The organism is Pseudomonas sp. C2B4, from assembly GCF_013359695.1.
Classification (GTDB): Bacteria; Pseudomonadota; Gammaproteobacteria; order Pseudomonadales; family Pseudomonadaceae; genus Aquipseudomonas.
Window position 1 is genome coordinate 111,649 of the sequence record NZ_JABFMU010000001.1, and the last position, 113,811, is coordinate 225,459.

General features: G+C 59.0%; 103 protein-coding genes (1 of these 103 only partly in view). 62 read left to right on the forward strand and 41 right to left on the reverse strand.

Annotated elements, in window-relative coordinates; all coding sequences use genetic code 11:
* Positions 1-264: 264 nt before the first annotated feature.
* From rpmH to HNQ83_RS00680, 26 genes are all read left to right on the forward strand, one after another.
* Positions 265-399: a 50S ribosomal protein L34 gene (rpmH, locus tag HNQ83_RS00555; RefSeq protein WP_003213577.1), complete on the forward strand. Its 135-nt coding sequence runs from the start codon at positions 265-267 to the stop codon at positions 397-399.
* A 16-nt stretch (positions 400-415) separates the two neighbouring features.
* Complete coding sequence (rnpA, locus tag HNQ83_RS00560) at positions 416-817, forward strand: ribonuclease P protein component (protein WP_197677877.1); 402 nt, start codon at positions 416-418, stop codon at positions 815-817.
* Entirely contained in the window at positions 810-1,055 is a 246-nt protein-coding gene (gene yidD / locus HNQ83_RS00565) for a membrane protein insertion efficiency factor YidD (protein ID WP_010207715.1), read from the forward strand. Before rnpA ends, yidD begins: the two co-directional genes overlap by 8 nt.
* Before the next feature lie 2 nt (positions 1,056-1,057).
* On the forward strand, positions 1,058-2,737 hold the full coding sequence (gene yidC, locus HNQ83_RS00570; protein WP_175387188.1) for a membrane protein insertase YidC: 1,680 nt from the start codon (positions 1,058-1,060) through the stop codon (positions 2,735-2,737).
* Between the two features lie 79 nt (positions 2,738-2,816).
* Complete coding sequence (mnmE, locus tag HNQ83_RS00575; RefSeq protein WP_175387189.1) at positions 2,817-4,187, forward strand: tRNA uridine-5-carboxymethylaminomethyl(34) synthesis GTPase MnmE; 1,371 nt, start codon at positions 2,817-2,819, stop codon at positions 4,185-4,187.
* A gap of 550 nt (positions 4,188-4,737) precedes the next feature.
* The gene (gene mnmG / locus HNQ83_RS00580; protein ID WP_175387190.1) at positions 4,738-6,630 is read left to right on the forward strand and encodes a tRNA uridine-5-carboxymethylaminomethyl(34) synthesis enzyme MnmG; all 1,893 of its coding nucleotides are present in this window, start codon (positions 4,738-4,740) and stop codon (positions 6,628-6,630) included.
* Complete coding sequence (gene rsmG, locus HNQ83_RS00585) at positions 6,627-7,271, forward strand: 16S rRNA (guanine(527)-N(7))-methyltransferase RsmG (RefSeq protein WP_175387191.1); 645 nt, start codon at positions 6,627-6,629, stop codon at positions 7,269-7,271. The genes mnmG and rsmG overlap by 4 nt, the downstream gene beginning before the upstream one ends.
* A gap of 18 nt (positions 7,272-7,289) precedes the next feature.
* Positions 7,290-8,087 (forward strand): ParA family protein, encoded by a 798-nt coding sequence (locus tag HNQ83_RS00590; RefSeq protein WP_175387192.1) that lies wholly within the window; start codon positions 7,290-7,292, stop codon positions 8,085-8,087.
* A 9-nt stretch (positions 8,088-8,096) separates the two neighbouring features.
* Positions 8,097-8,969 carry a ParB/RepB/Spo0J family partition protein gene (locus tag HNQ83_RS00595; protein WP_175387193.1) on the forward strand — a complete coding sequence of 291 codons (873 nt, stop codon included), beginning with the start codon at positions 8,097-8,099 and terminating at the stop codon, positions 8,967-8,969.
* Between the two features lie 148 nt (positions 8,970-9,117).
* Positions 9,118-9,525 carry a F0F1 ATP synthase subunit I gene (locus tag HNQ83_RS00600; protein WP_047535609.1) on the forward strand — a complete coding sequence of 136 codons (408 nt, stop codon included), beginning with the start codon at positions 9,118-9,120 and terminating at the stop codon, positions 9,523-9,525.
* A 16-nt stretch (positions 9,526-9,541) separates the two neighbouring features.
* Positions 9,542-10,411: a F0F1 ATP synthase subunit A gene (atpB, locus tag HNQ83_RS00605; RefSeq protein WP_007969902.1), complete on the forward strand. Its 870-nt coding sequence runs from the start codon at positions 9,542-9,544 to the stop codon at positions 10,409-10,411.
* Between the two features lie 134 nt (positions 10,412-10,545).
* Entirely contained in the window at positions 10,546-10,803 is a 258-nt protein-coding gene (gene atpE, locus HNQ83_RS00610; protein ID WP_003097235.1) for a F0F1 ATP synthase subunit C, read from the forward strand.
* A 58-nt stretch (positions 10,804-10,861) separates the two neighbouring features.
* Positions 10,862-11,332: a F0F1 ATP synthase subunit B gene (locus HNQ83_RS00615; protein WP_175387194.1), complete on the forward strand. Its 471-nt coding sequence runs from the start codon at positions 10,862-10,864 to the stop codon at positions 11,330-11,332.
* A 12-nt stretch (positions 11,333-11,344) separates the two neighbouring features.
* Positions 11,345-11,881, forward strand: a complete 537-nt coding sequence (locus HNQ83_RS00620; protein ID WP_175387195.1) for a F0F1 ATP synthase subunit delta — start codon at positions 11,345-11,347, stop codon at positions 11,879-11,881.
* 21 nt (positions 11,882-11,902) lie between these two features.
* A complete protein-coding gene (gene atpA / locus HNQ83_RS00625; RefSeq protein ID WP_175387196.1) occupies positions 11,903-13,447 on the forward strand; it encodes a F0F1 ATP synthase subunit alpha in 1,545 nt (514 codons plus the stop codon).
* Between the two features lie 50 nt (positions 13,448-13,497).
* On the forward strand, positions 13,498-14,358 hold the full coding sequence (gene atpG / locus HNQ83_RS00630; protein ID WP_175387197.1) for a F0F1 ATP synthase subunit gamma: 861 nt from the start codon (positions 13,498-13,500) through the stop codon (positions 14,356-14,358).
* A 27-nt stretch (positions 14,359-14,385) separates the two neighbouring features.
* Positions 14,386-15,762 (forward strand): F0F1 ATP synthase subunit beta, encoded by a 1,377-nt coding sequence (atpD, locus tag HNQ83_RS00635; RefSeq protein ID WP_175387198.1) that lies wholly within the window; start codon positions 14,386-14,388, stop codon positions 15,760-15,762.
* A gap of 45 nt (positions 15,763-15,807) precedes the next feature.
* Entirely contained in the window at positions 15,808-16,233 is a 426-nt protein-coding gene (locus HNQ83_RS00640) for a F0F1 ATP synthase subunit epsilon (RefSeq protein ID WP_175387199.1), read from the forward strand.
* A 113-nt stretch (positions 16,234-16,346) separates the two neighbouring features.
* On the forward strand, positions 16,347-17,714 hold the full coding sequence (gene glmU / locus HNQ83_RS00645) for a bifunctional UDP-N-acetylglucosamine diphosphorylase/glucosamine-1-phosphate N-acetyltransferase GlmU (protein ID WP_175387200.1): 1,368 nt from the start codon (positions 16,347-16,349) through the stop codon (positions 17,712-17,714).
* 217 nt (positions 17,715-17,931) lie between these two features.
* Complete coding sequence (locus HNQ83_RS00650) at positions 17,932-18,708, forward strand: DeoR/GlpR family DNA-binding transcription regulator (RefSeq protein WP_175387201.1); 777 nt, start codon at positions 17,932-17,934, stop codon at positions 18,706-18,708.
* A gap of 1 nt (position 18,709) precedes the next feature.
* A complete protein-coding gene (gene glmS / locus HNQ83_RS00655) occupies positions 18,710-20,542 on the forward strand; it encodes a glutamine--fructose-6-phosphate transaminase (isomerizing) (RefSeq protein WP_175387202.1) in 1,833 nt (610 codons plus the stop codon).
* Positions 20,543-20,618: 76 nt separating this feature from the next.
* Positions 20,619-21,521, forward strand: coding sequence for a LysR family transcriptional regulator (locus tag HNQ83_RS00660; RefSeq protein WP_175387203.1), 903 nt, complete (start codon positions 20,619-20,621; stop codon positions 21,519-21,521).
* A 125-nt stretch (positions 21,522-21,646) separates the two neighbouring features.
* Positions 21,647-22,273 carry a glutathione S-transferase family protein gene (locus HNQ83_RS00665; protein ID WP_175387204.1) on the forward strand — a complete coding sequence of 209 codons (627 nt, stop codon included), beginning with the start codon at positions 21,647-21,649 and terminating at the stop codon, positions 22,271-22,273.
* 63 nt (positions 22,274-22,336) lie between these two features.
* Positions 22,337-24,367, forward strand: a complete 2,031-nt coding sequence (locus tag HNQ83_RS00670; RefSeq protein ID WP_175387205.1) for a pyridoxamine 5'-phosphate oxidase family protein — start codon at positions 22,337-22,339, stop codon at positions 24,365-24,367.
* 112 nt (positions 24,368-24,479) lie between these two features.
* Positions 24,480-25,676: a DUF3142 domain-containing protein gene (locus HNQ83_RS00675; protein ID WP_175387206.1), complete on the forward strand. Its 1,197-nt coding sequence runs from the start codon at positions 24,480-24,482 to the stop codon at positions 25,674-25,676.
* Complete coding sequence (locus HNQ83_RS00680; RefSeq protein ID WP_175387207.1) at positions 25,663-27,777, forward strand: hypothetical protein; 2,115 nt, start codon at positions 25,663-25,665, stop codon at positions 27,775-27,777. Before HNQ83_RS00675 ends, HNQ83_RS00680 begins: the two co-directional genes overlap by 14 nt.
* A gap of 1 nt (position 27,778) precedes the next feature.
* On the opposite strand, the gene HNQ83_RS00685 is transcribed toward HNQ83_RS00680, so the two are convergent.
* Positions 27,779-28,408 (reverse strand): LysE family translocator, encoded by a 630-nt coding sequence (locus HNQ83_RS00685; RefSeq protein WP_175387208.1) that lies wholly within the window; start codon positions 28,406-28,408, stop codon positions 27,779-27,781.
* A 144-nt stretch (positions 28,409-28,552) separates the two neighbouring features.
* Between HNQ83_RS00685 and HNQ83_RS00690 the strand changes: the two genes are divergently transcribed.
* A complete protein-coding gene (locus HNQ83_RS00690; RefSeq protein WP_175387209.1) occupies positions 28,553-29,026 on the forward strand; it encodes an Lrp/AsnC family transcriptional regulator in 474 nt (157 codons plus the stop codon).
* Positions 29,027-29,149: 123 nt separating this feature from the next.
* Here the strand turns inward: HNQ83_RS00690 and lpdA are convergent, their stop codons facing one another.
* Positions 29,150-30,550: a dihydrolipoyl dehydrogenase gene (gene lpdA, locus HNQ83_RS00695; RefSeq protein WP_175387210.1), complete on the reverse strand. Its 1,401-nt coding sequence runs from the start codon at positions 30,548-30,550 to the stop codon at positions 29,150-29,152.
* A gap of 217 nt (positions 30,551-30,767) precedes the next feature.
* On the opposite strand from lpdA, the gene hflK (HNQ83_RS00700) reads away from it, so the two are divergent.
* The 5 genes from hflK (HNQ83_RS00700) (at position 30,768) to cfaB (ending at position 38,197) form a co-directional block, all read left to right on the forward strand.
* On the forward strand, positions 30,768-32,726 hold the full coding sequence (hflK, locus tag HNQ83_RS00700) for a protease modulator HflK (RefSeq protein WP_175387211.1): 1,959 nt from the start codon (positions 30,768-30,770) through the stop codon (positions 32,724-32,726).
* Positions 32,723-33,766: a protease modulator HflC gene (gene hflC / locus HNQ83_RS00705; protein WP_175387212.1), complete on the forward strand. Its 1,044-nt coding sequence runs from the start codon at positions 32,723-32,725 to the stop codon at positions 33,764-33,766. Before hflK (HNQ83_RS00700) ends, hflC begins: the two co-directional genes overlap by 4 nt.
* Complete coding sequence (gene hflK / locus HNQ83_RS00710) at positions 33,763-34,821, forward strand: protease modulator HflK (RefSeq protein ID WP_175387213.1); 1,059 nt, start codon at positions 33,763-33,765, stop codon at positions 34,819-34,821. The genes hflC and hflK (HNQ83_RS00710) overlap by 4 nt, the downstream gene beginning before the upstream one ends.
* Positions 34,818-36,716: a cation-translocating P-type ATPase gene (locus HNQ83_RS00715; protein WP_175387214.1), complete on the forward strand. Its 1,899-nt coding sequence runs from the start codon at positions 34,818-34,820 to the stop codon at positions 36,714-36,716. The genes hflK (HNQ83_RS00710) and HNQ83_RS00715 overlap by 4 nt, the downstream gene beginning before the upstream one ends.
* Positions 36,717-37,009: 293 nt before the next feature.
* The gene (cfaB, locus tag HNQ83_RS00720; protein ID WP_175387215.1) at positions 37,010-38,197 is read left to right on the forward strand and encodes a C17 cyclopropane fatty acid synthase CfaB; all 1,188 of its coding nucleotides are present in this window, start codon (positions 37,010-37,012) and stop codon (positions 38,195-38,197) included.
* Here the strand turns inward: cfaB and cls are convergent.
* The gene (gene cls / locus HNQ83_RS00725; RefSeq protein ID WP_175387216.1) at positions 38,194-39,633 is read right to left on the reverse strand and encodes a cardiolipin synthase; all 1,440 of its coding nucleotides are present in this window, start codon (positions 39,631-39,633) and stop codon (positions 38,194-38,196) included. The genes cfaB and cls overlap by 4 nt on opposite strands.
* Positions 39,634-39,766: 133 nt before the next feature.
* On the opposite strand from cls, the gene HNQ83_RS00730 reads away from it, so the two are divergent.
* Positions 39,767-40,288 (forward strand): DUF3617 domain-containing protein, encoded by a 522-nt coding sequence (locus HNQ83_RS00730; protein ID WP_175387368.1) that lies wholly within the window; start codon positions 39,767-39,769, stop codon positions 40,286-40,288.
* A 69-nt stretch (positions 40,289-40,357) separates the two neighbouring features.
* Here the strand turns inward: HNQ83_RS00730 and HNQ83_RS00735 are convergent, their stop codons facing one another.
* From HNQ83_RS00735 to HNQ83_RS00765, 7 genes are all read right to left on the reverse strand, one after another.
* A complete protein-coding gene (locus HNQ83_RS00735) occupies positions 40,358-41,254 on the reverse strand; it encodes a His/Gly/Thr/Pro-type tRNA ligase C-terminal domain-containing protein (RefSeq protein ID WP_175387217.1) in 897 nt (298 codons plus the stop codon).
* Between the two features lie 117 nt (positions 41,255-41,371).
* A complete protein-coding gene (locus HNQ83_RS00740) occupies positions 41,372-41,932 on the reverse strand; it encodes a DapH/DapD/GlmU-related protein (RefSeq protein ID WP_175387218.1) in 561 nt (186 codons plus the stop codon).
* Positions 41,929-42,804, reverse strand: coding sequence for a metal ABC transporter substrate-binding protein (locus HNQ83_RS00745; protein WP_175387219.1), 876 nt, complete (start codon positions 42,802-42,804; stop codon positions 41,929-41,931). The genes HNQ83_RS00740 and HNQ83_RS00745 overlap by 4 nt, the downstream gene beginning before the upstream one ends.
* Positions 42,805-42,815: 11 nt before the next feature.
* On the reverse strand, positions 42,816-43,682 hold the full coding sequence (locus HNQ83_RS00750; RefSeq protein WP_175387220.1) for a metal ABC transporter permease: 867 nt from the start codon (positions 43,680-43,682) through the stop codon (positions 42,816-42,818).
* Positions 43,682-44,350 (reverse strand): metal ABC transporter ATP-binding protein, encoded by a 669-nt coding sequence (locus tag HNQ83_RS00755; protein ID WP_175387221.1) that lies wholly within the window; start codon positions 44,348-44,350, stop codon positions 43,682-43,684. Before HNQ83_RS00755 ends, HNQ83_RS00750 begins: the two co-directional genes overlap by 1 nt.
* A complete protein-coding gene (gene folE2 / locus HNQ83_RS00760) occupies positions 44,347-45,243 on the reverse strand; it encodes a GTP cyclohydrolase FolE2 (protein WP_175387222.1) in 897 nt (298 codons plus the stop codon). Before folE2 ends, HNQ83_RS00755 begins: the two co-directional genes overlap by 4 nt.
* Before the next feature lie 129 nt (positions 45,244-45,372).
* Entirely contained in the window at positions 45,373-45,750 is a 378-nt protein-coding gene (locus HNQ83_RS00765; RefSeq protein WP_175387223.1) for a glutamine synthetase, read from the reverse strand.
* 140 nt (positions 45,751-45,890) lie between these two features.
* Between HNQ83_RS00765 and zigA the strand changes: the two genes are divergently transcribed.
* A complete protein-coding gene (zigA, locus tag HNQ83_RS00770; protein ID WP_175387224.1) occupies positions 45,891-47,096 on the forward strand; it encodes a zinc metallochaperone GTPase ZigA in 1,206 nt (401 codons plus the stop codon).
* 13 nt (positions 47,097-47,109) lie between these two features.
* Here zigA and HNQ83_RS00775 read toward each other — a convergent pair whose 3' ends face one another.
* Entirely contained in the window at positions 47,110-47,466 is a 357-nt protein-coding gene (locus HNQ83_RS00775; RefSeq protein ID WP_175387369.1) for an NADH:ubiquinone oxidoreductase, read from the reverse strand.
* A 25-nt stretch (positions 47,467-47,491) separates the two neighbouring features.
* Between HNQ83_RS00775 and HNQ83_RS00780 the strand changes: the two genes are divergently transcribed.
* Positions 47,492-48,460, forward strand: coding sequence for a GTP-binding protein (locus HNQ83_RS00780; RefSeq protein ID WP_175387225.1), 969 nt, complete (start codon positions 47,492-47,494; stop codon positions 48,458-48,460).
* Between the two features lie 119 nt (positions 48,461-48,579).
* Here the strand turns inward: HNQ83_RS00780 and HNQ83_RS00785 are convergent, their stop codons facing one another.
* Positions 48,580-48,993 carry a DUF3301 domain-containing protein gene (locus HNQ83_RS00785; RefSeq protein WP_175387226.1) on the reverse strand — a complete coding sequence of 138 codons (414 nt, stop codon included), beginning with the start codon at positions 48,991-48,993 and terminating at the stop codon, positions 48,580-48,582.
* 119 nt (positions 48,994-49,112) lie between these two features.
* Between HNQ83_RS00785 and pdxY the strand changes: the two genes are divergently transcribed.
* Positions 49,113-49,985: a pyridoxal kinase PdxY gene (gene pdxY / locus HNQ83_RS00790; RefSeq protein WP_175387227.1), complete on the forward strand. Its 873-nt coding sequence runs from the start codon at positions 49,113-49,115 to the stop codon at positions 49,983-49,985.
* A 135-nt stretch (positions 49,986-50,120) separates the two neighbouring features.
* Here the strand turns inward: pdxY and HNQ83_RS00795 are convergent, their stop codons facing one another.
* Entirely contained in the window at positions 50,121-50,603 is a 483-nt protein-coding gene (locus HNQ83_RS00795; protein ID WP_095194575.1) for an acyl-CoA thioesterase, read from the reverse strand.
* 286 nt (positions 50,604-50,889) lie between these two features.
* On the opposite strand from HNQ83_RS00795, the gene HNQ83_RS00800 reads away from it, so the two are divergent.
* Positions 50,890-52,653, forward strand: a complete 1,764-nt coding sequence (locus tag HNQ83_RS00800; RefSeq protein WP_175387228.1) for a cation:proton antiporter — start codon at positions 50,890-50,892, stop codon at positions 52,651-52,653.
* Between the two features lie 21 nt (positions 52,654-52,674).
* Here the strand turns inward: HNQ83_RS00800 and HNQ83_RS00805 are convergent, their stop codons facing one another.
* From HNQ83_RS00805 to uvrD, 4 genes are all read right to left on the reverse strand, one after another.
* Positions 52,675-53,082: an SMI1/KNR4 family protein gene (locus HNQ83_RS00805; protein ID WP_014720555.1), complete on the reverse strand. Its 408-nt coding sequence runs from the start codon at positions 53,080-53,082 to the stop codon at positions 52,675-52,677.
* A 136-nt stretch (positions 53,083-53,218) separates the two neighbouring features.
* The gene (locus tag HNQ83_RS00810; protein ID WP_175387229.1) at positions 53,219-54,097 is read right to left on the reverse strand and encodes a Tim44 domain-containing protein; all 879 of its coding nucleotides are present in this window, start codon (positions 54,095-54,097) and stop codon (positions 53,219-53,221) included.
* Positions 54,098-54,276: 179 nt separating this feature from the next.
* The gene (locus tag HNQ83_RS00815; RefSeq protein WP_175387230.1) at positions 54,277-54,717 is read right to left on the reverse strand and encodes an EamA family transporter; all 441 of its coding nucleotides are present in this window, start codon (positions 54,715-54,717) and stop codon (positions 54,277-54,279) included.
* Positions 54,718-54,850: 133 nt separating this feature from the next.
* On the reverse strand, positions 54,851-57,034 hold the full coding sequence (uvrD, locus tag HNQ83_RS00820) for a DNA helicase II (RefSeq protein ID WP_175387231.1): 2,184 nt from the start codon (positions 57,032-57,034) through the stop codon (positions 54,851-54,853).
* A gap of 258 nt (positions 57,035-57,292) precedes the next feature.
* Between uvrD and HNQ83_RS00825 the strand changes: the two genes are divergently transcribed.
* On the forward strand, positions 57,293-60,154 hold the full coding sequence (locus HNQ83_RS00825) for an EAL domain-containing protein (RefSeq protein ID WP_175387232.1): 2,862 nt from the start codon (positions 57,293-57,295) through the stop codon (positions 60,152-60,154).
* 63 nt (positions 60,155-60,217) lie between these two features.
* Here HNQ83_RS00825 and HNQ83_RS00830 read toward each other — a convergent pair whose 3' ends face one another.
* Positions 60,218-60,532 (reverse strand): hypothetical protein, encoded by a 315-nt coding sequence (locus HNQ83_RS00830; protein ID WP_175387233.1) that lies wholly within the window; start codon positions 60,530-60,532, stop codon positions 60,218-60,220.
* Positions 60,533-60,884: 352 nt separating this feature from the next.
* Between HNQ83_RS00830 and hexR the strand changes: the two genes are divergently transcribed.
* On the forward strand, positions 60,885-61,751 hold the full coding sequence (gene hexR / locus HNQ83_RS00835) for a transcriptional regulator HexR (RefSeq protein WP_028620399.1): 867 nt from the start codon (positions 60,885-60,887) through the stop codon (positions 61,749-61,751).
* A 229-nt stretch (positions 61,752-61,980) separates the two neighbouring features.
* On the forward strand, positions 61,981-62,193 hold the full coding sequence (locus HNQ83_RS00840; RefSeq protein WP_175387234.1) for a PA3496 family putative envelope integrity protein: 213 nt from the start codon (positions 61,981-61,983) through the stop codon (positions 62,191-62,193).
* On the opposite strand, the gene HNQ83_RS00845 is transcribed toward HNQ83_RS00840, so the two are convergent.
* The gene (locus tag HNQ83_RS00845) at positions 62,135-63,097 is read right to left on the reverse strand and encodes a LysR family transcriptional regulator (protein WP_175387235.1); all 963 of its coding nucleotides are present in this window, start codon (positions 63,095-63,097) and stop codon (positions 62,135-62,137) included. The genes HNQ83_RS00840 and HNQ83_RS00845 overlap by 59 nt on opposite strands.
* A gap of 191 nt (positions 63,098-63,288) precedes the next feature.
* On the opposite strand from HNQ83_RS00845, the gene HNQ83_RS00850 reads away from it, so the two are divergent.
* On the forward strand, positions 63,289-64,704 hold the full coding sequence (locus tag HNQ83_RS00850) for an acetyl-CoA carboxylase biotin carboxylase subunit (RefSeq protein WP_131108079.1): 1,416 nt from the start codon (positions 63,289-63,291) through the stop codon (positions 64,702-64,704).
* A gap of 11 nt (positions 64,705-64,715) precedes the next feature.
* On the forward strand, positions 64,716-66,524 hold the full coding sequence (gene oadA / locus HNQ83_RS00855; protein WP_175387236.1) for a sodium-extruding oxaloacetate decarboxylase subunit alpha: 1,809 nt from the start codon (positions 64,716-64,718) through the stop codon (positions 66,522-66,524).
* 262 nt (positions 66,525-66,786) lie between these two features.
* Here oadA and HNQ83_RS00860 read toward each other — a convergent pair whose 3' ends face one another.
* Genes HNQ83_RS00860 through HNQ83_RS00870 form a run of 3 tightly spaced genes read right to left on the reverse strand, consistent with a single transcriptional unit; the run spans position 66,787 to position 68,555 of the window.
* Positions 66,787-67,458, reverse strand: a complete 672-nt coding sequence (locus tag HNQ83_RS00860; protein ID WP_175387237.1) for a GNAT family N-acetyltransferase — start codon at positions 67,456-67,458, stop codon at positions 66,787-66,789.
* 17 nt (positions 67,459-67,475) lie between these two features.
* Positions 67,476-67,922: a GNAT family N-acetyltransferase gene (locus HNQ83_RS00865; RefSeq protein ID WP_175387238.1), complete on the reverse strand. Its 447-nt coding sequence runs from the start codon at positions 67,920-67,922 to the stop codon at positions 67,476-67,478.
* Between the two features lie 9 nt (positions 67,923-67,931).
* Entirely contained in the window at positions 67,932-68,555 is a 624-nt protein-coding gene (locus HNQ83_RS00870) for an FMN-binding negative transcriptional regulator (protein WP_175387239.1), read from the reverse strand.
* A 92-nt stretch (positions 68,556-68,647) separates the two neighbouring features.
* Here HNQ83_RS00870 and HNQ83_RS00875 point away from each other — a divergent pair, with 92 nt between their 5' ends.
* On the forward strand, positions 68,648-70,195 hold the full coding sequence (locus tag HNQ83_RS00875; RefSeq protein WP_175387240.1) for a PLP-dependent aminotransferase family protein: 1,548 nt from the start codon (positions 68,648-68,650) through the stop codon (positions 70,193-70,195).
* Positions 70,196-70,312: 117 nt separating this feature from the next.
* On the opposite strand, the gene HNQ83_RS00880 is transcribed toward HNQ83_RS00875, so the two are convergent.
* The 7 genes from HNQ83_RS00880 to aspA form a co-directional block, all read right to left on the reverse strand.
* Positions 70,313-71,413, reverse strand: coding sequence for a polyamine ABC transporter substrate-binding protein (locus HNQ83_RS00880; protein WP_175387241.1), 1,101 nt, complete (start codon positions 71,411-71,413; stop codon positions 70,313-70,315).
* 11 nt (positions 71,414-71,424) lie between these two features.
* Complete coding sequence (locus HNQ83_RS00885) at positions 71,425-72,456, reverse strand: histone deacetylase family protein (protein ID WP_175387242.1); 1,032 nt, start codon at positions 72,454-72,456, stop codon at positions 71,425-71,427.
* Positions 72,457-72,719: 263 nt separating this feature from the next.
* Positions 72,720-73,715 (reverse strand): AraC family transcriptional regulator, encoded by a 996-nt coding sequence (locus HNQ83_RS00890; RefSeq protein ID WP_175387243.1) that lies wholly within the window; start codon positions 73,713-73,715, stop codon positions 72,720-72,722.
* Positions 73,716-73,830: 115 nt separating this feature from the next.
* The gene (locus HNQ83_RS00895; protein WP_175387244.1) at positions 73,831-78,429 is read right to left on the reverse strand and encodes a dermonecrotic toxin domain-containing protein; all 4,599 of its coding nucleotides are present in this window, start codon (positions 78,427-78,429) and stop codon (positions 73,831-73,833) included.
* A 121-nt stretch (positions 78,430-78,550) separates the two neighbouring features.
* On the reverse strand, positions 78,551-79,555 hold the full coding sequence (locus HNQ83_RS00900; RefSeq protein WP_175387245.1) for an asparaginase: 1,005 nt from the start codon (positions 79,553-79,555) through the stop codon (positions 78,551-78,553).
* A gap of 165 nt (positions 79,556-79,720) precedes the next feature.
* Positions 79,721-81,172, reverse strand: coding sequence for a sodium:alanine symporter family protein (locus HNQ83_RS00905; protein WP_175387246.1), 1,452 nt, complete (start codon positions 81,170-81,172; stop codon positions 79,721-79,723).
* A gap of 498 nt (positions 81,173-81,670) precedes the next feature.
* Complete coding sequence (gene aspA / locus HNQ83_RS00910; protein ID WP_175387247.1) at positions 81,671-83,095, reverse strand: aspartate ammonia-lyase; 1,425 nt, start codon at positions 83,093-83,095, stop codon at positions 81,671-81,673.
* 180 nt (positions 83,096-83,275) lie between these two features.
* Between aspA and HNQ83_RS00915 the strand changes: the two genes are divergently transcribed.
* The 5 genes from HNQ83_RS00915 (at position 83,276) to HNQ83_RS00935 (ending at position 87,102) form a co-directional block, all read left to right on the forward strand.
* Positions 83,276-84,193 (forward strand): LysR substrate-binding domain-containing protein, encoded by a 918-nt coding sequence (locus tag HNQ83_RS00915; protein WP_150773041.1) that lies wholly within the window; start codon positions 83,276-83,278, stop codon positions 84,191-84,193.
* Between the two features lie 341 nt (positions 84,194-84,534).
* Complete coding sequence (purE, locus tag HNQ83_RS00920; RefSeq protein ID WP_095194600.1) at positions 84,535-85,026, forward strand: 5-(carboxyamino)imidazole ribonucleotide mutase; 492 nt, start codon at positions 84,535-84,537, stop codon at positions 85,024-85,026.
* Between the two features lie 11 nt (positions 85,027-85,037).
* Positions 85,038-86,120: a 5-(carboxyamino)imidazole ribonucleotide synthase gene (locus tag HNQ83_RS00925; protein ID WP_175387248.1), complete on the forward strand. Its 1,083-nt coding sequence runs from the start codon at positions 85,038-85,040 to the stop codon at positions 86,118-86,120.
* A gap of 112 nt (positions 86,121-86,232) precedes the next feature.
* On the forward strand, positions 86,233-86,478 hold the full coding sequence (locus tag HNQ83_RS00930; RefSeq protein WP_150812713.1) for a GlsB/YeaQ/YmgE family stress response membrane protein: 246 nt from the start codon (positions 86,233-86,235) through the stop codon (positions 86,476-86,478).
* Positions 86,479-86,565: 87 nt separating this feature from the next.
* Positions 86,566-87,102, forward strand: a complete 537-nt coding sequence (locus tag HNQ83_RS00935; RefSeq protein WP_175387249.1) for a DUF3299 domain-containing protein — start codon at positions 86,566-86,568, stop codon at positions 87,100-87,102.
* 117 nt (positions 87,103-87,219) lie between these two features.
* Here HNQ83_RS00935 and HNQ83_RS00940 read toward each other — a convergent pair whose 3' ends face one another.
* Together HNQ83_RS00940 and HNQ83_RS00945 are read right to left on the reverse strand one after the other, a co-directional pair.
* Positions 87,220-88,119, reverse strand: a complete 900-nt coding sequence (locus HNQ83_RS00940; protein WP_175387250.1) for a D-hexose-6-phosphate mutarotase — start codon at positions 88,117-88,119, stop codon at positions 87,220-87,222.
* Between the two features lie 69 nt (positions 88,120-88,188).
* Positions 88,189-88,593, reverse strand: a complete 405-nt coding sequence (locus HNQ83_RS00945) for an acyl-CoA thioesterase (RefSeq protein WP_007942704.1) — start codon at positions 88,591-88,593, stop codon at positions 88,189-88,191.
* Positions 88,594-88,957: 364 nt separating this feature from the next.
* On the opposite strand from HNQ83_RS00945, the gene HNQ83_RS00950 reads away from it, so the two are divergent.
* From HNQ83_RS00950 to HNQ83_RS00985, 8 genes are all read left to right on the forward strand, one after another.
* Entirely contained in the window at positions 88,958-90,256 is a 1,299-nt protein-coding gene (locus HNQ83_RS00950) for an MFS transporter (protein WP_175387251.1), read from the forward strand.
* Positions 90,257-90,497: 241 nt separating this feature from the next.
* Entirely contained in the window at positions 90,498-91,496 is a 999-nt protein-coding gene (locus HNQ83_RS00955) for a phosphate ABC transporter substrate-binding protein PstS family protein (protein WP_175387252.1), read from the forward strand.
* A 499-nt stretch (positions 91,497-91,995) separates the two neighbouring features.
* A complete protein-coding gene (locus tag HNQ83_RS00960) occupies positions 91,996-94,029 on the forward strand; it encodes an ABC transporter permease subunit (RefSeq protein ID WP_175387370.1) in 2,034 nt (677 codons plus the stop codon).
* A gap of 15 nt (positions 94,030-94,044) precedes the next feature.
* On the forward strand, positions 94,045-95,715 hold the full coding sequence (pstA, locus tag HNQ83_RS00965) for a phosphate ABC transporter permease PstA (protein ID WP_175387253.1): 1,671 nt from the start codon (positions 94,045-94,047) through the stop codon (positions 95,713-95,715).
* 184 nt (positions 95,716-95,899) lie between these two features.
* Complete coding sequence (gene pstB / locus HNQ83_RS00970; protein WP_175387254.1) at positions 95,900-96,733, forward strand: phosphate ABC transporter ATP-binding protein PstB; 834 nt, start codon at positions 95,900-95,902, stop codon at positions 96,731-96,733.
* Between the two features lie 71 nt (positions 96,734-96,804).
* Positions 96,805-97,566 carry a phosphate signaling complex protein PhoU gene (gene phoU, locus HNQ83_RS00975; protein ID WP_008073516.1) on the forward strand — a complete coding sequence of 254 codons (762 nt, stop codon included), beginning with the start codon at positions 96,805-96,807 and terminating at the stop codon, positions 97,564-97,566.
* Between the two features lie 167 nt (positions 97,567-97,733).
* Positions 97,734-98,663: a response regulator gene (locus tag HNQ83_RS00980; RefSeq protein ID WP_175387255.1), complete on the forward strand. Its 930-nt coding sequence runs from the start codon at positions 97,734-97,736 to the stop codon at positions 98,661-98,663.
* A 208-nt stretch (positions 98,664-98,871) separates the two neighbouring features.
* Complete coding sequence (locus tag HNQ83_RS00985) at positions 98,872-99,768, forward strand: peptidoglycan DD-metalloendopeptidase family protein (RefSeq protein ID WP_175387256.1); 897 nt, start codon at positions 98,872-98,874, stop codon at positions 99,766-99,768.
* 114 nt (positions 99,769-99,882) lie between these two features.
* On the opposite strand, the gene HNQ83_RS00990 is transcribed toward HNQ83_RS00985, so the two are convergent.
* The 3 genes from HNQ83_RS00990 to phoB form a co-directional block, all read right to left on the reverse strand.
* Positions 99,883-101,223, reverse strand: coding sequence for a hemolysin family protein (locus HNQ83_RS00990; protein ID WP_175387257.1), 1,341 nt, complete (start codon positions 101,221-101,223; stop codon positions 99,883-99,885).
* Positions 101,224-101,346: 123 nt separating this feature from the next.
* Complete coding sequence (phoR, locus tag HNQ83_RS00995) at positions 101,347-102,633, reverse strand: phosphate regulon sensor histidine kinase PhoR (protein WP_178131794.1); 1,287 nt, start codon at positions 102,631-102,633, stop codon at positions 101,347-101,349.
* Between the two features lie 81 nt (positions 102,634-102,714).
* Positions 102,715-103,404 (reverse strand): phosphate regulon transcriptional regulator PhoB, encoded by a 690-nt coding sequence (phoB, locus tag HNQ83_RS01000; RefSeq protein ID WP_175387259.1) that lies wholly within the window; start codon positions 103,402-103,404, stop codon positions 102,715-102,717.
* Between the two features lie 152 nt (positions 103,405-103,556).
* Here phoB and HNQ83_RS01005 point away from each other — a divergent pair, with 152 nt between their 5' ends.
* Positions 103,557-103,943 carry a hypothetical protein gene (locus HNQ83_RS01005; RefSeq protein WP_175387260.1) on the forward strand — a complete coding sequence of 129 codons (387 nt, stop codon included), beginning with the start codon at positions 103,557-103,559 and terminating at the stop codon, positions 103,941-103,943.
* A 97-nt stretch (positions 103,944-104,040) separates the two neighbouring features.
* Here the strand turns inward: HNQ83_RS01005 and ubiA are convergent, their stop codons facing one another.
* Both ubiA and HNQ83_RS01015 read right to left on the reverse strand, forming a co-directional pair.
* Positions 104,041-104,931: a 4-hydroxybenzoate octaprenyltransferase gene (gene ubiA / locus HNQ83_RS01010; RefSeq protein WP_175387261.1), complete on the reverse strand. Its 891-nt coding sequence runs from the start codon at positions 104,929-104,931 to the stop codon at positions 104,041-104,043.
* Entirely contained in the window at positions 104,931-105,494 is a 564-nt protein-coding gene (locus HNQ83_RS01015) for a chorismate lyase (RefSeq protein WP_175387262.1), read from the reverse strand. The genes ubiA and HNQ83_RS01015 overlap by 1 nt, the downstream gene beginning before the upstream one ends.
* A 199-nt stretch (positions 105,495-105,693) precedes the next feature.
* Between HNQ83_RS01015 and HNQ83_RS01020 the strand changes: the two genes are divergently transcribed.
* From HNQ83_RS01020 to HNQ83_RS01030, 3 genes are all read left to right on the forward strand, one after another.
* Positions 105,694-105,864, forward strand: coding sequence for a rubredoxin (locus tag HNQ83_RS01020; protein ID WP_128604589.1), 171 nt, complete (start codon positions 105,694-105,696; stop codon positions 105,862-105,864).
* Positions 105,865-105,881: 17 nt separating this feature from the next.
* The gene (locus tag HNQ83_RS01025) at positions 105,882-107,030 is read left to right on the forward strand and encodes an NAD(P)/FAD-dependent oxidoreductase (protein ID WP_175387263.1); all 1,149 of its coding nucleotides are present in this window, start codon (positions 105,882-105,884) and stop codon (positions 107,028-107,030) included.
* Positions 107,031-107,224: 194 nt separating this feature from the next.
* Positions 107,225-107,500, forward strand: coding sequence for an HU family DNA-binding protein (locus HNQ83_RS01030; RefSeq protein WP_003213368.1), 276 nt, complete (start codon positions 107,225-107,227; stop codon positions 107,498-107,500).
* A 91-nt stretch (positions 107,501-107,591) separates the two neighbouring features.
* On the opposite strand, the gene HNQ83_RS01035 is transcribed toward HNQ83_RS01030, so the two are convergent.
* Positions 107,592-107,972 (reverse strand): hypothetical protein, encoded by a 381-nt coding sequence (locus HNQ83_RS01035; protein WP_175387264.1) that lies wholly within the window; start codon positions 107,970-107,972, stop codon positions 107,592-107,594.
* Complete coding sequence (locus tag HNQ83_RS01040; RefSeq protein WP_175387265.1) at positions 107,969-109,381, reverse strand: PAAR domain-containing protein; 1,413 nt, start codon at positions 109,379-109,381, stop codon at positions 107,969-107,971. Before HNQ83_RS01040 ends, HNQ83_RS01035 begins: the two co-directional genes overlap by 4 nt.
* A gap of 376 nt (positions 109,382-109,757) precedes the next feature.
* Between HNQ83_RS01040 and HNQ83_RS01045 the strand changes: the two genes are divergently transcribed.
* Positions 109,758-110,141: a helicase gene (locus HNQ83_RS01045; protein WP_175387266.1), complete on the forward strand. Its 384-nt coding sequence runs from the start codon at positions 109,758-109,760 to the stop codon at positions 110,139-110,141.
* Positions 110,142-110,190: 49 nt separating this feature from the next.
* Here HNQ83_RS01045 and HNQ83_RS01050 read toward each other — a convergent pair whose 3' ends face one another.
* Together HNQ83_RS01050 and HNQ83_RS01055 are read right to left on the reverse strand one after the other, a co-directional pair.
* Positions 110,191-110,955, reverse strand: a complete 765-nt coding sequence (locus tag HNQ83_RS01050) for a Fic family protein (protein ID WP_175387267.1) — start codon at positions 110,953-110,955, stop codon at positions 110,191-110,193.
* Positions 110,952-111,209, reverse strand: a complete 258-nt coding sequence (locus tag HNQ83_RS01055) for a hypothetical protein (protein ID WP_175387268.1) — start codon at positions 111,207-111,209, stop codon at positions 110,952-110,954. Before HNQ83_RS01055 ends, HNQ83_RS01050 begins: the two co-directional genes overlap by 4 nt.
* A gap of 372 nt (positions 111,210-111,581) precedes the next feature.
* Here HNQ83_RS01055 and HNQ83_RS01060 point away from each other — a divergent pair, with 372 nt between their 5' ends.
* Complete coding sequence (locus HNQ83_RS01060) at positions 111,582-112,940, forward strand: hypothetical protein (RefSeq protein ID WP_175387269.1); 1,359 nt, start codon at positions 111,582-111,584, stop codon at positions 112,938-112,940.
* Between the two features lie 134 nt (positions 112,941-113,074).
* Here HNQ83_RS01060 and HNQ83_RS01065 read toward each other — a convergent pair whose 3' ends face one another.
* Positions 113,075-113,811: the 3' portion of an aminoacyl-tRNA deacylase and HDOD domain-containing protein gene (locus HNQ83_RS01065; protein WP_175387270.1), read on the reverse strand. The gene runs 664 nt beyond the window's last position; the window shows 737 of its 1,401 coding nt (coding positions 665-1,401); the start codon falls outside the window, past its right edge — the gene reads right to left on this strand; its stop codon occupies positions 113,075-113,077.

A 113,811-nucleotide genomic window follows, 5' to 3' on the forward strand; every position in this document is an offset into this window, starting at 1 on the left:
AACCCGTACAACAAGGCGTTAAGGCAGTTATCCACAGGCGATGGCCTCCCTAGCCTTTATAAGCTTTACAGAAAAGCTTTAAATACTTTCCTTCTTTATTTTTATTTCTACGGATTGATCTACACCCGGGCAAAACGTCTGGCGATCTATTTATAAGGAAACGTTGGTTGGAAATTGACCTAGAGGCTTGCTTTCTCTAGAATCCCCGGTCTCTTAAAACGGGGGCCATTCCGGCCCGTTGTGGACGAACCAGGTAACACGACAATGAAACGTACTTTCCAACCAAGCACTATCAAACGCGCTCGTACCCACGGTTTCCGTGCTCGCATGGCTACCAAGAACGGTCGTGCCGTCCTGTCGCGTCGTCGCGCCAAAGGTCGTGCGCGTCTGGCAGTTTGATAATCCGGCACTGGAGGTGAGTCAGGACTTCAGTCGGGAAAAGCGTCTGCTTACTCCCCGGCATTTCAAGGCAGTCTTTGACTCCCCTACCGGCAAGGTTCCGGGGAAAAATCTCCTGCTCCTTGCGCGCAACAACGATCTTGATCACCCCCGTCTCGGGCTGGTTATCGGGAAAAAGAGCGTAAAGCTCTCCGTCGAGCGCAATCGCCTCAAACGTCTGATGCGCGAATCGTTTCGCCTGAACCAGGATTTACTGGTCGGCTGGGACATTGTTATCGTCGCGCGCAAAGGTTTGGGTGACGTAGAAAACCCCGAATTGATTCAGCATTTCGGCAAACTCTGGAAGCGTCTGGCACGTAGCACGCCGGTACCAGCAGTCAAAACCGAAACTGTAGGGGTAGACAGTCCAGATGCGTAAACTGGCACTCGTTCCGATCCAGTTTTATCGCTATGCCATTAGTCCCCTGATGGCCAGTCACTGTCGCTTCTACCCCAGCTGTTCCTGCTACGCGTTGGAAGCCATCGAAAATCATGGCCTTCTGCGCGGTGGCTGGCTGACCTTTCGTCGTTTAGGTCGCTGTCATCCGTGGAATCCCGGTGGTTATGACCCGGTTCCACCTATCCCTACCTCCCGTTCTTCTTCGATGGCCGAGTAATCATGGATATCAAACGCACGATCCTGATCGTCGCCCTGGCAATCGTGTCCTACGTTATGGTTCTTAAATGGAACCAGGACTATGGCCAGGCTGCCTTGCCGACTCAGAATGTTGCTTCCAGTACGACCGCGCCGGGCCTCCCGGATACGGCAACTGGCAATAAAGCGTCCGTCAGTGACGACATTCCACACGCCGCAAACGATACCAGTGCACCTGCCGAAACTCCGGTAGCTGTCAGCACCGACCTCATCCAGATCAAAACGGATGTGCTCGACCTGGCCATCGATCCACAAGGTGGTGATGTTGCCCAGCTGAAACTGCCGCTGTATCCACGTCGCCAGGACCATCCGGAAATTCCATTCCAGTTGTTCGACAATGGCAACGAGCGCACTTATCTGGCTCAAAGTGGCCTGATCGGCAGCAACGGCCCGGACGCAAGTCCTGCCGGTCGTCCGGTTTACTCCTCGGAGAAGAAAGTTTATCAACTGGCTGACGGTCAGGACCAATTGGTCGTGGACCTGAAGTTCAGCAAGGACGGCGTCAACTACATCAAGCGTTTCACCTTGAAACGCGGTCTGTATGACGTAACCGTCTCCTACCTGATCGACAACCAGAGCGCCCAACCTTGGTCGGGTGCAATGTTCGCGCAATTGAAGCGTGATGCCAGTTCCGATCCGTCTTCGAGCACCGCCACCGGTACCGCGACTTACCTGGGCGCCGCCCTGTGGACAAGTTCCGAGCCGTACAAGAAAGTGTCCATGAAGGACATGGACAAGGCTGCGCTTAAAGAAACCGTCACCGGTGGTTGGGTTGCCTGGCTGCAACACTACTTCGTGACTGCGTGGATTCCGGCGAAGGGCGAAAACAACATCGTCCAGACCCGTAAAGACAGCAAAGGCAACTACATCATCGGTTACACCGGCCCGTCTCTGACTGTCGCGCCGGGTGCCAAGGCAGAAACCAGCGCTACTCTGTACGCCGGTCCGAAAAGCCAGGCTGTGCTGAAAGAGTTGTCCCCAGGTCTGGAACTGACGGTCGACTACGGCATTCTGTGGTTTATCGCTCAACCTATCTTCTGGTTGCTGCAACATATCCACGCCATTGTGGGTAACTGGGGCTGGTCGATCATCTTCCTGACCATGCTGATCAAGGGGATTTTCTTCCCGTTGTCGGCTGCCAGCTACAAATCCATGGCGCGCATGCGTGCGGTAGCCCCGAAACTGGCTGCGCTGAAAGAACAACATGGCGATGACCGGCAGAAAATGTCGCAGGCCATGATGGAGCTGTACAAGAAAGAGAAGATCAATCCGCTGGGTGGTTGCTTGCCAATCCTCGTGCAGATGCCGGTTTTCCTTTCGTTGTACTGGGTTCTGCTGGAAAGCGTCGAAATGCGCCAAGCGCCGTTCATGCTGTGGATTACTGACCTGTCGATCAAGGATCCGTTCTTCATTCTGCCGATCATCATGGGTGCAACCATGTTCATCCAGCAGCAGCTGAACCCGACTCCACCGGATCCGATGCAGGCCAAGGTAATGAAGTTGATGCCAATCATCTTCACCTTCTTCTTCCTGTGGTTCCCGGCAGGTCTGGTACTGTACTGGGTAGTGAACAACTGCCTGTCGATTGCGCAACAGTGGTACATCACTCGTAAGATCGAAGCCGCCGCTAAAGCGACTGCCTGATTTACACTGTGGATAACCACTCAAAACGCCCCCTAGTGGGGCGTTTTGCTATCTGTCACTTTTGTCTGGATACCGGTTTATGAGCGCTCCTCGTGAAACCATCGCCGCCGTCGCTACCGCCCAGGGCCGTGGCGGCGTGGGCATCGTTCGTGTTTCCGGGCCATTGGCCAACGTTGCAGCCAAGGCCTTCAGCGGTCGCGAACTCAAGCCGCGATTCGCCCACTACGGTCCGTTCCTCGGTGAAAAAGACGAAGTGCTTGATCAGGGCATTGCATTGTATTTTCCTGGACCGAACTCGTTCACCGGCGAAGACGTGCTGGAATTACAGGGGCATGGCGGCCCGATTGTTCTGGATATGCTGCTCAAGCGCTGCCTTGAACTGGGTTGCCGACTCGCCCGACCGGGCGAATTCAGCGAGCGTGCATTCCTCAACGACAAGCTCGACCTGGCCCAGGCCGAAGCAATCGCCGACTTGATCGAAGCCAGTTCTGCACAGGCAGCGCGCAACGCACTGCGTTCCCTGCAGGGCGCTTTTTCGTCACGTGTGCATAACCTCACCGAGCAACTTATTGGCTTGCGCATTTATGTCGAAGCGGCGATCGACTTCCCGGAGGAAGAAATCGACTTTCTTGCCGACGGCAACGTATTGAGCATGCTCGACAAAGTACGCGAGGAATTATCCACAGTCATGCGTGAGGCCGGTCAAGGAGCCTTGCTGCGCGATGGCATGACTGTGGTGATTGCGGGCCGGCCGAATGCCGGGAAATCCAGCTTGCTCAATGCACTGGCCGGTCGTGAAGCAGCCATTGTGACCGAGATTGCCGGCACTACCCGTGACGTACTGCGCGAACATATCCACATCGATGGCATGCCTTTGCACGTGGTCGATACCGCTGGCCTGCGCGATACCGATGATCATGTGGAAAAAATCGGCGTTGAGCGGGCATTGAAAGCCATTGGCGAAGCGGATCGCGTGCTGTTGGTCGTTGATGCCACGGCTCCTGAAGCACTTGATCCCTTTGCCCTCTGGCCGGAATTCCTTGAAACCCGTCCCGATCCGGCAAAAGTCACGCTGATCCGCAACAAGGCTGATTTGACGGGGGAAGCGTTTGCCCTGGATGTCAGCGACGATGGCCATGTCACCATTAGTCTGAGTGCCAAGTCCGCAGGTGCTGGCCTGGAATTGCTGCGCGAACACCTCAAGGCGTGCATGGGTTACGAACAGACGTCGGAAAGCAGCTTCAGCGCGCGTCGCCGGCATCTTGAGGCGTTGCGCCATGCCAGTGCGTCCCTGGAGCACGGCCGCTCTCAACTGACCCTGGCTGGCGCTGGCGAATTGCTGGCCGAGGACCTTCGACAGGCTCAGCAATCCCTGGGGGAAATAACCGGTGCCTTTAGCTCCGATGACCTGTTGGGACGAATTTTCTCCAGCTTCTGCATCGGTAAATAACCCCTTCGTTGTCCACAGACAGGCCATTCGTGCCTGTCTGTTCCTTCCTTTTCTGTAAAAACTTCCGATCCCGAACGGACTCCTTCCGCCTGGGCAGATTCGTCGTGCCCGAATTTCCTTCGTTGAGCGCTTTTTCTGTGGATTAAGCCCTGTGAATAACTGCCGCTGAGGGCAGTTGATAACAGGGCCCCAAAACTGAAGATATCTGCCTCTGTGGATAACCACCCCATTCATCCACAGGCTTAAACCGGTTATCCAAGGGCCTCCTTGCCACATGATCACAGGGTTTTGAATCTCTGTACACATTGTAAATAAAGGGCTACATCACTTTATCCACAGAAAGGTCGGTCAGTAGAAATAAACATAAAAACAAAGATTTAATAAATTTCTCTCTTTTTAATTTCTATAACCGTGACTTCTCCACAGCTGGTTAAATTTTGTGCAAAGGGTTCTTTAGGAAGGGCGAAGTCCCTATACTTGTCGACCAGGTCCAAAAACCTGAGCTCAAACTATTCCTGAATTACCTACTTAAGCAGGCACGAGGTGCGTGGTGGATTTCCCTTCCCGTTTTGAAGTGATCGTCATCGGCGGCGGTCATGCCGGTACCGAGGCAGCACTGGCCTCAGCACGTATGGGGGTGAAAACCCTGTTGCTGACGCATAACGTGGAAACTCTCGGTGCCATGAGTTGCAACCCCGCTATCGGGGGAATCGGCAAAAGCCATCTGGTCAAGGAAATCGACGCCCTGGGCGGCGCGATGGCCATTGCCACCGATAAAGGTGGTATTCAATTTCGCGTATTGAACAGCCGCAAAGGACCTGCCGTGCGCGCAACCCGTGCACAGGCTGATCGGGTTCTGTACAAGGCAGCTGTCCGCGAAATCCTGGAAAACCAGCCGAACCTGTGGATATTTCAACAGGCCGCGGATGATCTGATTGTCGAGCAGGACCAAGTGCGTGGTGTGGTGACCCAAATGGGCCTGCGTTTCCTGGCGGACTCGGTTGTTTTGACCACAGGCACGTTCCTCGGTGGACTTATCCACATCGGTATGCAGAATTTTTCCGGCGGCCGTGCCGGTGATCCGCCTTCGATTGCCCTCGCTCACCGTTTACGTGAGTTGCCTTTGCGTGTCGGACGCTTGAAAACCGGTACGCCACCGCGTATTGACGCCCGGTCTGTGGATTTCTCGGTGATGACCGAGCAAGCAGGTGATACGCCGATCCCGGTGATGTCGTTCATGGGTTCCAAGGAACAGCATCCACGGCAGATCAGTTGCTGGATTACCCACACAAACGCGCGTACTCACGAAATTATTGCTGCCAACCTTGATCGCTCGCCAATGTATTCCGGTGTGATCGAAGGCATCGGGCCACGTTACTGCCCGTCGATCGAAGACAAGATCCACCGTTTTGCCGACAAGGAAAGCCATCAGGTCTTCATCGAACCGGAGGGCTTGACGACAAACGAGCTGTATCCAAACGGGATATCCACATCCCTGCCGTTCGATGTGCAGTTGCAGATCGTGCAATCGATCCGTGGCATGGAAAACGCGCACATCGTGCGTCCGGGTTACGCCATCGAATATGACTATTTCGATCCGCGCGACTTGAAATACAGCCTGGAAACCAAAGTCATCGGCGGCCTGTTCTTTGCCGGACAGATCAACGGCACCACCGGTTATGAAGAGGCCGGCGCCCAAGGTTTGCTGGCCGGAACCAATGCCGCATTGCGTGCACAAGGCAAAGACGCCTGGTGTCCACGTCGCGATGAGGCCTACATCGGGGTGTTGGTTGACGACCTGATTACGCTCGGCACCCAAGAGCCGTATCGTATGTTCACTTCCCGCGCCGAATACCGCCTGATTTTGCGCGAAGACAACGCCGACCTGCGCTTGACCGAAAAAGGTCGCGAACTGGGTCTGGTGGATGACGTGCGCTGGGCCGCGTTCAGCAAAAAGCGCGAAGGCATCGCACTGGAAGAGCAGCGCCTGAAAAGTACCTGGGTTCGCCCGGGCACCGTGCAGGGCGATGCAATTGCCGAAAAATTCGGCACACCGCTGACCCACGAATACAACCTGCTCAACCTCTTGAGCCGTCCAGAAATCGACTACGCTGGCTTGATCGCGGTTACTGGCGAAGGCGCAGAAGATCCACAGGTCGCCGAACAGGTCGAAATCAAAACCAAATATGCCGGGTACATTGATCGTCAACAGGATGAAATCGCTCGTCTGCGCGCCAGCGAGGACACGAAACTGCCTGTGGATATCGATTACACGAACATTTCGGGCCTCTCGAAAGAAATCCAGAGCAAGCTCGGTGCGACCCGTCCGGAAACCCTGGGCCAGGCTTCAAGAATCCCGGGTGTTACGCCGGCAGCCATTTCGCTGTTGATGATTCATTTGAAAAAACGCGGCGCAGGCCGTCAGTTGGAGCAAAGCGCTTGAGTTCGTTGGTCACCTCGCAACATGCCGAAGAGTTATCCACAGGTGCTCGCCAGCTCGGTGTCGCTCTGACAGAAGCCCAGCACGCGCAACTGCTGGGTTACCTCGCCCTGTTGATCAAATGGAACAAGGCTTACAACCTGACCGCTGTACGTGATCCAGACGAAATGGTGTCGCGCCATCTGCTCGATAGCTTGAGTGTGATGTCGTTCATCGAGAACGGTCGCTGGCTCGACGTTGGCAGTGGCGGGGGCATGCCGGGTATTCCGCTGGCGATCCTGTTTCCGGACTCTCAAGTCACCTGCCTGGACAGTAACGGCAAGAAGACTCGCTTCCTGACTCAAGTCAAACTCGAACTCAAACTGGATAACCTTCAAGTTATCCACAGTCGCGTCGAGGCTTTCCAACCTGCCCAGCCGTTCAACGGGATCATTTCCCGTGCGTTCAGCAGCATGGAAAACTTCACGAACTGGACTCGCCACCTCGGTGACACCCATACACGCTGGCTGGCAATGAAGGGCGTTCATCCCGCCGATGAGCTGGTAGCATTGCCGACAGACTTCCACCTCGATAGCGAACACGCCCTGGCCGTACCTGGTTGCCAAGGCCAACGCCATCTGCTGATACTGCGCCGCACGGCATGATTGGGAACACAAGCAAGAATGGCTAAGGTATTCGCGATTGCGAACCAAAAGGGTGGTGTGGGCAAGACCACCACCTGCATCAACCTCGCAGCATCCCTCGTCGCGACCAAGCGCCGGGTGTTGTTGATCGATCTCGATCCACAGGGCAACGCCACCATGGGTAGCGGTGTGGATAAGCACAGCCTGGAAAACTCGGTTTATGACCTGTTGATTGGCGAATGCGATCTGGCCCAGGCCATGCATTTTTCCGAGCACGGTGGTTACCAGCTGCTGCCCGCTAACCGCGATCTGACCGCTGCCGAAGTGGTTTTGCTGGAAATGCAGATGAAGGAAAGCCGTCTGCGCAGCGCGTTGGCGCCGATCCGCGAAAACTACGATTACATTTTGATCGATTGCCCACCGTCACTGTCGATGCTGACACTGAACGCATTGGTTGCGGCCGACGGGGTCATTATCCCCATGCAGTGCGAGTACTTCGCACTCGAAGGTTTGAGCGACCTTGTGGATAACATCAAGCGCATCGCTGAATTGCTGAACCCGAACCTCAAGGTCGAAGGCCTGTTGCGTACGATGTACGATCCACGCCTCAGCCTGATGAACGATGTGTCGGCGCAGCTCAAGGAACACTTCGGTGATCAGCTGTACGACACCGTCATTCCGCGCAACATTCGACTGGCCGAAGCGCCAAGCTACGGCATGCCGGCGCTGGCGTATGACAAAGCCTCCCGTGGCGCCGTTGCTTATCTGGCCCTGGCGGGCGAAATGGTTCGTCGTCAGCGCAAAAACTCACGCATCGCCGCTGCTCAGGCAACTTAAGGAATCCCCATGGCCGTCAAGAAACGAGGTCTCGGACGTGGACTGGATGCACTGCTGAGTGGTCCGACTGTCAGCTCGCTGGAAGAACAAGCGGCGCAAGCCGATCAGCGTGAGCTGCAACACCTGCCACTGGACCTGCTCCAGCGCGGTAAATACCAGCCGCGTCGGGACATGGATCCCCAGGCGTTGGAAGAACTGGCGCAGTCGATCAAGGCCCAGGGCGTCATGCAGCCCATCGTGGTTCGCCCGATTGGCAGCGGCCGCTTTGAAATTATTGCTGGCGAACGCCGCTGGCGCGCCAGCCAGCAAGCCGGGCAGGAAACCATCCCTGCGATGGTTCGCGATGTACCCGATGAAACCGCGATCGCTATCGCCCTGATCGAGAACATCCAGCGCGAAGACCTGAACCCGATTGAAGAAGCGATGGCCTTGCAGCGTCTGCAGCAGGAGTTTCAGCTGACCCAGCAACAAGTGGCCGAGGCTGTGGGTAAGTCCCGCGTAACAGTGGCGAACCTGTTGCGCCTGATTTCGCTGCCCGAGGTCATCAAGACCATGCTGTCCCACGGCGATCTTGAAATGGGTCACGCCCGTGCGTTGCTCGGTTTGCCGGATAATCAACAGGTTGAAGGGGCGCGACATGTTGTCGCACGTGGGCTCACCGTGCGCCAGACTGAAGCACTGGTTCGCCAGTGGTTGAGTGGTAAACCGGAGCCTGTGGAACCGGCAAAACCGGACCCGGATATCGCCCGTCTCGAACAGCGCCTGGCCGAGCGCCTAGGCTCTGCGGTGCAGATTCGCCACGGTAAGAAGGGTAAAGGGCAGTTAGTGATTGGATATAACTCCCTGGATGAACTACAAGGTGTACTCGCACATATCCGCTGAAACATTTCCTCATGTAGCGCGCAGTCGGAAATCACTACCTGACAGTTGAATAGGGGCAGAACCGCCCCTATACTCTGCGCGCATTTTGTCGGCACAAATTATGCCAAGTTGTTGCATTTCGGCAGCCGACCATTGGAGAGCAATAGTGATGGAAACCCGCACGCCAAACCGCTTGCCGTTCCATCGACTGGCAGTTTTTCCGGTGTTGATGGCTCAGTTTGTCATTTTGCTCATTGCCGCTTTGGCGCTCTGGCAATGGTATGGAGTCGTTGCCGGGTACTCGGGACTTTGCGGAGGCCTGATAGCCTTGCTGCCCAATGTTTATTTCGCTCACAGGGCATTTCGGTTTTCCGGCGCCCGAGCAGCTCAAGCCATCGTCCGGTCTTTTTATGCCGGCGAGGCGGGCAAACTGATTTTGACGGCGGTGCTCTTTGCATTGACGTTTGCAGGTGTGAAGCCATTGGCGCCGCTGGCAGTATTCGGCGTCTTCGTGCTGACCCAACTGGTCAGCTGGTTCGCTCCCCTGCTGATGAGAACAAGACTTTCGAGACCTTAGGGCGTTTGAGGCAACCATGGCAGAAACAACCGCTTCGGGCTATATCCAGCACCACTTGCAGAACCTGACTTTCGGTCAGCACCCTACCGGCGGCTGGGGCTTTGCCCACACCGCAGCAGAAGCCAAGGAAATGGGCTTCTGGGCTTTCCACGTCGATACCCTCGGCTGGTCGGTCGCATTGGGTCTGATCTTCGTACTTCTTTTCCGCATGGCGGCAAAGAAAGCGACTTCCGGTCAGCCAGGTGCTTTGCAGAACTTCGTTGAAGTATTGGTCGAATTCGTCGATGGCAGCGTGAAAGACAGCTTCCATGGCCGTAGCCCGGTGATTGCACCGCTGGCACTGACCATCTTCGTCTGGGTGTTCCTGATGAACGCCGTCGACCTGGTACCGGTCGACTGGATTCCTCAGCTGGCCATCCTGATCTCCGGCGACCATCACATCCCGTTCCGCGCAGTGTCGACTACCGACCCGAACGCGACCCTGGGCATGGCGTTCTCGGTTTTCGCACTGATCATTTTCTATAGCATCAAGGTCAAGGGCCTCGGCGGCTTCATCGGCGAGCTGACCCTGCACCCGTTCGGCAGCAAGAACATCTTCGTTCAAGCCCTGCTGATCCCGGTGAACTTCCTGCTGGAATTCGTGACTCTGATCGCCAAGCCGATCTCTCTGGCTCTGCGTCTGTTCGGCAACATGTATGCCGGTGAGCTGGTGTTCATCCTGATCGCTGTGATGTTCGGCAGCGGCCTGCTCTGGCTTAGCGGCCTGGGCGTTGTTCTGCAGTGGGCGTGGGCTGTGTTCCACATCCTGATCATCACCCTGCAGGCGTTCATCTTCATGATGCTGACCATCGTCTACCTGTCGATGGCGCACGAAGAAAACCATTAAGGCCAGTCTCGACTAGTCTGATGTCCCTCCCGGTCAAACGGGAGGGGGCTCCTCACGGGGCACCATGAAACGATTTGTTTTACCGCTTTAATCTAAAAAACCTAAACCATACGACGTAAAAGTCGGGAGGAAAGATGGAAACTGTAGTTGGTCTAACCGCTATCGCTGTTGCACTGTTGATCGGCCTGGGCGCACTGGGTACCGCAATTGGTTTCGGCCTGCTGGGCGGCAAGTTCCTGGAAGGCGCAGCGCGTCAACCAGAAATGGTTCCAATGCTGCAAGTTAAAATGTTCATCGTTGCCGGTCTGCTCGACGCCGTAACCATGATCGGTGTTGGTATCGCTCTGTTCTTCACCTTTGCGAACCCGTTCGTTGGTCAGATCGCTGGCTAATTACTCGGATCTTCCGAGTAATTTGATGTGATGGACAACGTAACTGCGAGGTGTTGGCGTGAACATTAATGCGACCCTGATTGGCCAGTCCGTTGCGTTCCTCATTTTTGTACTGTTCTGCATGAAGTTCGTATGGCCTCCGGTCATCACGGCATTGCACGAACGTCAAAAGAAGATCGCGGATGGACTGGACGCTGCCAGCCGAGCAGCTCGCGACCTGGAGTTGGCCAAAGAGAAAGCTGGTCAACAACTGCGCGAAGCGAAAGCTCAGGCAGCTGAAATCATCGAGCAAGCCAAGAAGCGCGGTACTCAGATCGTCGACGAAGCCCGTGAACAGGCTCGCGTCGAAGCTGACCGTGTGAAGGCTCAGGCTCAGGCCGAGATCGAACAGGAACTGAACAGCGTCAAAGACGCGCTGCGCGCCCAAGTGGGTAGCCTGGCCGTTGACGGTGCTTCGAAGATCCTGGGCAAGTCAATCGATCAAAACGCGCACGCAGAGCTGGTTAACCAACTGGCTGCTGAAATCTAAGCGAGGGCGATCATGGCAGAACTGACCACGTTGGCCCGACCTTACGCTAAGGCGGCCTTCGAGCACGCTCAGGCCCACCAGCAACTGGCCAATTGGTCAGCCATGCTCGGCCTGGCTGCAGCGGTGTCGGAAGACGACACCATGCAGCGCGTGCTCAAGGCCCCGCGACTGACGAGCGCAGAAAAGGCCGCCACGTTCATTGACGTGTGCGGCGACAAGTTCGATGCCAAGGCACAGAATTTCATCCACGTCGTTGCCGAAAACGAGCGCCTCCTGCTTCTGCCGGAAATCGCCGCTCTGTTCGACCTGTACAAGGCCGAGCAAGAGAAATCGGTAGACGTAGAAGTGACCAGTGCTTTCGCATTGAACCAAGAACAGCAAGACAAACTCGCCAAGGTTCTCAGTGCACGACTCAACCGGGAAGTGCGCCTGCAAGTCGAGGAAGACAGTTCCCTTATCGGGGGCATTGTTATCCGCGCCGGCGACCTGGTTATCGATGGCTCGATTCGCGGCAAAATCGCGAAACTTGCCGAAGCATTGAAATCTTGAGTTTGAAGGGGCAGCAGAGCAATGCAGCAACTCAATCCTTCCGAAATAAGTGAAATTATCAAGGGCCGCATCGACAAGCTCGATGTGACCTCCCAAGCCCGTAACGAAGGCACTGTCGTCAGCGTATCTGACGGTATCGTGCGGATTCACGGTCTGGCCGACGTAATGTCCGGCGAGATGATCGAGTTTCCGGGCGGCGTCTACGGTATGGCCCTCAACCTGGAGCAAGACTCCGTAGGTGCCGTTATTTTGGGCGCATACCAGTCTCTGGCTGAAGGCATGAGCGCCAAGTGCACTGGCCGCATCCTGGAGGTTCCGGTTGGTAAGGAACTGCTGGGTCGCGTAGTCGACGCACTGGGTAACCCAGTTGACGGCAAAGGTCCGCTGAACAACACCGCGACCGACGCGGTCGAGAAAGTTGCTCCAGGCGTGATCTGGCGTAAGTCGGTAGACCAGCCTGTACAGACTGGCTACAAGGCTGTCGATGCCATGATTCCTGTCGGCCGTGGCCAGCGTGAGCTGATCATCGGTGACCGTCAGATCGGTAAAACCGCTCTGGCGATCGACGCGATCATCAACCAGAAAGACAGCGGCATTTTCTGCGTCTACGTAGCCATCGGTCAGAAGCAATCGACCATCGCCAACGTGGTTCGCAAGCTGGAAGAAAACGGCGCACTGAAAAACACGATCATCGTGGCTGCCAGTGCTTCGGAATCTCCTGCGCTGCAATACCTGGCACCGTACGCCGGTTGCACCATGGGTGAATTCTTCCGCGACCGCGGTGAAGACGCGCTGATCGTTTATGACGATCTGTCCAAGCAAGCAGTGGCTTACCGCCAGATTTCCCTGCTGCTGCGCCGTCCACCAGGCCGTGAAGCTTACCCAGGCGACGTGTTCTATCTCCACTCCCGTCTGCTGGAGCGCGCATCCCGCGTTTCGGAAGAGTACGTAGAGAAGTTCACCAACGGCGCAGTGACCGGCAAAACCGGCTCCCTGACCGCACTGCCGATCATCGAAACCCAGGCTGGCGACGTTTCCGCGTTCGTTCCGACCAACGTGATTTCCATCACCGACGGTCAGATCTTCCTGGAATCGGCCATGTTCAACTCGGGCATCCGTCCTGCAGTGAACGCCGGTGTTTCGGTATCCCGTGTGGGTGGTGCCGCTCAGACCAAGATCATCAAGAAGCTGTCCGGTGGTATCCGTACCGCTCTGGCTCAGTACCGTGAACTGGCGGCATTCGCCCAGTTCGCTTCTGACCTGGACGAAGCGACCCGTAAGCAACTTGAGCATGGTCAGCGCGTTACCGAGCTGATGAAGCAGAAGCAATACGCGCCAATGTCGATCGCCGACATGTCGCTGTCGCTGTATGCCGCTGAGCGTGGGTTCCTGACTGACGTAGAAATCACCAAAGTCGGCAGCTTCGAGCAAGCGCTGATTGCTTACTTCAACCGCGATCACGCCGATTTGATGGCGAAGATCAACGTGAAGGGTGACTTCAATGACGAAATCGATGGCGGCCTGAAAGCCGGTATCGAGAAGTTCAAGGCCACCCAAACCTGGTAAGCCGCAGCGGGAGTCGCAAGGCTCCCGCTTGCTAACCTGATAGGTGTTACATGGCAGGCGCAAAAGAGATTCGCAGTAAGATTGCGAGCATCAAAAGCACGCAAAAGATTACCAGCGCCATGGAAAAAGTGGCGGTCAGCAAAATGCGCAAGGCACAAATGCGCATGGCTGCTAGCCGTCCTTATGCGGAGCGCATCCGCCAGGTTATTGGCCATCTGGCCAACGCTAACCCGGAATATCGCCACCCGTTCATGATCGACCGTGAAGTAAAGCGCGTCGGTTATGTCGTAGTGAGCAGTGACCGTGGTCTGTGTGGTGGCTTGAACACCAACCTGTTCAAGGCTTTGGTCAAGGACATGGCGGTAAACCGCGAAAACGGCGTCGAGATCGATCTGTGTGTAGTTGGTAGCAAGGGTGCGGCTTTCTTCCGCAACTTCGGCGGTAACGTCGTTGCAGCTATCAGCCACCTGGGTGAAGAGCCGTCGATCAATGACCTGATCGGCAGCGTCAAGGTGATGCTGGATGCCTACCTGGACGGCCGTATTGACCGCCTGTCCGTGGTGTCCAACAAGTTCATCAACACCATGACACAACAGCCAACCGTGGAGCAGTTGATTCCACTGGTGGCAACCCCGGATCAGGATCTCAAGCACCACTGGGACTACCTCTATGAACCGGATGCCAAGGAGCTGCTCGACGGCTTGATGGTCCGTTACGTGGAGTCGCAGGTCTACCAGGCGGTGGTCGAGAACAACGCGGCTGAACAAGCTGCGCGGATGATCGCGATGAAGAACGCTACCGACAACGCCGGTGATTTGATCAGCGAATTGCAGCTGGTCTACAACAAGGCGCGTCAGGCTGCGATCACCCAAGAGATCTCGGAAATCGTCGGCGGCGCTGCCGCGGTTTAACGGTTCAAATTTTCAGAGGATCCAGCTATGAGTAGCGGACGTATCGTTCAAATCATCGGCGCCGTTATCGACGTGGAATTTCCACGCGACAGCGTACCGAGCATCTACAACGCGCTGAAAGTACAAGGCGCGGACACTACCCTGGAAGTTCAGCAGCAGCTGGGCGACGGCGTAGTTCGTACCATTGCGATGGGTTCCACCGAAGGCTTGAAGCGCGGTCTGGACGTTGTCGACACCAAGGCAGCCATCTCCGTACCGGTCGGTAAAGCGACCCTGGGCCGGATCATGGACGTACTGGGCAACCCGATTGACGAAGCTGGTCCAATCGCCACCGAAGAGCGCTGGGGTATTCACCGCGCTGCTCCATCCTTCGCAGAACAAGCAGGCGGCAACGACCTGCTGGAAACCGGCATCAAGGTTATCGACCTGGTTTGCCCGTTCGCCAAGGGCGGTAAAGTCGGTCTGTTCGGTGGTGCCGGTGTAGGCAAAACCGTAAACATGATGGAACTGATCCGTAACATCGCCATCGAGCACAGCGGTTATTCCGTGTTCGCCGGTGTGGGTGAGCGTACTCGTGAGGGTAACGACTTCTACCACGAGATGAAGGACTCCAACGTTCTGGACAAAGTGGCACTGGTTTACGGTCAGATGAACGAGCCGCCGGGAAACCGTCTGCGCGTAGCCCTGACTGGCCTGACCATGGCCGAGAAGTTCCGTGACGAAGGTAACGACGTTCTGCTGTTCGTCGACAACATCTATCGTTACACCCTGGCCGGTACCGAAGTATCCGCACTGCTGGGCCGTATGCCTTCCGCAGTAGGTTACCAGCCGACCCTGGCTGAAGAGATGGGCGTGCTGCAAGAGCGCATCACTTCGACCAAGCAAGGTTCGATTACTTCGATCCAGGCCGTATACGTACCAGCGGACGACTTGACTGACCCGTCGCCAGCGACCACCTTCGCCCACTTGGACGCCACCGTCGTTCTGTCCCGTGACATCGCTTCCCTGGGTATCTACCCAGCGGTTGACCCACTGGACTCGACTTCGCGTCAGCTGGATCCGAACGTGATCGGCAACGACCACTACGAAACCGCTCGCGGTGTTCAGTACGTGCTGCAGCGCTACAAAGAACTGAAGGACATCATTGCGATCCTGGGTATGGACGAGCTGTCGGAAGCCGACAAGCAGTTGGTAAACCGCGCTCGTAAGATCCAGCGTTTCTTGTCGCAGCCGTTCTTCGTGGCTGAAGTCTTCACCGGTGCCTCGGGTAAATACGTTTCCCTGAAAGACACCATTGCTGGCTTCAAAGGCATCCTCAACGGTGACTACGACCACCTGCCAGAACAAGCGTTCTACATGGTTGGCGGCATCGAAGAAGCGATCGAGAAAGCCAAGAAACTGTAATCCCGGCGCCCGGCAACGGGCGCTCATTTAGGGTGAGGCAATCAGATGGCTATGACAGTCCATTGCGATATCGTCAGCGCGGAAGGAGAAATCTTTTCCGGTCTGGTCGAGATGGTGATTGCGCACGGTGCACTGGGTGATCTTGGTATCGCTCTGGGTCACGCGCCGCTGATCACTAATCTGAAGCCAGGTCCGATCCGCCTGGTCAAGCAGGGCGGGGAAGAGGAGGTGTATTACATCTCCGGCGGTTTCCTCGAGGTTCAGCCGAACATGGTCAAGGTTCTTGCCGACACCGTGCAACGTGCTGCCGACCTGGACGAAGCCTCCGCTCAGGAAGCCGTCAAGGCTGCCGAGAAGGCTCTGCACGATAGAGGCGGGGAGTTCGATTACGGTTCTGCCGCCGCACGTCTGGCCGAAGCTGCAGCTCAGCTGCGCACCGTCCAGCAGATCCGCAAGAAGTTCGGCCACTAAGGCGCGCTTATTGTGCGATTGATTAAAAAGGGTAGCCTCGGCTACCCTTTTTTCTTTTCCGACGTTCCTCACTTTGGTCGCAGCCGCTGACCACCCAGGATTGGTAGCCAGTCATGTCTCTCGAAATCGTTATCCTCGCTGCTGGCCAAGGTACGCGCATGCGTTCGGCCTTGCCGAAAGTCTTGCATCCGATTGCCGGCAATTCGATGCTCGGCCATGTTATCCACAGCGCCCGACAACTTGATCCACAACGCATCCACGTGGTGATTGGCCATGGTGCCGATGCCGTGCGTGAACGTCTGGCCGCTGACGATCTGAACTTCGTCCTTCAGGACAAACAATTGGGCACCGGTCATGCCGTGGCCCAGGCCGTTCCTTTTATCAAATCCGATACCGTGCTGATTCTTTACGGTGACGTACCCTTGATAGAAGTGGAAACGCTGCAACGCCTGCTCAAAAAAGTGGCGCCGAAGCAATTGGGGCTGCTCACCGTCGAACTGGACGACCCGACCGGCTACGGCCGTATCGTTCGTGGCGCCGATGGCCAGGTCACCGCCATCGTTGAACAGAAAGACGCCAATGAAGCCGAGCGTGCGATCACCGAAGGCAACACTGGCATTCTGGCGTTGCCTTTCGAGAGCCTGGGCGGTTGGATGAGCAGGCTCTCCAACAACAATGCACAAGGCGAGTATTACCTGACCGACGTAATTGCCATGGCGGTCAGCGATGGTCTGGTGGTGGCCACCGAGCAACCGCACGATGCCATGGAAGTGCAGGGCGCCAATGATCGCAAGCAGCTTTCCGAACTGGAGCGTCACTATCAATTGCGCGCCGGTCGCCGCTTGATGGCCCAAGGCGTAACGCTGCGCGACCCGGCTCGTTTCGATGTTCGCGGTGAAATCACCGTTGGCCGTGACGTGCTGATCGATATCAACGTAATTCTTGAAGGCAAGGTTGTCATCGAAGACGACGTGGTGATCGGCCCGAACTGCGTGATCAAGGACAGCACCCTGCGCAAAGGCGTGGTGATCAAGGCGAACAGCCATATTGAAGGCGCGATTCTAGGTGAAGGCAGCGATGCAGGTCCGTTCGCGCGTCTGCGTCCAGGTACGGTACTGGATGCGAAGGCGCATGTGGGTAACTTCGTCGAGCTGAAAAACGCGCACCTGGGCGAAGGCGCCAAGGCCGGCCATTTGACCTATCTGGGCGATGCCGAAGTTGGCGCGCGCACCAACATCGGTGCTGGCACCATTACCTGCAACTACGATGGCGCCAACAAGTGGAAAACCGTGCTGGGTGAGGATGTCTTCATCGGTTCCAACAACTCGTTGGTGGCGCCTGTGGATATCCTCGACGGTGCGACTACCGCAGCTGGTTCGACCATTACCTCCACTGTGGATAAGTCCCAGTTGGCGGTGGGGCGTGCTCGTCAGAAGAACATCGATGGCTGGAAGCGGCCAGAGAAGGTCAAGAAAAGCTGAGTTATCCACATACCGATGATCAGCTGAAGTTACACACAGGTAGATCCATCGCATTCGCGGGCAAGTCCGCTCCCATAGGGTTATCAACATGCCCTGTGGGTGCGGCTTGCCCGCGATGCTTTTATCCACAGAGCTTTTTATCACCTCGCGCTTGACGAAGTTTCGCTGATGGGTTTTGATTGCTTCCGTTATCTTTCGAATCGAAACTTAATAGCCCATGTCGAAGCGCAACACTCCTCAACGTCGCCACAACATCCTGGCCTTGCTCAACGAGCAGGGCGAAGTCAGTGTGGATGAACTTGCCAAGCGCTTCGAAACTTCGGAAGTTACGATTCGCAAGGATCTGGCGGCACTTGAAAGCAATGGCCTGCTGCTGCGTCGATATGGCGGCGCAATCACCATGCCTCAGGAACTGGTGGCCGATCTTGGTCAGCCCGTCTCCAAGTACAAACAAGCCATCGCCCGCGCTGCGGTGACGCGGATTCGCGAACATGCACGGATCATCATCGACAGCGGCAGCACCACCGCAGCGATGATTCCTGAACTCGGCCAACAACCGGGGCTGGTGGTGATGACCAATTCCCTGCACGTCGCCAATGCCTTGAGCGAACTCGAACACGAGCCGGTGTTGCTGATGACCGGCGGAACCTGGGACCCGCACTCAGAGTCCTTTCAGGGGCAGGTTGCCGAGCAGGTACTACGCTCTTACGACTTTGATCAGTTGTTCATCGGTGCCGACGGTATCGATCTGATCCGCGGTACAACCACCTTCAACGAACTGCTGGGTTTGAGCCGGGTCATGGCCGAAGTTGCCCGTGAAGTGGTGGTGATGGTCGAGGCCGACAAGATCGGCCGCAAGATTCCCAATCTGGAACTGCCCTGGAGCAGTGTCCATACCCTTATTACCGATGATCGCCTGCCGCAAGCGGCACGGGATCAGATTCAGGCCCGCGGCATCACTTTGATTTGCGCGGCAGTCAGTCAGGAGAAATAGCATGTGTGGAATTGTTGGCGCAGTCGCAGAACGTAACATCACCGCCATCCTGGTCGAAGGCCTGAAGCGTCTGGAGTACCGTGGGTATGACAGCGCCGGTGTGGCGGTTTATACCAACGACGAAAAGCTCGAGCGCCTGCGCCGCCCGGGCAAGGTCAGCGAGTTGGAGCAGGCCCTGGCCGAAGAAGCGCTGGTGGGGCGTCTGGGCATTGCCCACACCCGTTGGGCCACTCACGGTGCACCGTGCGAGCGTAATGCTCACCCGCATTTCTCCGGTGACCTGGCGGTGGTGCACAACGGCATCATCGAAAACCACGAAGCGCTGCGCGAACAACTCAAAGCCTTGGGTTACGTCTTTACGTCGGACACCGACACTGAAGTCATTGCTCACTTGCTGAACCACAAGCTCAAGGATCTGCGTGACCTGTCCGTAGCCCTCAAGGCGACCGTTAAAGAATTGCACGGCGCTTACGGCCTAGCGGTCATCAGCGCCCAGCAACCAGACCGTCTGGTGGCGGCCCGTAGTGGTAGCCCGTTGGTGATTGGTCTGGGCCTGGGTGAAAACTTCCTGGCCTCCGACCAGTTGGCTCTGCGCCAGGTCACCGACCGTTTCATGTACCTGGAAGAAGGCGATATCGCCGAGATCCGTCGCGACAGCGTTCAGATCTGGGACGTGACCGGTCAGGCGGTAGAGCGTCAGGCAGTGCAATACAGCGACGGCGCCGAAGCCGCTGACAAAGGCGAGTTCCGCCATTACATGCTCAAGGAAATTCACGAGCAGCCATCCGTGGTGCAACGCACCCTGGAAGGTCGCCTGAGTCAGAACCAGGTGCTGGTGCAAGCCTTCGGTCCACAGGCTGCAGAACTGTTCGCCAAAGTGCGCAACGTGCAGATCGTTGCTTGCGGTACCAGCTACCACGCCGGCATGGTTGCGCGTTACTGGCTCGAAGAACTGGCCGGTATTCCTTGCCAGGTCGAAGTCGCCAGTGAGTTTCGCTACCGCAAGGTCGTGGTGCAGCCGGACACCCTGTTCGTCACCATCTCCCAGTCTGGCGAAACCGCCGACACCCTGGCTGCCCTGCGTAATGCTAAGGAATTGGGTTTCCTTGCCAGTCTGGCCATCTGCAACGTCGGTATCAGCTCTCTGGTGCGCGAATCCGATCTGACCCTGCTGACCCAGGCCGGTCGCGAAATCGGCGTGGCATCGACCAAGGCATTCACCACTCAGCTGGTGGGACTGCTGTTGCTGACCCTGTCCCTGGGTCAGGTCCGTGGCTCCCTGGCCAACGGCGTTGAGGCCTCGTTGGTCGAAGAACTGCGTCGCCTGCCGACCCGTCTGGGAGAGGCGCTGGCGATGGACAGCACTGTGGAAAAAATCGCCGAGCTGTTCGCCGAGAAGAACCACACCCTGTTCCTTGGCCGTGGCGCGCAATTCCCGGTGGCAATGGAAGGGGCGCTCAAACTCAAGGAAATCTCCTACATCCACGCCGAAGCCTACCCGGCCGGGGAGCTGAAACATGGCCCGCTGGCGCTTGTGGATAACGATATGCCGGTGGTGACTGTTGCGCCCAACAACGAACTGCTGGAGAAACTGAAGTCCAACCTTCAGGAAGTTCGCGCCCGGGGTGGCGAGCTGATCGTCTTCGCTGACGAAAAGGCCGGCATGACCAATGGTGAAGGCACGCACGTTGTGCAAATGCCGCACATCCACGACATCCTGTCGCCGATCCTCTACACCATCCCGCTGCAGTTGCTGTCGTACTACGTCGCCGTGCTGAAAGGCACCGACGTTGACCAGCCACGAAACCTGGCGAAATCGGTGACTGTGGAATAAGTTATCCACAGCTGATCGAACCCCTAGAAATCGCAGCCCAGGCTGCGATTTTTTATTTGAGTCGAGGACGTTGTCCATGGACCGTTTCCAGGAAATGCAGGTCTTCGCAGCCGTCGCCCAGGACCAGGGCTTTTCGGCGGCCGCGCGACGCTTGGGCATGTCCGCAGCCAGTGTCACCCGAGCGGTGGCGGCACTGGAGAAACGCATCGGTACGCACTTGCTGACACGCACCACGCGCAGCGTGCATTTGAGCGAGGCGGGTCAACGGTTCCTTGAAGACTGTCGGAGAATTCTCACTGAAGTGCAGGAAGCCGAAGACTCGGCGGCAGGCAGCCATGCTCAACCTCGTGGGCAACTGACGATCACGGCACCGGTGTTGTTTGGTGAATTGTTCGTCACCCCGCTGATGGTGGATTTCCTGACGCAATTCCCGGACGTCACGATCAATGCGCTGCTGGTGGATCGCGTGGTCAGTGTGGTCGAGGAGGGCGTCGATGTGGCTGTGCGCATCGGTGAGTTGCCCGATAGCAATCAACATGCGATCCGGGTGGGTGAAGTGCGGCGGGTGATTGTTGCGTCGCCGCAGTTTCTGACGCGGCAGGGTCGGCCAACACATCCCCAGGATCTGACGCAGGCGCCGATGATTGCGACGTCCGCGATTGGACAGTTAAGAAGCTGGCCATTCCTGGAGAGTGGCGAACCTCTGAGTATCCGGGCTGAACCGCGACTGGTGGTGACGGCGAATCAGGCGGCCATTACCGCAGCGGCCCTTGGTTTGGGCTTTACCCGGGTGCTGTCTTATCAGGTCGCAAGCAAAGTGGCAGCCGGGGAGTTGGAGATCATCCTGGCGGACTTCGAAATGCCGCCACTGCCTATCCATGTGGTCTATCAGGGCGGCCGCAAGGCCCCGGCTCGAGTTCGCAGTTTTGTCGACTTCACGGTGAAGGCGCTCAGGGAGCATCCGGCCTTGCAGGCTTAAAGCTTTATTTCACCGAGTGAAATAATGGATTGCGTTTTCTGGTTATTCTGTTGTTTTGGTGAGTGGTGGAAGATGGCCGCCATCGGTGCTGAACTGAACAGCGCCATTCACCCGCGGAGTCGACCATGCAAGCCATCAAACTCTACAACTTCCCACGTTCCGGCCACGCTCACCGTGTGGAACTGATGCTCTCGCTGCTGGAGCTGCCGACCGAGCTGATCCTGGTCGACCTGGCCAAGGGCGAGCATAAAAAACCGGAGTTCCTGGCACTCAATGCCTTTGGCCAGGTGCCGGTGCTGGATGATCAAGGCGTAGTGCTGGCCGACTCCAATGCGATCCTGGTTTACCTGGCGCAAAAATATGGCAACGGTCGCTGGTTGCCTGCGGACCCGGTCGGCGCTGCAAAAGTGCAACGCTGGTTGTCCGCCGCAGCAGGTCCCATCGCGTTTGGCCCGGCGCGGGCCAGGCTGATCACGGTGTTTGGTGCGCCGTACAACCCTGATGAAGTGATCCCATACGCCCACACCGTGCTCAAGGTGATCGATAAGGAACTGGCCAATACGCCTTACCTGGTAGGCAATGAGCCGACCATTGCAGACGTGGCGGCCTACAGTTACATCGCCCATGCGCCGGAAGGCAATGTGTCGCTGGACGACTACGCCAACATCCGTGCCTGGCTGGCCCGGGTCGAAGCCTTGCCCGGTTTTGTCGGCATGCCGCGCACCGTCGCGGGTCTGCAAAAAACTGCCTGATGCTTGTGGCCCGACTTTTTCGGGCCCTTCACGCTGCGCCATGGGTGCAGGGGAGAAGCCGTAATGGACCGTTCACCGTGGCATGCCGGCGAGAAACAATTGCAGGCACATGTAGGCGTTGTCGAGCGCATGGAGACACTGGGTCGTAGGGTGATTCGCAGCGAGATGCCGGATCAGCACCGTACCTTCTACCAGCAATTGCCGTTCATGCTGTACGGCGCTGTCGATGGGGACGGACTTCCGTGGGCCAGCGTGCTGGAAGGTGAACCGGGTTTTGCCCATTCACCCGAACCGGGTCTGTTGCAATTCAGCAGCCTGCCGGCTGCCGACGATCCGGCGCAATTAAGCGAGGGTGCGGCGATTGGTCTGCTGGGGATCGAATTGCACACCCGGCGGCGTAACCGCATCAACGGGCGTGTCGGTGGCGTTTCGTCCAGCGGCTTCGCGGTGGCGGTGCAACAGTCATTCGGCAATTGCCCGCAGTACATTCAACTGCGTCAGTTTCGTACGGTACCCCTGGCGGACCCGGCAACGCGTATTGCCCAGCACCTCAACGAGCTGGATGACGCAGCCAAAGCCGTGATCGCCGAGGCGGACACGTTCTTTGTCGCCAGTTATGTGGATGTCGATGGCGAACGTTCGGTGGATGTTTCGCACCGTGGTGGACAGGCCGGATTCGTCCAAGTGGAAGGCAATCGCCTGACCATTCCGGATTTCGCCGGTAACCTGTTTTTCAATACGCTGGGCAATCTGCTGGTCAATCCTCGAGCCGGTTTGTTGTTCATCGATTTTAATTCGGGTGATCTGCTGCAATTGAGCGGCCACGCCGACATCATTCTTGACGGGCCGGAGGTTGAGGCCTTTCAAGGTGCGGAACGCCTGTGGGTGTTCCACGTGGAACACGTCGTGCGTCGTCCGGCTGCACTTGCCTTGCGGTGGCGGTTCGATGGCGTATCACCCACCAGTTTGCTGACTGGCACTTGGGCTCAAGCCAAGGCCCGTCTGCAAGCAAAGGCCCTGGGTGATCAGTGGCGTCCGTTGCGGGTGGTGAGCATCGAAGCAGAAAGCCACAACATCCGTTCGATCTATCTGGAGCCTGCCGACGACGCCGGGCTGCCGTTGTTTCAGGCCGGGCAGCATTTACCCCTGCGTTTCAACATTGATGGTGAGGTGCACATCCGCACTTACAGTCTGTCGAGCGCACCGTCCGATGACTTTTTCCGCATCAGCGTGAAGCGCGACGGGCGAGTTTCCTCGCACCTGCATGAACAGATTCGCGTCGGTGACCTGTTGGAAGCGCGTGCGCCTCAAGGGCATTTCACTGTCGCGCCGCACGAGCGTCGACCCCTGGTGCTGCTGGCCGCTGGGGTCGGTATCACGCCGTTGCTGTCGATGCTGCGCGAGGTGGTTTATCAGGGATTGCGCACGCGCCGTATCCGGCCGACGTTGTTTGTGCAGAGTTCCCGTGCGTTGGCCGATCAGGTATTTGGTTCTGAATTGGATCGCTTGCTCGAAGAGGCCGGGGACGCAGTCAGGGTGGTGCGTCTACTCAGCCAACCGGAGCCTGAGGCACGGGAAGGCGAAGATTTCGATTTGACCGGGCGAATCGACGTTGCCGTACTCAAGGACCTGATTGAGGCCGAAGACTACGATCAAGTGGATTTTGTCCTCTGCGGTCCGGGCAGCTTTACCCAAGGGCTCTACGACGGTCTGCGAGAACTGGACATACGCGATGGGCGGATTCATGCCGAAACCTTCGGTCCCTCTACGCTGCGTAGGCGTCTGGATCCTGATGCGGTCATCATCGAACAACCGCCCGCCGCGACGACCTCGGTCCCGGTGGTGTTCCAGCGCTCGGCCAAGGAAGCGCGCTGGCAACCCGAGGGTGGCAGTTTGCTGGAGTTGGCGGAAAGCCGTGGCTTGCACCCGGAATTCAGTTGCCGTGGCGGCTCCTGCGGGACCTGCAAGACGCGCCTGATCAGCGGCCAGGTGAATTATCCACAGCCGCCAGCAGAGGTGCCGGATGAAGGACAGGTATTGATTTGCTGTGCGATTCCAGCACAGGGAGCGCAACCTTTGGTGCTGGATCTCTGACGAATGTACGGAAGTGAACATTGCTCGTCGGTCGATGGCTGAGTAGGGTAATGGGCAGAACGAAAAGGGGCCGTCAAAGGCCCCTTTGTGCATTTCAGGGACAGGCGTTTTGATGGTTTCTCTTACTCGCTGGATGATCGGTTTGGCGGCGCTGGTGCTACTCAATGGTTGTGAGCAACAGGATGCACCGCCGCTCGATCAGCAGCTCTATGTCTGGCAACGGCAATGGACTGAGGCCCATGTCACGGCCCTCAGCGACAGTCGCACAGACTTCTCGACCCTGCGTGTTCTCGCCTTGCAGGCATTCCCCCAGGCGGGCTGGAGTCGGGCACGGATTGATCCGATGCTGCTCAAGCGTGATGGCCGACCGCTGATTGCGGTGATTCGTCTCGATGGTCAGCTCAGTTCGCTGAATCAGGACGAGGCGACAACGCAGATTCAACAGGTGATCAGTGACTGGCAGGCACAGGGTTTGAGCCTCGCGGGCGTGGAAATCGATCATGATGCGGGTAACGCGCGGCTATCGGCCTATCGTGAATTCCTGGTGCACTTGCGCGCAATACTGCCGGCCTCGTTGCCGCTCAGCATCACCGCGTTGCCGGCCTGGCTCGACAGTCCCGAGCTGCCAGGGCTGTTGTCCACCGTCGACATCAGCGTGCTGCAAGTCCATGCGGTGAGCGATCCGCGTCGGGGTCTGTTTGATCCGGATCAGGCGCGGCATTGGGTGAAGGCCTGGAGCCGCATCACCAGCAAACCTTTCTATCTGGCGCTGCCGGCCTATGGCGTGGCGTTGCTGTCGAGTGCCAGCGGTGCGCCAATCGTGGAGAGCGAAGTCAGCATCGAACGAGTGGGCAAACGCCGGGAGTTAATGGCCGATCCTCAGCATCTGAGTCAGCTCGGTGCCCAATTGCGCGCTGATCCCCCTGCGCATCTGGCGGGCCTCATCTGGTTTCGCCTGCCGCTGGCCAATGATCGTCGAGCCTGGAGCCTGACCACCTTGCGGGCGGTGGCTCGCGGTGATGAGTTGCGCAGCCACTTGGCGTTCAAGGTCTCGGCAGATCAAGGCCTGTATGACATCGGCATTCACAATGAAGGTAATCTCGACAGCGCCTGGCCCGAACGCCTGACGTTGGCGGTGCGGGGCTGTGAGGGGGCCGATGCGCTGGCCGGGTATGCATTGCAACAAAGTCCCGATCTGCTTACCTTCACCCGCCTGCGCGAAGGCCGGATAGCGGCCGGCGGGCAGCGAGCCATCGGTTGGGCGCGCTGCGCAAACATTGATCAAGGAGCGTCGAATGTTCACCCGTAACTGGCCACGCCATCTGTTGTGCCTGAGTCTCAGCCTGCCACTGGGTTCGGCGTTGGCGTGTGGTCCGGACTTTCCCATGCGCCTGCTGGACAACCGTGACCAGTCGCTGGCGGAGCTGCCGGAGGGAAACTTTCGGTTTGAGATCAATCGGCTTGGCCATGCGATCGCGGGTCTGAAAAATGTCACTGCAATCGCCTATGGCATGGACGCCACGGACTACGCAGAACAGCGCACTCAGGCCGAGCAAGTCGGATTGACCACTGAGCAGCAAGCGCTGGTGAAACAGCTGCGCGAGCTGAGCGATGCTCGCCAGGTCGAAGCGCAAGGCGCAGATCTGCCCGCCGAACTCAGGCTGTATCTGGCCGGGGCGGTGGCTTTTGCTGCCGATGACCAGGGCTTGGCGGCAGAGTATTTTCAGAAAGTTCTCGCACTGCCGGCGGATCAGCGAGCGTTGCGCAGCACTTGGGCGGCCTATTCGTTGGGCCGGGCGTTGTTCGCCATGAGCGCGCAAGCGGGTGCGAGTCCTGATCTGCTGGCGCAGTCGAGAAAGGCATTCGAGCAAACCCGCCAGTTGAGCATCGATGGCTTCAGCGATCCGCTGGAACTGGGCGTCGCCAGCCTTGGCGAAGAGGCCCGTGTGGCGCGAATTGCGGGCGACTGGAACAGCGCCATCGAACTCTACGCCACGCAAAACCGACACGGTTCGACAGTGGGCTACACCTCGTTGAAGTTGCTGGTGGCTGATCTGGCGGCAACGCCTGAGGTCAAGCTGGCTGAACTGCTCAAGGGCAAACCGGTGCAGCAACTGGTGACCGCGTCGTTGATCAGTCGACTGGGCTGGTCATTCGGTGATCAACCGCCGACTGAACAAAAGTTGATCAAGCTCCTGCAAAGCAGTACCCGCGGCAGTCTCGACAATGCCGATCGCCTGGCCGCGATGAATTATCAACAGGGCGATTACGTCAGCGCCAAGGCCTTCCTCGAGCATGCTGACGATGGCGGTCTGGCCTGGTGGTTGCGGGCGAAGCTGGCGGTGCGCGATGGGGATAAAAATGCGGCGGCTGCGGCCTATGCGAAGGCGGCGCAGGCCTTCCCGCAAGACGAATCCTGGGGCGAGCGCCGGACGCCGGACTGGGCGTTCGAATCCTTGCAGCCCAAGTGTCGGGTCGAGGGTGAGAGCGCGATCCTGGCCCTGCAACGTGGGGATTACCTGCAAGCGTTCGATCAGCTCTACCGCAGCAAAGAGATCTACTGGTTCGATGCAGCGACCGTGGCCGAGCGGGTGTTGACCGTCGATGAACTCAAGCATTACGTCGACACCCAGGTACCGGCGCCACCACCGTTGACTCAACAAGAGCGCGATAATTATGTGCCGCTGTCCGTGGCGGCGAAGTTGCGCAACTTGCTTGGGCGGCGTTTGCTCCGGGAAGAACGTTACGACGAAGCACCGGCGTACTTTGACAATGTTGAGTTGCAACATAAGGCCAGGTGGTACGGGCAGCTGCGACGGGATGCTGAATCGAAATGGTGGCCGACCAAACGGGCCTTCGCCTATTTCCATGCCGGGCAGGTGGCCCGTTACGACGGAATGGAGCTATTGGGCTACGAGATGTCTCCAGATTATGCGACGTTCGGCGGCAATTACAGTCTTGAGACCCCTGAGCTCAACGTGGGGCCGCTGATTGCCGAAGGCGAGGTCCGGCGGCAGAAAGCGACAGTGGCACAGCCTGATGAGCGCTTCCATTACCGTTATATCGCCACAGCTTTGGCGAACAAGGCTGCGGATCATTTGCCCCACAGCAGTCAGGCATTTGCGTCTGTGCTGTGCAAGGCATCAATGTGGGGCACCACTCTGCAGGAGCAAAGCGCCTTCTATCGACGCTACGTCGAGAACGGCCCCTATGTGGTGTGGGCTGGGGATTTTGGCCATCAATGCCAGGATCCCGACTTCGAGAACGCCGACAAGCGCTATGTCACCCAGGTCACCGACGCGGCTCGCTCAGCGCTCAGGCCGTACAAGACATTCCTGCAAATAGGCTCCGTGCTGGCGGTAGTTGCAGCGGCGCTGTGGGTGATCGTTCGCCGCCGCAAGGCTCAATGAATCACGCCTGTTGCACAAAGGTCAGCCGCACCGCGAAACCGATCAGCAGGCTGCCAAACAGCCATTGTTGCAGGCGCTGGGCCGATGGACTGCGTTGCAGCCAACGGCCCAGCGCGGCGCCGGCCAAGGCGTAAGCACTGTCGAACAGCAAACCCACGGCCACCAGCACCACGCCCAAGGTGGCGAATTGCGCGAGCACCGGTCCTGCCTGGGGGTTAATGAACTGCGGCAACAGTACTGAGCAGAACAACAGGGCTTTGGGGTTCAGCAGATTGGTCAGCAAACCGCGCTGGATCGCTTCCCGATAACGAGGTGGTTCGCCGGTTGCATTCGAACCGTTCAGGTTTGGCAGCATCGTCGTACGCAGGCACTGAATGCCGATCCACAGCAGGTACGCGGCGCCGGCCAGTCGCACCACATCGAAGGTCCAGGGCGCAGCCTTGAACAGAGCCGCCAACCCCAGCGCCGCCAGTGCGACATGACAGCCCCGGGCGATGGCCAAACCCACGGCGGTGGCCAGCGCCGCCCCTTTGCCCTGACGGGCGCCGGTCTGCAGCAGCAGGATCATGTCCGGTCCCGGCAACAGATAAACCACCGCCAGTGCCATGAAAAACAGCCAGAGTCCTGCCATGTTGCACCCCATTCGTTGTCGATTCGGTACGTCCAGTCTAGGGCGAAGGGGTGGGGCAGGTGCTTGCGTAGTCAGCTTCTAAAAGGGTTCTGCTTGGCATAACCTGCTATTAAATGAACGTTTAACTCTCCGGATCTGCCAAACATGAAACTCGATGCCTACGACCGCAAGATTCTCGCCGCGCTGCAACGGGACGGACGCCTGAGCAATGTGCAATTGGCTGACGAGATCGGTCTGTCGGCGTCACCCTGCTTGCGTCGGGTACGGATGCTGGAAGAAGCCGGGGTGATTCGTGGTTATCAGGCCAATCTGGATCGCGATGAAGTCGGGCTTGGGCTGACCGTGTTCGTGGGCGTGAAAGTCGAGCGCCATAACGACGAACAGGCCGAAGCCTTTCGCCTGGCGGTGACGGCGTTGCCTGAGGTGGTTTCGGCGTTTCTGGTGTCTGGGGAATCAGATTTTCTGTTGCAGGTGGTGGTGCCGGACTTGCGCGCCTATGACCGGTTTCTTACTGGATGCCTGCTCAAATTGCCGGGGGTGAGCGATATCCGCAGCAACTTTGCGATTCACACGGTGAAGGCGCCGGGGGCGTTGCCGTTGGGGCATTTGCCTGGCTGAGACCGAGTTGGTCCCATTCGCGAGCAGGTCCGCTCCCACAGTTGATCTGTTGCGAACACAAATCCAATGTGGGAGCGAGCCTGCTCGCGAAAGCGGCAGTCCAGCCACCGCAAATCTCCAGGCTTACATCTGAGTCGCCATCCCCTCCACATTCATCGCCGCCTGGCGCAAAGCCTCGGAACGGGTCGGGTGTGGATGACAGGTCAGGGCAATGTCTTCGGCGGAGGCGCTGAATTCCATGGCCACGCAATACTCGCCAATCATCTCGCTGACGCTCGGCCCTACAAGGTGCACGCCGAGGATTTCGTCGGTGCGCTCATCGGCCAATACTTTGGCGAAACCTTCGGTTTCGTGATTGATCTTCGCCCGGCTGTTGGCGGTGAAGGGAAACTTGCCAACCTTGTAGGCGCGACCCTCGGCTTTCAGCTGTTCTTCGGTCTTGCCGACGCTGGCCAGCTCAGGCTTGGTGTAAATCACGTTGGGAATCAGCTCGTAGTTGACCTCACCGGCCTTGCCGACGATCTGTTCGACACAGGCCATGGCTTCATCCTCGGCCTTGTGTGCGAGCATCGGTCCGGACGTCACGTCGCCAATCACCCAGACCCCAGCGGCTTCGGTGCGGTGGCCCTTGTTGGCAAGCATGCCGCGTTTGTCCGTGGCGAGGCCGACGTTCTCCAGTCCCAGCCCCTGTGTATAAGGTCGGCGCCCGATGGCCACCAGCACGTAATCGGCTTCAAGCGTTTCGGCGGTGCCGCCAGCGGCAGGTTCAACGCTGAGCTGCACGCCCGTGGCGGTCGTTGTCGCGCGGGTCACTTTCGAACTGAGCTTGAAGCTGATGCCTTGCTTGCTCAATGAGCGCTGCAGGGTCTTGCCCGCTTCGCCGTCCACACCGGGACAGATCCGATCGAGGAATTCGACCACGGTCACCTGCGCGCCCAAACGCCGCCACACCGAGCCCAGCTCCAGGCCGATCACACCGGCGCCGATCACCACCAAGTGCTTCGGCACTTCAGCCAGAGACAGCGCGCCGGTGGAATCCAGGATGCGTTTGTTATCGATGTCCACGCCGGGCAGGGGAGTGGGCTCGGAACCGGTGGCGATGATGATGTCCTTGGCGCTCAGTTCGGTCTTGCCGCCGGCGCTATCGGTCACCGTGACTTTGCCTGGCCCATCGATATGGCCCCAGCCCTTGATCCAGTCGACCTTGTTCTTGCGAAAGAGAAACTCGATGCCCTTGGTCAGCCCGGTCACGCTTTCATCTTTCTGCTTCATCATCTGCGCGAGGTTGAGAGTGGGTTTGACCTCGATTCCCAGGTTGGCGAATTCCGTGCCCATGGCGGCGTCGTAAAGTTCGGAGGCATGCAGGAGTGCCTTGGAGGGCATGCAGCCGACGTTCAGGCACGTGCCGCCAAGGGTAGCTCGTCCTTCCACGCAAGCCGCTTTCAAACCCAGTTGGCCAGCGCGGATCGCTGCGTTGTAGCCGCCGGGGCCACCGCCGAGTATTACGACGTCATAGGTGCTCATGGATCTACTCCTGGATTGAAAGAGGATCGGGAGGGGTAAACGTAGCCTTGGAATAAAATTACGAGCGTAATATGTGCGTTATTGCGCATTTCGGTCAAGGCTTCAGGCAAGCGACAGGTTGAGCATCTTTAGATAGCGCAAATGAATACGAAAATTTCACCGTTTTCGTTATATCGTAACGAATTGCGATTTGAGCGAAGCTGAGCACTGGGGTGGTATGCAAGTCGATCTCGATGAAGAGGGGGCGCAGGTAGCCGGGTTACCGCGCTTTCAGCAGGCGGTTTTTCAGGGGCGGCGATTGCGTCAGTTCGCGATCGGCTTCGGCGTGCTGGTGGCAATGGGGCTGGTATCGGGATTCTTCGTCGGGCTGTTTGCGCCGCAATCCCTGTGGCCGTCGTTGTTGTTCAATTTAAGCGCTGCGTTGCTGGTATGGGTGGCGGGTCTGCAATCGGCCTGGTGGGTGACGCAATGGCGGGCGCGGGCAATGAATCCCGTGGTGCCAGTCGTCGTCGCTGAAGCAGTCGAATCCCCGGTGGGATGGTACGAGCGACTATTGGATCGGCTGGGCCAAAGCGGGATGCACCTGTTCCGGCAAATCGGTGCGCCGACCCTCTGGCTCGGCGGGTGGGCGTTGTTGGCGCTGCTCTGCATCGAACAGGCCTGGAACCTTGGCTTGCCGCCCGCTGCGCTGGGATTGTCCGCCACTGTCGGCGCCGCCCTGGCGCTGTTGCTGGCTTTCGGTTTGCTGGTGCTGGAGCGCCACCTGGCCCAGGAAAACCCGGCTCAGTGGCCCGAAGCCGGAGCGTTGTCGCAGCTGGCGCGAGTGGCGATCATCAGCCTGGTACTGGGTGCGTTGTGCCTGTTGTTCGGCAGTGAAACGTCGGTCTGGCCCGTGCGTTTGGCAGTGTTGATCGGGCTGCTGCCGGGGCTGGTCGCAATCGAGCTGTTGCTGCGTGCCGTGCTGTCATTGTTCAGTCCTCGCCGCGAACAACTTGAACCAGCCTTGTTGGCCCGCAGCTTTGTCGCTGACATGCTGCGTTGGCCTCCGCAGCCGCTGCTGGCGTTGCAGCACGAACTGCACAATCGCTTCGGCATCGACCTGCGCCAGATCTGGGCGTTCACCTACATGCGCCGGGCATTTTTGCCGGTGCTGGCCGTTGTTGGTCTCGTGGGTTGGTCACTGACTGGCATCCACGAAATACCGCTGCAGGGGCGAGGTATTTACGAGCGTTTCGGCAAACCGGTGGCGGTGTTTGGTCCCGGTTTGCATGCGGGTTTGCCCTGGCCGCTGGGTCGGGTGCTGAGTGTCGAAAACGGCGTGGTTCATGAGTTGGCCACCAGTGTCGGCGAAACGGCTGCACCGATGCAGGCCGACCCCGCTGAAGGCCCGGCGCCGATCACGGCCAACCGGTTGTGGGACGCGAGCCATGTGAATGACAAATCCCAGGTGATCGCCAGCAGTCGCGCCGACCAGCAGAGCTTTCAGATCGTCAACATGGACGTGCGTTTCGTCTATCGCATCGGCCTGAGCGATCAGGCGGCATTGGCGGCGACTTACAACAGCGCCGATGTGCCCACCCTGATCCGTAGCACCGCCAGCAGGATTCTGGTTCATGATTTCGCCTCGCGGACGCTCGACGGATTGCTCGGTGAAGACCGGGTAGGGCTGGCCGAAGAAATCGGCCGCGCGGTACAGGCAGACCTGGAGAAACTTGGCAGTGGCGTGGAAATTCTCGCCACGGTGGTCGAAGCGATTCATCCGCCGGCCGGCGCTGCCAATGCCTATCACGGCGTGCAAGCGGCGCAGATTGGTGCGCAGGCCTTGATTGCCCGTGAGCGCGGTGCGGCGGCCGAAGCCACTAATCAGGCGCAGTTGCAGGCCAGCATCGCCCGCGATCAAGCGACGGCCAGCGCTCGTGAAATCCACGCGGGGGCGCAAGCAGCCGACCTTAAATTCGGTGCCGAGAAAAAAGCTTACGCCAGTGCCGGTCAGGCCTTCGTACTGGAGCAATACCTCAGTCAACTTTCCCAAGGCCTGGCCAATGCCAGGTTGCTGGTGCTCGATCATCGCCTGGGCGGTAGCAACAATGCGCCGACCATCGACCTGCGTACCTTCACGTTGCCGGCTGATCCTGCGCCGTCGCGTCAAACCGCTCAGCCAGGAGCTGCCCATTGAGCCAGACTCACACTCATGATCATGATGATCACGCCGGCCACGATCATGGCCATGGCGGGCATCACCACCACGGCCACCACCATCACCATCATGGCGATCCACAGGAAGCCGGCCCGTTTCCCTGGAGGCGAATGGGTTGGGCTGCACTGCTTGTGGCGTTCGCCGTTGCAGCGGCGAGCCTGGTGCAGGTGAGGTCGGGAGAGGCCACGGTCATCACCCGTTTCGGCAATCCATCGCGGGTGTTGCTGGAACCGGGCCTTGGCTGGCGCTGGCCGGCGCCGTTCGAAGCGGCGATCCCGGTCGATCTTCGGCTGCGCACCACATCCAGCGGTTTGCAGGACGTGGGTACGCGGGATGGTCTGCGTATCATCGTTCAGGCGTACGTGGCCTGGCAGGTGCAGGGCGACCCGGACAATGTGCAGCGCTTCATGCGCGCCGTACAGAATCAGCCGGATGAAGCGGCGCGGCAGATCCGCACCTTTATCGGCTCGGCCCTGGAAACCACCGCCAGTAGTTTCGATCTGGCTAACCTTGTGAACACCGACGCCAGCCAGGTGCGTATCGCTGATTTCGAATCGCAGCTGCGCCAGCAAATCGATCAGCAGTTGCTGACGACTTATGGCGTTCGGGTACTACAGGTTGGCATTGAGCGTTTGACCTTGCCTTCGGTAACGCTCACGGCAACGGTCGATCGCATGCGTGCCGAGCGTGAAACCATCGCCACCGAACGTACCGCCATCGGCAAGCGCGAAGCGGCGCAAATTCGCTCCGCCGCCGAACGTGATGCGCGGATCGTGCAAGCCGATGCCACGGTGAAAGCCGCTGACATCGAGGCGCAATCCCGCGTTGAGGCCGCGCAGATTTATGGGCGCGCCTACGCCGGTTCGCCGCAGCTGTACAACCTGCTGCGTTCGCTCGACACCTTGGGCACGGTGGTCACGCCGGGGACAAAACTTATTCTGCGCACCGATGCCGCGCCATTCCGAGTGCTGGTTGACGGTCCGCCAAGTCTCGATAACAAACCCGGGTCGCAACCATGAGTGTGGTTCCACGTGGAACAAATGAGTTGAGCAGTCCCTGGATTCAGGCCGGGCGCCTGGCATTTCTCGCGCTGTACGCGGTGACGGTGTTGGCCGCGTTGGCGTGGGCATTCTCCAATGTGCGGCAGATCGATCCGCAAAACCGCGCCGTGGTTTTGCATTTTGGCGCACTGGATCGCATTCAGAATGCCGGGTTGCTGTTGGCCTGGCCGCAACCCTTCGAGCAGGTGATTTTATTGCCGGCAGCGGAACGGGTTATCGAGCGACGTGTGGAAAATCTGCTGCGTAGTGATGCGGCATTGCAAGCCGATCGCGTCGCCAGTTTCGCTACACCGATCAGCGATGCACTGGCGGGTTCCGGTTACCTGCTGACCGGTGATGCCGGGGTGGTGCAACTGGATGTGCGGGTGTTCTACAAAGTCACTGACCCCTATGCCTTTGTGCTGCAAGGCGAGCACGTGCTGCCGGCATTGGATCGCCTGGTCACTCGCAGTGCATTGGCACTGACGGCGGCGCGTGACCTGGACACCATTCTGGTGGCGCGACCGGAACTCATCGGCGCCGATAGCAAGGCCGCCGAAAGACGTGAACGCTTGCGCGGCGATCTGGTGCAGGCCATCAATCAACGCCTCACCGAGCTCACGGCGACCGGGCAGGGACTGGGGATCGAAGTGGCGCGAGTGGATGTGCAATCGAGTTTGCCCGGCCCCGCGGTGAATGCTTTCAATGCCGTGCTGACCGCCAGCCAACAAGCCGACAAAGCGGTGGCCAACGCGCGAACCGACGCCGAGAAACTCACCCAGACCGCCAACGAGCAGGCTGATCGAACGCTGCAGGTCGCTCATGCACAGGCGAGTGAGCGGTTGGCGAAAGCCTCTGCCGACACCGCCACGGTGTTGAGTCTGGCCAAGGCGCAACAACAGGGCACCGACCCGCAGATGTTGCTGCGGATTTACCGTGAGCGGATGCCGAAAATTCTTGGCCAGGCCGGTTCGGTGACCACGGTCGATCCGAAAGACGATTCCCGCCTGATCATTCAGGGAGCTTCACAATGACCGCGCAAACCGCCGCTGCACCGAGCCTGTTGTCCTCGGCCGAACAACGCAGCGCCGCACGCCAGTTGACCCTGGCCATGCTCGCCCTCGGCTTGCTCGCCCTGGGTCTGGTCTGGCGCTGGTTGGCGCCCGAACAAACCGGTGTCAGCCAATTGCTCCTGGGTTTTGCTTCCTTGCTGGTGGCCGTGCCGGTCATGCGTTCGGCCTGGTACAGCCTGCGTTATCCGAGCCTGCACGGGATCACTGATCAGTTGATCGCCCTGGCTATGCTCGGTGCCTGGGCGACCGGTGATCTGCTGACGGCGGCACTGCTGCCGATCATCATGATCTTCGGTCATGTGCTGGAAGAGCGCAGTGTGATCGGTTCACAGGAAGCGATTCACGCCCTCGGAAAACTGACTCGCAGCCATGCGCGAAAGATTCAGGACGACGGCTCCATCGTTGAAGTCGATAACAGCACGCTCAAGGCTGGCGATCGGGTGGAGGTGCGGGCGGGTGATCGGGTGCCAGCGGATGGGCGAGTGCTGTCCGGCCAGGCGAGTCTCGACACGGCCTCCATTACCGGGGAGTCGGTGCCGATAGAGGCGGGCATCGGCATGACGGTGTTCGGTGGGGCAATCAACCTTGATGGTCTGCTGCGCATCGAAGTGACCCGTACTGGCCACGAGTCGACCCTTGGCAAAGTGATTGCGCTGATGCAAAACGCCGAGCGTTCCAAGCCGCCGATCACGCGCCTGCTGGAGCGTTATGCCGGCAGCTACATGGTGCTGGTGTTGTTGCTGGCCGCAGTGACGTGGTTCATCACCAACGATGCCCAGGCGATGCTCGCTGTACTGGTGGCGGCCTGTCCCTGTGCGCTGGTGTTGTCGGCACCCGCCACGGCGATTGCCGGAGTGGCGGTGGCGGCACGGCACGGCATTCTGATCCGCAGCTCGGCGTTTCTTGAGGAGTTGGCAGACCTGACTTCGCTGGTGGTCGACAAGACCGGGACCTTGACCTTCGGCACCTTGCGTTTGCAAACCATCGAGAGCGCTTTGGCGGATCACAGTCACATCCGCAAACTCGCTGCCAGCCTCGGTTCGGCCAGCGGTCACCCGGTCAGCCGTGCGCTGGCCGGGCTGGTGACTCAAGAGCATTTTTTGTTGCTCACGGATATCCATGAACGCCAGGGATTGGGCGTGGTGGCCATGACGGAGCAGGGTGAGGCTGCGCTGGGACGACCTGAGCTGTTCGCTCAATTGAAGATCCCCACTTCCGCCGTTCCGGAGCACGATGGTCCGATTGCCGGGCTGGCGCTTAACGGTGAATTCCTCGCCTGGCTGCTGTTGGCTGACAGTGTGAAGCCCGAAGCCAGGTTTGCACTGAATGAATTGCGCGACCTTGGAATGGGCCGGCAACTGTTGCTCACCGGCGACCGGCAAAGTGTCGCGCACACGCTGGCACGGGATGTTGGCATCAGTGATGTAGAAGCGCAGGCGTTGCCCGAGGACAAACTCAACCGTGTGTTGAAAGAAATTGGTAACGGTTTTCGGCCTATGGTGGTGGGGGACGGCATCAACGACTCGTTGGCCCTCAAGGCCGGCGTGGTCGGCGTGGCCATGGGTGCGGGCGGCGCGGACATCGCCTTGGCTTCGGCAGACATCGTGCTGATCGGCAGCGATTTGCGTCGTCTCGGGACGTGCGTGAGGTTGAGCCGTCAGTGTCGGCAAACCCTGCAGGTCAACGTGTTCATCGGTCTGGGTTGGACCCTGGCGATCGTTGCCTTCGCCGCGTTCGGCTGGCTTGGCGCGGCCGGGGCAATGATTGCGGCATTGCTGCATAACTTCAGCACGTTGCTGGTGCTGGGCAATGCGGGGCGATTGCTGCGGTTTCAGGAGCCGTTGCTCAAACTGTAGGAGAGAGCTCTGCTCGCGAAAAACGGTTGGGAAACGCAGTCATTCAGACAGGGCGTGTAATCGTTCACGCCCATCGCGAGCAGGGCTCGCTCCTACAAATGGATGGGTAGAAGGTTTACAGAACTGTGCGCCGAATCTGTAGTCATTTAGGGTAAGAGCGATCATTTCTGCGAGTTCCCGGCAGTTTGTCGAGTGTCCCGGGACCATAGAAATCCGCTATTAGTTCGATAGCCAGCTATTTTTCCAGGATGGTCTAACCTCTCAGCAGACGTCTGAAACAAGGGGGATTTTCCATGCTCGCGCAACTTCCACCGGCCTTACAGAATCTGCAGTTACCGCTACGCCTGCGACTCTGGGACGGCCATGAGTTCAATCTGGGGCCGACGCCCAGCGTCACGATTGTGGTCAAGGACCCACAGATGGTTACCCAGTTCACCCGCCCAAGCCTGGACTCGCTCGGCGCAGCGTTCGTCGAGGGCAAACTGGAGCTTGAAGGCTCTATCAGTGATGTGATCCGCGTGTGTGATGAATTGAGTCAGGCGCTGCTGGATGCGGATGAGGACAATCAGCCCGTCCGTGCCTTCCACGATAAAGAGACCGACGCCCAGGCCATTTCCTACCACTACGATCTTTCCAATGCCTTTTATCAGCTCTGGCTCGACAGCGACATGGCCTATTCCTGCGCCTATTTCGAGACCGGTAGCGAGACTCTGGAGCAAGCCCAGCAAGCCAAGTTTCGGCATTTGTGTCGCAAGTTGCGTCTGCAACCTGGCGAATACCTGCTGGATGTCGGTTGCGGTTGGGGTGGGTTGGCGCGGTACGCGGCCCGTGAGTTCGGCGCGAAAGTATTTGGTATTACCCTCAGTAAGGAGCAACTCGCCCTGGCTCGGGATCGGGTAAAAGAAGAAGGTCTGGAGGACTTGATCGAGTTGCAACTGCTCGATTACCGCGATCTGCCACAGGATGGTCGATTCGACAAAGTGGTCAGCGTCGGCATGTTCGAACACGTCGGTCATGCGAACCTGGCGGAGTACTGCAGTACCTTGTTCGGTGCGGTGAAAGAGGGTGGTTTGGTGATGAACCACGGGATCACCGCCAAGCACACCGATGGTCGCCCGGTGGGCCGTGGCGCCGGTGAATTCATCGGGAAATATGTGTTCCCTAATGGCGAACTACCGCACCTGTCGATGATTTCTGCCGAGATCAGCGAAGCAGGGCTTGAGATTGTCGACGTCGAAAGCCTGCGCCTGCACTACGCACGCACCCTGGATCACTGGAGCGAACGCCTGGAGGACAACCTCGAGGCCGCCGCGAAACTGGTTCCGGAACAGGCGCTGCGGATCTGGCGCCTGTACCTGGCGGGCTGCGCCTACGCGTTCGCCAGGGGCTGGATCAACCTGCACCAGATCCTTGCAGTGAAAGCGCACCCCGATGGCAGCCATGAACTGCCCTGGACTCGGGACGATATCTACAACCCTTAGAGAATCGGCGAAATAAGCCGGGCGATCCGCATGCCGACCTGTTGCAGGCGGTGGGTCTCCCGGCCTTCTTCCTTGGCGATTTCGTGGGCTTGGGCGAAGTCATCGTTGAGCATCTGCTCCACTTTGGCGGCAAATGCGTTGTCGACGGTCAGCAGCATCACTTCGAAATTCAACCGGAACGAACGGTTGTCCATGTTGGCACTGCCAATGGCGCTGATATCGTTGTCGATCAGCACGACTTTCTGGTGCAGGAAGCCGGGTTCGTAGCGGAAGACCCGCACGCCTGCGCGTACTGCTTCGAAGGCATAGAGGCTGGAGGCGGCGTAGACGACTCGGTGATCGGGCCGTGAAGGAAGCAGGATCCGCACATCGACCCCGCGCAGTACCGCCAGGCGCAAGGCGGCGAATACCGCTTCGTCGGGGATGAAATACGGACTGGTGATCCATACCCGTTCGGTCGCTGCATGGATGGCCTCGACGAAGAACAGTGAACAGGTCTCGTAGGAATCCGCCGGTCCACTGGCAAGCATTTGGCACAGCACGCCGGCGTCCGGGTAGACCTCCGGCAGGATCATCGGCGGTAATGAACGGGCTGCCCAGAACCAGTCTTCAGCGAAGGATTCCTGCATGCAGGCCACCACCGGTCCGCGTACCTGGACGTGAGTATCGCGCCAAGGCGCCAGGGGTGGTTTCTCCCCCATGTACTCGTCCCCCACGTTGTGCCCGCCAACGAAGCCGAGCATGCCGTCGACCACCACGATCTTGCGGTGGTTGCGGAAGTTGACCTGGAAACGGTTGAGCCAGCCGCTACGGGTCGCGAAGGCTTTGACCTCGACACCGCCATCACGCAATGCCTGTACATAACTGTGGGGCAGGGAATGGCTGCCGATTCGGTCATAAAGCAGGTAGACCGCCACGCCTTCGGCGGCTTTTTCCAGCAGCAGGTTTTGCAGGCGCCGGCCGAGGCGGTCGTCATGAATGATGAAAAACTGGATCAGCACCGCTTCCTTGGCTTGGCGGATGGCATTGAATATCGCATCGAAGGTGGCCCGGCCATTGATCAGCAATTTCACTTCATTGTTGGCCAGGCAGGGCATGCGCCCCAACTTCGGCATCGCCCTCAGGGAGGCGTAGGCGGTGGAAGCGCGAGCGGTGAGCGCTTCCTCTACCCAGGGTCGCCAGTTGAGCTCGGAGATGGCTTTGCGCATTTCTTCGTTGGCCTGGCGCCGGGCCTTGATGTACCCATCGAAGGTACTGCGGCCGAATACCAGATAGGGGATGAGCGTCAGGTAGGGCATGAAGATCAGTGACAAGGCCCAGGCGATGGAGCCTTGGGCGGTTCGCACGGTCAACACGGCATGGATGGCTGCGATCGTGCCCAGGGAGTGCAGCAATGCGATGGTGTAGCCGAAAATATGGGGTCCGAAATAATCCATGGGGGGCAGCCTTGCTCCTGAAGATTCAATGCTTAACAGACCATGTTCCGGGCAGAATGTCGCTATTTAATTGGCCCATGAACCGAAGCCCGTGGCCGACGTCTAACGGCCACTATCGATCAGGAGTTACATGATGAACGTTCGTCTGCTGGGTTTGGCCATTACCTTGGGTTTGGCACTTCCTGTGGCTGCTCAGGCGCAGATGCTTCAACCGGGCTTGTGGGAATTGACCACCAGTAACATGAAGGTGGATGACCAGAACCTGCCGGATCTGCAACTGATCCTCGGTCAGATTCAAAGCCAGATGACCCCTGAGCAGCGTGCGCAGCTGGAAAAACAGGGCATCACCATGGGCGGCAAAGGGATTCGCGCCTGCCTGACGCCGGAGCAGGTCAAGACCGACGATATCCCGCTGACCGACCCGCAGTCGGGCTGCAAGCAGGAAATCACCGATCGCACCGGTAACCAATGGAAATTCCGCTTCAGTTGCCCGAAGGCGCAGGGGGCGGGTGTTGCTACCTTCCTCAGTGACCGTGAGTTCACCACCAAGGTCAACGGCACCTTCAATGCCACCGGCATTCAGCAGAAGGGTAGCCTTGAGAGCCGCGCGGTGTGGTTGGGGCAGGATTGCGGGGCAGTCAAGCCAAGAGCCTAAAAGCTTCGCAGGCAAGCCTCGCTCTTGCAGGAGCAAGGCTTGCCCGCGATGGCGTCAGCAGGGTCAACATCAATCCCCAGGCTGACCCAACCACTCGCACACCGCCTCAACTGCCATCCTGCCAAAATCCTCCCCATCGCGACTGCGGACACTGACAAACCCGCCGGCCTTTTCCTTCTCCCCGACCACCACCACGTACGGCACCGTCTGGCTGTGATGACGAATCTTGTGCCGGACTTTCTCATTACGCAGATCCGCAAGGGCGCGCACACCACCGCGGCGAAGGCGCTCGGTGACGGCGTGCGCATAATGGGTCTGGCGATCGTCCATGCTGACGACCACTACCTGGGGCGGCAGGCGCCACTGTTGCAGTTCCTGGTGGCTGGACCAGCAGGTCCCGTAGATGCGTTGTTGCAAGGTACCGCTGACGTGGTCGAGCGCAAATGCCTGCAACACCTTGGTGGTGGGGACGTGCGGGCCCGTCGTCAAATACTCGGTTCCGCCCAGACGGTAAAGAGACAGATGGTCGGGAGTCGCCGATGAGGAAGGTATAGGGCGGCGGCGAATCGAGTGGTTGGTGGCCGCCAGTGTTTGCATGCGCGCCTCGATCACTGGCAGATCCGTCGTCGTCAATGGGCGCTCGACGTCGAACTCGCAATAGAACCCATCGCCCAGCGACGACCCCGTTCGCAATCGCGCGTGGGCATGGAGTTGCTGGACAGCCATCGCCAGCATCAGCGAACAGGAACGACGCAGGATCTCCAGTCCGTCGGGCTCCTGCGTGGTCACGATGCTGACCCGGGCATTCGTGCTGATCATGAATTCACAGTCCACCAATTCGCCGTCCACCCGACCCGCTACCGCTGCGTTGGCCAATCCGGGGCCAATACTGGCGGCAACTTCATGCACGGACAGCGGTTGGTCGTACTCACGTAATGAACCATCGGGCAAGGTGATCTGGATCATGGTTATTGTTCTCGGATGCTTCGATCACACGCACTTGCGTGCCAACATTAGAGGCAAACACTGACCGTTGTCATGTAGACGTTTGTACTACCCATCCATTTGGCACTTTCTTCATGTTCAAAACTCGTTTTGCAGAGCCTTGTAACCGCGCACCAGGTCGACATTGGTCCGCGCCACGTCCTCGGAAAACTCCGAGGCACTGATACTGACCGGCGGAAACTGCGAAAGGTCTGTGTTGGGCCCGATGCGCGTGGTGGAGGGAACATAGAAGGCCGCGGGCAAGTCGCGACCGTCGACCACCGAGTTGTGCCGGACCACGCAACCATCACCGACGGCGCAGTTGAACAACACACTGTTGAAGCCAATGAACACCCGGTCACCCACTGAGCAGGGGCCATGGACGATCGAACGGTGGGCGATGGAACTGAACTCGCCGATAGTCACTGCCGCCCCGGATTTGGAGTGGATGACCACACCGTCCTGGATGTTCGAGTTGGCGCCGATGATGATCGGCTGCATGTCTCCGCAATCGTCTACTTCGTCAGCGCGGATCACTGCATAGGGTCCGACAAAGACGTTCTCGCCGATCACCACTTTGCCGCAGATGATCGCGGTTTTATCGACGTAGGCCGACTCGGCAATACGGGGTAAATCACCTGAGGGGTTCTTGCGGATCATGGCTGGCTCAACGCGGTGTACAGGGTATTGAGGTTGGTTTCGAACATCCCGGTAAACGTACTGGCCGGTCCGCTCGCCGCGAGTGCGTCGGAGTACAGGGTGCCGCCAATCCGGGCGCCACTTTCGTCAGCGATCTGCTTGAGCAGACGCGCGTCCTTGATGTTCTCCATGAACACCGCTTTGACCTTCGCCTGACGGATCTGAGTGATCAACGCAGCGACCTCGGCAGCGGAGGGTTCGCGTTCGGTGGACAGCCCCTGCGGTGCCATGAAATTGATACCGTAGGCCTGACCGAGATAACCGAAAGCGTCATGGGAGGTGACAATCTTGCGGTTGCCCGGCGCAAGCGAGCCGAATCGGGTCTTGGCTTGCGCCAGCAGCGCGTAGATTTGTTTCAGGTAGGCCTGGCTGTTGCGCTGGTAGTCGTCCTTGTTCGCCGGGTCGACGGCAATCAATGCCTTGCTGATGTTGCTGATGTAGAGCTCGGCATTTGCCAGGTTGTGCCAGGCATGCGGGTCGGGAACCTTCTCACCATCCTCATCCAGGGAGCGTGGTATGACACCTTGGCTCGCGCTGATCACGGGTGCTTTGGTTTCAGTGCTGGTCACCAGACGATCGAGCCATGGCTCGAACCCCAGTCCGTTTTTGATGATGAGTCTGGCTTTAAGCAACGCTTGGCCGTCGTCCGGGGTTGGCTCATACGTGTGGGCATCGGTGTCGGGGCCGACCATGTTGGTGATCTGGATATGATCACCGCCTATCTGATGGGTCATGTCGGCGAGGATGCTGAAGCTGGTGACCACCTGAAGTTTTTCTGCAGCAGACAGCGACATCGACAGCATCAAACTGAACAGCACGAGTAAAGCGCGCATCGAGTAACACCTCATTGGGATGTGATCAAAGGCGGACGGCGCAGCAAACCGTGCACCGGCCCCAGCACCACGGACAGAAGATACAAAGCGCCAGCCACCAGCACGATGGCCGGGCCGCTGGGCAACGCGTAGTGAAATGACAGCAACAGTCCGAGCCATACCGAGAGGCTGCCAAACAGCGCGGCAATGGCCATCAACCTTGGCAAGCGACGGCTCCAGAAGCGTGAGGCCGCAGCGGGCAGCATCATCAGTCCAACCACCATCAAGGCGCCAATGGCCTGGAAACCGATCACCAGATTCAGCACCACCAACGTCAGGAACACGCCATGGGCCAGGGGACCCAGGCGGCTGACGGATTGCAGAAACAACGGGTCCAGGGTGTCCAGGAGCAGAGGGCGGTAGATCAGCAACATCGCGATCAGGCTGATACCCGAGACCCAGAGCATGCCGGTCAATGTCGGACCATCGACCGCCAACGCTGAACCGAACAGCAGGTGCAACAGGTCCAGGCGTTTGCCTGCGATACCGAGGATCAATACGCCGCTGGCCAGGGAAATCGGGTAGATCGCGGCAAGGCTGGCGTCTTCTCGCAGGCCTGTGCGACGCGTGATCCAGGCCGCAAGCCCGGCCATCCCCAGACCGGCCCCGAGACCGCCGAAGGTCAACGCAGGGAGGCTCAGGCCGGCGAACCAGAAACCCAATGCAGCCCCGGGCAGAATGCCGTGAGCCACGGCATCACCGATCAGACTCATCCGCCGCAGGATCAGAAATACACCCAGCGGTGCGGTGCTGCAGGCCAACACCAACCCGCCAATCAGCGCCCTGCGCATGAAGACGAATTCGTGGAAAGGTTGCCAAAACTGAGCGGCGGCAAGCATCAGGCCACCTGCGTTTGAGGCTGTTGGCGGAGGAGATCGGTGCTTGAGCCGAAGACGCATCCGCTGCTTTTGATCAACAGGGTGTGAGGCATGTGTTGGCGAACGGCAGCCAGGTCATGGCACACCACAACCAGGGTTCGGCCTGCGGCATGCCAGGCATGGAGATGTTTCCACAGCAATGCCTGACCGAGTTCATCCAGGGCGGCATGGGGTTCGTCGAGCAGCAATAAGGGCGCATCGGTGAGACTCAATCGAGCGAGCAGGGCACGTTGCAGTTCACCACCGGAGAGGGCCATCAACGGGCGTTGCTCAAGGCCGCTCAGGCACCAATCGGCCAGAACCTGATCAAGACGTTGCCTACGCCCCTCCGGCGATCGCTGGCTGCCCCAGAAGCCCGCAGCGACCAGTTCCTCCAGAGTGATGGGGAACTGGCGATCCAGATGCTGTTGCTGGGGCAGAAATGAGAGCGCGCCCTTGCGTGGAACCTCCAACATGACCTTGCCCGCGAGCGGCTTTTGCAGACCGGCGATGACTTTCAGCCAGCTACTTTTGCCACAGCCGTTGGCACCGACCACGGCGGTCAGACTGCCTTTCGGGAGTTCGATATTGAGAGCGGGCGTCAGCGGTTGGCCGGGAGCGCCCCAACGCAAAGCCTGACAGCGGATCATGCGGCCTCCCAGTTCCAGCGACTTTCGGCGACGGCGTCATGGGCGTGAAGGCTTTCAGCGTGAATCACCCGCAGGTGAAATCCATTGATGCCGGGTGAGCGTTTCAGGGCCAGGTTCAGGCGGCGAGCGGCGTCTTCGCAGAACATCAGGTTCTGGCCGTTGGCCAATGCGAAGGCTTGTTCATCGGCACGTTTGACGGCGGTTTGCACGGCGGTACCGAGGGTTGCTTCGGCATCATTGATGAGTGCGATCAGCGGCAGTTCGTCCAGATAATCGTCCAGGCGCAGGGACAACTGTGCGGTACTGCGCTGGCTGTGGGGTGTGGCGACGATGCCTTTAGGGGAGCCGAGCCAAGCCAGTACGTCGGCGTGGTTCAGTGCCTTGTTGGCGAAGTCGTCGACGAATTGCTGCTGAATCAACTGTCGGGAAAGTGCAGCAGAACAAGGGCAGGTCGAGGAATAAGGCACATCGATTTTTAGTTCCACGTGGAACATCGTGTTTTCCAAGCGGGCCTTGATGCTGACGGGATAGGTTTTCCAACCGGCCAAAGGACTGACCAGAGCCGGCCTTTTCAGCAGTAAATCGATGTGAATATTCAGATAAGCGCTGTTCGATAGCCCTTCATGGCTGGTCAGGAAACTCACCAAGACGCGCTGAAGCAGATCAGGTGAAAGGGTTTCCTGCTCAAGCCTTTCCAGCGCCAGGTAGAGCCGCGACATATGAATGCCGCGAGCCTCCCCGTTATCGAGACTCACACCCGCATCGACCGTTGCAGCCAGTCGTTCGCCATCAAACAAAACAGGAAGGGCAATGCCACGCATGCCGACCCAGTCCAATGGCAGGGCTTGGCCTGAGGCCTGCGCAGCGATATCCGGCAGAGTCAGCGCATTCATGAACAGGTCCATCGAGGGGAAGTTGATTTGAATGTTATACTATAACAATTAAATCAACGATGCCTTTTTCATGAACAGGTTTTCATCTAGCGCGGACGCGCCCAATTTGATCTGGCGAACACAGCAGACCTAACAGCCGGCAATCCGGTTGCAGGTGAACCTGGCGCTACTGCCGCCGGAGCTGGAAAACCGATTGATCGTGGTCCAGCCGATGCGCCGGTTGTAGCCGACCCACGCTTCGCCGTCGGAAGCGATGCCGGTGAAAAACGTCAATTGGCCGTAGCGACTGTTGGTCTGCGCCCAGTAGCGTTTTCCGGCCGCATCGAAGCCCCTCAGATACATCGTGCTGCCTGCGGTATTGACGCTGTAGGCGTTGCCGTCGCCATCCACGCAGGCCAGCAAATTGGCGCTGCGGGTGCATTTGGCCAGGGTCGGGATTTGCGCGCAGGCATCGAATGCAACCAGTAGTGAAGCACTCAGCAGGGCGGATTTCAGGACATTACGCATAGCAGTTCTCACCCACAGGAGGGTTCCAGCATCGCACCCTTTTGACCAGGCGAGCGAGAGGGAGTGGTTCAATTGCGTTGTTATACTATAACATTAATTAAGCCCGACGATTTGAGCGGGCCCCCTGTGAGGAACATTTGATGCCAAATCGCCTTCCCGTTACCGTCCTGTCGGGCTTTTTAGGGGCAGGAAAAAGTACACTTCTAAATTACGTACTACGTAATAGAAATAATCTGCGGGTCGCGGTCATCGTCAATGATATGAGTGAGATCAACATCGACGGCAGCGAAGTCCAGCGCGACGTCAGCCTCAATCGCGCGGAAGAAAAACTTGTGGAGATGAGCAACGGCTGCATCTGCTGCACATTGCGCGAAGATCTGCTGGAAGAAGTGAGCAAACTCGCTCGGGACGGTCGATTTGATTATCTTTTGATCGAATCGACGGGCATTTCCGAGCCGCTGCCCGTGGCAGAGACGTTTACGTTCCGCGACGAAAACGGGCAGGGCCTCAATGACATCGCCAGGCTGGATACCCTGGTGACCGTGGTCGATGGCATGAATTTCCTGCCCGATTACCAGGCCGCCGAAAGCCTGGCGACTCGGGGTGAAACCCTGGGTGAAGAGGACGAACGCTCGATCACCGATCTGCTGATCGAACAGGTCGAATTTGCCGACGTCATCCTGATCAGTAAGATCGATTTGGTCAGTGATTACGAACGCCAGGAGCTGATGGCCATCCTCGAGCGACTCAATCCCCGGGCGGAAATTATCCCCATGGTCATGGGCGAAGTACCGCTGGAGAAGATCCTCAATACCGGTCGCTTCAACTTCGAGAACGCCGCGCAGGCGCCGGGTTGGCTGCAGGAGTTGCGTGGTGAACATGTGCCGGAAACCCAAGAGTACGGTATTGCGTCCTATGCCTATCGTGCGCGTCGCCCCTTCCATCCACAGCGTTTTTTCAGCTTCATCGATCGTCCCTGGCTCAATGGCAAATTGCTGCGTTCCAAAGGCTTTTTCTGGCTGGCGAGCAAACACAGGGACGCCGGTAGCTGGTCCCAGGCCGGTGGGTTGATGCGCCATGGTTACGCGGGGCGCTGGTGGCGCTTTGTGCCGAAGCAGCAATGGCCGCAGGACGAAGAAAGCACCGCTGCCATCATGAAAAACTGGACCGGCGCTTGCGGTGATTGCCGGCAGGAACTGGTGTTCATCGGCCAGGATATCGATTTCGCGCAGCTTACCGCTGAGCTCGACGGTTGCTTGCTGACCGATGATGAAATGGCGATGGGTGAAGAGGGCTGGCAGAAGCTGCCGGATCCGTTTGGTCCGTGGTTTGACGAGGCGGCCTGACCGCCGGCTGATTTCAAGGCTTGAGCCAGGTTCCCTGGCTCTGGGCTTCGCAAAACGGTTTCAGATAGGCCGCGTCCGTGGCAACGCCGTAATAGTGAATATCCTGCCGGTAAGGCATATTGGCGACTTGGGCGTTGCTGCAGACGCCGAACGCCCCGCTGGGGCATTGGTCGACATACTGTACCTCGACAGTTTGCCCGGCCAGTTTTGGCTGGCAGAAACCGTCGGCGAATAGTTTTTCCGGGATGTTGCGGTTCTCCTGACACACTTTCACGTCGAGCCGCTCCGCCTGGCTGTGGACCACGCAGGCCTGGGCCAGCGCCTCGCCGCAAGCAAGCGTCAGCAGTAACGACAACCCCATCCACCGCATCCTGGCCTCCACAGAACCTTTGATCATGTTGCAGAACATTCCTACCCACGTCATCGCCGGGCCATTGGGAGCCGGCAAGACCAGCCTGATCAAGCACCTGCTGGCGCAACGCCCGGCCGGTGAGCGCTGGGCTGTGCTGATCAACGAGTTCGGGCAGATCGGCCTCGACGCCGCGCTACTGACCCGCGATGCCGATGGTATCGCACTGGGTGAGGTGGCCGGGGGCTGTCTATGTTGCGTGAATGGCGCGCCGTTCCAGATCGGGCTCGGTCGATTGCTGCGCAAGGCGCGGCCGGATCGTCTGTTTATCGAACCATCCGGGCTGGGGCATCCGGCGCAACTGCTCAGGCAGTTGAGTGAAACCCCGTGGCAAGGTGTACTAAACGTACTGCCATGTGTACTGGTTCTGGATGCTCAGGCACTCGCCGACGGCAGGGCTTTACCGCAGGCGCAACAGGAAGCGTTGAACAATGCTGGCCTGCTATTGATGAACAAATCGGAAAATCTCGATGAGGTTGCTCGTCAGCGTCTCGCCGCGCAATGGCCGGCTCGTCCGATGTACTGGGCGCAACACGCGGTGATGCCATTGAGTGAGTTGCCCGGTTTGTCGGCTCAGGCCGTGTCTGGGGTGGATAACTTTGTGATGCCCAAGGGGGGGCAGGTGCCGGCGATTTGGACCGATCCCGCGCTGCCGATTTGCTTGAGCCAGGAACAGGCGGGGGGCTGGAGCATCGGCTGGCGCTGGCACCCGAGTCAGATGTTCGAAGTTGCGTGTGTGATGCGGTGGCTTGCGAGCCTTCCCTGGCAGCGGGCGAAGCTGGTTATCCACAGCGCTGAAGGCTGGGTGTCTGTGAATGCAGTGGATAACTCGATACCCGACTGGCAGCCGAGCGAGTGGCGGCAGGATTCGCGGATTGAACTGATTTTCAGTGGGCCGCAGGATATTGAATCGCTCCGCAGAGGCTTGGAGGGATGCAGGGCTCATTCGAATTAGCGGGTTTATGCGTTGCTGCTGAAGTCCTCTTCGCGAGCAAGCCCGCTCCCACAAGGGAACGCATTCCAAATGTGGGAGCGGGCTTGCTCGCGAATGGGGTTAACTGACGACAACGATCGTCAAGACCGCCACTTATTATGTTCCTGCCGCCAATGGCTCAGTTCGATCACCTGGGCGCTGGGCTTGACCACGTCGGCGACGGGCGGGGTGTCGTCGAACGGCATCGGGTAGGGCGCCAGTTCGATCTGCGCACTGTGGGGGCCGAACTGGGTAATAGTGCCGTTATGCCGACTTTCGCCGGTCACGGTGAATTCGAAGTTATACACTCGGGCCAGGCGCCGCCGACCGCTGGCATCCTTGATGAACGTGATTTTTTTCAGCGCCACGTTACCATCCAGCAACTCGACCCCGACATTGCTGCAATGCTGCTTGACCCGCTCCAGTGCGCGTTCGCGCAAACCGTGGTTGTGCCACAGCCAGGCGCCAGCGGTGGCGAATAGCATCAGCACGAAAATATTCTCAAGGGTCAGCATCAACAGGGCGCTCCAACAAGATAGTGTCAGCTTAACTGCGTCGCCGGTCTGTCGTACAGGCTGCGTTTAGTCGCATACTGCGCCGTTCGAATTTCAATCGTTTTACGGAAACTCACCGCATGAAACGTACGCCCCATTTACTCGCTATCCAGTCCCACGTGGTGTTCGGTCACGCTGGCAACAGTGCCGCGGTTTTCCCGATGCAGCGGGTCGGTGTGAATGTCTGGCCGCTCAATACCGTGCAGTTCTCCAACCATACCCAATACGGCCAATGGGCTGGCGAGGTACTGGCGCCGCACCAGATCCCTGACCTTGTGGAAGGCATTGCGGCGATTGGCGAGTTGGGCAACTGCGATGCGGTGTTATCGGGTTACCTCGGCAGCGCGGCTCAGGGCCGGGCCATCCTCACGGGTGTGGCGCGGATCAAGTCGATGAATCCCAAGGCGCTGTACCTGTGTGACCCGGTGATGGGCCATCCGGAGAAGGGCTGCAGCGTGCCCGCGGAAGTCAGCGATTTCCTGCTGGAAGAGGCTGCTGCGGTGGCCGACTTCATGTGCCCGAATCAACTGGAGCTCGACAGCTTCACGGGGCGCAAACCGCAGTCGCTGTTCGATTGCCTGGCGATGGCGCGAGCACTGCTGGCACGTGGGCCCAAGGCGGTGCTGGTCAAGCATCTCGACTACCCGGGCAAAACACCGGACGTGTTCGAGATGCTGCTGGTGACGGCCGAAGGCAGTTGGCACCTGCAACGTCCGCTTCTGGCGTTTCCGCGTCAGCCGGTGGGCGTAGGCGACCTGACGTCCGGGTTGTTTCTGGCGCGGGTTCTGCTGGGCGACAGCCTGGTGGCCGCTTTTGAGTTCGCCGCATCGGCGGTGCATGAAGTGCTGCTGGAAACCCAGGCGTGCGCCAGTTACGAGCTGGAGCTGGTGCGGGCGCAGGACCGGATTGCCCATCCTCGGGTGCGGTTCGAGGCTACTCCGATCAGCCTCTGATCGGTATTGGCGCCATTCGAGAGCAGGCTCGCTCCCACAATCAACCGAGTTTCGACAATGGAATACGGTCAAGTGTGGGAGCGAGCCTGCTCGCGAAAGCTATCTAAAAAGCACCATCAAACGACCTGAAACACCTCAGGCGTCGCCTTTGATTTCCTGATACCGCTTCTCAAGCTCCTGACGAATTTGACGACGTTGTTGTGCCTGGATGTAGCGGCGCTTGTCTTCGCTGTTTTCCGGCTGCAGGGGCGGTACAGGCGCGGGTTTGCGCTGGTCATCCACCGCGACCATCGTGAAGAAGCAACTATTGGTGTGGCGCACCGAGCGCTCACGAATGTTCTCGGTCACCACCTTGATGCCCACCTCCATCGAGGTGTTCCCGGTGTAATTGACCGAAGCAAGAAAGGTCACCAGCTCGCCGACATGGATCGGTTCACGGAAAATCACCTGGTCCACCGACAGGGTGACCACGTAGCGGCCGGCATAACGGCTGGCGCAGGCGTAGGCGACTTCGTCGAGGTACTTGAGCAGGGTACCGCCGTGAACATTGCCAGAGAAGTTGGCCATGTCGGGGGTCATCAGTACCGTCATCGACAGTTGGGCATTTCCAGGTTCCATAGCTCTCTCACGGATCAAGGCAAGGTTTGAGGGGCGCACCTCTGCGGGTGCCTGCGTGGTTTTTTCAAACCAACAGTTATCGGGACGCCGGGCGGCAAGCTGCCGTCACGCCGGATCGATCTGTTTCCATATATTGCACCGCCTTTCTGCCGGAAGTCGCGGTGTTACCCTGCAAAAGCCCGCCCAAAGTGGGCAATTCCTACGCGGAAAAGTGAATTTTTACTCTGCCCGGTCGGACGTTTCCTGCGTCGGCGATCGAGCAATGTCACCCAAGGAGCCCCACACCATGCATGCCATCAGTTTTATTCAGGATCTGGCAGTGATCATGTTGGTCGCAGGTGTGGTAACTGTGCTTTTTCACCGCTTCAAACAGCCGGTGGTGCTGGGCTACATCGTCGCCGGGTTCATCATTGGTCCGCACACGCCACCGTTCGGCCTGATTCACGATGAAGAAACCATCAAGACCCTGGCGGAACTCGGGGTGATATTCCTGATGTTCTGCCTCGGCCTGGAGTTCAGTCTGCGCAAGCTGTTCAAGGTCGGCGCCACGGCGTTTATCGCGGCGTTCCTGGAAATCGTGCTGATGATCTGGATCGGTTACGAAATCGGCCGCTGGTTCGACTGGAACACCATGGATTCGCTGTTCCTCGGCGCGATCCTGGCCATTTCCTCGACCACCATCATCGTCAAGGCACTCAACGATCTGAAGATGAAAAACGAGCGCTTTGCGCAGCTGATTTTCGGTGTGCTGATTGTCGAAGACATCCTGGGTATCGGGATTATTGCCTTGCTGTCGAGCATCGCGGTCAGCGGCACGGTCAGTTCGGGGGAAGTGTTTTCCACCGTCGGCAAGCTCTCGCTGTTCATGATCGTCGCGCTGGTGATTGGCATCCTGCTGGTGCCGCGATTGCTGGCCTACGTGGCCAAGTTCGAAAGCAACGAGATGCTGTTGATCACCGTACTGGGCCTGTGTTTCGGCTTCTGCCTGCTGGTGGTCAAGCTTGAATACAGCATGGTGCTCGGCGCCTTCCTGATCGGCGCGATCATGGCCGAATCCCGACAGTTGTTGAAAATCGAACGCCTGATCGAACCGGTTCGCGACTTGTTCAGTGCCATCTTCTTTGTGGCGATCGGGTTGATGCTCGACCCGATGATCCTGCTGCAGTACGCCTGGCCCATCGCCGTGATAACGGTAGCGGTGGTGCTTGGCAAGATGGTGTCCTGCGGCCTTGGTGCCTTTATCGCCGGCAATGACGGACGTACCTCACTGCGGGTTGGGATGGGGCTTTCGCAGATCGGCGAATTTTCTTTCATCATCGCGTCGCTGGGCATGACCCTGCAGGTCACCAGTAACTTCCTTTACCCGGTAGCGGTGGCGGTTTCTGTGCTTACAACGCTGATGACGCCGTATCTGATCCGCGCTGCCGATCCGTTGTCGATCAAGTTGTCTGCAGCGATGCCTCAGCGTCTGGGGCGGGTCCTGGGGATGTATGGCGAATGGCTGCGCAGCATCCAGCCGCAGGGCGAGGGCGCGCTGCTGGCGTCGATGATTCGGCGGATTTTGCTGCAGGTGGGGGTCAATCTGGCGTTGGTGATCGCGATCTTCTTCGCCGGGGCGTATTTCGCCGAGCGCATCTCAGCCTACTTGCAGGTTTGGATCAGTGACCCGAGCTGGCAGAAAGCGTTGATCTGGGGGGGGGCGTTGCTGGTATCGCTGCCGTTCTTGATCGCGGCGTATCGCAAGCTCAAGGCGCTGTCGATGTTGCTGGCGGAGATGGGTGTGAAGCCGGAGATGGCTGGGCGCCATACGCAGCGAGTGCGTCGGGTGATCGCCGAAGTGATCCCGATCCTCTCGCTGTTGGTGATTTTCCTGCTATTGGCAGCCTTGTCGGCCAGTATTCTGCCGACCAACAAGTTGCTGGTGCTGATCGCCGTGGTGGCGGCCGCCGTGGCTGCGTTGCTGTGGCGCTGGTTTATCCGCGTCCATACCCGCATGCAGGTGGCGTTGCTGGATACCCTGGACAACCACAAGGATTCGCCAGGGCACTGACCGGGTGGGGTGTCAGCTGACTCAGCTTTCCAGCCAGACGTCCCGCGCCCAGTGCCACACCGATTCCCAGGTTTCTTCGGTCACCAGTTCTTCTTCGGCAGACCACAACACCACGGTGCCGTCCTCTTCGACGCAGTAGTAGTCGTCACCGTCCTGGCAGATCGGGATCAGGCTGCGATCGACACCGGCGTCCCAGGCGTTGGCGGCAACGTCCGGCAGGTAAGTGTGGGATTGCGGGTCGGTGACGGTCACCGGCTCCAGGCTGCCGTAGACCACGTCGCTGACGGTCAGCAAAAACTCTCTGAAGACGAAGGGAATGTCGATGAACAGTTGTTCTTCGATTTCGACCAGCAGATCTTCGTCAGGCAACTCCAAGGGGACCGGTACCGGTTCGTTGGCTTCACGCAGTTGTTCGATGATTTCTTCCACGTCCGGGATCCTCTTGCTTGAATGGCGCGGTTTATATGGGGCGGTTTATACAGTAGCTCGCTATAGATGCAACCGCGAAATAGAAAACCCCGGCAAGCCGGGGTTTTTATTACAACGTATCAAGCAAGGAGGGTAATCAGCCGTTCTGGCGGATACCTGCTACCAGCCAAGGCTGGTTTTCGCCTTGGGCACGTTCCATGTTCCAGCTTTCGCTGAACACTTCGCCCTGGTCGAAACGCGAGGTCTTCGACACGCCACTGAAGGTCAGGGTGGCGATGGTCTTGTCGGCGCGATCATCCACGCCGTCGAGTTGCACATTGAGGTTATCAATGTAGGTGGACTGGAAGCCGTCGCCCAGATCGGCACGTTCGCGCTTGAGGAACTCCAGCATCTGCGGAGTCACGAACTCGGCGATCTTGTCCATTTCGTTGGCGTCCCAATGCTGTTGCAGGGACTGGAAGTGGTTGCGGGCCGCTTCGACGAAGTTCTTTTCATTGAACCAGGCTGGCGCGTTGATGACCGGACGTGCGGCAACAGGTGCAGCCGAACCACCGAAGATCGAGCCCATGGCTGGCTTCTGTTCGAACGCTTCACGCTGCATCGGCGCGTGACCGGCCGGAGCGTATTGCTCCTGCTGCTTGCGACGACGGGCGGCGATGAAACGGAAGACCAGGAACGCGATGACTGCCATGATCAGGATGTCGAAGATCTGCATGCCCTGGAAGCCGTCGCCCATGAACATGGACGCCAGCAGGCCACCGGCGGCGATGCCGGCCAGAGGGCCGAGCCAGCGCGAAGCACCGCCAGCCTTGGCTGCAGCGCCAGCGGCACCGGCAGCACCAGCGGTCGCCGCAGCGCCGCCCATGCCTGGAGAAGAAGGAGCCATTTGGCTGGTCTGGTGAGTCGGCGCAGCGCCTGCGCTTTTGCCACCACCGAAGCGCTTGGCGGCATTGACGTCGAGACTCATCGTCAGGCCGATGCACAACGCCATGGCGATGCTAAGAAAACGTTTCATAAAGGGAATTCCCATTTGTGGAAGGCACGCGCGCCATGTTGCACAGCTGAAGTGTTACTGGCTAGCGGCAGAGTGTTTCGGGCTTTTGCCTGACAGGTTCGGTTCAGCTTCAGTCAGCGCAATAAGGCGTGTTCACTTTGGTCTGTAGGATGAGTGGATAAGTTCTGTAGGACGGATGGCTAGCGTCGCAGCGCCAGCATCACAACCCCTGCCGTGATCAGGCCGATTCCGCCCCATTGGCGCAGGTCGAGTTTTTCGCCCAGCAGAATCACGCCGAGCACGGCCACCAGAACCACACTGAGTTTGTCCACCGGAGCGACCAGTGACGCAGGTCCGACTTTAAGTGCGCGGAAGTAGCAAATCCACGAGGCGCCGGTGGCCAGGCCGGACAACAGCAGGAACAGATAGCTCTTGGCGGAAATCGATCCCAATGCTTGATATTGGCCCGTGGCGTACAAAATCAAGGCCAGGCTGATCAGGATGACCACTGTCCGCAGTAGCGTGGCGAAATCTGAATTGACGTTCTCGACGCCGATCTTCGCGAAAATGGCGGTTAACGCCGCGAATACGGCCGATAGCAGGGCCCAGAATGTCCAGGAAGAAAAGAAGCCTGAGCCCATGACCTTTCCTTTAATCAGACCAACCTGTGGGAGCGAGCCTGCTCGCGAAGGGCACATCCACGATTTTCCAGATAATCCGAGGCGCTTTCATTCGCCAGCAGGCTCGCTCCCACAGAAAGCACCCTGGTAGCTGTCAGATCGCTTCCAGCTTGGCGTAGCCCAGCATCAACCACTTGCTGCCTTCGCTGAAGTTCACCTGAACCCGCGCCTGCGCCCCGGCACCTTCAAAGTTCAGGATCACGCCATCGCCAAATACCGAATGCCGTACTGCCTGACCGAGGCTGAAACCGGTCTGCGGAATCTCGCTGCCACTGAACAGGTTGCTGCCACTCATCGACTGGTTGCCACCGAACGGACGACTGACGCTGTTGGACAGCCGTACTTCCTGGATCAGGCCTTTCGGCACTTCACGTACGAAACGCGACACCTTGTTGTAGGTCTCGCTGCCGTACAGCCGTCGGGTTTCAGCATAGGTCATCACCAGGTTATGCATGGCGCGCGTGACGCCGACATAAGCCAGGCGACGTTCTTCCTCAAGACGACCGGGCTCTTCCAGGCTCATCTTGTGCGGAAACAGGCCTTCTTCCATGCCCACCAGGAACACGTACGGGAATTCCAGGCCCTTGGCGCTGTGCAGGGTCATCAGTTGAATACTGTCTTCGTGCTCGTCGGCCTGGGTGTCCCCGGCTTCCAGCGACGCGTGACCGAGGAACGCCGCCAATGGCGTCAAGTCCTCGTCCTCCTCGCTGTTTTCGAAGTTGCGCGCGGCGCTGACCAGTTCCTCAAGGTTTTCTACCCGGGCCTGACCTTTCTCGCCTTTTTCCGCTTCATGGTAGGCAATGAGGCCCGACTGTTCGATGACGGTCTGGGTCATCAGGTGCAGGGGCATTTCCATGCATTTGGCGGCGAGGTTTTCGATCAATTCGATAAACGCGCCGAGTGCGCTGGCGGCGCGACCGGTAAGGCCCTTGTTGGCCATCAGTTGGCGCATCGCTTCCCACATCGACACATCAGTATGGCGCGCGTGGTCACGAATCGCTTCGACGGTCTTTTCGCCGATGCCGCGCGCCGGAACGTTGATTACCCGCTCCAGCGCGGCATCGTTGCCACGACCTTCGAGCAGGCGCAGGTAGGCCATGGCGTTCTTGATTTCAGCCCGCTCGAAGAAGCGCTGACCACCATAAATGCGGTAAGGAATGCGTTCACGAAGCAAAGCTTCTTCCAAAACCCGCGATTGGGCGTTGGAGCGGTATAAAATCGCGATATCGCTACGGGCCAGGCCTGTTTTCAGCGCACTTTCGATGGTTTCGACAACATAACGAGCTTCGTCGTGTTCGTTGAACGCGGCGTACAGATTGATCGCTTCGCCGTCGCCGCCATCGGTCCACAGCTCCTTGCCCAGGCGCCCGGTGTTGTTGGCGATCAAGGCGTTGGCGGCCTTGAGGATGCCCGCGGTGGAGCGATAGTTCTGCTCCAGGCGTATGGTCTCGGCATCCGGGAAATCATCGGAATACTGATAGATGTTCTCGATTTTCGCGCCACGCCAGCCGTAGATCGACTGGTCGTCGTCGCCGACCACCATCAGGCTGTCGCCACCTTTGGCCAGCAGACGCAACCAGGCGTACTGCACGGCGTTGGTGTCCTGGAACTCGTCCACCAGGATGTGCCGGAAGCGCTTCTGATAATGCGCCAGCAGCCCCGGGTGATCGCGCCACAGGTCGAGGGCGCGCAGCAGCAATTCGGAAAAATCGATGACGCCGGCGCGCAGACACGCAGCCTCGTAGGCCTCATAGATGCTGCGCATGGTGGCCAGGAACAGATCGCCGCTGGCTTGAATGTGTTGCGGGCGCAGACCTTCGTCCTTCTGCCCGTTGATGAACCATTGGGCTTGACGGGCCGGCCAGCGTTGTTCGTCCAGGCCGAGCTCGCGGATCACCCGTTTGACCAGCCGCTGCTGGTCATCGCTGTCGAGAATCTGGAAGGTCTGGCTCAGCCCGGCTTCCTGCCAGTGCGCTCGCAGCAAGCGGTGCGCCAGGCCGTGGAAGGTGCCGACCCACATGCCGGCCGGGTTGATACCCATCAGCTGCTCAATGCGATGGCGCATCTCGGCCGCCGCCTTGTTGGTGAACGTCACCGACAGGATGGAGTGGGGCGACGCGTTTTCGACCTGGATCAACCAGGCGATACGGTGCACCAGCACTCGGGTTTTACCGGAACCAGCACCGGCCAGGACCAACTGACGGCCGACGGGGGCCGCTACGGCCTGGCGTTGGGCATCGTTGAGGGAGTTCAGCAGAAGGGAGAGATCATCGCGCATCGGGGCATTCTAGGGGGCGGCGCCACACCGGGCAAACCCCGCTTTGCTTTAGCCGATGAAAGAGGCGCGCGGGACGACCGGTCAGTCATCACCTGTAAGCGTTGGCCGCTCTAGCCTGACGGCTTTAAGGTCGAGTCGGGCGCTCGATTCTTTTGTCCGATTTTTGATCTGGAGCAGTTTGGTCCGGGCACTGGCTTGTGTATGCTCCGTCGACGTTTCGGGCTCATGCTCATCATTATAAGAACAAGAACATCGCCTATGACCCTCAGCTCTGACCTGTCGGGCCCTTCTGTGGAGCCTCGGGTTATCCGTAAACAATACGCCATGGAAATGGCGGTCGAACGCACGCGCCTGCTGTATCAGGGCTCATTGCTACCCACACTGTTCATGTTGATCAATGGTCTGGTCTGCGCCGGCCTGCTTTGGCGCCCGCAGCGCTACTTTCTGATCACGGTCTGGCTGGTCTGGCTATTGTCGCTGGTGGCTTTGCGGGTCATTCAGGTGGCGGCTTTCGATTCGGCGATTCCCAACCGTCAGGCCCATCCGATCTGGCAGCGAATGTTTTGGCTGGGCTCGGGCCTAACCGGTCTGACGTTGGCCGGTGCCGGAATCGCGCTGGTTCCCGCCGACAACTTCATCCAGCAAGCCTGGGTATTTGGCCTGATTGGTGCGGCAGCACTGTCGGCCAGCGTCGCCTATGCCGTCAGCCTGCCGGCATTTCTGTCGTTCACCTTGCCCTGTCTATTGCCGGCCATTGCCTACATGTTCTGGGGGCAGGAGCAGGGATGGGGCTGGTTCGGTCTGATTCTGCTGGGTGCATTGAGCGTGGTCGCCTGGCAGGTCAATCGGTTGATCGATCGCGGCTTGTTGCAACGCTTCCAGAATCAGGCGTTGATCGAGCATCTGCAGCAGGCACAAAGTTGCAGTGATCAGCTCAATCAGAAACTGGCCAAGGAAGTCGACCAGCGTCGGCGTGCTGAAGAGGGCTTGCGCGAAATCCAGGTCGAACTGGAAAGCCGTGTCGCCCAGCGCAGTCTTGAACTGGACGCCGCCAACCAGGCGCTGAGCAAGAGCGAGGCGCGTCTGGCGCTGGCGTTGAAGGCCAGTGAGTTGGGGCTGTGGGACTGGAACCTGCAAACCGACGAAGTCCATCACACGCACATTCAGGAGTTGTTCGGCCTGGAGCCGGAATACGTCACGGCGATGCTGCGCCATCTCAAGCCACGCCTGCATCCGGAGGATCTTCCTGCCCTTCGAAGGGCGTTGGTCGACCATTTGAAGGGGCGCACCGAGGATTACCAGGTCGAATACCGCGTGCGACATGGCGATGGTCACTGGGTCTGGATCGAGGACCGCGGACGGGCGGTCGAGCGTGCCGACAATGGCCGGGTGATCCGCATGGTCGGCACGCGCCGCGACATCAGTGTCAGCAAGGCGCTGGAAGAACAGCAGCAACTGGCCGCGACGGTGTTCGAGGCTGCCAGCGAAGGCATTGTGATTTTCGATCCAAACTATGCCCTGATCGCCGCCAATCAAGCCTTCAGCCGCGTCACCGGTTACGAGATCGAAGACATGCTCGGTCGCAATGTTGCCGAGCTGCCCTGCAGTCGCGATGCACGTCGTCACTACACAGCCATTCATCAGTCGCTGGAGCAGCACGGCAACTGGCAGGGTGAATTGGTGGAAACCCGCAAGAACGGCGAGATGTACCCGCAATGGCTGCAGTTGAGTACCGTGCGCGATACCAAGGGAAATGTGAGCCATATTGTGGGCTTCTTCGCGGATCTCTCGGCTCGTCGTGAATCCGAAGAGCGCATGCGTTACCTGACTCACTACGACGAACTCACCGGCCTGGCCAACCGCTCCATGTTCCGCGAGCGGCTCAGTGAAGCGCATCAACGCGTACGCCAGGGTGGCTATCGCAGTCTGGCGCTGCTGCATATCAATCTGGATCGCTTCAAGCAGCTCAACGACAGCCTCGGTCATGAGGTGGCCGACCAGTTGTTGCAGAAAATGGCCCGGCGACTGGTCAACGCGTTGCCGGAAGCGGATACCATCGCACGCTTGTCCGGCGACGAGTTTGCAGTGCTCTTCAACTCCTATGGCAACCTGTCGAGCCTGGCGCGGGTGGCGACACGTTTGTCGAACAAGCTGCGTATACCTGTGACTGTCGAGGGTCACGAACTGGTGGTCAGTGCGTCGATGGGCATCAGTTTGTTGCCGGACAATGCGCGGGAAATTTCCGCGCTGGTCAGCCAGTCGAACATGGCCATGCAGCACGCCAAGCATCTGGGCGGCAACAATTTCCAGTTCTATACCGACAGCCTTCAAGCCAGCACGCTGGAGCGTTTGCAGCTGGAAAACCAACTGCGTAAAGCCGTTGAAGAGAAGCAACTGAAGGTGTTTTACCAACCGAAACTTTGCCTGGCCACAGGCAAGCTGAATGCCGCCGAGGCGCTGGTGCGTTGGGATCATCCGACCATGGGGCGCGTGCCACCGGGGGATTTCATCGGTCTGGCCGAGGAAACCGGCTTGATCGGCCCGATCGGTGAGTTCGTGCTGCGTCAGGCGTGCTGGCAAGCCTGCGCGTGGCAGCGGCAGGGGCTTGAGCCGATTCGGGTATCCGTCAATTTGTCGGTGCATCAGTTGCGTCAGGGCAAACTGGTCAGCCTTGTACGGCAAGTGCTGGAAGAAACCGGACTGGCGCCGCACTACCTTGAGCTGGAACTCACGGAGAGCCAGCTGCTGGACAGCGTCGAACACATCATCGCGACCTTCCAGCAACTGCGTGATCTGGGGGTGAAGTTGGCGATCGACGATTTCGGCACCGGTTATTCATCCCTGAGCTACCTCAAGCGGATTCCGGTGGATTACGTAAAGATCGATCAGGCATTCATTCGTGGCCTGGGGGAGGGCACAGAGGATGCAGCCATCACCCGGGCGATCATTGCCATGGCTCATGGCTTGTCGCTGAAAGTCGTGGCCGAAGGGGTGGAGCGGCGGGAGCAGCTTGAATTCCTCAAGGGCGAGCACTGCGATGAGGTGCAAGGCTATCTCATCAGCCGGCCGATAGAGGCGGATGGGCTCGCAGGCTTGTTGCGCGAACAAGGCATGGATTGAAGGGAAAGTCCCGCCGTCCCCTTTTCGAAGGGGCGACGGGATGCCCTGAAACTAATGTCTTTATTAGTGGGTGATCAGAACTTTGTCGATATGGTGCAGTAGTTCACCTTGATAGAAGATACTCACGCTGGGAACATTGGAGTCCCCCATAACTTTGTATTCGACAAACTTGTCGGTTTCAACTTGCAAGGAGGGCTCGTCGGATGTTTCAAGTTTAAGCTCCAACCGCACATTGAATGACTTGTCCTGCAGTTTCATGTATTCCAGTTTAGGTGTGGCGCCGCTGTGGGGAACGGTTACGGTGCCATGGACGCGGAACGACTGGTTACCTGGCATCCGGTCGATTTGTGCGGTCCAGTCTTTGGTTTTAATGCTCATCGTATATAAGTCCTTTAATTAATGGTTTTACTTCCTGTCGGGGCAATATATCTATCTGCAACTATACGTGTGAAGGGTTTGAAGTTATGGTTTTGTAAGGCTGTATGTTTAGTTGAGTGTCAGGTGAATAACTACACATGGAACTTTAAACGGGGAGGATAGAGGGGTGTTGTACCTTTTAAGCCGTATAGCGATGACCATTTGGGCATCGAAAATCTGTGCTACATGAGACGCGGGCACCTGAAATCGAGGGATCCGGTTACTCATTGAGCAGGCAAAATCCCGATTCATGTAGTATAACTACAAGCGTGCTACATCCCCGGCACCTGCCAATAACAAAGAGTCCATCCCTTTGAATCTGCTGCAACACATCGCCCAGTCTCGTCACCTGTTACGCAAGTCGGAGCTCAAGGTCGCCGATCACGTGCTGCTTGACCCCGCGGCCGTGATGCACAGTTCCATGGCCGATCTGGCCCATAGCGTCGGCATCAGCGAGCCGACCATCGTGCGTTTTTGCCGCGCCATCGGTTGTTCGGGGTTCCAGGACCTGAAGTTGAAGCTGGCCCAAAGCCTGGCGGCAGGCGCGAGTTTCGGACAGTTCGCGATCCATGAAGATGATTCGGTCGCCGACTACAGCCTGAAAATCTTCGACACCACCCTGCACACCCTGATGGAGGTTCGCGAGAGGCTCGATCCGGTTGAACTGCAGCGAGCGGTGACGCTGATGTCCCAGGCCCAGCGTGTCGAGTTCTACGGCTTCGGCGCCTCGGGTGCAGTCGCGGCAGATGCGCAGCACAAGTTTTTCCGTTTGCTGCTGACCGCGGCGGCGTATTCCGACCCGCACATGCAGGCGATGTCGGCGGTGACCTTGAAGCCGACCGATGTGGCGATCTGCATTTCCCAGTCCGGGCGCTCCAAGGATCTGCTGATCACCGCCAACCTGGTGCGTGAAAGCGGGGCTTCGTTGATCACCCTGTGTCCAAGCCAGACACCGTTGGCCGAGCTGTCGACCGTCAACCTGGCAATCGACGTGCATGAGGATACTGAAATCTACACGCCGCTGACCTCGCGGATCGCCCACCTGGTGGTGATCGATGTGCTGGCGATGGGCGTGGCCATGGCGCGCGGGCCGAGCCTGGTCAACCACCTCAAGAGCGTCAAGCGCAGCCTGCGTAGCTTGAGGTTGTCGCCCAAGTCGGTGAAGGCGCTGGACGACTGACGTCGTCTTCAGGTCGTTCCGACCTGATTCGCGAGCAGGCTCGCTCCCACAGTGGTTTTTCGGTGTTGCACAGAATCTGTTCACACAACAAAACCTGTGGGAGCGAGCCTGCTCGCGAAAACGTCCATAAATACCCCGCAACTTTCATCAGTCTGTAACCCCCGAGCCGCCAAACCGTCATCCCCCTCGCCTATCTTGAAGCTCCCGTACTCGCCTTGGGAGACTCGAAATGGCCCAGCCCTACGAAGAACGCAACAGCGCCGTCAAAACCCGTCGTCAGCAGGAAGACCAGCGCCGCATGGAGTTTCGCCGCGCCATCGAAGATCGCTGTGAGCGCCGCCAACTTTTGGCCGAGATCGGCGATTTTCCCGAAGATTTCGAACTCAATTACTGGCAGGCTGCCTCAACGACTTCCCGTCGAAACGCTCAACCAGGCCGCTGATCTGCACCCGTTCGCTACGCACAAACGCAAGGAATGCGTGAGCCACCGGTGACAGCCGTTTGGCCTTGGCTTGCACCAGGCACCAGCTGCGGTAGAGCGGCAATTCTTCGACCGGCAACTCGATCAACCCGCCGGTCGCCAGTTCCAGGTTCAGGGCGTGGCGCGTCAACAGCGCAACGCCCAGACCCGCCAAAACACATTCACGCTGGGCTTCGGCTGATGACACTTCCTGTGTCTGGTTGAAGTGCACGCGCTTCTCCTTGAAATACTCCTCGCACGCCAGGCGCGTACCCGAGCCGGGTTCGCGCAACAGCAGCGTGTAGGGTTCAAGGTCCTGCAGGCGCAGCGGCCCCATGTGGCACAGCGGATGATCTGGCGGCGCGACAGCAACGATCGGGTTATTGAGGAACGGCAGGAACTCCAGCCCCATGTCTTGCGGCACCATCGACATGATCACCAAGTCATCGCGGTTATCGGAGAGGCGTCGGATCACTTGCCCGCGATTGACCACCGTCAGTTGCAGGTTGACCTCCGGATGCTGACGCTTGAACGCGGCAAACAGGTGCGGAACGAAATACTTGGCGCTGGATTCGACCGCCAGTTTCAACTGGCCTTGCAGCGAGCCCTGCATATCGGAAAGCTGCATGTCGAGGTTTTCCAGGCGGCCGAAAATGTCCCGGCTGGCGCGTTGCAGTGCTTCGGCCGCTTCCGTCATGTAGAGTTTTTTGCCGACGTAGTCGAACAAAGGTTGACCAATCAGCTCCTCCAGTTGACGAATCTGCAGGCTGACGGCCGGTTGCGTGAGCGACATTTCGTCGGCTGCCCGGCTGTAGGACCTCAAATCACAGACTTCGTTGAAGATCTGCAATTGACGCAATGTCATACGCATCAAGGACTTACGCATTTTACAAGCACTCTCGCCGCAGGCTGATGCGTCAACTATAAGTCTTTACTTATGCGTGACCCAATAATTATTCATTTTTGTTAATCCCTTGTGAGCGCTAGTGTTGGCCTGCGACTAAATTGAAACATTTGGTCACGCGTCGACCTGGGTCTAGCAGGTCGTGGGTACCACCGGCTCAAGGGAAACTCCAAGTGATAACAAAGATCCTGATCGCCAACCGTGGTGAGATTGCCGTACGAATCGTACGTGCCTGCGCCGAAATGGGCATTCGCTCGGTCGCGATCTATTCCGACGCCGACCGCCATGCTCTGCATGTGAAGCGTGCGGACGAAGCCCACAGCATTGGTGCCGAGCCGCTGGCCGGTTACCTGAACCCGCGCAAGCTGGTGAACCTGGCGGTGGAAACCGGTTGCGATGCGCTGCACCCCGGCTACGGTTTCCTTTCGGAAAACGCAGAGCTGGCAGACATCTGCGCCGAGCGCGGTATCAAATTCATCGGTCCATCGGCTGAAGTCATTCGCCGCATGGGCGACAAGACCGAAGCCCGCCGCAGCATGATCAAGGCTGGCGTGCCGGTCACTCCAGGCACTGAAGGCAACGTGTCGGGCATTGAAGAAGCCCTGACCGAAGGCGATCGCATCGGTTATCCGGTGATGCTCAAGGCCACTTCCGGTGGTGGCGGTCGCGGTATTCGTCGTTGCAACAGCCGCGAAGAACTCGAACAGGCATTCCCGCGAGTCATTTCCGAAGCCACCAAGGCCTTCGGTTCGGCGGAAGTGTTCCTGGAAAAATGCATCGTCAACCCGAAACACATCGAAGCGCAGATCCTCGGCGACAGCTTCGGCAACGTGGTGCACCTGTTCGAGCGTGACTGCTCGATCCAGCGCCGCAACCAGAAGCTGATCGAGATCGCCCCGAGCCCGCAACTGACCCCGGAACAGCGCGCCTACATCGGCGACTTGTCGGTGCGTGCAGCCAAAGCCGTGGGTTACGAGAACGCCGGTACCGTGGAGTTCCTGCTCGCCGAGGGCGAGGTGTACTTCATGGAGATGAACACCCGGGTGCAGGTGGAACACACCATCACCGAAGAAATCACCGGCATCGACATTGTCCGCGAGCAGATCCGCATCGCTTCCGGCCTGCCGCTTTCGGTGAAACAGGAAGACATCCACCACCGTGGTTTCGCCCTGCAATTCCGGATCAACGCCGAAGACCCGAAAAACAACTTCCTGCCGAGCTTCGGCAAGATCACCCGTTACTACGCACCCGGCGGTCCTGGCGTGCGTACCGACACGGCGATCTACACCGGTTACACCATTCCGCCGTTCTACGATTCCATGTGCCTGAAACTGGTGGTGTGGGCGCTGACCTGGGAAGAAGCGATGGACCGTGGTTTGCGAGCCCTCGACGACATGCGTCTGCAAGGGGTCAAGACCACCGCCGCCTACTACCAGGAAATCCTGCGCAACCCGGAATTCCGTAGCGGCCAGTTCAATACCAGCTTCGTTGAAAGCCACCCTGAACTGACCAACTACTCGATCAAGCGCAAACCCGAAGAGCTGGCTCTGGCCATCGCCGCCGCCATCGCCGCCCACGCAGGCCTGTGAGGAATAGAACAATGAGCAAGAAGATTCATGTAACCGACACCATCCTGCGCGACGCCCACCAATCGCTGCTCGCGACCCGCATGCGCACCGAAGACATGCTGCCGATCTGCGACAAGCTCGACAAGGTTGGCTACTGGTCGCTGGAATGCTGGGGCGGCGCGACATTCGACGCCTGCGTACGCTTCCTCAAAGAAGACCCGTGGGAGCGTCTGCGCCAACTGCGCGCAGCCTTGCCTAACACCCGTCTGCAAATGCTCCTGCGCGGCCAGAACCTGCTGGGCTACCGCCACTACAGCGATGACGTGGTCAAAGCCTTCGTTGCCAAGGCCGCCGTCAACGGCATCGACGTTTTCCGTATCTTCGATGCGATGAACGACGTGCGTAACCTGCGCGTGGCCATCGAAGCGGTGAAAGCGGCGGGCAAACACGCCCAGGGCACCATCGCCTACACCACCAGCCCGGTGCACACCATCGATGCGTTCGTGGCACAAGCCAAGCAAATGGAAGCCATGGGTTGCGACTCGGTGGCGATCAAGGACATGGCCGGTTTGCTGACCCCATACGCCACCGGCGAACTGGTCAGGGCGTTGAAAGCCGAGCAGTCGCTGCCGGTGTTCATCCACTCCCATGACACGGCGGGTCTGGCCGCGATGTGCCAACTCAAGGCCATCGAAAACGGTGCCGACCACATCGACACCGCGATCTCCAGCTTCGCTTCGGGCACCAGCCATCCAGGTACCGAGTCGATGGTCGCGGCCCTTAAAGGCACCGAGTTCGACACCGGCCTGAATCTGGAGCTGTTGCAAGAGATCGGCCTGTACTTCTACGCCGTGCGCAAGAAGTACCACCAGTTCGAAAGCGAGTTCACTGCGGTCGATACCCGCGTTCAGGTCAACCAGGTTCCGGGCGGCATGATTTCCAACCTGGCCAACCAGCTCAAGGAGCAGGGCGCCCTGAACCGCATGGGCGAAGTGCTGGCTGAAATCCCGCGCGTTCGCGAAGACCTCGGCTTCCCGCCGCTGGTCACCCCGACCTCGCAGATCGTTGGCACCCAGGCGTTCTTCAACGTGTTGGCTGGCGAGCGTTACAAGACCATCACCAACGAAGTGAAGCTGTACCTGCAAGGCGGCTACGGCAAAGCGCCGGGCACCGTGAACGAGCAACTGCGCCGTCAGGCCATCGGCAGCGAAGAAGTGATCGACGTGCGTCCGGCTGATCTGCTCAAGCCAGAAATGGCCAAGCTGCGTGCCGACATCGGTGCCTTGGCCAAGTCCGAAGAGGATGTGCTGACCTTCGCCATGTTCCCGGACATCGGTCGCAAGTTCCTCGAGGAACGTGCTGCGGGCACCCTGACGCCGGAAGTGCTGCTGCCGATCCCGGAAGCGGGCAAGGTCGCTTCGGCGGGCGGCGAAGGGGTTCCAACCGAGTTCGTCATCGACGTCCACGGCGAAACCTACCGCGTCGACATCACCGGTGTGGGCGTCAAGGCCGAAGGCAAGCGTCACTTCTACCTGTCTATCGATGGCATGCCGGAAGAAGTGGTGTTCGAACCGCTCAACGAATTCGTCAGCGGCGGAAGCAGCAAACGCAAGCAGGCCAGCGCACCGGGCCACGTCAGCACCACCATGCCAGGCAACATCGTCGATGTACTGGTCAAGGAAGGCGACACCGTCAAGGCCGGCCAGGCCGTGCTGATCACCGAAGCCATGAAGATGGAAACCGAAGTGCAGGCGGCCATCGCCGGCAAAGTCACTGCCATTCACGTGGCCAAGGGCGACCGGGTGAACCCGGGCGAAATCCTGATCGAGATCGAAGGCTGAGATAACGGCCTCGATACAACGCTTTAAACCTCGGGGGAGCATGTGCTCCCCTTTTTTTTGCTCCGAAGAAATGCCGGATCAATGTGGGAGCGAGCCTGCTCGCGAAAGCGGTATCCCATTCAAAATCTGGGTTGGGAGACACTCCGCATTCGCGAGCAGGCTCGCTCCCACAGTTGTCTGCTGTGAACGCAAAATTTGAGTTCGACGGAGATCTTTGTGGGAGCGGGCTTGCCCGCGAAGGCGTACGTCCAGGCGCTGACGATCAGCCGCGACACTCCGCCAACGACTTCACCTGCCCCGAATCCGTCTGGTTCTCATCGCTCAACCACTGCTCAAACCCCGCCGCAATCGCCGGCCATTCCGAGTCCAGAATCGAATACCACGCGGTATCACGGTTTTGTCCCTTGACCACCATGTGCTGGCGAAACACCCCTTCAAAACTGAAACCCAGGCGCTCGGCTGCGTATTTGGAACGGGCGTTGCCGTTGTTGCACTTCCACTCCAGGCGGCGGTAGCCGAGGGCGAAGGATTCCTTGGTCAGCAGGTAAATCGCCTCGGTGCTTTTCGGCGAGCGCTGCATCGGGGCGCCAAAGGTGACGTGGCCGATTTCGATACGACCTTGGGCCGGGACGATGGACATCAGGCTGAGGATGCCTTGCACGTCGCCGCTGGCGCGGTCGATCACGCTGAAGAAATACGGGTCGCTATGGGCGGCGTGGTTGTCCAGCCAGTCATTGAAGGCGCTGCGCTCGGGGAAGGGGCCGTAAGGCAAATAGTCCCAAAGCTTCGGATCAGCACCCGGACCTTGCAGGGCGTTGAACAAGGCGTCGCCATGGCGCGCCGGGTCGAGTTTTTCCAGGCGGATGAAACGCCCCTCGATGGTTTGAACCGTTGGCGCCGGGACGCCTTTCCAGTCCGCGAGTGAAGTCGACATGCTGTTCTCCTTGAACCTTAAATGGCTTTGCGAAACTGGATGAAACCGGGGCGTTCTGCGATGCGCTCGTAGAGCTGGATCGCAGTGGCGTTGGTCTCGTGGGTCAGCCAGTGGACCTTGTTGCAACCATCCGCCTTGGCCGTGGCGTAGACGAATTCGATCAGCCGGCGGCCGATGCCGGTGCCACGGGTTTCGGGCTCCACCAGCAAATCCTGCAGATAGCAGGAGTTTTCGATGGCCCAGTTGGAACGATGGTAGATGAAATGCACCATGCCCACTGCTTTGCCATCGGCCCAGGCCAGCGCGGCGTGGGTCGGCTCGTTCGGGTCGAGCATGCGCTGCCAGGTGTTTTGCGTGACCGTCTCGGGGAGTTCGGTGTTGTAGAAGCGAAGGTAAGCCTGCCACAGCGGCAACCAGGCGACGTGGTCGTCGGCGCTGACCTGGCGGATTTCGATCTGACTCATGTTCATTCCTTAACGCATCAAGTGGGCGAGGGCCTGGTCCTGCGCATCGGGGCTGGCAGCGAGCCCTTCGCGCACGCCGGCGATGTCTCCGGTGCTGCGGTTCTGGCTGAGCTTGCGCTTGCCTTCCAGGCGTTCGATGGGCACGGCGAAACCGACGATGGCCTTGAGCATGCCGTCGATGTAGTCGGCAGGCGCATCGGCGATTTTCCACGGCTGGGCACGGCCGCTCTCATGGCGATCGGTCAGGGTGCTGACGATATCGAGCAGCCGTCCGCCATCGCTGAAAGTTTCGGCGCGACCATAGGCGTGCACGGCGACGTAGTTCCAGGTCGGGACGACTTTGCCGTGCTCGGCCTTGCTCGGGTAAAAGCCCGGGCTGACGTAGGCATCGGGACCGGAAAAAATCAGCAGGGCTTCGGCGCCGTCGCGCAGGTCTTTCCACTGCGGATTGGCCTTGGCCAGATGCCCGTACAGCGTGCCGTTCGGGCCTTGTTCACGATGGAGCAGCACGGGCACATGACTGGCTTGCAAACCGTGTTCGCCGTGGGTCACCAATATGGCGAGGCGGGTGGCCAGGATCAGTTCGTGCAGTTGGGACAACTCATCGATGGCAAAAGCGCGGGGCGTGTACATGGCGAAATTTTCCTTGGCGAATACCTGCATCCTAGGCAGGCTATTGGTCTGTTGTAAGAGCCATTAATGACCAATTTCATAGGTCCATTGAGATGAATAACGAGCCGCTGTCCCTGTCGTTCAACCCGGCCGGTATCGAACTCGATCGCCACCAGGGCCTGAGCCGTCAGCTCTATCAGGCATTGCGCTTGCGCGTGCTCGACGGACGACTGGCCAGCGGCACGCGTTTGCCGGCGACCCGGGATCTGGCAGCGGCGCTGGCGATATCGCGCAACAGCGTGGTTCGCGCCTACGATCAGCTGTATGCCGAAGGGTTTATCGAGGGGCGGGTGGGTGACGGGACTTATGTCGCGCAATTGCCGCAAAACGCGCTGCCGGGCAAAAAACTATCCACAAAAGTATCCACAGGGTTGTCAACAGGCTTACCCACAGCTTTATCCACAAATTGGCTGGATTTGCCTGTGGTTTCATCCAGTAAAGTTATCCACAGCGAGGTTCTGGCGCGCGTTGAAAAGAACCATTTGCCTATGCCGCCGAGTGGTCCGCCTCGCGCATTTCGGGTAGGTGTTCCAGCGTTCGATCTGTTTCCGTTCGAGGTTTGGGCCAAGCTGAACGCGGCTTTCTGGCGCAAGCCGGATTTACAGCTGCTGTGTTATGGCGATCCGGCTGGCGACATGCGATTGCGGGGCATGATTGCGGCCTATTTGCGCAGTTCCCGCGGCATGCAGTGCACGGCTGAGCAAATTGTGATCACCAGTGGCGCGCAGCAGGGGATTAGCCTTTGTGCACAGTTGCTGGTGGAACCGGGCGACGGGGTGGCCATTGAAAACCCGGGGTATCGGGCTGCCGGTCATGCCTTCGCCGTGGCCGGGGCGCAACTGCATGGCGTGTCGGTGGACAACGAGGGCATCGATTGCGCTGAGCTGTCAGCGCTGAGTGATTGTCGTCTGACGTATGTCACGCCTTCGCACCAGTACCCGACCGGTGTCGTTATGAGCCTGGCGCGGCGTCTGGAATTACTGGCTTGGGCTGAACGCACCCAAGGCTGGATCGTCGAGGACGACTACGACGGTGAGTACCGATACAGCGGTGCGCCGCTGGCACCCTTGGCGGCACTTGATCGACAGGGGCGGGTTTTGTACGTGGGGACTTTTGGCAAAGTCGCTTTCCCGGCGTTGCGTCTGGGGTATCTGGTGTTGCCGCCGGCACTGGTGCAGGCGTTTTCTCAGCGTCGAGCGGTGGACGTCCGGCACTCGGAAATCAGTACTCAAGCGGTGATGGCTGAATTCATGGCCGCCGGGCATTTCCAGCGACACATCCGTCGTATGCGGCGTGCGGCCTTGAGCCGGCGCAATGCCCTGCTGACCGGCTGGCCCAAAGATATTCCCGGGGTAGGGCGTTTGCCCAGTGTGGCGGCGGGGCTGCATGTGACGGTTTCGGTCGAGAGCGTGGCCCGCGAGCGTGAGTTGGTGGCGCAAGCGGAGGCAGTGGGCGTCGAGATCAATGCGTTAAGCAGCTATTGGCTCCCGGATTCGGCACGGCCGGTGGATGAGCGCGCGGGTCTTGTGCTGGGGTTTGCCGCTGTCCCGGAAGCGGACATCGACGCGGCGTTGATGCGGCTACGGTCGGCTTGGGTTTGACACTTGTGGGAGCGAGCCTGCTCGCGAAGACGGTATTCCAGCCACAGCGGATGTGGCGTGCATACCGACCTCTTCGCGAGCAGGCTCGCTCCCACAAGAGCGTGGCTGTACGTGTTATCAAGTCCCTGACTTGATCTTGGTCCAGGCCCGGGTCCGCGCACGTTCAGCATCGCGCGGTAGCGGTTGCAGGGTGTAGAGGGTGGCCATCGCCGTGTCGGTCGGGTACAGGTTCGGGTTGTTGCGGATCGCCGGGTCGACCAGTTCCGTAGCGTCCTTGTTCGGGTTCGGGTAACCGACAAAGTCGCTGACCGGTGCGATCACCTGGGGCTGCAGCAAGTAGTTGATGAAGGTGTAGGCGTCCTCTGTGTTCTTGGCGCCCTTCGGAATCGAAAGCATGTCGAACCAGATCGGCGCGCCTTCTTTCGGCAGGCGCATGTCGACGATCACGCCGTTCTTGGCTTCCTTGGCGCGGTTGGCGGCCTGGGAAAAACTGCCGGAATAACCGACCGCGACGCAGATGTCACCGTTGGCGATGTCGGCCATGTATTTGGACGAATGGAAGTAGGTGACATACGGACGGATCTTCATCAGCAGCGCTTCAGCCTTTTCGTAGTCCGCCGGCTTCTTGCTGTTGGGGTCCAGGCCCAGGTGTTGCAGGGCCAGCGGCAGGATCTCCGACGGAGAGTCGAGCAGGGCGACGCCGCACTGCTTGAGTTTGCTGATGTTCTCTTCCTTGAAGATCAGGTCCCAGCTGTCCACCGGTGCGTCGGCGCCCAAGGCGGCTTTGACCTTGTCCGGGTTGAAGCCGATCAGGATGGTGCCGTACATGTACGGCACGGCGAACTTGTTGCCCGGGTCGTTGGCCTCGATCAGCTTCATCAGCTTGGGATCGAGGTGATTCCAGTTCGGCAATTTGCTGCGGTCCAGTGGCTGGAACACACCGGCCTCGATCTGCTTGGCGAGGAACACGTTGGACGGCACCACCACGTCATAGCCGGAGTTGCCGGTCAGTAACTTGGCTTCGAGGGCTTCGTTGGTGTCGAAAATGTCGTAGACCAGTTTGGTCTGGGTGTTCTGCGCCTTGAAGTCTTCCAGGGCCTTGGGGGTGATGTAGTCGAACCAGTTGTAGACGCGCAACGTGCGTTCTTCGGCGTGCACGGCACCACCGAGCAGCGTGGCGCACAGTGCGGGAGCGATAAAGCGCTTGAGTCTGTTCATTGTTGTATTCCTCACTGAGCGCTTTCAAAGCCTTCGAGTACGTTCACGGCATTGATGCCGATTTCTTCGACCGCGTAACCGCCTTCCATCACGAACAGCGTCGGTTTGCCCAGGGCCGCAATACGCTTGCCCATGGCCAGGTAGTCCGGGCTGTCGAGTTTGAATTGCGAAATCGGATCGTCTTTAAAGGTGTCGACCCCCAGGGACACGACGATGATGTCGGCACCGTAGTTTTCGATTTCTTTGCAGGCCTGTTCCAGCGCTGCGCTCCAGACGTCCCAGCCCGAACCTGCGGCCAGCGGATAGTTGAAGTTGAAGCCTTCGCCGGCACCTTCGCCCAGCTCGTCTTCATAGCCGAGGAAGAACGGAAACTCGGCTTCCGGGTGACCGTGGATCGAGGTGAACAGCACGTCGCTGCGCTCGTAGAAAATCGATTGGGTGCCGTTGCCGTGGTGGTAGTCGACGTCGAGGATCGCGACCTTTTTGTGGCCTTGATCGAGGAACGCCTGGGCGGCGATGGCGGCGTTGTTGAGGTAGCAATAGCCTCCCATCAAATCGCCGGCCGCGTGGTGTCCCGGTGGACGGCACAGGGCGAAGGCACTGCGGGCGCCGCGCTGGATTTCCGCTTGCGCGGTCAGTGCCACTTGCGCCGCGCTGTACGCCGCTTGCCAGGTGCCGGCGGTGATGGGGGCGCCGCCGTCGAAGCTGTAGTAACCGAGTTCGCCGTGCAGGCTGGTGGGTTTGATGCGGCGCAAGGTACGCGCCGGCCAGGTGTAAGGCAGCAGGTCGCCATCGGTGTTGAACTCGGTCCAGCGCGCCCAGGCGCCTTTGAAGAAATCGAGGTAGTCGCGGCTGTGGATGCGCGCGATCGGATCGAGGCCGAAATCCTTCGGTCCTTGCACCGGGCCGAGGTTCTGGTTTTGCACCCGCGCCAGCACGTGGTCGGCACGGGACGGCATTTCAAAGCAGGGCTTGAGTTGCCCGTCGATCAATTCACAACGGCCGTGGTGCAGGTGGTGATCATCCGAGTAGATCGTCAGCATTTCTTGTTCTCCGTAGGCTGATTCGGTTGAACACAGTCTTGCGGCGCAGGCCGTTTTGGAGAACGGCAGGAAAGGCCAAAAGGGGATCGAAATGGCCAAAACATTTGACCGAAATTCGCCCCTCGATGGCATGGCGTTGCACCCGAACCGGGCATGGAATGCATAACCTGTGGGAGCGAGCCTGCTCGCGAAAGCGTCGGAAGATCTACAAAAATGCGACTGATACACCGCTTTCGCGAGCAGGCTCGCTCCCACAGGGGTACTCAGTGCGGGCGGAACTGGCTCGGCGCCACGCCGCTCCAGCGCACAAACGCATGACGAAAGCTCGCGGTTTCACTGAAGCCCAAGGCTTCGGCGATCCGGTAAATCGGCATCTGATCCTCGCAGAGCATCTGCTTGGCCTGTTCGAAGCGCAGTTCGTCGAGCAATTCCTGATAACTGCAGCCCATGTCCTTGAGATGTCGGCGCAACGTCCGGGCGGAACAGTTCATCTGTTCGGCCAGGCCCTCGAGGCCCGGCGCCGCATTCAATTGCGCACTGAGCAGTTGGCGAATCCGCCCCAGCCACGCCTGGCGCCCGGTGAACTCGGTGTTCTGCTTGCGGCAGCGTTCGGCCATGGCTTGATGGGTGATGATATCCGCCAGGGGCAAGGGTTGGTCGAGCCACCTTTTATCGAAGGCAAAGGCGTTGTCCCGCGCACCGAAGTGCAGCGGGCAGTCGAAGTGCTCGGCGTAGGTCGCTTCATAGTCGGGGGCCGCGTGTTCGAAGCGTGCCGCCCGCAACGGCAGCGGGTGCCCCAGCAGGTCATCACAGATGACCTTCAGCGAGACCAGGCAGAACTCGGCGTTGAACACCGCCAGCGCCGGATTCTCCCGGTAATCGGCAGCGACGAACCAGACACGCTCGCCGTCGTCTTGCAGGCTCAGTTCGAACAATGTTCCCAGCAGCGCCGGATAGCGCATCGCCAAACGCAATGCGTCACCGAAGGTGGCACTGGTGAGTAATGCGTAACCGAGAATGCCGTAGCAGGAAACGTGCATCCGCCGACCCAGTTCCAGGCCGATATCGTGCTTGAGGGCGACGGCGTTGGCACAGACCTGCATCTCCTGGTTGGTGGTGATGCGTGTGTCCGCCCGGCTCAGGTCTGCCGCGCTGATGCCACTGCCGGCAAGCAGCGCTTCGCTCGACAGGCCCTCGGCCTTGAAGGTGTTGAGCACCAGAGAGACGGCATTGAGGGTAGTGAGGTGGGAGTGGAGCATTGGGGGAACACCCGTAATCGTTTGATCGGGACTGAGCAAGTAGCGTGCCGTGATTCAGCGCCCTTACTGTATCAAGGGCGCTGAATGTTGCCGGATGTTCACCGCGTCTGTTCTCTCAGATCGCGTTGAAAAACAGCGCCTGAGCCTGTTCCAGGCCAATCATGCTGCGGTAGTAGACCAGTCGTTGTGCCGCATTGAGTCCTTCAGGGGTATTTGAGCTCAGCCCTAGACTTTGCTCCTTCGGGGTTTTCAAACGGCCGTAGAGAAAGACCCTGGCAGGCACCCACGAAGTGGGGTACAGGAAATGTGCATACCAGAGAGCCTCCCCGCTTTTCTGATCACGAATCGTGTATTCATCCAGATATCGAGTATTGCCCCCCTTGAGGCGACGTCGACTAATGGTTTTCGCAATCCTTATCTCTTGTTTGCTTTTCAGCCACTCAATGCCCGAGAGGGTGGGCGGTTGTTCCTTGATCAGCTTCAGCATGCTGAGGGTGGCTTGCCGGTAGAGGTTTTGTGAAGCGGCCTTGAGCGCCTGATTGACTTGTGCGGCCGGAGTTGAAGTGCTCTCGGTGGCGTTTTCGTCGGTCAATGCTTGCTCAATGGTGCTGCTGGCCTGTTCCAGTCTCATGGCGTGCTGGTGAAACAGGTATTCCATACCGAAAGGTGAGCGCCCTGGTTGTTTCGCTTGTTCGACCATGCGCGCATTGAACGCAGGCAGTCCTTCGAGCAGTGCCTGGCCTTGGTTGACACTGGCCACCAGGTCCGGCGTCACTTTTTCGGTCGAGGCCGCTTCCACGTGCCTGACCCAGACATCCGAGTCCTTGCGATGGAAGGTTGCGATGACCTTGTCGGTGAGCGGTGAGGTGATGTCGACCAGATCAGTGTCCAACCCCTGCGAGGTAAGACGCGGCTCCCCGATGAGCACCCCGTTGTAACGTGTCCGGATGAATTTCCTTTTTGGCCTTGGCGGTTGCACAGGGAGGGAAGGGCGAGCGCGTATTGCATCTCTTTCTTCGAGCACCACGATCAGATTACGCGCGGTGCGATTCTTGAATCCATTGAGCTGTTGGCGCAGGCGTGTGACCGGTGCTTCAAGGACATCCTCGGCGTGCGCACTGTTGAAATCCGTCAGGCGTTCGTCGATGACATTGAATTGTTCGATCAGGTTGTTGAGGGTGTCGATTCGTTCGTCGAGGCGATTGACGCTGCGTTCGTCCAAGGTGTCTCGCAAGACTTGAACGGCCATGTCGGCGCTATCGACGATCCTGTCCAGGCTCGACCACGCGTCTGCCATCGTCGCGACGGTATGTTCGGGCAGGCACAGATTGCGCGCGATGGTTATCTGGAGTGCCTTGAGATCATCGACGGTATACGAGGGCAGGAGTTGCCTGGTCTGCTGGATCAGGCGCATCCCTTCTTTTTCAAAGTGCCTGAGTTCCACTATCGCCGCTTCGATAGTCCCCAGGCGGGTGATCATGTCCTGGCTCATTTCACTCATTTGCCGAGCGTCATCGAAATGACGATCTTGTGGGGTTTCGGCCTGACGCTCGATTTGATTCAAAACAGTTCGTACTTTGGGGGTGAAGGTGGTGAGGGTTTCCCGGATACCGGCATGGATGAGTTCCAGTTGAGCTTTCAGGTAGCGAAGCGACTTTTGCTGAAAGTCCGCTGTTGGCGAGAAGACCTGCAGTGATTTGAGATCACTCAGGGCTGTTGCGTATTCCGCTCGCTGAGACTCCAGCTTTTGCAGGTACCGTTGGCGCATGGCTTGAACGGTCTCGGTGGTGGCGCTAGTCATCGCCTGATGGGCTTGTTGCAACTCCGTTTGCATGGCGGCTTTGCGGCTTTCGAATGCAGTCAGTTTTGTACGCCGTACGTTGGCCTGGATGGTTGCATGAGCCCTGGCCGACCTGGACAAATTTGGCCATCCGCCACCACGCAGTCGCAGGCGTGTATCGATAAACCAATCCCCCCGCGCGTTGCTGATCAGGGCAGGGCCCGATCGCGTGGGCTGGCGGGAGTCGATGATTGCGACATTGCCGCTGTCATCCACCGAGACCTCGAACCATCGCTGTCCTACGGGCGCGTACCATTTCTGGTTGAGTCCGTAGAGATGCCGATGGACCCCTTCCTTGGCATGGGCGGTGCCAAGCCCCTCGGGCCGGGTAATTTTGAAGCGGTCCAATACCGTCCCCAGGCTGCCGGGCGTTCGATTCACCGCGCCACTGATGTTCAGGGTTTGCTGGAAGCTGGATGCCTCATGGGTGGTGCTGCTGGCCAGTTGTTTGACACTGACCTTCACTGTCTCCGGTGCCTTGCTGATGGGCAGTTCATTCAAAAGCTCATCGTTCGCCAGGCGTTTGCCTGCTCGGCCTTGGGTCGCGATATGCAACGTGATCGCCATACCGAGATTGAGCAATACGTCGGCGAAGGCCGCCCATTGCGCCGGCTTGTCGTCTCGCTCGTGAGCGTCACGCAACTCTTGCAGCTGGTCCAGGACTTGCCAGATCCAGGCGCCGATACCCACGGTGCGTCCCAAAAAAGGCAGGACGGCGTTGAACACTATCCAGCCGGCCCGTTTGAAACTGGCCCAACGGCTTTCGGCGTTCGATACCGATTGGCGATTGGCGAGCTCAACCAATGCATCCGCGTTAGCTTTGAACAGGGCTGCGAACAGATCACCCTCCAGGGCTTTTTGTCCCAAGGCGATTGGCCCGGTCATCGTCGTGAGCGCTGTGCTATCAACCAGAAACCTGATCGCCGCCCACGGCGATGGCAGGGAACCGGGGAAAACGTAAGCGGCGTAGTCGCTACGAACATCGTCCGGTAACCACGCCAGCACAGACTCCCGCAGGCTGGCGGACTGCTGTATGGCATACAACAGGTTGGAGGGGGAAGGGTATTGGGTCAAAGGCTGGTCGAGCATGGGCCGATACAACAGGCATGGGCCGGCAGTCGGGTCTTTAGGGCCAATCACAAACATGTTGGCGACCACATCCTGGGAGTCATCCTTTCGGCGTTTGGGAACGAAAGCCAATGGACGAATAACAATGGCCTGACCTTCGACCACCCGATCAGCGACCACGGGCTCCATCACGGCGGCGACATAACGGTACCCGCGAGCGTCGATCCCGGCCTGCTCGCAAATTTTGCATTGCAAGGCCAGCAGCGGTAGCTGGATTCGCAAATGCCCGGCATACAACGCTTGTCGACGCATCGACTCTTTCGGGTCATCAAGCAGCTTGTTCTTGATCAATGCCGGGTAGGTGCTGCCGATGTCCGCTTTGCTGACGAGCCCTTCCACATACTCGACGGTCATCCACTCGGGTAGCGGTTTACCGTTGGTGGCGTGAACGGACTTGTCACCGGACGGGACGGCGATGAGGTTCTGCAGGGCGAGATCGCCAGCGCTGAAGGTGGAAATGTCGAGCTTGCCCGGAACGACAAATGTTCCCCACACGACAAGGCTGCGGACGCGAATTTCCACGGCGGCCAGGTCCGGCTGTGTGGCACCTGGATGGTCTTTGTCCATTTCGGTTTTCATGGCATCGAGTGCGTACTGCTCGATGGGCGGGATGCCTTCCAGATAGGACTTGCCTGCGTTCTGGCTGTGCAAAACCGCCAGGTCTTTCAAGTGTCGGGAATAGTTGTTCAGGTCCGGGAGGGAAGCCGAGCTGAGCCAGTCAGGTAGCGCGTCTTTAAACCATTCCAGCCCGGGGGCTGTTGTGGTGGTGGCACTGGCTTCGGGTGCGAGGAGCGGTTTGTTCGGACGGGTGTGCCTGAGGCTGGAGAAATCAAGAGCGCCAATCACATCGATCTGGATCGATATCAGTGCGCAAGCCTGATAGTCGAATACGTTGCTGCCGGGCTCCACCAACCGCCACTGCATTTTCTGGCGAGGCGTTGATTTCACGTGGTCGGGCAGTGTCGCGCCCAGTTGTTCCAGGGAGTCGAATTTTTCATACCCCTTGAGCACTGAATGCGTGAGGATGACGGTTTTACCCTGCTGTTTGCCGACCAGAACCACGATCGACGCCTCGCCCCAATGCATTGCGTTCTCGTCGGCTGCCAGATCGATAGCAACCAGATAGGCCTTGCACTGATACGGATCGGCAACCCCACTTGTTGTCAGGTCCGGTGTGCGGAACAAGGTGCGTGCCATGTTGCAGTCATCGTGACTCCATCCCTTGACCCGATCGACATTCCACACATTGCGCAATGTGTTCGAGAGTTCGTGCCAGCGGGGGCCGGAGGTGCCTTCCGCCTTGTTCCAGAACTCCAGCTGTTGTTCCTGAAACGCCTTGAGCATCACAGGCGCCAGCAGATTGATCATTTTCGCGATTTCGTCGATTCGTACCGGCAAATGAATCGCCGGCTCGGCAATCGGCTGTTGGGTCAGGAAATGCTCGCCTTCAATGTACAAGGCCGGCACCGCATACAGCGTCAGGTCGGCAAGGATTTCAGTCAGCGCTCGGTAGTGGGTGGGGCCGGCCACGATTTCATCGTCGAGGATTTCCCATGAGGGCGTACCGACCATGGTGATGTTCGGGTCGAGATCCAGTGCCGGATACAGTTTTTGCAAAGACTGGCGCAGCACCACCGCTGCAACGTCTGTCAGGTCGGGGCCGATGCTGAGTTGAGTGATCAGTGCGTCGATGACGTTCTGGTGGGAGGGGGTCTGTGGCTTGGTCGTTGAGGCGGCTGTGCTCATTGTGCATCCCTGCGTTTCAAAGTCATGGAGGTTGCCCGAGGACAAGCCTCGGGTTTTTCCATGCTAGGGAGCCATCAGCCAGGGAGGGTGGTAATTAATTACCCCCCCCATGTTTGTAGATTCAACTCAATTCGCCGCACAAATCCAGTTCGACCAAGCGACGAACTTCGGCGGGGTCCAGGCGGGCACCTGATAGCGCATGAAGCTTTCCGAACGCAGCCTCACGGGTCATGCCGCCACCCGAAAGCACGCCAGCGCCACGCAATCGGCTGCCAGCCTCATAGACATCCAGCTCGACGCCGCCTTCGTGGCATTGAGTCACGGCAACCACGACCACGCCCTTGTCCCGCGCCCGTTCCAGGCTGGCGAGAAACTCGGGGTTGTCGCTGGGGCCGGTACCGCTGCCGTAGCACTCCAGCACCAGACCTTGAATACCACTATCAAGCAAGCCATCCAGAACCCCGGCACTGATGCCGGGAAACAGCGGCAGCACCGCAATATTCGCCAGATCTTTACTCTGGTTGTAGTTCAACGCGGCGGGCAGTGAAGTGGCCTTCACGCCGCCACCCTGACGCTCCAGGCGCTTGAACGGGTGCCGGCCGAAACTGCGCACCTTCGCGCAACGGGTCGGGTCCAGCAATTCGCCGTGGAAGTACAGATGCACACCCGGCGCCAGGCCTTGGCCAAGGGCAACCAGCGCGCCGCCGAGGTTTTCCCAGGCATCGCTGTCCGTGACGCCGGCCGGCAGCATCGAGCCGGTGAAGCACACGCGGGCGTGCAGGCCGAGCAACTGGAAACTCATGGCGGCGGCGCTATAGGCCAGGGTGTCGGTGCCATGCAATATCAGCACATTGTCGCAGCCCTGCACATCCACCGCATCAACCACCGCTTCGCGCAGTTGCTGCCAGTAGGCCGGGGTCATGTTGGCGCTGTCGATCAATGGCGACATCTCGCGAAAGCGCCACTGCGGCACCACGAGTTCAGGCTGGCTGTGCAGGTACTCGCGCATCCGCGCTTCGAAACCGGACGCCGGGGCCAGGCCATTGGCGCTGGCTTGCATGCCGATGGTGCCACCGGTGTAGAGCACCATGACGTGCTGGGCGGCAGGGTAGGTATTGGAAATCATGAGAAGGTCTCCGCAAGAGATAACTGTGGGAGCGAGCCTGCTCGCGAAAGCGGTGCCTCAGTCAACGAAGATGTTGAATGTGATGGCCTTTTCGCGAGCAGGCTCGCTCCCACAATTCGTGCACTTTAACTGACGGGCGCAGGGGATGCGCCCGTTGTTTACCAATCAGCGTTGCGCTGCGGGTACGCCTTGCGGCTCAGCTTTAGCCTTTGGAGCAACTGCTGGCGGATGGGCCGGCCAGGCTTTCAGGTCCAGGTCCAGATCCGGGAACTTGCTCGAATCGAAGACGGGCGTCTCGATGCCGGCAGCGCGTTGATCATCGTAGTCACGCAGGATGCGCATGCCGACCTTGAACAGCAGGAACAGCGCGATCAGGTTCACGAACGCGAGCATCGTCATGGTGATGTCGGCAAAGGCGAACACGGTGCCGAGGTTTTCGATGGCGCCCCAGAAAATCAGCACCAGTACCATCGCGCGGTAGCCGATCAGCGCCTTGCGGTTTTCACCGATCAAGAAGCGCAGGTTGCTCTCGCCCAGGTAGTAGTTGTAGAGGATCGAGGTGAACACGAACAACGCCAGGGCCACGGAGATGAACATCCGGCCCCAGTCACCGACCACGGCGGCCAGGGAGTTCTGGGTCAGGGCAATGCCGTCGCCTTCGAAGCCGGGGGTGTAGAAGCCCGAAAGCAGGATCAGCAGCGCGGTGCAGGTGCAGATCACGAAGGTGTCGAGGAACACGCTGAACGCCTGGACCACGCCTTGCGCCACCGGGTGCTCGACCGACGCAACGGCGGCGACGTTCGGCGCACTGCCCAGGCCCGCTTCGTTGGCAAACACGCCGCGCTTCACGCCCATGATGATCGCGCTGCCGATCAGCCCGCCGAAGGCCTGGTCGAGACCGAAGGCGCTTTTGACGATGGTCATCAACATGCCCGGCACCTGATCGAACTGCAGCACGATCACGTAGATGGTCACGCCGATGTACACCAGGGTTTTCACCGGCACCAGCAGGTCGGCGACCTTGGCGATGCGCTTGATCCCGCCGATGAACACCAGGCCCAGCAGCACGGCCAGGGCGATGCCGGTGTAAGTCGTGTCGAGGCCGAACGCGTTGTTCAACGAGTGGGTCACGGCATGGGATTGCAGGCCGTTGAAGGCGAAGCCGAAGGTGATCAACAGCAGGAACGCCATGATCATCCCCAGCCAGCGTTTTTGCAGGCCGTGCTGGATGTAGTAGGACGGGCCGCCACGATAGGTACCGTCGGGGTCAGCGCGTTTGTAGAGCTGGCCGAGGGAGCATTCGAAGAAGCTGCTGGACATGCCGACCAGCGCGGTCACCCACATCCAGAACACCGCACCGGGCCCGCCAAGGGTCACGGCGATGCCGACACCGGCGATGTTGCCCGCGCCGACGCGGCCGGCGAGGCTGAGCATCAGGGCCTGGAACGAACTGAGTTGACCGGCGCTGCTGCGCAGGCTGTCGCGGAACACCGCGAACATGTGGAAGAAGTGGCGCAATTGAACGAAACGCGAGCGGATCGTGAAGTAGCTACCGAGCCCGACAATGAGCACGATCAGTACTTTCCCTGAGAGGAAGTCGTTAATGACTTCGAGCATGGATTATTCCTCGCTGTTTTTTGTGTAGGCAAATGCTGGCCGGGCAGACACATCGTGTTACACCAGTTGGCGCGCGGCACAACAGGCGGGTCGATGTTCGTCCCGGTTTCATATCGCGGGTTTGTTATTAGTTCGGGTTTCGCATGGGTTGTGGCCTCGCTACCGACGACCGCTCACGCGAAGAGGGGCGGCACTATACCGATGACAGTGCCGTCCGTCTGCACGGTTGTGGTGCATGCGGTGAAACGAGCCTTTGAAACACCCGACGTGTCTAGCGCAGGGCTCTTGTGGGAGCGAGCCTGCTCGCGAATGCGTTTTGTCAGTCACATTCATGTTGACTGTGCCGCCGTCTTCGCGAGCAGGCTCGCTCCCACAGGGTCTGTGGTTACCTATAAAAAGTTAAAAAAAAGGGCCTGGAGAGTGATCTCCAAGCCCTCAAAAGGTGAGAGGTGTCTAGTCCCTCGACCTGGTGAGCGGTGCTACAAATATCGCGCAGGATCAGGCTTTAAGCGGAACCAGGCGCGGAGCAATCATGTTTTCCGGGCGCAGGATGTCGGCGAGCATGGCGTCGTCGAGCAAACCTTCTTCGCGCACCAGTTCCAGCACGCCGCGACCGCTTTCAAGGGCGATACGGGCGATGCGGGTGGCGTTTTCATAGCCGATGTACGGGTTCAGCGCGGTGACCAGGCCGATCGAGTGCTCGACCAGTTCACGGCAGCGTTCTTCGTTGGCGGTGATGCCGACGATGCAGTGCTCGCGCAGCATGTCCATGGCGCGTTGCAGCAGGCGGATCGAGTCGAGGATCTTGAAGGCGATCAGCGGCTCCATCACGTTCAGTTGCAGTTGGCCGCCTTCGGCCGCCATGGTCAGGGCCAGGTCGTTACCGATGACCTGGAACGCAACCTGGTTCACGGCTTCCGGGATCACCGGGTTGACCTTGCCTGGCATGATCGAGCTGCCTGGCTGACGCGCCGGCAGGTTGATTTCGTTGATGCCGGTACGTGGGCCGCTGGACAGCAGGCGCAGGTCGTTGCAGATCTTCGACAGCTTGACCGCGGTACGCTTGAGCATGCCGGAGAACAGCACGAAGGCGCCCATGTCGGAGGTGGCTTCGATCAGGTCGGCGGCTGGAACCAGTGGTTGACCACTGATCAGGGCCAGACGCTGAACGGCCAGGTGCTGGTAACGCGGGTCGGCGTTGATGCCGGTGCCGATCGCGGTACCGCCCAGGTTCACTTCGGTCAGCAATTCCGGAGCCAGTGTCTTCAGACGGGCCAGGTCTTCGCCCAAGGTCGTGGCGAAAGCGCGGAATTCCTGGCCGAGGGTCATCGGCACGGCGTCTTGCAGTTGGGTACGACCCATTTTCAGAACGTGTGCGAATTCTTCACCTTTGGCGGCGAACGACTGGATCAGGCTGTCGAGGCTGGCCAGCAGCGCGTCGTGACCCAACAGCAGACCCAGGCGGATCGCGGTCGGGTAGGCGTCGTTGGTCGACTGCGCCATATTCACGTCGTTGTTCGGGTGCAGGTATTGGTACTCGCCCTTCTGGTGACCCATGGCCTCCAGCGCGATGTTGGCGATGACTTCGTTGGCATTCATGTTGGTCGAAGTGCCAGCGCCGCCTTGAATCATGTCCACCACGAACTCTTCGTGGAAATCGCCGCGGATCAGACGGGCACAGGCTTCGCTGATGGCAGCGTGCTTGGCTTCGCTCAGGTGACCCAGCTCGCGGTTGGCGTCAGCGGCGGCTTGTTTGACCATCGCCAGGCCGACTACCAGCTTCGGGTAATGCGAAATCGGAACGCCGGAGAGACGGAAGTTATTCACCGCTCGCAGGGTCTGGATGCCGTAATACGCTTGAGCCGGTACTTCGAGTACGCCAAGCAGGTCTTTTTCTGTGCGGAATGATGCAGCGGAGGACATGATAGAAATCATCTCGATATGGACCCGGTCTGTGCCGGAACACTGCAAATGCTAGGCTTGTGGAGAATTTTGGGCCAATGCTGTTAAACACTGCCCTATGCATATTCGGCATAATGCCCGTGTGACGCCACGTTCGCGGCGAGCGTGTGACCTAAATTGGTGCGTGTCCGGGAGGACGTGATGAATCTGGAAAGTAAATGGCTGGAGGACTTCAGTGCCCTGGCCGCCACCCGCAGCTTCTCCCAGGCGGCGGAGCGGCGCTTCGTGACCCAGCCGGCCTTCAGCCGGCGAATTCGCAGCCTGGAAGCCGCACTGGGGCTGACGCTGGTGAACCGCTCGCGTACGCCGATCGAGCTGACGGCGGCGGGGCAATTGTTCCTTGTCACCGCGCGCACCGTGGTCGAACAGCTCGGTGAAGTGCTGCGTCATCTTCATCATCTGGAAGGCGGGCAGGGCGAAGTGATGCAAGTCGCTGCCGCGCACTCCCTGGCGCTGGGTTTCTTCCCGCGCTGGATCGCGCAGTTGCGTAACGAAGGCTTGAACATCGCCACGCGATTGGTGGCCACCAACGTCGGTGACGCGGTGCATGCGCTGCGTGAAGGGGGGTGTGACCTGATGCTGGCGTTCTATGACCCGGATGCCGCGATGCAGATGGACCCGGAAATCTTCCCGTCACTGCACCTGGGTCACACCGAGATGCTGCCGGTCTGTGCCGCCGATGCCGACGGAAAACCGTTGTTCGATCTGGAAGGCGAGGGCAGCGTGCCGTTGCTGGCCTACAGCGCCGGAGCCTTTCTGGGCCGTTCGGTGAACATGTTGCTGCGCCAGCGCGCCTTGCGCTTTACCACCATTTACGAAACCGCCATGGCCGATAGCCTCAAGAGCATGGCACTGGAAGGGCTGGGCATTGCCTGGGTGCCTCAACTCAGTGTGCGTGCCGAATTGGCTCGCGGTGAACTGGTGGTGTGCGGCGGCCCGCAATGGCATGTTCCGCTGGAGATTCGTCTGTATCGCTGCGCGTTGGTGCGTAAAGCCAACGTTAGGTTGTTGTGGCGCAAGCTGGAAGGTGGGGCTGCGCAAGGTACGACCGGTTCCTAAGCACAATGAAACCACTGTAGGAGCGAGCTTGCTCGCGATGAACCGAAGAGCGACTCGGGCTGGCAGGCTTCCAGCATCATCGTTAACGACCATCGCGAGCGAGCTCGCTCCTACAGGGAGATTTGTGTGGTTCGCCGGCTGACCTTCAGGTCAATAAAACCGGCGCTTTGCGCCGTATGACAGATGGTCGCAACGGGGGCTGTTTATCTGCCGTATTGCGGTATACTGCGCGGCCTTCGGCCGGTGTAACCGGCTATTTTTCGTACAATCAAGCCACGCATAATGCGTGGCTTGTTGTTTTATGACGCGCCCGCGGGCGCCCAGAGAGAAGAGGCACGACGATGAGTGCACTGGTTGGCGTGATCATGGGCTCCAAGTCCGATTGGTCCACCCTTAGCCACACCGCCGATATGCTGGAAAAGCTCGGCATCCCTTACGAGGTGAAAGTGGTCTCTGCCCACCGCACCCCGGACCTGCTGTTCCAGTACGCTGAAGAAGCCGAGGCGCGTGGCATCGAGGTGATCATCGCCGGTGCCGGTGGTGCGGCCCACTTGCCTGGCATGTGCGCGGCCAAGACCCACCTGCCGGTGCTGGGCGTGCCGGTACAATCGGCGATGCTCTCGGGCGTCGATTCGCTGCTCTCCATCGTGCAGATGCCGGCCGGTATTCCGGTTGCCACCCTGGCCATCGGCAAGGCCGGCGCGATCAACGCCGCGCTGCTGTCGGCGAGTATCCTTGGCGCCAAGCACCCGCAGTTCCACAAGGTGCTGAAAACCTTCCGTGCTGAACAGACTGACAGCGTCCTGGAAAATCCAGACCCACGCATCGCCTGAGGTTGTTGACGATGAAGATCGGTGTAATCGGTGGCGGCCAGTTGGGTCGCATGTTGGCGCTGGCGGGCACCCCGCTGGGCATGAACTTCGCTTTCCTGGACCCGGCGCCGGACGCTTGCGCCGCTGCATTGGGCGAACACCTGCGTGCCGATTACGGCGATCAGGATCACCTGCGTCAGCTGGCCGATGAAGTCGATCTGGTGACGTTCGAATTCGAGAGCGTCCCGGCGGAAACCGTGGCGTTCCTCTCGCAATTTGTCCCGGTCTATCCGAGCGCCGAAGCGTTGCGTATCGCCCGCGATCGTTGGTTCGAAAAGAGCATGTTCAAGGACCTGGGGATTCCGACGCCGGCGTTCGCCGACATTCAGTCCCAGGCTGACCTGGACGCCGCCGTGGCTTCCATCGGTCTGCCGGCCGTGCTCAAGACCCGTACCCTGGGTTACGACGGCAAAGGCCAGAAAGTACTGCGCACCGCTGAAGACGTGGTTGGCACGTTCGCCGAACTGGGTAGCGTGGCGTGCTTGCTCGAAGGCTTCGTGCCATTCACCGGCGAAGTCTCGCTGATCGCCGTGCGCGCTCGCGATGGTGAAACGAAGTTCTACCCGCTGGTGCACAACACCCACGACAGCGGCATTCTCAAGCTGTCCGTGGCCAGTACCGACCACCCGCTGCAAGCCCTGGCTGAAGACTACTCCAGCCGCGTGCTCAAGCAGCTGGACTACGTTGGCGTGATGGCGTTCGAGTTCTTCGAAGTCGACGGCGGCCTCAAGGCCAACGAAATTGCCCCGCGCGTGCACAACTCCGGGCACTGGACCACTGAAGGCGCCGAGTGCAGCCAGTTCGAAAACCATCTGCGGGCGGTGGCCGGCCTGCCGCTGGGTTCGACTGCCAAGGTCGGTGAAAGCGCAATGCTCAACTTCATCGGCAAAGTGCCGGAGACGGAGAAAGTCCTGGCCATCGCCGATTGCCATCTGCATCACTACGGCAAGGCGTTCAAGGTCGGCCGCAAGGTCGGTCACGCCAACCTGCGTTGTGCAGACCGCGAGACGCTGGCCGCGCAGATCCTCAAGGTCGAAGCGCTCATCGCCGAGTAAAACAGTTTCATGTGGCAGCGGCGGAACCATTGCGGGGCCGCCGTTCTCTCATGGCAGGATGCCAAAGTCTGACTAGGCTTTGGCATAGCCACTTCATTCAGAGGGAAATGCCATGGGAATTATCGGAACCATCTTTATCGGCTTGATCGTCGGCCTGCTGGCGCGGTTTCTGAAACCGGGCGATGACAACATGGGCTGGATCATGACCATCCTGCTCGGTATCGGCGGTTCGCTGGCGGCCACTTACGGCGGCCAGGCCCTGGGCATTTACCAGGCCGGTCAAGGCGCCGGTTTCATCGGTGCGCTGGTCGGCGCGGTGGTATTGCTGGTGATCTACGGCCTGATCAAAAAGAACTGACTCAGGCGACAAAGTCCTCTCGGCTGCGCAGGCCGGGAGGGCTAGAATGCTCGGCGTTTCACGTCCTTTCCTTTACCGAGCACCTTCATGCGCCGTCTTCTGTTGACTCTTCTTTTCCTGGGTACGGGCCTTGCCCACGCCGGCGAATTGCCGGAAACCGACTGGCTCGAGCTGATGCCCAAGTCGGACCAGAAAGCCCTTGAGGCCATGCCCGAAATCGACCACAACTCCCCCGAAGCCACTGGCACCTTTACCGAAAAGGGCGGCATGAAGCAGAGCAAGGGCCTGCCGGCGGTGATGTATTCGACCAGAACCGTGCCGTCGATGAACGACAGGAACATTCGTCTGGGCGGTTATCCGGTGCCGTTGGAAACGGATGCGAAAGGGCATAGCACGTTGTTCTTCCTCGTGCCGTACCCGGGCGCCTGCATCCACGTGCCGCCACCACCGCCCAATCAACTGGTGCTGGTGCGTTATCCCAAGGGCTTGAAGCTCAATGATATCTACACGCCGTTGTGGGTTACCGGCACGCTGAAGATCGAGAAGGTCAGCAATGACCTGGCGGACGCGGCGTATGCGCTGGATGCGGCCAAAGTCAGAGTCGTAAAAGAGTCGGATCTGTAGAAAATCAAAACTGTGGGAGCGAGCCTGCTCGCGAAGAGGCCCTGACATCCAACATCAATGTTGACTGTCAGGCCGCTTTCGCGAGCAGGCTCGCTCCCACATTGTTTTTAGTGCTGCTTACAGAGATTTGCTGGCGATGCTCACACCCAGGGTATGGCTGGCGCTCGGCGCCAACGCCACCACATCCGCCATCACATTCGCCGTCTCGATGCACAGCATGCGCTGCCAGCCATCGTCGGCCATGTCACTGAATGCCGCGGCGCGGTCGATCCATGGGTTCCAGATCACCGCCGAGCGCGAACCGGTACTGGTCAGCTCGATACGCCGCTCCCACGTTGGGTCGACGATGCTCAGTTTTGCCGGAGGATCGAGGTAGATGCGGTCGGTTTCGCCGGTAAAGCGCAGATCGCCGGTCTGGGTCACGGTTTTCCAGTCGTCCAGCGTCTCGATGTAATTCAAGCCATCCACCCCTTCGACCTGCACATTGCGCACATCGCTGACGGCGAAGTAACTGTGCAGCGCCTGGCTGATGGTGACTGTTTCAGTGCTTTGGTTATGGCTGGTCAGGTTGATGTGCAGTTGCTCATCCAGGCGAATGCTCAACTTCAAGTCCACCTGATGCGGCCAGCCTGGCAAGCCGCCTTCGGGGTAGGGCAGGAGGAACTCGACGTTCAGGCTTTCGCCCTCGGCTTCGATGCCGCCCAGTTCCCAGTCCATCGCCCGCACCAGGCCATGAGCGCTGGCGGGTTCGTTGCTGACGCGCATCGCCTGCACGCTCTGCGGGTTGCGCGCGAAGTTGCCGAACCAGGGCCAGCACACCGGCACGCCGGCGCGGATGCTTTTGCCAGTCTTGAATACGGCCTCGTCGTTGAGCCAGATCACTGGCGGTTCGCCGGCCAATTGATAACTGAGGATATGCGCGCCTTGCTGGGCCACCAGCAATTCGGCCTGACCGTGGCGGATGCGCCAGCAGTTCAGTTCATCCAGTTTCACGGCTTCAACGTTGGGCGTGTTCATGGCACAGCTCTCGATCAGTAACAGGACTGCAATGGACCGTAAAACGGTCGCCGGGTTTAACGAGGCTCTTTAACGGGCGCGAGGCGGAACCGAACGGGTACGGCCGCTGCCATCAATGGCGACGAACACGAATACCGCTTCGGTGACTTTGCGCCATTCGCTGGACAGCGGATCGTCGCTCCAGACCTCGACCATCATCTTGATCGAGCTGCGGCCGATTTCCAGTGCCTGGGTATAGAAGGAGAGCTGAGCGCCCACCGCCACCGGAACCAGAAACGCCATGCGGTCGATCGCCACCGTGGCCACGCGGCCACCGGCCACCTTGCTGGCCATCGCGGTGCCTGCCAAATCCATCTGCGCCACCAGCCAGCCGCCGAAAATATCGCCAAAGCCGTTGGTTTCGCGAGGAAGCGCGGTGATTTGCAGGGCCAGGTCGCCTTGCGGGATCGGATCTTCTTGTTCGAGCTCTATCATGCCGGGGGTGCCTCTGACCCGTGACTCTTCATTGGTATTTCAGGTGAATAGCCGTCTTCAAGAAAAACGATTCAGCCCCGAACATACTACGTTCGTCACGTTTTTCGTAAGGCGCCTAAAGGGAAACTCTGCGAAACCGCCTATGAACCTGACAGGCGTTTTCGCACAGCAACCCTTGCAAGCTATTACACAGTTGCGAGTATATCGGTCGGTAGACTCCGATACGACCGTCCGGTTCTCATTTTGACCGTCAAATACGCGCCTCTATGTGCTTTTTCGAACAATTTGCTATCGTGCCGGTCCTGCCCGAGCCCTTGCCAGCGTTGTTGGGGCGGCAGACCTGACTATAAGAGAAGCCCTTGCCATGACCACAGCGCCCTCGAGTATCGCGCAGCCTTCCCAACCCGCACGTCCGCTGACCCGAAGCGACTACAAGACGCTTTCGCTATCAGCCCTGGGCGGTGCGCTGGAGTTTTACGACTTCATCATCTTCGTGTTCTTCGCCACGGTGGTGGGCAAGCTGTTCTTCCCGGCGGACATGCCCGAATGGCTGCGCTTGATGCAGACCTTTGGCATTTTCGCCGCCGGCTACCTGGCACGGCCGCTCGGGGGCATCGTAATGGCGCACTTCGGCGACCTGCTGGGGCGCAAGAAAATGTTCACCCTGAGCATTTTCATGATGGCGGTGCCGACCCTGATCATGGGCCTGCTGCCGACCTATGCGCAGATTGGCATGTGGGCGCCGATTCTGTTGCTGTTGATGCGGGTGATTCAGGGCGCCGCGATTGGCGGTGAAGTGCCGGGCGCCTGGGTCTTCGTTTCCGAACACGTGCCTCAACGCCATATCGGTTACGCCTGCGGGACCCTGACCAGCGGCCTGACGGCGGGCATTCTGCTCGGCTCCCTGGTCGCCACGGCGATCAACAGCATTTACACCCCGGTGGAAGTGTCGGATTACGCCTGGCGGATCCCGTTCCTGCTGGGCGGTGTGTTCGGCCTGTTCTCGGTCTACCTGCGCCGCTGGTTGCACGAAACCCCGGTGTTCGCCGAGCTTCAACAGCGCAAGGCCCTGGCGGAAGAAGTACCGTTGCGTGCGGTGTTGCGTGACCACCGTGGCGCGATCGCCATTTCCATGCTGCTGACCTGGCTGCTGTCCGCCGCCATTGTGGTCCTGATCCTGATGACTCCGACCGTGCTGCAGACGGTCTACCACTTCTCGCCGACCACGGCCCTGCAGTCCAATAGCGTGGCGATTGTGTTGCTGAGCTTCGGCTGCATCATTTCCGGTGCCCTGGCGGATCGCTTCGGTGCGGGGCGTGTCTTCGTCTTCGGCTGCGCCGGACTGCTGGCCAGCTCCTGGACCTTCTACCACAGCCTGGCCGATCACCCTGACTGGCTGTTCCCGATGTATGCCCTGACCGGCCTGCTGGTGGGGACCATTGGCGCGGTGCCTTACGTGATGGTCAAGGCCTTCCCGCCCGTGGTGCGCTTCAGCGGCCTGTCGTTTTCCTACAACGTCGCCTATGCGATTTTCGGCGGCCTGACGCCGATGATCGTCAGCCTGCTGCTCAAGGAAAGCACGATGGGTCCTGCCTATTATGTGGCGGTGTTGTGCGGGGTGGGGATTCTGGTGGGGGCGTATCTCTGGAAGAAAGGGCGCTGATCAACCCTTTGTATCGACAGCACTGACGCCTTCGCGAGCAGGCTCGCTCCCACATGGTTTTGTGTTCGACGCAGATCCTGTGTGGGAGCGAGCCTGCTCGCGAAGAACGATAACGCGGTACCCCGTCAAAACATCGAATACTGGCCTTTCATCCAATTGTCATATTTCAGCCATAGAGTGTTCACACGGCCTGCTGATACTTGGCCCCGACTTAACACACCCTATCTGCTAGGAGTAAGGCATGAAACTGAAGCGTTTGATGGCGGCAATGACTTTTGTCGCTGCTGGCGTTGCGACTGCCAACGCGGTTGCCGCTGTTGACCCTGCTATCCCGAGCTACACCAAGACAACTGGTGTGTCGGGCAACCTGTCCAGCGTCGGCTCCGATACCCTGGCCAACCTCATGACCCTCTGGGCTGAGAACTACAAAAAAGAATACCCGAACGTAAACATCCAGATTCAGGCCGCTGGCTCCGCCACCGCGCCACCTGCGCTGACTGAAGGCACCTCCAACCTGGGCCCGATGAGCCGCAAGATGAAGGACACCGAACTGGCTGCCTTCGAGCAGAAGTACGGCTACAAGCCAACCGCTATTCCGGTTGCTGTGGACGCCCTGGCTGTATTCGTACACAAGGACAACCCGATCCAGCACCTGACCATGGAACAGGTCGACGCGATCTTCTCGTCCACTCGTCTGTGCGGCGCTAAAACCGACGTGAAAACCTGGGGTGACCTGGGCGTGACCGGCGACCTGGCCAACAAGCCGGTTCAGCTGTTCGGTCGTAACTCGGTATCCGGTACCTACGGCTACTTCAAGGAAGAAGCCCTGTGCAAAGGCGACTACAAGCCAAACGTCAACGAACAACCAGGCTCGGCTTCGGTCGTGCAGTCGATCAGCTCCTCGCTGAACGGCATCGGTTACTCGGGCATCGGTTACAAAACCGCTAGCGTGAAAACCGTGGCGCTGGCCAAGAAAGGCAGCCAGGACTTCATCGAAGACACCGAAGAAAACGCCCTGAACGGCAAGTACCCTCTGTCCCGCTTCCTGTACGTTTACGTCAACAAAGCCCCGAACAAGCCTCTGGCCCCGCTGGAAGCCGAGTTCGTGAAACTGATTCTGTCCAAACAGGGTCAGGAAGTTGTTGTGAAAGACGGCTACATCCCACTGCCAGCCAAGGTTGCTGCAAAAGCACTGGCTGACCTGGGTCTGCAAGAAGGCAACAACGTAGCAAAAAAGTAAAACCCTGATCCGGGGTTAGCCCCGGATCTCTGTAGGAGCGAGCTTGCTCGCGATGGTAGTCCAGCCACAGAAAGTGTGTCTGAATGTTCCATCTTCGCGAGCAAGCTCGCTCCTACAAGGCTCAGGGTTGCCATTTTCCGCGGCCCGGCCCTCCCAAATTCTCTGTCCACTGCCAGTTCCCGCTGGCGGCGGATTTGTTGCGTCACTGCACTGTCATCTTTCTGTCATACAGGATCGCTAGGGTGTGCGAATGAATGATCTGGCCAATTCCACAATGACTACAAATCCCCCCAAGCGAATTGATTTCAATACGCCTGAGCTGCAACGCAAGCGCCGCATTCGCGCGCTCAAGGATCGCCTGACTCGCTGGTACGTCCTCGTGGGCGGCCTTGCCGTTCTCGCGGCGATCACGCTGATTTTCTTCTTCCTTGCCTACGTGGTCATGCCCCTGTTCCAGGGTGCCAGCCTGACTGCCAAGGACGCCATCACGCCTGCCTGGATGCAAGATGCCGGCAAGCCGTTGATGTTTTCCCTTGAAGAGCAGAACCAGGTCGCCATGCGGGTTTCCGACAAGGGCCAGGCCCTGTTCTTCGACATCGACAGTGGCGCGGAACTCAAGCGCGTCGATCTGCCGGTGCCTGCAGGCACCAGCGTAACGTCCATCGGCGAAGATCAGCCCGGTCATCCGCTGGTAGCCGTAGGCTTGTCCAACGGTCAGGCCCTGGTGTTCCGTCACACGTATAAAGTCAGCTACCCGGACGGCAAGAAAACCATCTCGCCCGCCATTGAATACCCTTACGGCGAAACCCCGATTGCGCTGAACGAAGCCGGCGGTGCGCTAGAGCACGTCAGCCTCAACGCCAACGATTCGACCCTGATGCTGGTCGGTTCCACCGGTTCGCAACTCAATGTTCTGTCGCTGACCAGCGAAGAAAACATGATGACTGGCGAAATCACCAACGAGCAGAAGCGTATCGACCTGCCGCAAATGACCGAGCCGGTGAAGAACATCTTCGTCGATCCGCGCCAACAGTGGCTGTACGTAGTCAACGGGCGTGCCCAGGCCGACGTCTTCAGCTTGCGCGACAAGAGCCTCAACGGCCGTTACAAACTGCTGGAAGACGGTGAGGCCCAAATCACCGCCAGCACCCAACTGGTGGGCGGCATCTCGCTGATCCTCGGCGACTCCAAAGGCGGTCTGGCCCAGTGGTTCATGGCCCGCGATCAAGATGGTGAGCAACGCCTGAAGCAAATCCGCACCTTCCAGATGGGCACTGCGCCTATCGTTGAAATTACCGCCGAAGAGCGCCGCAAGGGCTTCGTTGCCCTCGATGCCTCCGGCAAGCTTGGCGTGTTCCACAGCACCGCGCACCGCACCTTGCTGGTGGATCAGGTCGTCGAAGGCGAGGGCCTGTTCGGTCTGTCGCCACGGGCCAACCGCGTGATCGTGGAACAGGGTGGCAAGCTGCAACCGCTGCTGCTGGACAACCCGCACCCGGAAGTGTCGTGGAGTGCGTTGTGGAGCAAGGTCTGGTACGAGAACTACGACGAACCTAAATACGTCTGGCAATCGACCGCCGCCAACACCGACTTCGAACCAAAACTGAGCCTGTCGCCACTGACCTTCGGCACCCTGAAGGCAGCGTTCTACGCCATGCTGCTGGCTGCGCCGCTGGCCGTCGCCGCTGCGATCTACACCGCCTACTTCATGGCCCCGGGCATGCGCCGCAAGGTCAAGCCGGTGATCGAGCTGATGGAAGCGATGCCGACGGTGATCCTCGGTTTCTTCGCCGGTCTGTTTCTCGCACCCTATGTGGAAGGGCATCTGCCGGGCATCTTCAGCCTGCTGATGCTGCTGCCGATCGGCATCCTGGTCGCCGGTTTCACCTTCAGCCGCCTGCCTGAGTCGATCCGCCTGAAAGTCCCGGACGGCTGGGAAAGTGCCCTGCTGATTCCGGTGATCCTGTTCGTCGGCTGGCTCTCGCTGTACATGAGTCCGTTCATGGAGAACTGGTTCTTCGGCGGCGACATGCGCATGTGGATCTCCCACGACCTGGGCATCACCTACGACCAGCGCAACGCACTGGTGGTCGGTCTGGCCATGGGCTTCGCGGTCATCCCGAACATCTACTCCATCGCCGAAGACGCCGTGTTCAGCGTGCCCCGTGGCCTGACCCTCGGTTCCCTGGCCCTCGGTGCCACGCCGTGGCAGACCATGACCCGCGTGGTGATCCTCACCGCCAGCCCGGGCATCTTCTCGGCGCTGATGATCGGCATGGGCCGTGCGGTCGGTGAAACCATGATCGTGCTGATGGCCACCGGCAACACCCCGGTCATGGAAATGAACCTGTTCGAAGGCCTGCGCACCCTGGCCGCCAACGTTGCGGTGGAAATGCCGGAGTCGGAAGTCGGCGGCAGCCACTACCGCGTGCTGTTCCTCTCGGCGCTGGTGCTGCTGTTGTTCACCTTCATCATGAACACCCTCGCGGAACTGATTCGTCAGCGTCTGCGCAAGAAATACTCGTCGCTTTAAGAAAGGTAGAAGTCTGTGAAACAGAACTCCCTGAAAGGATGGTTCAAGAGCGGCGCCCCGGGCGTCTGGATCAGCGGTGGCGCGGTGTCCATCGCGGTCATCATGACCATTGGCCTGTTGGCGGTGATTGCCGTGCGCGGTCTGGGTCACTTCTGGCCGGCGGATCTGGTGCACGCCAGCTATGACGTGCCGGGCCAGGCCAATCACCTGGTCATCGGCGAAGTGGTCCAGAAGGAAGAAGTGCCGCGCGCACGCCTGAAAAGCGCTGGCCTGCCGGTGCCGGACGAAGGCCCGGAGTTCATGACCCGTGAGCTGATCAAGGTCGGCAACCGTGACCTGAACGGCACCGATTTCACCTGGATCGTGGGCGAGTGGCTGACCAACCAGAAGACCCCGGTCGAATTGATGGCGCTGGAGCGTCGCGAGTGGGGCAACTTCTACGGCTACCTGGTCAACGTCAAACAGGATGGCAAGGTCATTGCCGAAGGCGAGGCTGCATGGCCCGAGCTGCAAGCGCGGATCAACCGCGTGAATCAGCTGGCCGCACAACTCAAGACCCTGGAAAAGGTCGACATCGGTGCGATCAACGCCGGTCTCGAACGCATCCGCTTGCACGGCCGCAAACTTGAACTGGAAGGCAAGCTTGATCCAGCCGCGCAAGCGGACATGGAATCCGAGCGCGCCGAACTCAATGCCCGCTATCAGGATATCGAGGCTCGTCTGGGTGATCTGCACGCGCAGTTCAACCGCGACAGCCTGACCGCCCGTGATGCCAACGGCAAAGAAATCGAAATCAGCCTCGGTAAAGTGGTTCACGCCTACCAGCCGAACGCCATGGGCATCTTTACCAAGATCGGTTTCTACTTCAGCAAGGTCTGGGAATTCCTGAGCGACGACCCGCGTGAAGCGAACACCGAAGGCGGGATTTTCCCGGCGATCTTCGGCACCGTGATGATGACCCTGATCATGGCGATGATCGTGACCCCGTTCGGCGTACTGGCAGCGGTGTACCTGCGTGAATACGCCAAGCAGAACACCCTGACCCGGGTGATCCGCATCGCGGTGAACAACCTGGCGGGCGTTCCGGCCATCGTGTACGGCGTGTTCGGCCTGGGCTTCTTCGTCTATGTACTGGGTGGCTCGCTCGACCGTCTGTTCTTCCCTGAAGCATTACCAGCACCGACCTTCGGTACGCCGGGCCTGCTGTGGGCTTCTTTGACCCTGGCGCTGCTGGCGGTGCCGGTGGTGATCGTGGCCACCGAAGAAGGCCTGGCGCGGATTCCTCGCACCGTGCGTGAAGGCTCGCTGGCCCTCGGCGCGACCAAGGCTGAAACCTTGTGGAAGATCGTGCTGCCAATGGCCAGCCCGGCGATGATGACCGGCATGATCCTCGCCGTGGCCCGTGCCGCCGGTGAAGTGGCGCCGCTGATGCTGGTGGGTGTGGTGAAACTGGCGCCGTCGCTGCCAGTGGACGGCAACTACCCGTACCTGCACCTGGATCAGAAGATCATGCACCTGGGCTTCCACATTTATGACGTTGGCTTCCAGAGCCCGAACGTCGAGGCCGCGCGGCCGCTGGTGTACGCCACGGCGCTGCTGCTGGTACTGGTGATCGCGACATTGAACCTGTCGGCCGTTTATATCCGTAACCACCTGCGCGAGAAGTACAAGGCGCTGGATAGCTGATACGAATCCTGTGGGAGCTGGCTTGCCAGCGATGGCATCACCGCGGTGTTGCTGGCAGACCGGAGCCGTCTGCATCGCTGGCAAGCCAGCTCCCACAAGGATCGGCGTCAGCCACAGATTTCAGTAACCCATTGGCCAGGCCAGTGGTTCAACGAACCGAATTTGTTAGCACAGGGAGCCTCCCATGCAGCACGAAGCACATACCCACGGCATCAACATGTCGGCCCTGGGTCGCGACAAACAGAGCCTGAGCCTCGAGCAGGAAACCGTAGCCATCGAAGTGCCGGGCCTGAGCCTGTTCTACGGCGAGAAACAAGCGCTGTACGACGTCAGCATGAACATCCCGAAACAGCGCGTGACCGCCTTCATCGGCCCGTCCGGCTGCGGCAAGTCCACGCTGCTGCGTACCTTCAACCGCATGAACGACCTGGTGGATGGCTGCCGTGTCGAAGGCGCGATCAACCTGTACGGCAACAACATCTACCGCAAGGGCGAAGACGTGGCCGAGCTGCGTCGTCGCGTTGGCATGGTGTTCCAGAAGCCTAACCCGTTCCCGAAAACCATCTACGAGAACGTCGTCTACGGCCTACGCATCCAGGGCATCAACAAGAAGCGCGTGCTCGACGAAGCCGTTGAGTGGGCGCTCAAAGGCGCGGCGCTGTGGGATGAAGTCAAGGATCGTCTGCACGAGTCGGCACTGGGCCTGTCCGGTGGTCAGCAGCAACGTCTGGTGATTGCCCGTACCATCGCCGTGGAGCCGGAAGTGCTGCTGCTCGACGAACCGTGCTCGGCACTCGACCCGATCTCGACGCTGAAAGTCGAAGAGCTGATCTACGAGCTGAAGTCCAAGTTCACCATCGTCATCGTGACCCACAACATGCAACAGGCCGCGCGGGTATCCGACTACACGGCGTTCATGTACATGGGCAAACTGGTGGAGTTCGGCGACACCGACACCCTGTTCACCAATCCGGCGAAGAAGCAGACCGAAGACTACATCACAGGTCGCTACGGCTAGGAAGCTGTTGCTGTTCACTGAACTGACGCTGCGGTCCACCGCACCTTACCGGACGCTCCAAGGACGCCAACATGATTAGTAAAGAAGGCCTTACCCACCACATCTCCCAGCAGTTCAACGCCGAGCTTGAGGAAGTGCGCAGCCACCTCCTGGCCATGGGCGGGCTGGTCGAGAAGCAGGTCAACGACGCGGTGACCGCGCTGATCGAGGCCGACTCCGGTCTGGCCCAGCAGGTGCGCGAGATCGACGACCAGATCAACCAGATGGAACGCAACATCGACGAAGAATGCCTGCGCATTCTGGCCCGTCGTCAGCCAGCGGCTTCCGACTTGCGCCTGATCATCAGCATCTCCAAATCGGTGATCGACCTGGAGCGCATCGGTGACGAAGCGACCAAGATCGCTCGTCGCGCCATCCAGTTGTGCGAAGAAGGTGAAGCGCCGCGCGGTTACGTCGAGGTTCGTCACATCGGTGACCAGGTGCGCAACATGGTGCGCGATGCCCTGGACGCTTTCGCCCGTTTCGACGCCGACCTGGCGTTGTCGGTGGCGCAGTACGACAAGATCATCGACCGCGAATACAAGACCGCCCTGCGTGAGCTGGCGACCTACATGATGGAAGACCCACGCTCTATCTCGCGGGTCTTGAGCATCATCTGGGTGCTGCGTTCGTTGGAGCGCATCGGCGACCACGCGCGCAATATCTCGGAGCTGGTGATCTACCTGGTACGCGGCACCGACGTGCGCCATCTTGGCCTTAAACGCATGAAGGAAGAAGTTGAAGGCACCAGCGCTGAAACCGCTAATGTTCCGGGCAAAGCTGACGATAAGTAAGGTTGTCCCAGAGAAGCGCCCGGCCCTTTGGCCGGGCGTTTTCGTTTGCGGCTCACGAATTCGAAAAGCAGCACCCGCGAACGAAAAGTCCCGGCGTGACTGAAGGCTGTGGCAAAGTGCCATCAACAAGGCGGTATGCTTGCCGGGATTTTTTAAAGGGGTTATGGATGAGTAAGGTCAGTGTGTTGGTCGTGGACGATGCCTCGTTCATTCGTGACCTGGTAAAAAAATGCCTGCGTAACTATTTCCCGGGCATGCGGATCGAAGACGCGGTCAACGGCAGAAAGGCCCAGGCCCTGCTGGCTCGGGAAGCGTTCGATCTGGTCCTGTGCGACTGGGAAATGCCGGAAATGTCGGGCCTGGAACTGCTGACCTGGTGCCGTGAGCAAGAAAGCCTCAAAGGCATGCCGTTCGTCATGGTGACCAGCCGCGGCGACAAAGAAAACGTCGTCCAGGCGATCCAGGCCGGGGTCTCCGGCTACGTCAGCAAGCCCTTCACCAACGAGCAACTGATCACCAAGGTCAAGCAGGCGCTGCACAAGGTTGGCAAGCTCGACGTCTTGATGAACACGACGAATACCAAAGCGAGCCCGGCGTTTGCCAACGATTCCCTGAGTGCATTGACCGGCGGCAAGCCTGCGGTGGCGGCGTCGACTGTCGCTGCCTCTGCGCCTGCTGCTGCGGCAGCTGCGCCAGCCCGTGGTGGTTTGCTGAACAGCCCACCGGTCAAGGCACCGGCACCTGCTGCGGCAGTCGGGGGAGGGCGTGGTCAGGGGCAACTGCGCTTGCCGAACGGCATCCAGCAATGCGTGATCAAGGCCTTGAGCCTCAAGGAAGCGCTGCTGGTGGTCAAACGTGCCGACACCCTGCCGCAAGTCCTCGACAGCGCCGTACTCGACCTCGAGCAGGGTGACAACGCTGAAACCGCGCGCCTCAACGGCTACCTGCATGCCATTGTTGCCCACGAACCGAAGCCAGACAGCGAATGGCTGCAACTGACCTTCCGCTTTGTCGATCAGGATGCGCAGAAGCTCGACTACATCTCGCGATTGATTGCCCGGGGTACGGCGCAGAAGCACTTTATTCCTGGCGCGTAATCTTCATCGCCTGTTTGTTCGTCTTCGCGAGCAGGCTCGCTCCCACCTTGGAATGCGTTTCAACTGTGGGAGCGGGCTTGCCCGCGAAGGGGCCATCACCTGCACCACACATCACCCTGATCCACCCATCTTGAAACATCTGCCGACTACGCAGGTCAATTCCGACTGCTAGGCTCCTCCCCAGGCCTTACTCGACAGATCCCTGCCCATGCTCGCGCGCCTGCTGTTCTTCTGTGGTCTTTCCATGGCCTCCACCTCGGCTGTGGCCATGACTATTTACACGTCCACCGACGCCAATGGCGTGGTCTCCTACAGCGATCGGCCCACCCAGGGTGCGCAGGTGGTTGTATTCCGCGATCGCATGGTCGAGCACCTGGAACGTCAGGTGTACCTCGATATCAAGAAGCTGAAGGGCATGGACAGCGTGTATGTGCGCAATGACCTATATGCGCCGGTGGAAGTCGAATTGAGCTTCGCGGGGTTGAACAACGTCAGTGGTGCGCCGGGTCGACCGATCCGTCGGGTGATGCCGGCACGCAGCAGCATACGCCTGGCGCTGCTCAAGGCTTCGAAACCCGGAAGGCCGCTGGTGTACACCCCAAGGTTCGAATACTCCCTGGGCGACCCGTCGGGGGCCACCATGGCCTATCGCTACCCGCTGCCCTGGCGAGGCGGGCCGTTTCGGTTGAGCCAGGGGGCCAATGGCCAATACAGCCACTACGGGCCGAAGAACCGTTACGCCATGGACATCGCCATGCCCGAGGGCACGCCGATCATTGCTGCCCGTGGCGGGGTTGTGGTGAAAACCGAAAACGGCCAGACCGGACGCGGCAACGATCCGTCGGGCAATTTCGTGCGGGTGTTGCACGATGACGGGACCATGGGCGTGTACCTGCACCTGAAAAAAGGCTCGGTCAGCGTTCGTGAGGGGCAGCGGGTGGCAGTGGGTAGTGCGCTGGCACTGTCGGGTAATACCGGCAACAGCAGCGGGCCGCATCTGCACTTCGCGGTGCAGCGCAATACCGGGATGGGGCTGGTGTCGATACCGTTCCGGTTCAATCAGCCGGTGGAGGTGTTGCCCAACTTTGAAATGGGCAAACAGTGATGAATTGCCTGTTCTGACGCCTTCGCGAGCAGGCTCGCTTCCACATTGGAGTGCATTTCAATTGTGGGAGCGAGCCTGCTCGCGAAGGGAGCGATGCCGATTCAGATCAGTCAATCAATCCAGCATCAACACCTTGGCCAAAACAATCTTCGGCCCTTTCATCTTCTTGATGATGATCCGCAGGCCTTCGACCTCCAGCACTTCTTCCTCTTCCGGCACTCGCTTGAGGCTTTCGTAGACCAGCCCGGCGAGGGTTTCGGCCTCGACGTGGTCCAGATCGATGCCCAGCAGCCGTTCGACCTTGAACAACGGCGTATCGCCGCGCACCAGCAGTTTGCCCGGCTGGTACGCGAGGATCCCGCGTTCGGCCTTGCGGTGTTCGTCCTGAATGTCGCCCACCAGCACTTCCAGCACGTCTTCCATGGTCAGGTAGCCGATGATGTTGCCATCGGCCTCTTCAACCACGGCGAAGTGCGAACCGCCTTTGCGGAACTGCTCCAGCAACTGCGACAGCGGCATGTGCCGGGAAACACGCTCTAGCGGACGGGTCAGTTCGGCCAGGTTGAACGACTCGGGAATGTGATCCAGGGCCGCCAGTTCCAGCAGCAGGTCCTTGATGTGCAGCAGGCCGACGAACTCCTGGCGCTCGCTGTCGTACACCGGATAACGGCTGAACTTGTGGCGACGGAACATCGCCAGGATTTCCTTGAGCGGAGCGTTGAACTCCAGGGTCACCAGGTCTTCGCGAGAGTTGGCCCAGTCGACCACTTCCAGTTCGCCCATTTCCACCGCCGAGGCCAGTACGCGCATGCCCTGGTCGCTCGGATCCTGACCACGGCTGGAGTGCAGGATCAGTTTCAGCTCTTCACGGCTGTAGTGGTGCTCGTGGTGTGGGCCGGGTTCACCTTGCCCCGCGATGCGCAGGATCTGGTTGGCGCTGGCATTGAGCAGGTAGATGGCCGGGTACATCGCCCAGTAGAACAGGTACAGCGGCACCGCCGTCCACAGCGACAGCAATTCGGGTTTGCGAATGGCCCAGGATTTCGGGGCCAGTTCGCCGACCACGATGTGCAGGTACGAAATGATGAAGAACGCGGTGAAAAACGAAACCGCCTTGACCACTTCGGCGGAATCCACGCCTGCGGCACTCAGCACGGGAGCCAGAAGGTGGGCGAACGCCGGTTCGCCGACCCAACCCAGGCCCAGGGAGGCGAGGGTGATACCCAATTGGCACGCCGACAGGTAAGCATCGAGCTGACTGTGCACGGTGCGCAGGATGTGCCCGCGCCAGCCGTGCTGTTCGGCGATGGCTTCGACCCGGGTCGAGCGCAATTTGACCATGGCAAATTCCGCCGCAACGAAAAAGCCGTTGAGCAAAACCAGGATCAGAGCAAAAAGAATCATGCCGAAGTCGGCGAATATTGTTGCGAGGGACAAGCCAGGGGAAGGGTCCATGATGGAGTTTTGCGGGTTCCGTGTATGCGAAAGGAAAGAAAAATGTGCGCCTGAAAAGCAGGCGCAAGTCAGCCAATGTAGCGGCTGACCGTCCGGTTGCCTAGTGGCGCGTGCTGGCCGGTATTAATCGGTAGTGCTGATAACCCGGGATTTGCTGACCTGGGCAGGGGCGAAATGGCAGGTAAAGGTGCTGCCATGGCCCGGTACGCTGCTGATCTCCATGCGCGCGCGATGGCGCAACAGCACGTGTTTGACGATCGCCAGTCCCAGCCCGGTGCCACCGGTGTTGGAGTTGCGGCTGGAGTCGACGCGATAGAAGCGTTCCGTCAGGCGCGGCAGGTGTTTGCTGTCGATGCCGATACCGGAGTCCTGCACGCTCAGGTGTGCACCTTGCTCATCACCCCACCAGCGAATGCGGATGTGGCCTTCAGCCTGGGTGTACTTCACCGCGTTGAACACCAGGTTGGAAAACGCGCTGCGCAGTTCCGCTTCGCTGCCCTTGAGCAAAATCGTCGGGTCGGCTTCCAGGCTGATTTGCTGGTTTTTCTGGCCCGACAGCTGTTGCGCATCGCTCCTGATCGATTGCAGCAAGCCGTCGATGGCCACGGGCTGGTTGTCCGACGGGTAGTCGGTGGCTTCCAGTTTGGCCAGCAGCAGCAAGTCATTGAGCAAGGTCTGCATGCGCCCGCCCTGTTGCTGCATTTGCTGCAGGGCACGGGTCCAGCGCGGGTTCACTTCCTCGACGTTGTCGAGCAGGGTTTCCAGGTAGCCGCAAATCACGGTCAGCGGCGTACGCAATTCATGGGAGACGTTGGCGATGAAGTCTTTGCGCATTTGCTCAAGCTGATGGATGCGTGTGACATCGCGCACCAGCATCAGGTGTTCATTGTTGCCGTAGCGGGTGATGTACAGCTGAATGCGCATCCGGTCGTTGGTCGGCGAGGGGATTTCCAACGGCTCGGCGTAGCTGTCCTGCTCGAAATATTCCTTGAAGCGCGGATGACGCACCAGGTTGGTCACCGGCTGGCCGCTGTCCTGTGGGGTCTTGAGGCCCAGCAGGGTCTCGGCGGCGCGGTTCCACCATTCCAGGTTGCCGTCGCTGTCGAGCATCACCACGGCGTCTTTCAATGCAGCGGTGGATTCCTGAACCCGGTCGATCACGGCTTGCAGGCGCCCACGCACCCGTTGGTCGCGACGTTGCAGGTGATAGATGCTGTCAAACACCTCGCCCCACAGACCGTAGCCATCGGGCGGTGCTTCGTCGGGTTTGTGCAGGCGCAGCCATTCGTGCAGGCGCAGCAGTTGCTTGAGGGTCCAGGCCAGGTAAACACCCAGCCCCGCAGCAAGGCTCCAGCCGTAGTAGCCGGTGATCAAGCCGATCACCAGGCAGGCGGTGACCAGTAGCAGCATGTGGCGAATCAGGGTGCCATGCCAGTTTTGGTTCACTTGAACGCGCGTCCTTGTCTACTTCTAAAGCGGGAAAAGTCCGGGTCAGGCCTTGGTGGAAAAGCGGTAACCGGTGCCGCGCACGGTTTGTACCAGATTTTCGTAGGCATCGCCGAGGGCTTTGCGCAGGCGGCGGATGTGCACATCGACAGTGCGCTCCTCGACATACACGTTGCCGCCCCAGACCTGATCCAGCAACTGGCCACGGGTATAGGCGCGCTCCTGGTGGGTCATGAAAAATTGCAGCAGGCGGTATTCGGTCGGGCCCATTTCCGCAGGCTTGCCATCGATGGTCACGCGGTGGCCGATCGGGTCCAGCAGCAGGCCACCGACTTCAATCGGCGCCTCGCCATCGGTCGGTCCGGCGCGGCGCAGCACGGCCTTGAGGCGCGCAACCAGTTCGCGGGGGGAGAAAGGTTTGGTGATGTAGTCGTCAGCGCCAACTTCCAGGCCCTGGATCTTGTTGTCCTCTTCGCCCTTGGCGGTGAGCATGATGATCGGGATATCCCCGGTCAGCTCATCGCGCTTGAGGCGGCGGGCCAGTTCGATGCCGGACGTGCCGGGCAGCATCCAGTCGAGCAGGATCAGGTCAGGTTTGCGGTCGACGATGATGGCGTGGGCCTGCTGGGAGTTTTCCGCCTCCATGCAGTCATAGCCGGCCATTTCCAACGCAACGGCGATCATTTCGCGAATGGGCGCTTCGTCGTCGACGATCAGAATGCTCCTGCCAACCATGCCTTAATCCTCTTGTCATTTAACTGTCTTGCGCCGCATTAGATAACGGAATTATTGCAGTCGTGTGACAGTATTTTAGTCGCCCGGCGATTGTCACGAACCTGGACTAAGCTCTAAGTCCGAATCCTGACAACCACAAAAGGAAGGTTTCCATGAAGCACGTTGCTCAATCCTGGAAGGCTCTGCTGGTCACTGCTGCGCTAACTCTGCCGACACTGGCCCTCGCCGCCGACCCGGCAATGATGAAAGACGGGATGATGGTCGATCACAAGGGCATGACCCTGTACACGTTCGACAAGGACTCGGGCGGCAAGTCGATGTGTAATGACGAATGCGCCAAGAACTGGCCACCGATGATGGCACCGGCGGGTGCCACGGCCTCAGGCAAGTGGAGCGTCATCAAGCGTGATGACGGCACGAGTCAATATGCCTATGACGGCAAGCCGCTGTACACCTTCGTGAAGGACAAGGCTCCTGGAGACATGACGGGCGACAAAATGAAGGACGTCTGGCACGTCGTTCACGAGTCGCAGAAGTAACGCAAATCGCAAAAAAGATCGCAGCCTCCTGCAGCTCCTACAGGATGAACAAAAATCCAATGGTAGGAGCTGCTGGAGGCTGCGATCTTTTCAATTTTCAGCGCAACCCGTAATCCAGCACGATCCCGACAAAAATCGCCAACCCGGCCCAGTGGTTGTGCAAGAACGCCTTGAAGCAGCGCATGCGATCCTTGCCACGGGTGTACCAGAACTCCCAGGCAAAACAGCCCGCCGCCACCGCCAGGCCAAGGTGGAACCAGCCGCCGAGCTCGAATTTCGAACCGGCCAACAGCAGGCAACCCAGCGCCAGCCCCTGCAGGGTCAGAATGATCACCCGGTCTGCCTCGCCAAACAGAATCGCCGTGGATTTCACCCCGATCTTCAAATCGTCGTCACGATCGGTCATTGCGTAATAGGTGTCGTAGCCCACCGTCCACATCAGGTTGGCGATCCACAGCAGCCACGCCGCCGCCGGCAGTTCGCCGGTTTCGGCGGTGAAGGCCATCGGCATCCCCCAGGAGAACGCCGCACCCAGCACCACTTGCGGGTAGTAGGTGTAGCGCTTCATGAACGGATAAGTGCAGGCCAGGGCCAGGCCGCCGAACGACAGCCAGATCGTTGCCGCATTGGTGCACAGCACCAGCAGGAAACTCAGGCCCATCAGCAGCGCAAAGAACACAAGTGCTTCTTTGGAGCTGATTTTGCCGCTCGGCAGTGGGCGCTGTTCGGTGCGCTTCACATGGCCATCAACCTTGCGGTCCGCCCAATCGTTGATCACACAGCCGCCCGCGCGGGTCAGCACCACGCCAAGCACGAAAATCACGATATTGGCCAACGACGGCGAGCCTTTGCCGGCAATCCACAGCGCCCACAATGTCGGCCACAGCAATAGATAAATGCCGATCGGCTTGTCCATGCGCGTCAGCTGAATGAAATCCCAGGCCCTTGGGTTCAAGCGGTTCAGGGACTTGAGCAGGCTCTGGTACATCAGCAGTTCTCCGGATGGGCGCGGGCGGCGCTCCACAGGGTCGGCAGGAAAATTTCGGCCACCAGCACGCTCAACGTACCGCGGTCGAAGCGCGAACGGCGGCCCCACAGCTCAGGGGCCTGAACTTCCGTCGGCAGCCAAGCTTGAGGATAGTGACAAACCTCGATTGCGCGGCGCTGGAACGCGTGGTCGCAAAACAATAATTCGCCCAGGGAGCGGCTACCCAGTTCGTCCATGTGCAAGCCATCGCCCTGCAACGCACTGCGTGCCGCAACGCTGCGGGCAAACACCCACGCCTGGCCATTTCCGCGCAAAAACACCTCGCGCACCCAGCCTTCACTGCCTTCGGCCAGGTCCAGCGCGGCGCATTCATCGGCGCGCAAGGTCTGCCAGCCTTCGAACAGCGGCGTCACGCTGAAGCCGTCATTCGACAAGCGGGTCAGGCGTCGGGTCAGCGATCCTTCGTCGAATAGCCAGTCGAGGGTAAGCGGGTCGGGGAGAGGCGTCAGCAGGCTTTGAGGGAGCCAGAGCGGGGCCGAACGGGGGGGATTTGTGTGTTGCACAATGAGTCATTATTGGCAGCAAAGGAGGCGGCGAGCTTAACATGTCAGCTCATAAATTTGAGTGATCCGGCTGCCGGTTGCGCTGAACAGGCTTGCATCTGCCCAGCCCCATCAGTACAAAACGCACTGAGCCGGACGGCAGCGCTGAACCATCGACCGTTCGCGCCGGTAAAAGCCTGAACCCTGAGGATGTACCTGAATGAAAAAGTGGCAATGTGTGGTTTGCGGCCTGATCTACAACGAAGCTGACGGCTGGCCCGATGACGGCATTGCGCCCGGCACCCGCTGGGAAGACGTGCCAGCAGACTGGCTGTGCCCGGACTGCGGTGTGGGCAAGATGGATTTTGAAATGATCGAAATCGCCGCTTAAGAACTGAGGAGTAAGGAATGAACGCACCTGTTGTGATCGTCGGCACCGGCCTGGCTGGCTACAACCTGGCCCGGGAGTTTCGCAAACTTGATGGCGAAACCCCGCTGCTGCTGATTACCGCCGATGACGGGCGCTCCTACTCCAAGCCGATGCTGTCCACCGGTTTCGGCAAAAACAAGGATGCCGATGGCTTGAGCATGGCCGAACCGGGGGCCATGGCCGAGCAGTTGAAGGCCGAAGTTCGCACTCACACCCGCATCAGTGGCATCGACCCGGGCCACAAGCGCCTGTGGATCGGTGAAGAAGCGGTGTACTACCGTGACCTGATCCTGGCCTGGGGTGCAGAAACCGTGCGGGTGCCCATCGAGGGTGACGCAGCGGATTGCGTCTTCCCCATCAACGACCTGGAAGACTACGCACGCTTTCGCGCAGCGGCGGCCGGTAAGCGTCGGGTGTTGTTGCTCGGCGCCGGCCTGATTGGCTGCGAATTTGCCAACGACCTGACTCAGGGTGGCTACGAAGTGCAACTGGTTGCACCGTGCGAGCAAGTCATGCCGACCCTGTTGCACCCCGCGGCAGCCGCAGCGGTCCAGGCGGGGCTGGAAAGCCTCGGCGCACGCTTCCACCTGGGGCCTGTGCTCAATCGCCTGCAGCGCGTCGCCGAGGGTCTGGAGGCGCACCTGTCCGACGGCCAGGTCATCCCGTGCGACGTCGTGGTGTCAGCCATCGGCCTGCGCCCGCGCATCGACCTGGCCGCCGCTGCCGGTTTGCAGGTCAACCGTGGCGTGATGGTCGACCGTCACCTGCAAACCTCCCACGCCAACATTTACGCACTGGGCGACTGTGCCGAGGTTGATGGGCTGAATCTGTTGTACGTAATGCCCCTGATGAGCTGTGCGAGGGCGCTGGCCCAGACCCTTGCCGGCAACCCGACAGAGGTCACCTACGGCCCGATGCCGATCACCGTCAAAACGCCGGTGTGCCCATTGGTGGTGTCCCCGCCGCCACGGGGTTCGGAGGGTGTCTGGACAGTCGAAGGGCAGGGCGCCGACATCAAGGTGTTATGCCGCGATGCCAGTGGAAAACTGCTCGGTTATGCCCTGACAGGCACGGCCGTGATGGAAAAACTGGCCCTGAACAAAGAGCTTCCGGCCCTACTGGCGTAAATACCGGTCGTTCTGTCGGAATCACCCCCATGTTGCCGTTATAAAGGTCGCGCCGATACTGGCGCGGCTCTTCCGTGCGTGCCATCCTCACTCCCGTCTGCCGCAGAGTAGAGCACCTGCGGCGCTTTGGGCGCTGCTCCGCAGAGAGCAGCACGGACATAACAACAAAAAACCGTCAAAGGGGCTTCACTAACATGCGTAAACCAGAACTCGCCGCAGCCATTGCTGAAAAAGCAGACCTCACCAAAGAGCAGGCCAACCGCGTCCTCAACGCCGTTCTCGAAGAAATCACCGGCGCCTTGCACCGCAAAGACAGCGTCACGCTGGTAGGTTTCGGCACCTTCCTGCAACGTCACCGCGGCGCCCGCACCGGCAAAAACCCGCAAACTGGTGAGCCAGTCAAAATCAAGGCCAGCAACACTGTTGCGTTCAAGCCGGGTAAATCGTTGAAAGACAGCGTTAATCCGTAAGTCGTTTCCCTGACCCGCGCAGCGGGGGAGTGGAATAAAGAATGGGCACGCCAACTTGGTTGGGTGCCCATTTTTTGTTGCCATTACCTGATTAATTCCACATCGCGATCACGCCCAGGGCCATGATTCCGCCTAGTGTGGTTAAAAGGGCCCATTGCAGTGCAACTAATTTTCGTCTGAGGTCTTTGGGGAAGTTTTCAAGATCCTCAGCATTTACGATTCCATGTTTCAGGAAAAAGCGGGGAAAGGTGACAACGCTGGATACGGAGCAAACCAGCCGGGTCTTTCCCCTGAGGCCTTTATCTATAAGTGCCGGGATAGTTATGACTGGTGAGCTGTTTTTGAAGTGATCCGACAAAATGTCTCCTTTGGTATGGCCTATATAAACAACCACTCCCAAAACAACAATTGCGCCACCAAAAAAAAACAGACCAGACGCTACGAATAGCGCGCTTGCAACGCTAATGTTCATTCATTGGCCTCAAATATCCGCTCCCCCATTTCTTCACCCACAGCGGACCCGAGAGAGGTGGCGAAATAAGACCCCCCGCCCACTACAACAATACTGCAAGCCAAAGATCCCAAACCGCCTGTAGGTACACCCAACGCAACGCAAATCCCACCAACAACAGAGGTTGATAGGGTCGAACCTGCGATTACGCCACCTATGACTGCTCCGCTAAAACTTCCCACCTCAGTCAATCTGACCCGCTCGCACGCTTCGGTCGTCCCCGCGGTACACGCATCCTGAACCTTGAGAGCAGACACCCCGCCACCAATGGCTGTGCCCAACCATCCGCCGTATCTGACGTATTTGGAAGCCCTCGCCACACCCTCAAGATGGCTGGCGTAACCTGGTATTTGACCTGCGGGACTGGCGTTGGTCCATAGGTGGACCAGGCTTTGACTGGAGATGCCCAGCTTTTTTTTCAGATTGATGTGGTCAGGAAAGCCGATGCCCTTGCGAGTCAGCGACGTCATGTAAGTATTGAGTTGTGTGAACAGGCGCTGGCGTTCAGCAAAAAACGTTGGCGAGCGTAGGTGCCCATCGCGTTGCAGTGTTCTTTGTTGCAATGCTTCGAGTTCCCTCATGGTTTTGCCAACGTTATCCAGATTGTTTTTGAAGATGCTCGCGCCAACGCCGATGGCGCTTGAGCCATGGCTCAGGAAAGTCTGGATAGCGTCACGGTGTTGCACCATGAAGTCCGCCTCTTCCGGGCTGAGCGTTTCAATGATCTGGTTGGTCTTGGCCGCAACCTCCATGAGCATCGCTTCTTGCCGGGTGCATTGATGATTGCTGGGGTCACCAAGCACGATCATCGAGCCCGCTTTGGCATCGCGCAGATTCGGGTTTAGTAGTTTGAATTTACCCATCACCGCCGGATCGCGCAGAGTGAACAGGTTGGATTCAAGTTGTTCCCGGGTGGTGCTTATGGGGACGATATAGAAACCGGGCTCCTGAGCATTGGGGCTGTTGACGCGCTCAGGAGAATGGTTGCTTGTCGCAGCGTTAAAACCGGATGGGCCCGGAGCGACCGGTTGGCTATTTGTGGTCGGTGTTACAGGTTGAACAGAGGCCTTGCGCACTTGTGCCGCAGTACTTCCATTCTGGTAGGTCGAGTTGAAAATCGATGGAATAAGTCGGGCTTTACAGGGGCAACTACTGTGGCTATCAAGGGTGCCTGCCACCTTTTTGTGGTTGCTGAAGATGTGTGAAACCCCTCCTGCAATCCGATATTCCTTTGCGTCCAATCCGCAACTGACCAAATCACCTTCACGGGCATGGGCGAGACCAAAGAAACTAACAGTGTCGTCCCCCTCCAGCACCGTACCACCGCAAGAGGTTTTATCGCCTCGACCAATGAAATATCCGATCGTCATTAATGAACTCCTGTCGTTTGCCGTCCTGAGGGGAACGCTGTCGTTCACCATGCGTTCCACCGGTTCAGGATTAAGTTGGCCTGACGCAAGGTACTGGGGCAAAGACGCAATTCAAGGCAATGGAGACCGGTTCGGACGTTTCCTACGCGTGGTTCGGAAAAGGTAAGGAGTGCTTGTAGGTTCTTTGCCTCCGAGGCGTGTAAGAGAACGCTAAGGGGCAACGTTTTGCTTTCAGATTCGAGGATTGGAAAATCGTGACTTGGTAGTCATCTTGCAGTGAATAGGTCTGATCTTCTTCTAACCGTGCAAGATGGTGGAATTTTGGTTTTTACCCGCTACACTGCGCCGGCCGTTCATTTTCTTTTGAGGCTTGCGCATGAAGTTTCGTTTTCTGCTGTGGATGCTGGGTTTGTTGATGGGCAAGGCCAGTCGGACCAATCCTGCGTTTCAGCAGCAATTGGGTGACAAGGAACTGGTGTTTCAACTGCAAACCCTGGACGGGAAAGTGGCGCGGCATTTCCGGGTGAAGGGTCAGCGCATCACCAGCAAGGCCGGGGTGTATGCCGAGCCTGCGTTCGCTATTGCCTTCAAGGATGCCGGGTATGGCTTTGCCACGATGCAGGCGAAGAACAAGCAACTGGCGTTCATGACGGGGATTCAGGACAAGTCGATTCAGATCAAGGGCAATCCGGCGCTGGTGATCTGGTTCCAGGGGTTGACCAAGTACTTGAAGCCGAAGAAGGCCAAGCCCAAGGCTTGAGGTTATTCAGGTCGCGTGAGGGGCTCTTCGCCGGGGTAAGTGCGCCTCCTCAGTCATTCGATTCAGGAGGCTCTCCGGCATCGAGAAGCTGTGCCCGGTATGTCTTGTAGATCTGCTGGACTTCCGGGTTATCCAGGCTCTCGTAGGTGATGCCTTCCTTGTCCAGACCATCAAGGCCTCTGATACCGCTGATGGTCTCAGGCCATTCGTCACGACTGACAATGTCGACTATGAACGGCTTCAGGTAGTGATCGAGATACCCCTCGCGAGGTTCGCGGATTTCATCGCTGAGTGCCCGCAAGTAGTCGTCCTTGTTCGTCTTTGACCAGTCGATGGCGAATTTGGCGCGATAACAGAGCTCCATGAAAACTAACAGGATGGTGCGCCCGTTGCCGTCCAGGAAGGGGTGTGCGAAAGCCAGTTGGCCCATCACGCGTCCAGGGTGATTTTTGAAGGACTTCTTGTCTGCTGCCAGCCCAAGCGCATAGTCGACAGACATCTTGATGGAATGCGGGTGCTCGAAGACGGTGCTTCGGGGATCGTCGTATGAACCCTTGAAAACGGCCAGGTGAGGAACAAGCTCGTTCCGATCTTTCCCTGCCCAGTGATAAAAGCCCGAGAACAGGATTTCATGGACCTTGAGCACTGTTTTGTAGTCGATCGGCTTCTTTTTAGCCAAATAGGCAAGCGCATCCTCAATGCTCAATTCGAACGAAAGATGCTCTGACTCTTTTACTTCGGTGGGGTCTTTCAGTTGCAGCGAATTTTGCAGGTATCCAGCAGCATCGAAGTCGCCGAACGGATCAAAAGTCATGCGCCAGGTTTCTTCGCGCGCCGTTCCTGAAGGTAGCGTCCTTGGAGTGCCAGGGTCTCCGATTTGCTCAGCACGCCTTTTTTCTTGAGATTGACGAGCAATTGCTCGACGCCATCCAGCTCAACCACATCGCCAGCCATGCGGGTAATGAGAACGGCCATACGGCTCATGTCGTCAGGTTCGGCAGTGACCCTATGGTCCTTGGCAAGCTTGCGGACCTGATTTGCAACGCTGCCAGTAGCTGTCTGGGTCATCGGGAAAGCCCTCTATTAGCAGTCAAATAATAGCAGGGCGCTTGTTTTTTGTCCGCGTAGGCTTACAGGCGAAGATCAGGTGAAGAACAAGCAATTGGCGTCATGACGGGGTTCAGGACGAGTCGAGTCCGTCAAGGGCGACCCGGCGCTGGTGTTCTGGGGTTGACCAAGTATTTGAAGCCGAGGAGGAGGGTTGCGGGTAGCGGCAGATAGCAGTGTTGTAAATGTGATACTTGGCTTAGAAGGTCAATAGTATGTCCAGCAAAGATAGCAGAACTGTCATTTATTACAGGGTTGATGCGACGTCGACGGATGCTCTAATGGAGGCAACAGTTCGTTAGGAACTTTCTACTTTCTTGAAGGAGCAGGAGAATGAATCCAACACAGGTAACAAAAAATCCGGGTGCGCTGGATCCTGAATTTGGCGGTAACGGCCAGGTAAATTTGCCATTTCCTGATATTATCGGCGCCATTCCAGGCGCGATATATGCTCTACCCGACAATAAATTACTCATTGGATTAAACGCAGAATCCAATGAAAGTTCTCCAGCCAAGATAGTTCGATTGAATGTTGATGGTAGCTTTGATAGTGGATTTGGCGTCAACGGTTCCATAGAAATCCCTTTAGACGACGACAATTGGCTTTCGCCTGTAGCTCTATACCGCCTGCAAGGTGGTGGTTACATCATTATGGGGGTTACCCAGACCTTTGAGCTATTCGAAGTTCCCGATTTGGTGGTTGTAAAGCTGACGGACGGTGGTGAGTTTGATGAATCTTTCGGAACAGGAGGTAGGGTCATTATCGCTCCTACTGATCTGAAGGGTGCCGGATTAGCAGAAAGCGCCAAGTTCAAGGTCCACGGTGGGGCTGAGAAAAGGGTAAGTGACCATGCCATGATGGCAGGTGCTTTTCAGGGAGCTGATATCCAGTTGCAGGATGGCAAGATCTTATTGGTCGCTAGTATTGTTTATGAATTCGACATTGAAAAAGGCGTCGTAATACGTCTTGATGTGGATGGTTCGTTTGACAAGAGTTTCAATGGGGCTGGCTTTGTATTTATCGAAGTGCCAGGTTATTTAGGTGCTAATAATACTGCTTATAATGCGAAGGTTCAGCCGGATCTCAAGGTGCTGGTTTGCGGTAGGGTCGATAGAAGGAAAGAAGGAGAATTTTATGACGCTTATATAATTCGCTACAATCACGACGGTACTGTCGACAATGAGTATGGAATCGCCCAGAACGGAGCCGTAATTATCTCCAAGAGCAGTGAATTGCTTTCGCTTGGTTTTATGGCATTGAAGTCTGATGATGGCGGAATAATTGCAGTCGGCAACTCGGCTATGAATACCGGGTTAATTGTTGCTCTCGACGAAAGTGGTATTCCGAATAAAGTATTTAATCGGGGGCGGCCTTTGTTCTCTAATTTTTTAAATAACCTCGGCTGGTCACGATGTGTCTTGCAGCAAGACGGGAAAATCATCGCCTTCGGCACGGCCAATTCGGCGGAATTCCCCAGCAATGCTGCTACAGTTACTGCACGCTTTGATGCTCTAGGTAACTTGGATGCAACGTTTGCCAGCAAAGGCTGGACTTTGATTGATCGTGAGTCAACCCATGCTATTCTCAGATCTGCTGCGCTGATGCCGGATGAGCGTGTGGTGGTGAGTGGTTATAATTTTGAAATTGGCACCCCTAATTCAGGTTATGTGACACGTTACTTGGGTGGATAACTAGTTTAATAGTCGCAGTAGGGCAGGTCTGAAACCTGAGCTTTCAAGTGGGCCGAGTTAAATTCATCGCGGGCAAGCCACGCTCCCACAGGTTCGAGTGATCTCTGTGGGAGCGGGCTTGCCCGCGAAGCTTTTCAGGGTTGACTGAACTGCGAAGCCAGTTCGCGCAGCAGTACTTCGGCTTCGAGGACTTTGCTGACGACGTCTTCGGCTTTGGCGCGTGTCAGGCCGAGGCGGTCGAGCAGGGCGTCAGGGATGTCTTCGTCCGGGCCGGAGCCGATGCCACGGCTGCGCAGCAGGCGCACCGACAGGCACACCAGATTCGGGTACTCGGCGTAGTCGCCGTCGTAGCTTGGGTCGTGCTGGAAGCGCAGTGCGGTGGCCAGCTCATCGGGCATGTCCCAGAAGCGCATCAGCCACGCGCCGATCTGTTCGCGGCTGATCCCCAGCAGGTGTTGCTCGATGTAGCTGTGGCACAGGTGCGGGTTGACCTCCATATGACGGCAGATCAGCGAGAAGTGCGGCGGGAACACGTGGGCCAGCAGCAGGTAGCCAAAGTTGTGCAGCAAGCCCGCCAGGTAGGTCAGGCCGGCTTCCGGGCGCTGGGTGCGCGGCATGGCGCGGGTCAGGCCTTCGATGACGGCGGCGGTGTAGATCGATTGCTGCCAGTACGGGGTACTGTGTTGCGGGTGGTCCTTGGGCAGGCTCAGGGTTTTGCCCAGTGCCAGGCCCAGCGCCAGATTGATCACCAGGTCGAAACCCAGTACCCGTACGATGGCGTCTTCCACCGAGCGAATCTTGCCCGGCGAGGCGTAGTACGGCGACGCCGCCCAGCTCACCACTTGCGCGGCCAGCGCCGGGTCGGTTTCGA

Excerpts from the sequence above, each read along its gene's own strand:
- rpmH (WP_003213577.1), top strand. The coding sequence starts at position 265 with ATGAAACGTACTTTCCAACCAAGCACTATCAAACGCGCTCGTACCCAC.
- yidD (WP_010207715.1), top strand. The coding sequence starts at position 810 with ATGCGTAAACTGGCACTCGTTCCGATCCAGTTTTATCGCTATGCCATT.
- yidC (WP_175387188.1), top strand. The coding sequence starts at position 1,058 with ATGGATATCAAACGCACGATCCTGATCGTCGCCCTGGCAATCGTGTCC.
- mnmE (WP_175387189.1), top strand. The coding sequence starts at position 2,817 with ATGAGCGCTCCTCGTGAAACCATCGCCGCCGTCGCTACCGCCCAGGGC.
- HNQ83_RS00590 (WP_175387192.1), top strand. The coding sequence starts at position 7,290 with ATGGCTAAGGTATTCGCGATTGCGAACCAAAAGGGTGGTGTGGGCAAG.
- HNQ83_RS00595 (WP_175387193.1), top strand. The coding sequence starts at position 8,097 with ATGGCCGTCAAGAAACGAGGTCTCGGACGTGGACTGGATGCACTGCTG.
- HNQ83_RS00600 (WP_047535609.1), top strand. The coding sequence starts at position 9,118 with ATGGAAACCCGCACGCCAAACCGCTTGCCGTTCCATCGACTGGCAGTT.
- atpB (WP_007969902.1), top strand. The coding sequence starts at position 9,542 with ATGGCAGAAACAACCGCTTCGGGCTATATCCAGCACCACTTGCAGAAC.
- atpE (WP_003097235.1), top strand. The coding sequence starts at position 10,546 with ATGGAAACTGTAGTTGGTCTAACCGCTATCGCTGTTGCACTGTTGATC.
- HNQ83_RS00620 (WP_175387195.1), top strand. The coding sequence starts at position 11,345 with ATGGCAGAACTGACCACGTTGGCCCGACCTTACGCTAAGGCGGCCTTC.
- atpA (WP_175387196.1), top strand. The coding sequence starts at position 11,903 with ATGCAGCAACTCAATCCTTCCGAAATAAGTGAAATTATCAAGGGCCGC.
- atpG (WP_175387197.1), top strand. The coding sequence starts at position 13,498 with ATGGCAGGCGCAAAAGAGATTCGCAGTAAGATTGCGAGCATCAAAAGC.
- atpD (WP_175387198.1), top strand. The coding sequence starts at position 14,386 with ATGAGTAGCGGACGTATCGTTCAAATCATCGGCGCCGTTATCGACGTG.
- HNQ83_RS00640 (WP_175387199.1), top strand. The coding sequence starts at position 15,808 with ATGGCTATGACAGTCCATTGCGATATCGTCAGCGCGGAAGGAGAAATC.
- glmU (WP_175387200.1), top strand. The coding sequence starts at position 16,347 with ATGTCTCTCGAAATCGTTATCCTCGCTGCTGGCCAAGGTACGCGCATG.
- HNQ83_RS00650 (WP_175387201.1), top strand. The coding sequence starts at position 17,932 with ATGTCGAAGCGCAACACTCCTCAACGTCGCCACAACATCCTGGCCTTG.
- glmS (WP_175387202.1), top strand. The coding sequence starts at position 18,710 with ATGTGTGGAATTGTTGGCGCAGTCGCAGAACGTAACATCACCGCCATC.
- HNQ83_RS00660 (WP_175387203.1), top strand. The coding sequence starts at position 20,619 with ATGGACCGTTTCCAGGAAATGCAGGTCTTCGCAGCCGTCGCCCAGGAC.
- HNQ83_RS00665 (WP_175387204.1), top strand. The coding sequence starts at position 21,647 with ATGCAAGCCATCAAACTCTACAACTTCCCACGTTCCGGCCACGCTCAC.
- HNQ83_RS00670 (WP_175387205.1), top strand. The coding sequence starts at position 22,337 with ATGGACCGTTCACCGTGGCATGCCGGCGAGAAACAATTGCAGGCACAT.
- HNQ83_RS00675 (WP_175387206.1), top strand. The coding sequence starts at position 24,480 with ATGGTTTCTCTTACTCGCTGGATGATCGGTTTGGCGGCGCTGGTGCTA.
- HNQ83_RS00680 (WP_175387207.1), top strand. The coding sequence starts at position 25,663 with ATGTTCACCCGTAACTGGCCACGCCATCTGTTGTGCCTGAGTCTCAGC.
- HNQ83_RS00685 (WP_175387208.1), bottom strand. The coding sequence starts at position 28,408 with ATGGCAGGACTCTGGCTGTTTTTCATGGCACTGGCGGTGGTTTATCTG.
- HNQ83_RS00690 (WP_175387209.1), top strand. The coding sequence starts at position 28,553 with ATGAAACTCGATGCCTACGACCGCAAGATTCTCGCCGCGCTGCAACGG.
- lpdA (WP_175387210.1), bottom strand. The coding sequence starts at position 30,550 with ATGAGCACCTATGACGTCGTAATACTCGGCGGTGGCCCCGGCGGCTAC.
- hflK (WP_175387211.1), top strand. The coding sequence starts at position 30,768 with ATGCAAGTCGATCTCGATGAAGAGGGGGCGCAGGTAGCCGGGTTACCG.
- hflK (WP_175387213.1), top strand. The coding sequence starts at position 33,763 with ATGAGTGTGGTTCCACGTGGAACAAATGAGTTGAGCAGTCCCTGGATT.
- HNQ83_RS00715 (WP_175387214.1), top strand. The coding sequence starts at position 34,818 with ATGACCGCGCAAACCGCCGCTGCACCGAGCCTGTTGTCCTCGGCCGAA.
- cfaB (WP_175387215.1), top strand. The coding sequence starts at position 37,010 with ATGCTCGCGCAACTTCCACCGGCCTTACAGAATCTGCAGTTACCGCTA.
- cls (WP_175387216.1), bottom strand. The coding sequence starts at position 39,633 with ATGGATTATTTCGGACCCCATATTTTCGGCTACACCATCGCATTGCTG.
- HNQ83_RS00730 (WP_175387368.1), top strand. The coding sequence starts at position 39,767 with ATGAACGTTCGTCTGCTGGGTTTGGCCATTACCTTGGGTTTGGCACTT.
- HNQ83_RS00735 (WP_175387217.1), bottom strand. The coding sequence starts at position 41,254 with ATGATCCAGATCACCTTGCCCGATGGTTCATTACGTGAGTACGACCAA.
- HNQ83_RS00740 (WP_175387218.1), bottom strand. The coding sequence starts at position 41,932 with ATGATCCGCAAGAACCCCTCAGGTGATTTACCCCGTATTGCCGAGTCG.
- HNQ83_RS00745 (WP_175387219.1), bottom strand. The coding sequence starts at position 42,804 with ATGCGCGCTTTACTCGTGCTGTTCAGTTTGATGCTGTCGATGTCGCTG.
- HNQ83_RS00750 (WP_175387220.1), bottom strand. The coding sequence starts at position 43,682 with ATGCTTGCCGCCGCTCAGTTTTGGCAACCTTTCCACGAATTCGTCTTC.
- HNQ83_RS00755 (WP_175387221.1), bottom strand. The coding sequence starts at position 44,350 with ATGATCCGCTGTCAGGCTTTGCGTTGGGGCGCTCCCGGCCAACCGCTG.
- folE2 (WP_175387222.1), bottom strand. The coding sequence starts at position 45,243 with ATGAATGCGCTGACTCTGCCGGATATCGCTGCGCAGGCCTCAGGCCAA.
- HNQ83_RS00765 (WP_175387223.1), bottom strand. The coding sequence starts at position 45,750 with ATGCGTAATGTCCTGAAATCCGCCCTGCTGAGTGCTTCACTACTGGTT.
- zigA (WP_175387224.1), top strand. The coding sequence starts at position 45,891 with ATGCCAAATCGCCTTCCCGTTACCGTCCTGTCGGGCTTTTTAGGGGCA.
- HNQ83_RS00775 (WP_175387369.1), bottom strand. The coding sequence starts at position 47,466 with ATGCGGTGGATGGGGTTGTCGTTACTGCTGACGCTTGCTTGCGGCGAG.
- HNQ83_RS00780 (WP_175387225.1), top strand. The coding sequence starts at position 47,492 with ATGTTGCAGAACATTCCTACCCACGTCATCGCCGGGCCATTGGGAGCC.
- HNQ83_RS00785 (WP_175387226.1), bottom strand. The coding sequence starts at position 48,993 with ATGCTGACCCTTGAGAATATTTTCGTGCTGATGCTATTCGCCACCGCT.
- pdxY (WP_175387227.1), top strand. The coding sequence starts at position 49,113 with ATGAAACGTACGCCCCATTTACTCGCTATCCAGTCCCACGTGGTGTTC.
- HNQ83_RS00795 (WP_095194575.1), bottom strand. The coding sequence starts at position 50,603 with ATGGAACCTGGAAATGCCCAACTGTCGATGACGGTACTGATGACCCCC.
- HNQ83_RS00800 (WP_175387228.1), top strand. The coding sequence starts at position 50,890 with ATGCATGCCATCAGTTTTATTCAGGATCTGGCAGTGATCATGTTGGTC.
- HNQ83_RS00810 (WP_175387229.1), bottom strand. The coding sequence starts at position 54,097 with ATGAAACGTTTTCTTAGCATCGCCATGGCGTTGTGCATCGGCCTGACG.
- HNQ83_RS00815 (WP_175387230.1), bottom strand. The coding sequence starts at position 54,717 with ATGGGCTCAGGCTTCTTTTCTTCCTGGACATTCTGGGCCCTGCTATCG.
- uvrD (WP_175387231.1), bottom strand. The coding sequence starts at position 57,034 with ATGCGCGATGATCTCTCCCTTCTGCTGAACTCCCTCAACGATGCCCAA.
- HNQ83_RS00825 (WP_175387232.1), top strand. The coding sequence starts at position 57,293 with ATGACCCTCAGCTCTGACCTGTCGGGCCCTTCTGTGGAGCCTCGGGTT.
- HNQ83_RS00830 (WP_175387233.1), bottom strand. The coding sequence starts at position 60,532 with ATGAGCATTAAAACCAAAGACTGGACCGCACAAATCGACCGGATGCCA.
- HNQ83_RS00840 (WP_175387234.1), top strand. The coding sequence starts at position 61,981 with ATGGCCCAGCCCTACGAAGAACGCAACAGCGCCGTCAAAACCCGTCGT.
- HNQ83_RS00845 (WP_175387235.1), bottom strand. The coding sequence starts at position 63,097 with ATGCGTAAGTCCTTGATGCGTATGACATTGCGTCAATTGCAGATCTTC.
- oadA (WP_175387236.1), top strand. The coding sequence starts at position 64,716 with ATGAGCAAGAAGATTCATGTAACCGACACCATCCTGCGCGACGCCCAC.
- HNQ83_RS00860 (WP_175387237.1), bottom strand. The coding sequence starts at position 67,458 with ATGTCGACTTCACTCGCGGACTGGAAAGGCGTCCCGGCGCCAACGGTT.
- HNQ83_RS00865 (WP_175387238.1), bottom strand. The coding sequence starts at position 67,922 with ATGAGTCAGATCGAAATCCGCCAGGTCAGCGCCGACGACCACGTCGCC.
- HNQ83_RS00870 (WP_175387239.1), bottom strand. The coding sequence starts at position 68,555 with ATGTACACGCCCCGCGCTTTTGCCATCGATGAGTTGTCCCAACTGCAC.
- HNQ83_RS00875 (WP_175387240.1), top strand. The coding sequence starts at position 68,648 with ATGAATAACGAGCCGCTGTCCCTGTCGTTCAACCCGGCCGGTATCGAA.
- HNQ83_RS00880 (WP_175387241.1), bottom strand. The coding sequence starts at position 71,413 with ATGAACAGACTCAAGCGCTTTATCGCTCCCGCACTGTGCGCCACGCTG.
- HNQ83_RS00885 (WP_175387242.1), bottom strand. The coding sequence starts at position 72,456 with ATGCTGACGATCTACTCGGATGATCACCACCTGCACCACGGCCGTTGT.
- HNQ83_RS00890 (WP_175387243.1), bottom strand. The coding sequence starts at position 73,715 with ATGCTCCACTCCCACCTCACTACCCTCAATGCCGTCTCTCTGGTGCTC.
- HNQ83_RS00895 (WP_175387244.1), bottom strand. The coding sequence starts at position 78,429 with ATGAGCACAGCCGCCTCAACGACCAAGCCACAGACCCCCTCCCACCAG.
- HNQ83_RS00900 (WP_175387245.1), bottom strand. The coding sequence starts at position 79,555 with ATGATTTCCAATACCTACCCTGCCGCCCAGCACGTCATGGTGCTCTAC.
- HNQ83_RS00905 (WP_175387246.1), bottom strand. The coding sequence starts at position 81,172 with ATGCTCGAAGTCATTAACGACTTCCTCTCAGGGAAAGTACTGATCGTG.
- aspA (WP_175387247.1), bottom strand. The coding sequence starts at position 83,095 with ATGTCCTCCGCTGCATCATTCCGCACAGAAAAAGACCTGCTTGGCGTA.
- HNQ83_RS00915 (WP_150773041.1), top strand. The coding sequence starts at position 83,276 with ATGAATCTGGAAAGTAAATGGCTGGAGGACTTCAGTGCCCTGGCCGCC.
- purE (WP_095194600.1), top strand. The coding sequence starts at position 84,535 with ATGAGTGCACTGGTTGGCGTGATCATGGGCTCCAAGTCCGATTGGTCC.
- HNQ83_RS00925 (WP_175387248.1), top strand. The coding sequence starts at position 85,038 with ATGAAGATCGGTGTAATCGGTGGCGGCCAGTTGGGTCGCATGTTGGCG.
- HNQ83_RS00930 (WP_150812713.1), top strand. The coding sequence starts at position 86,233 with ATGGGAATTATCGGAACCATCTTTATCGGCTTGATCGTCGGCCTGCTG.
- HNQ83_RS00935 (WP_175387249.1), top strand. The coding sequence starts at position 86,566 with ATGCGCCGTCTTCTGTTGACTCTTCTTTTCCTGGGTACGGGCCTTGCC.
- HNQ83_RS00940 (WP_175387250.1), bottom strand. The coding sequence starts at position 88,119 with ATGAACACGCCCAACGTTGAAGCCGTGAAACTGGATGAACTGAACTGC.
- HNQ83_RS00945 (WP_007942704.1), bottom strand. The coding sequence starts at position 88,593 with ATGATAGAGCTCGAACAAGAAGATCCGATCCCGCAAGGCGACCTGGCC.
- HNQ83_RS00950 (WP_175387251.1), top strand. The coding sequence starts at position 88,958 with ATGACCACAGCGCCCTCGAGTATCGCGCAGCCTTCCCAACCCGCACGT.
- HNQ83_RS00955 (WP_175387252.1), top strand. The coding sequence starts at position 90,498 with ATGAAACTGAAGCGTTTGATGGCGGCAATGACTTTTGTCGCTGCTGGC.
- HNQ83_RS00960 (WP_175387370.1), top strand. The coding sequence starts at position 91,996 with ATGCAAGATGCCGGCAAGCCGTTGATGTTTTCCCTTGAAGAGCAGAAC.
- pstB (WP_175387254.1), top strand. The coding sequence starts at position 95,900 with ATGCAGCACGAAGCACATACCCACGGCATCAACATGTCGGCCCTGGGT.
- phoU (WP_008073516.1), top strand. The coding sequence starts at position 96,805 with ATGATTAGTAAAGAAGGCCTTACCCACCACATCTCCCAGCAGTTCAAC.
- HNQ83_RS00980 (WP_175387255.1), top strand. The coding sequence starts at position 97,734 with ATGAGTAAGGTCAGTGTGTTGGTCGTGGACGATGCCTCGTTCATTCGT.
- HNQ83_RS00985 (WP_175387256.1), top strand. The coding sequence starts at position 98,872 with ATGCTCGCGCGCCTGCTGTTCTTCTGTGGTCTTTCCATGGCCTCCACC.
- HNQ83_RS00990 (WP_175387257.1), bottom strand. The coding sequence starts at position 101,223 with ATGGACCCTTCCCCTGGCTTGTCCCTCGCAACAATATTCGCCGACTTC.
- phoR (WP_178131794.1), bottom strand. The coding sequence starts at position 102,633 with ATGCTGCTACTGGTCACCGCCTGCCTGGTGATCGGCTTGATCACCGGC.
- phoB (WP_175387259.1), bottom strand. The coding sequence starts at position 103,404 with ATGGTTGGCAGGAGCATTCTGATCGTCGACGACGAAGCGCCCATTCGC.
- HNQ83_RS01005 (WP_175387260.1), top strand. The coding sequence starts at position 103,557 with ATGAAGCACGTTGCTCAATCCTGGAAGGCTCTGCTGGTCACTGCTGCG.
- ubiA (WP_175387261.1), bottom strand. The coding sequence starts at position 104,931 with ATGTACCAGAGCCTGCTCAAGTCCCTGAACCGCTTGAACCCAAGGGCC.
- HNQ83_RS01020 (WP_128604589.1), top strand. The coding sequence starts at position 105,694 with ATGAAAAAGTGGCAATGTGTGGTTTGCGGCCTGATCTACAACGAAGCT.
- HNQ83_RS01025 (WP_175387263.1), top strand. The coding sequence starts at position 105,882 with ATGAACGCACCTGTTGTGATCGTCGGCACCGGCCTGGCTGGCTACAAC.
- HNQ83_RS01030 (WP_003213368.1), top strand. The coding sequence starts at position 107,225 with ATGCGTAAACCAGAACTCGCCGCAGCCATTGCTGAAAAAGCAGACCTC.
- HNQ83_RS01035 (WP_175387264.1), bottom strand. The coding sequence starts at position 107,972 with ATGAACATTAGCGTTGCAAGCGCGCTATTCGTAGCGTCTGGTCTGTTT.
- HNQ83_RS01040 (WP_175387265.1), bottom strand. The coding sequence starts at position 109,381 with ATGACGATCGGATATTTCATTGGTCGAGGCGATAAAACCTCTTGCGGT.
- HNQ83_RS01045 (WP_175387266.1), top strand. The coding sequence starts at position 109,758 with ATGAAGTTTCGTTTTCTGCTGTGGATGCTGGGTTTGTTGATGGGCAAG.
- HNQ83_RS01050 (WP_175387267.1), bottom strand. The coding sequence starts at position 110,955 with ATGACTTTTGATCCGTTCGGCGACTTCGATGCTGCTGGATACCTGCAA.
- HNQ83_RS01055 (WP_175387268.1), bottom strand. The coding sequence starts at position 111,209 with ATGACCCAGACAGCTACTGGCAGCGTTGCAAATCAGGTCCGCAAGCTT.
- HNQ83_RS01060 (WP_175387269.1), top strand. The coding sequence starts at position 111,582 with ATGAATCCAACACAGGTAACAAAAAATCCGGGTGCGCTGGATCCTGAA.